Annotated in this window: 103 protein-coding genes and 3 pseudogenes; 18 read left to right on the top strand and 88 right to left on the bottom strand. The window is 45.9% G+C overall.

Annotation, left to right across the window (positions count from 1 at the left end; translation table 11 throughout):
- Positions 1-342: 342 nt before the first annotated feature.
- From PUT07_RS15695 to PUT07_RS15630, 14 genes are all read right to left on the bottom strand, one after another.
- Positions 343-765, bottom strand: a complete 423-nt coding sequence (locus tag PUT07_RS15695; RefSeq protein ID WP_274469106.1) for a VOC family protein — start codon at positions 763-765, stop codon at positions 343-345.
- A gap of 314 nt (positions 766-1079) precedes the next feature.
- On the bottom strand, positions 1080-1952 hold the full coding sequence (locus tag PUT07_RS15690) for a sugar phosphate isomerase/epimerase family protein (protein WP_274469105.1): 873 nt from the start codon (positions 1950-1952) through the stop codon (positions 1080-1082).
- A gap of 11 nt (positions 1953-1963) precedes the next feature.
- Positions 1964-3229 (bottom strand): alpha-L-fucosidase, encoded by a 1266-nt coding sequence (locus PUT07_RS15685; protein ID WP_274469104.1) that lies wholly within the window; start codon positions 3227-3229, stop codon positions 1964-1966.
- Positions 3230-3253: 24 nt separating this feature from the next.
- Positions 3254-4951, bottom strand: coding sequence for an ABC transporter substrate-binding protein (locus tag PUT07_RS15680; protein ID WP_274469103.1), 1698 nt, complete (start codon positions 4949-4951; stop codon positions 3254-3256).
- A 34-nt stretch (positions 4952-4985) separates the two neighbouring features.
- The gene (locus tag PUT07_RS15675; RefSeq protein WP_274469102.1) at positions 4986-5885 is read right to left on the bottom strand and encodes a carbohydrate ABC transporter permease; all 900 of its coding nucleotides are present in this window, start codon (positions 5883-5885) and stop codon (positions 4986-4988) included.
- A 37-nt stretch (positions 5886-5922) separates the two neighbouring features.
- Complete coding sequence (locus tag PUT07_RS15670; RefSeq protein WP_379239805.1) at positions 5923-6807, bottom strand: ABC transporter permease; 885 nt, start codon at positions 6805-6807, stop codon at positions 5923-5925.
- A gap of 306 nt (positions 6808-7113) precedes the next feature.
- Complete coding sequence (locus PUT07_RS15665) at positions 7114-9336, bottom strand: helix-turn-helix domain-containing protein (RefSeq protein WP_274469100.1); 2223 nt, start codon at positions 9334-9336, stop codon at positions 7114-7116.
- A gap of 174 nt (positions 9337-9510) precedes the next feature.
- Positions 9511-10098 (bottom strand): hypothetical protein, encoded by a 588-nt coding sequence (locus tag PUT07_RS15660; protein ID WP_274469099.1) that lies wholly within the window; start codon positions 10096-10098, stop codon positions 9511-9513.
- A 2-nt stretch (positions 10099-10100) separates the two neighbouring features.
- Positions 10101-10544 (bottom strand): hypothetical protein, encoded by a 444-nt coding sequence (locus PUT07_RS15655; RefSeq protein ID WP_274469098.1) that lies wholly within the window; start codon positions 10542-10544, stop codon positions 10101-10103.
- Between the two features lie 90 nt (positions 10545-10634).
- On the bottom strand, positions 10635-11054 hold the full coding sequence (locus PUT07_RS15650) for an HIT family protein (protein ID WP_274469097.1): 420 nt from the start codon (positions 11052-11054) through the stop codon (positions 10635-10637).
- A 151-nt stretch (positions 11055-11205) separates the two neighbouring features.
- Positions 11206-12837, bottom strand: coding sequence for an extracellular solute-binding protein (locus tag PUT07_RS15645; protein WP_274469096.1), 1632 nt, complete (start codon positions 12835-12837; stop codon positions 11206-11208).
- Between the two features lie 78 nt (positions 12838-12915).
- Positions 12916-13776 (bottom strand): carbohydrate ABC transporter permease, encoded by an 861-nt coding sequence (locus tag PUT07_RS15640; RefSeq protein WP_274469095.1) that lies wholly within the window; start codon positions 13774-13776, stop codon positions 12916-12918.
- Between the two features lie 13 nt (positions 13777-13789).
- Complete coding sequence (locus PUT07_RS15635; protein ID WP_274469093.1) at positions 13790-14758, bottom strand: ABC transporter permease; 969 nt, start codon at positions 14756-14758, stop codon at positions 13790-13792.
- Between the two features lie 140 nt (positions 14759-14898).
- Complete coding sequence (locus tag PUT07_RS15630) at positions 14899-15585, bottom strand: GntR family transcriptional regulator (protein ID WP_274469092.1); 687 nt, start codon at positions 15583-15585, stop codon at positions 14899-14901.
- Between the two features lie 368 nt (positions 15586-15953).
- Between PUT07_RS15630 and PUT07_RS15625 the strand changes: the two genes are divergently transcribed.
- Positions 15954-16853 (top strand): AraC family transcriptional regulator, encoded by a 900-nt coding sequence (locus PUT07_RS15625; protein WP_274469090.1) that lies wholly within the window; start codon positions 15954-15956, stop codon positions 16851-16853.
- Here the strand turns inward: PUT07_RS15625 and PUT07_RS15620 are convergent, their stop codons facing one another.
- From PUT07_RS15620 to PUT07_RS15590, 7 genes and pseudogenes are all read right to left on the bottom strand, one after another.
- Entirely contained in the window at positions 16854-17618 is a 765-nt protein-coding gene (locus tag PUT07_RS15620) for a YheC/YheD family protein (RefSeq protein WP_274469089.1), read from the bottom strand.
- Between the two features lie 290 nt (positions 17619-17908).
- A complete protein-coding gene (locus PUT07_RS15615) occupies positions 17909-18451 on the bottom strand; it encodes an NAD(P)H-dependent oxidoreductase (protein ID WP_274469088.1) in 543 nt (180 codons plus the stop codon).
- 129 nt (positions 18452-18580) lie between these two features.
- Complete coding sequence (locus PUT07_RS15610) at positions 18581-19564, bottom strand: SLAC1 anion channel family protein (protein ID WP_274469087.1); 984 nt, start codon at positions 19562-19564, stop codon at positions 18581-18583.
- 110 nt (positions 19565-19674) lie between these two features.
- Complete coding sequence (locus tag PUT07_RS15605; protein WP_274469086.1) at positions 19675-19881, bottom strand: hypothetical protein; 207 nt, start codon at positions 19879-19881, stop codon at positions 19675-19677.
- A 28-nt stretch (positions 19882-19909) separates the two neighbouring features.
- Positions 19910-20800, bottom strand: a complete 891-nt coding sequence (locus PUT07_RS15600; RefSeq protein WP_274469085.1) for a hypothetical protein — start codon at positions 20798-20800, stop codon at positions 19910-19912.
- A gap of 64 nt (positions 20801-20864) precedes the next feature.
- Positions 20865-21650, bottom strand: coding sequence for a DUF7002 family protein (locus tag PUT07_RS15595; RefSeq protein ID WP_274469084.1), 786 nt, complete (start codon positions 21648-21650; stop codon positions 20865-20867).
- Positions 21647-21929 (bottom strand): annotated as a pseudogene (locus PUT07_RS15590) (thiamine pyrophosphate-dependent enzyme); the annotation flags it as partial. The gene PUT07_RS15595 and the pseudogene PUT07_RS15590, both read right to left, overlap by 4 nt.
- 176 nt (positions 21930-22105) lie before the next feature.
- Here PUT07_RS15590 and PUT07_RS15585 point away from each other — a divergent pair.
- Positions 22106-23011: a LysR family transcriptional regulator gene (locus PUT07_RS15585; protein ID WP_274469083.1), complete on the top strand. Its 906-nt coding sequence runs from the start codon at positions 22106-22108 to the stop codon at positions 23009-23011.
- Positions 23012-23083: 72 nt separating this feature from the next.
- Here PUT07_RS15585 and PUT07_RS15580 read toward each other — a convergent pair.
- From PUT07_RS15580 to PUT07_RS15570, 3 genes and pseudogenes are all read right to left on the bottom strand, one after another.
- A pseudogene (locus PUT07_RS15580) lies at positions 23084-24400 on the bottom strand (MFS transporter).
- 351 nt (positions 24401-24751) lie between these two features.
- Positions 24752-25624 carry a sugar phosphate isomerase/epimerase family protein gene (locus PUT07_RS15575; protein ID WP_274469082.1) on the bottom strand — a complete coding sequence of 291 codons (873 nt, stop codon included), beginning with the start codon at positions 25622-25624 and terminating at the stop codon, positions 24752-24754.
- Between the two features lie 275 nt (positions 25625-25899).
- The gene (locus PUT07_RS15570) at positions 25900-26556 is read right to left on the bottom strand and encodes an HAD family hydrolase (RefSeq protein ID WP_274469080.1); all 657 of its coding nucleotides are present in this window, start codon (positions 26554-26556) and stop codon (positions 25900-25902) included.
- Positions 26557-26769: 213 nt separating this feature from the next.
- On the opposite strand from PUT07_RS15570, the gene PUT07_RS15565 reads away from it, so the two are divergent.
- Positions 26770-27867, top strand: coding sequence for a GerAB/ArcD/ProY family transporter (locus PUT07_RS15565; RefSeq protein ID WP_274469078.1), 1098 nt, complete (start codon positions 26770-26772; stop codon positions 27865-27867).
- On the opposite strand, the gene PUT07_RS15560 is transcribed toward PUT07_RS15565, so the two are convergent.
- The 26 genes and pseudogenes from PUT07_RS15560 to PUT07_RS15435 form a co-directional block, all read right to left on the bottom strand.
- Positions 27859-28086 carry a hypothetical protein gene (locus PUT07_RS15560; protein WP_274469077.1) on the bottom strand — a complete coding sequence of 76 codons (228 nt, stop codon included), beginning with the start codon at positions 28084-28086 and terminating at the stop codon, positions 27859-27861. The two genes, PUT07_RS15565 and PUT07_RS15560, sit on opposite strands and share 9 nt — an antisense overlap.
- Positions 28083-29255, bottom strand: coding sequence for a Ger(x)C family spore germination protein (locus tag PUT07_RS15555; RefSeq protein ID WP_274469076.1), 1173 nt, complete (start codon positions 29253-29255; stop codon positions 28083-28085). Before PUT07_RS15555 ends, PUT07_RS15560 begins: the two co-directional genes overlap by 4 nt.
- A 42-nt stretch (positions 29256-29297) precedes the next feature.
- On the bottom strand, positions 29298-30803 hold the full coding sequence (locus PUT07_RS15550) for a spore germination protein (protein ID WP_274469075.1): 1506 nt from the start codon (positions 30801-30803) through the stop codon (positions 29298-29300).
- Between the two features lie 208 nt (positions 30804-31011).
- Positions 31012-33318 carry a helix-turn-helix domain-containing protein gene (locus PUT07_RS15545; protein ID WP_274469074.1) on the bottom strand — a complete coding sequence of 769 codons (2307 nt, stop codon included), beginning with the start codon at positions 33316-33318 and terminating at the stop codon, positions 31012-31014.
- A 76-nt stretch (positions 33319-33394) separates the two neighbouring features.
- Positions 33395-34219, bottom strand: coding sequence for a carbohydrate ABC transporter permease (locus tag PUT07_RS15540; protein WP_274469339.1), 825 nt, complete (start codon positions 34217-34219; stop codon positions 33395-33397).
- A 72-nt stretch (positions 34220-34291) separates the two neighbouring features.
- Positions 34292-35182: an ABC transporter permease gene (locus PUT07_RS15535; RefSeq protein WP_274469338.1), complete on the bottom strand. Its 891-nt coding sequence runs from the start codon at positions 35180-35182 to the stop codon at positions 34292-34294.
- A 165-nt stretch (positions 35183-35347) separates the two neighbouring features.
- Positions 35348-36964, bottom strand: a complete 1617-nt coding sequence (locus tag PUT07_RS15530; protein WP_274469073.1) for an extracellular solute-binding protein — start codon at positions 36962-36964, stop codon at positions 35348-35350.
- 257 nt (positions 36965-37221) lie between these two features.
- Positions 37222-41640 carry an OmpL47-type beta-barrel domain-containing protein gene (locus PUT07_RS15525; RefSeq protein ID WP_274469071.1) on the bottom strand — a complete coding sequence of 1473 codons (4419 nt, stop codon included), beginning with the start codon at positions 41638-41640 and terminating at the stop codon, positions 37222-37224.
- A gap of 610 nt (positions 41641-42250) precedes the next feature.
- Positions 42251-42442, bottom strand: coding sequence for an HAD hydrolase-like protein (locus tag PUT07_RS35440; protein WP_338000757.1), 192 nt, complete (start codon positions 42440-42442; stop codon positions 42251-42253).
- Positions 42443-42661: 219 nt separating this feature from the next.
- The gene (locus tag PUT07_RS15515; RefSeq protein ID WP_274469069.1) at positions 42662-42997 is read right to left on the bottom strand and encodes an HIT domain-containing protein; all 336 of its coding nucleotides are present in this window, start codon (positions 42995-42997) and stop codon (positions 42662-42664) included.
- A gap of 325 nt (positions 42998-43322) precedes the next feature.
- Positions 43323-43649, bottom strand: a pseudogene (locus tag PUT07_RS35435) (MFS transporter); the annotation flags it as partial.
- 17 nt (positions 43650-43666) lie between these two features.
- Positions 43667-44407 (bottom strand): ABC transporter ATP-binding protein, encoded by a 741-nt coding sequence (locus PUT07_RS15505; protein WP_274469067.1) that lies wholly within the window; start codon positions 44405-44407, stop codon positions 43667-43669.
- Between the two features lie 466 nt (positions 44408-44873).
- Entirely contained in the window at positions 44874-45749 is an 876-nt protein-coding gene (locus PUT07_RS15500) for an AAA family ATPase (RefSeq protein ID WP_274469066.1), read from the bottom strand.
- Positions 45742-46215 (bottom strand): hypothetical protein, encoded by a 474-nt coding sequence (locus tag PUT07_RS15495; RefSeq protein ID WP_274469065.1) that lies wholly within the window; start codon positions 46213-46215, stop codon positions 45742-45744. Before PUT07_RS15495 ends, PUT07_RS15500 begins: the two co-directional genes overlap by 8 nt.
- A gap of 61 nt (positions 46216-46276) precedes the next feature.
- On the bottom strand, positions 46277-46426 hold the full coding sequence (gene rpmG / locus PUT07_RS15490; RefSeq protein ID WP_274469064.1) for a 50S ribosomal protein L33: 150 nt from the start codon (positions 46424-46426) through the stop codon (positions 46277-46279).
- Positions 46427-46648: 222 nt separating this feature from the next.
- The gene (locus PUT07_RS15485; RefSeq protein ID WP_274469063.1) at positions 46649-47125 is read right to left on the bottom strand and encodes a DinB family protein; all 477 of its coding nucleotides are present in this window, start codon (positions 47123-47125) and stop codon (positions 46649-46651) included.
- Between the two features lie 85 nt (positions 47126-47210).
- A complete protein-coding gene (locus PUT07_RS15480; protein ID WP_274469062.1) occupies positions 47211-47990 on the bottom strand; it encodes an SDR family oxidoreductase in 780 nt (259 codons plus the stop codon).
- A 30-nt stretch (positions 47991-48020) separates the two neighbouring features.
- Entirely contained in the window at positions 48021-48716 is a 696-nt protein-coding gene (locus PUT07_RS15475) for an aspartate/glutamate racemase family protein (protein WP_274469337.1), read from the bottom strand.
- 159 nt (positions 48717-48875) lie between these two features.
- Entirely contained in the window at positions 48876-49358 is a 483-nt protein-coding gene (locus PUT07_RS15470) for a DUF2975 domain-containing protein (protein WP_274469061.1), read from the bottom strand.
- Positions 49359-49536: 178 nt separating this feature from the next.
- Positions 49537-49755: a hypothetical protein gene (locus tag PUT07_RS15465; protein ID WP_274469060.1), complete on the bottom strand. Its 219-nt coding sequence runs from the start codon at positions 49753-49755 to the stop codon at positions 49537-49539.
- 145 nt (positions 49756-49900) lie between these two features.
- Positions 49901-50344, bottom strand: a complete 444-nt coding sequence (locus tag PUT07_RS15460; protein WP_274469059.1) for a hypothetical protein — start codon at positions 50342-50344, stop codon at positions 49901-49903.
- Positions 50345-50470: 126 nt separating this feature from the next.
- Complete coding sequence (locus PUT07_RS15455; RefSeq protein ID WP_274469058.1) at positions 50471-51085, bottom strand: PH domain-containing protein; 615 nt, start codon at positions 51083-51085, stop codon at positions 50471-50473.
- 138 nt (positions 51086-51223) lie between these two features.
- Positions 51224-54565 carry a hypothetical protein gene (locus PUT07_RS15450; RefSeq protein WP_274469056.1) on the bottom strand — a complete coding sequence of 1114 codons (3342 nt, stop codon included), beginning with the start codon at positions 54563-54565 and terminating at the stop codon, positions 51224-51226.
- A 14-nt stretch (positions 54566-54579) separates the two neighbouring features.
- On the bottom strand, positions 54580-56025 hold the full coding sequence (locus PUT07_RS15445; protein WP_274469055.1) for a glycosyltransferase family 2 protein: 1446 nt from the start codon (positions 56023-56025) through the stop codon (positions 54580-54582).
- Positions 56018-57094 carry a HEAT repeat domain-containing protein gene (locus PUT07_RS15440; RefSeq protein ID WP_274469054.1) on the bottom strand — a complete coding sequence of 359 codons (1077 nt, stop codon included), beginning with the start codon at positions 57092-57094 and terminating at the stop codon, positions 56018-56020. The genes PUT07_RS15445 and PUT07_RS15440 overlap by 8 nt, the downstream gene beginning before the upstream one ends.
- Positions 57091-58386 (bottom strand): response regulator, encoded by a 1296-nt coding sequence (locus PUT07_RS15435; protein ID WP_274469053.1) that lies wholly within the window; start codon positions 58384-58386, stop codon positions 57091-57093. Before PUT07_RS15435 ends, PUT07_RS15440 begins: the two co-directional genes overlap by 4 nt.
- Positions 58387-58648: 262 nt before the next feature.
- Between PUT07_RS15435 and PUT07_RS15430 the strand changes: the two genes are divergently transcribed.
- Genes PUT07_RS15430 through PUT07_RS15420 form a run of 3 tightly spaced genes read left to right on the top strand, consistent with a single transcriptional unit; the run spans position 58649 to position 62195 of the window.
- A complete protein-coding gene (locus PUT07_RS15430; RefSeq protein WP_274469052.1) occupies positions 58649-60001 on the top strand; it encodes a spore germination protein in 1353 nt (450 codons plus the stop codon).
- A gap of 32 nt (positions 60002-60033) precedes the next feature.
- Positions 60034-61092, top strand: coding sequence for a hypothetical protein (locus PUT07_RS15425; protein WP_274469051.1), 1059 nt, complete (start codon positions 60034-60036; stop codon positions 61090-61092).
- Positions 61089-62195, top strand: a complete 1107-nt coding sequence (locus tag PUT07_RS15420; RefSeq protein ID WP_274469050.1) for a Ger(x)C family spore germination protein — start codon at positions 61089-61091, stop codon at positions 62193-62195. The genes PUT07_RS15425 and PUT07_RS15420 overlap by 4 nt, the downstream gene beginning before the upstream one ends.
- A gap of 106 nt (positions 62196-62301) precedes the next feature.
- Here the strand turns inward: PUT07_RS15420 and PUT07_RS15415 are convergent, their stop codons facing one another.
- Both PUT07_RS15415 and PUT07_RS15410 read right to left on the bottom strand, forming a co-directional pair.
- A complete protein-coding gene (locus PUT07_RS15415; protein ID WP_274469049.1) occupies positions 62302-62724 on the bottom strand; it encodes a GreA/GreB family elongation factor in 423 nt (140 codons plus the stop codon).
- 231 nt (positions 62725-62955) lie between these two features.
- The gene (locus PUT07_RS15410; protein ID WP_274469048.1) at positions 62956-63159 is read right to left on the bottom strand and encodes a hypothetical protein; all 204 of its coding nucleotides are present in this window, start codon (positions 63157-63159) and stop codon (positions 62956-62958) included.
- A gap of 273 nt (positions 63160-63432) precedes the next feature.
- Here PUT07_RS15410 and PUT07_RS15405 point away from each other — a divergent pair, with 273 nt between their 5' ends.
- Positions 63433-64278 carry an MBL fold metallo-hydrolase gene (locus PUT07_RS15405; RefSeq protein ID WP_274469047.1) on the top strand — a complete coding sequence of 282 codons (846 nt, stop codon included), beginning with the start codon at positions 63433-63435 and terminating at the stop codon, positions 64276-64278.
- A 117-nt stretch (positions 64279-64395) separates the two neighbouring features.
- On the opposite strand, the gene PUT07_RS15400 is transcribed toward PUT07_RS15405, so the two are convergent.
- The 6 genes from PUT07_RS15400 to PUT07_RS15375 form a co-directional block, all read right to left on the bottom strand.
- A complete protein-coding gene (locus PUT07_RS15400) occupies positions 64396-65493 on the bottom strand; it encodes a GerAB/ArcD/ProY family transporter (RefSeq protein ID WP_274469046.1) in 1098 nt (365 codons plus the stop codon).
- Positions 65493-65738, bottom strand: coding sequence for a hypothetical protein (locus PUT07_RS15395; RefSeq protein WP_274469045.1), 246 nt, complete (start codon positions 65736-65738; stop codon positions 65493-65495). The genes PUT07_RS15400 and PUT07_RS15395 overlap by 1 nt, the downstream gene beginning before the upstream one ends.
- A gap of 1 nt (position 65739) precedes the next feature.
- Entirely contained in the window at positions 65740-66900 is a 1161-nt protein-coding gene (locus PUT07_RS15390; RefSeq protein ID WP_274469044.1) for a Ger(x)C family spore germination protein, read from the bottom strand.
- Positions 66884-68350 carry a spore germination protein gene (locus tag PUT07_RS15385; protein WP_274469042.1) on the bottom strand — a complete coding sequence of 489 codons (1467 nt, stop codon included), beginning with the start codon at positions 68348-68350 and terminating at the stop codon, positions 66884-66886. The genes PUT07_RS15390 and PUT07_RS15385 overlap by 17 nt, the downstream gene beginning before the upstream one ends.
- Before the next feature lie 185 nt (positions 68351-68535).
- Positions 68536-69348, bottom strand: coding sequence for an MOSC domain-containing protein (locus PUT07_RS15380; RefSeq protein ID WP_274469041.1), 813 nt, complete (start codon positions 69346-69348; stop codon positions 68536-68538).
- Positions 69349-69514: 166 nt separating this feature from the next.
- Positions 69515-70027, bottom strand: a complete 513-nt coding sequence (locus PUT07_RS15375) for an Rrf2 family transcriptional regulator (RefSeq protein WP_274469040.1) — start codon at positions 70025-70027, stop codon at positions 69515-69517.
- A 159-nt stretch (positions 70028-70186) separates the two neighbouring features.
- On the opposite strand from PUT07_RS15375, the gene PUT07_RS15370 reads away from it, so the two are divergent.
- Positions 70187-70834 (top strand): FMN-dependent NADH-azoreductase, encoded by a 648-nt coding sequence (locus PUT07_RS15370; RefSeq protein WP_274469039.1) that lies wholly within the window; start codon positions 70187-70189, stop codon positions 70832-70834.
- A gap of 41 nt (positions 70835-70875) precedes the next feature.
- Positions 70876-71514 (top strand): HD domain-containing protein, encoded by a 639-nt coding sequence (locus tag PUT07_RS15365; protein WP_274469037.1) that lies wholly within the window; start codon positions 70876-70878, stop codon positions 71512-71514.
- Positions 71515-71682: 168 nt separating this feature from the next.
- On the opposite strand, the gene PUT07_RS15360 is transcribed toward PUT07_RS15365, so the two are convergent.
- On the bottom strand, positions 71683-72573 hold the full coding sequence (locus PUT07_RS15360; RefSeq protein WP_274469036.1) for a LysR family transcriptional regulator: 891 nt from the start codon (positions 72571-72573) through the stop codon (positions 71683-71685).
- Between the two features lie 120 nt (positions 72574-72693).
- Here PUT07_RS15360 and PUT07_RS15355 point away from each other — a divergent pair, with 120 nt between their 5' ends.
- Positions 72694-73440: an SDR family NAD(P)-dependent oxidoreductase gene (locus PUT07_RS15355; protein ID WP_274469035.1), complete on the top strand. Its 747-nt coding sequence runs from the start codon at positions 72694-72696 to the stop codon at positions 73438-73440.
- 84 nt (positions 73441-73524) lie between these two features.
- Here the strand turns inward: PUT07_RS15355 and PUT07_RS15350 are convergent, their stop codons facing one another.
- Positions 73525-74007 carry a GyrI-like domain-containing protein gene (locus tag PUT07_RS15350; RefSeq protein ID WP_274469034.1) on the bottom strand — a complete coding sequence of 161 codons (483 nt, stop codon included), beginning with the start codon at positions 74005-74007 and terminating at the stop codon, positions 73525-73527.
- Between the two features lie 56 nt (positions 74008-74063).
- Positions 74064-75011, bottom strand: a complete 948-nt coding sequence (locus PUT07_RS15345) for a helix-turn-helix transcriptional regulator (protein ID WP_274469033.1) — start codon at positions 75009-75011, stop codon at positions 74064-74066.
- Between the two features lie 134 nt (positions 75012-75145).
- On the opposite strand from PUT07_RS15345, the gene PUT07_RS15340 reads away from it, so the two are divergent.
- Positions 75146-75427 (top strand): hypothetical protein, encoded by a 282-nt coding sequence (locus tag PUT07_RS15340; protein WP_274469032.1) that lies wholly within the window; start codon positions 75146-75148, stop codon positions 75425-75427.
- Positions 75428-75460: 33 nt separating this feature from the next.
- Here PUT07_RS15340 and PUT07_RS15335 read toward each other — a convergent pair whose 3' ends face one another.
- The 10 genes from PUT07_RS15335 to PUT07_RS15290 form a co-directional block, all read right to left on the bottom strand.
- Positions 75461-76063 carry a histidine phosphatase family protein gene (locus PUT07_RS15335; RefSeq protein WP_274469030.1) on the bottom strand — a complete coding sequence of 201 codons (603 nt, stop codon included), beginning with the start codon at positions 76061-76063 and terminating at the stop codon, positions 75461-75463.
- A 139-nt stretch (positions 76064-76202) separates the two neighbouring features.
- Positions 76203-80207, bottom strand: coding sequence for an NPCBM/NEW2 domain-containing protein (locus PUT07_RS15330; protein ID WP_274469029.1), 4005 nt, complete (start codon positions 80205-80207; stop codon positions 76203-76205).
- A gap of 40 nt (positions 80208-80247) precedes the next feature.
- Entirely contained in the window at positions 80248-81723 is a 1476-nt protein-coding gene (locus PUT07_RS15325; RefSeq protein ID WP_274469028.1) for an S-layer homology domain-containing protein, read from the bottom strand.
- A gap of 126 nt (positions 81724-81849) precedes the next feature.
- On the bottom strand, positions 81850-85116 hold the full coding sequence (locus PUT07_RS15320; RefSeq protein WP_274469027.1) for a carbohydrate-binding protein: 3267 nt from the start codon (positions 85114-85116) through the stop codon (positions 81850-81852).
- A 62-nt stretch (positions 85117-85178) separates the two neighbouring features.
- Positions 85179-86510, bottom strand: coding sequence for an ABC transporter substrate-binding protein (locus tag PUT07_RS15315; RefSeq protein WP_274469026.1), 1332 nt, complete (start codon positions 86508-86510; stop codon positions 85179-85181).
- A 23-nt stretch (positions 86511-86533) separates the two neighbouring features.
- Positions 86534-87418, bottom strand: a complete 885-nt coding sequence (locus tag PUT07_RS15310; RefSeq protein ID WP_274469025.1) for a carbohydrate ABC transporter permease — start codon at positions 87416-87418, stop codon at positions 86534-86536.
- Between the two features lie 5 nt (positions 87419-87423).
- Positions 87424-88326 (bottom strand): carbohydrate ABC transporter permease, encoded by a 903-nt coding sequence (locus tag PUT07_RS15305; RefSeq protein WP_274469024.1) that lies wholly within the window; start codon positions 88324-88326, stop codon positions 87424-87426.
- The gene (locus PUT07_RS15300) at positions 88295-89623 is read right to left on the bottom strand and encodes a glycoside hydrolase family 125 protein (RefSeq protein ID WP_274469023.1); all 1329 of its coding nucleotides are present in this window, start codon (positions 89621-89623) and stop codon (positions 88295-88297) included. The genes PUT07_RS15305 and PUT07_RS15300 overlap by 32 nt, the downstream gene beginning before the upstream one ends.
- A gap of 111 nt (positions 89624-89734) precedes the next feature.
- Positions 89735-90868 carry a GntR family transcriptional regulator gene (locus tag PUT07_RS15295; protein ID WP_274469021.1) on the bottom strand — a complete coding sequence of 378 codons (1134 nt, stop codon included), beginning with the start codon at positions 90866-90868 and terminating at the stop codon, positions 89735-89737.
- 179 nt (positions 90869-91047) lie between these two features.
- Entirely contained in the window at positions 91048-91596 is a 549-nt protein-coding gene (locus PUT07_RS15290) for a VanZ family protein (protein ID WP_274469020.1), read from the bottom strand.
- A gap of 250 nt (positions 91597-91846) precedes the next feature.
- Here PUT07_RS15290 and PUT07_RS15285 point away from each other — a divergent pair, with 250 nt between their 5' ends.
- Positions 91847-92830 (top strand): hypothetical protein, encoded by a 984-nt coding sequence (locus tag PUT07_RS15285; protein ID WP_274469019.1) that lies wholly within the window; start codon positions 91847-91849, stop codon positions 92828-92830.
- A 356-nt stretch (positions 92831-93186) separates the two neighbouring features.
- The gene (locus tag PUT07_RS15280) at positions 93187-95097 is read left to right on the top strand and encodes an endonuclease MutS2 (RefSeq protein ID WP_274469018.1); all 1911 of its coding nucleotides are present in this window, start codon (positions 93187-93189) and stop codon (positions 95095-95097) included.
- A gap of 85 nt (positions 95098-95182) precedes the next feature.
- Here PUT07_RS15280 and PUT07_RS15275 read toward each other — a convergent pair whose 3' ends face one another.
- Positions 95183-95845, bottom strand: a complete 663-nt coding sequence (locus PUT07_RS15275; RefSeq protein WP_274469017.1) for a hypothetical protein — start codon at positions 95843-95845, stop codon at positions 95183-95185.
- A 320-nt stretch (positions 95846-96165) separates the two neighbouring features.
- Positions 96166-96408, bottom strand: coding sequence for a hypothetical protein (locus PUT07_RS15270; RefSeq protein ID WP_274469015.1), 243 nt, complete (start codon positions 96406-96408; stop codon positions 96166-96168).
- A gap of 338 nt (positions 96409-96746) precedes the next feature.
- Between PUT07_RS15270 and PUT07_RS15265 the strand changes: the two genes are divergently transcribed.
- From PUT07_RS15265 to gerPC, 3 genes are read left to right on the top strand one after another with little or no spacing between them, the layout of a single operon-like run.
- Positions 96747-96974, top strand: coding sequence for a spore germination protein (locus PUT07_RS15265; RefSeq protein WP_338000756.1), 228 nt, complete (start codon positions 96747-96749; stop codon positions 96972-96974).
- Positions 96975-96989: 15 nt separating this feature from the next.
- Complete coding sequence (locus tag PUT07_RS15260; protein ID WP_274469013.1) at positions 96990-97172, top strand: hypothetical protein; 183 nt, start codon at positions 96990-96992, stop codon at positions 97170-97172.
- A gap of 17 nt (positions 97173-97189) precedes the next feature.
- On the top strand, positions 97190-97609 hold the full coding sequence (gerPC, locus tag PUT07_RS15255; RefSeq protein WP_274469012.1) for a spore germination protein GerPC: 420 nt from the start codon (positions 97190-97192) through the stop codon (positions 97607-97609).
- A 130-nt stretch (positions 97610-97739) separates the two neighbouring features.
- Here the strand turns inward: gerPC and pyrE are convergent, their stop codons facing one another.
- The 4 genes from pyrE to PUT07_RS15235 all read right to left on the bottom strand — a co-directional run bounded on the left by pyrE (position 97740) and on the right by PUT07_RS15235 (position 101042).
- On the bottom strand, positions 97740-98417 hold the full coding sequence (gene pyrE / locus PUT07_RS15250; RefSeq protein ID WP_274469010.1) for an orotate phosphoribosyltransferase: 678 nt from the start codon (positions 98415-98417) through the stop codon (positions 97740-97742).
- A 209-nt stretch (positions 98418-98626) separates the two neighbouring features.
- Positions 98627-99070 carry a cell wall hydrolase gene (locus PUT07_RS15245; protein ID WP_274469009.1) on the bottom strand — a complete coding sequence of 148 codons (444 nt, stop codon included), beginning with the start codon at positions 99068-99070 and terminating at the stop codon, positions 98627-98629.
- 54 nt (positions 99071-99124) lie between these two features.
- Positions 99125-100012, bottom strand: coding sequence for an RCC1 domain-containing protein (locus tag PUT07_RS15240; protein ID WP_274469336.1), 888 nt, complete (start codon positions 100010-100012; stop codon positions 99125-99127).
- Between the two features lie 79 nt (positions 100013-100091).
- Entirely contained in the window at positions 100092-101042 is a 951-nt protein-coding gene (locus tag PUT07_RS15235; RefSeq protein ID WP_274469008.1) for a hypothetical protein, read from the bottom strand.
- Between the two features lie 898 nt (positions 101043-101940).
- On the opposite strand from PUT07_RS15235, the gene PUT07_RS15230 reads away from it, so the two are divergent.
- Positions 101941-102141 carry a cold-shock protein gene (locus PUT07_RS15230; RefSeq protein ID WP_145663082.1) on the top strand — a complete coding sequence of 67 codons (201 nt, stop codon included), beginning with the start codon at positions 101941-101943 and terminating at the stop codon, positions 102139-102141.
- 64 nt (positions 102142-102205) lie between these two features.
- Positions 102206-102436 carry a cold-shock protein gene (locus PUT07_RS15225; RefSeq protein ID WP_274469006.1) on the top strand — a complete coding sequence of 77 codons (231 nt, stop codon included), beginning with the start codon at positions 102206-102208 and terminating at the stop codon, positions 102434-102436.
- Positions 102437-102497: 61 nt separating this feature from the next.
- Here PUT07_RS15225 and PUT07_RS15220 read toward each other — a convergent pair whose 3' ends face one another.
- From PUT07_RS15220 to PUT07_RS15170, 11 genes are all read right to left on the bottom strand, one after another.
- Positions 102498-102914, bottom strand: a complete 417-nt coding sequence (locus PUT07_RS15220) for a GNAT family N-acetyltransferase (protein WP_338000755.1) — start codon at positions 102912-102914, stop codon at positions 102498-102500.
- Between the two features lie 33 nt (positions 102915-102947).
- Positions 102948-103988: a BadF/BadG/BcrA/BcrD ATPase family protein gene (locus PUT07_RS15215; RefSeq protein WP_274469335.1), complete on the bottom strand. Its 1041-nt coding sequence runs from the start codon at positions 103986-103988 to the stop codon at positions 102948-102950.
- Between the two features lie 31 nt (positions 103989-104019).
- Entirely contained in the window at positions 104020-104361 is a 342-nt protein-coding gene (locus PUT07_RS15210) for a hypothetical protein (protein WP_274469004.1), read from the bottom strand.
- 127 nt (positions 104362-104488) lie between these two features.
- Positions 104489-105484, bottom strand: coding sequence for a quinone oxidoreductase family protein (locus PUT07_RS15205; protein WP_274469334.1), 996 nt, complete (start codon positions 105482-105484; stop codon positions 104489-104491).
- A gap of 111 nt (positions 105485-105595) precedes the next feature.
- On the bottom strand, positions 105596-106432 hold the full coding sequence (locus PUT07_RS15200) for a helix-turn-helix transcriptional regulator (RefSeq protein WP_274469003.1): 837 nt from the start codon (positions 106430-106432) through the stop codon (positions 105596-105598).
- 132 nt (positions 106433-106564) lie between these two features.
- Entirely contained in the window at positions 106565-108367 is a 1803-nt protein-coding gene (locus tag PUT07_RS15195; RefSeq protein WP_274469002.1) for a polysaccharide lyase 6 family protein, read from the bottom strand.
- 29 nt (positions 108368-108396) lie between these two features.
- Positions 108397-109521 (bottom strand): glycoside hydrolase family 88 protein, encoded by a 1125-nt coding sequence (locus PUT07_RS15190; RefSeq protein WP_274469001.1) that lies wholly within the window; start codon positions 109519-109521, stop codon positions 108397-108399.
- Between the two features lie 19 nt (positions 109522-109540).
- Positions 109541-110419 carry a carbohydrate ABC transporter permease gene (locus PUT07_RS15185; protein ID WP_274469000.1) on the bottom strand — a complete coding sequence of 293 codons (879 nt, stop codon included), beginning with the start codon at positions 110417-110419 and terminating at the stop codon, positions 109541-109543.
- 14 nt (positions 110420-110433) lie between these two features.
- Positions 110434-111399, bottom strand: coding sequence for an ABC transporter permease (locus tag PUT07_RS15180; protein ID WP_379239674.1), 966 nt, complete (start codon positions 111397-111399; stop codon positions 110434-110436).
- A 39-nt stretch (positions 111400-111438) separates the two neighbouring features.
- Positions 111439-113073, bottom strand: a complete 1635-nt coding sequence (locus PUT07_RS15175; RefSeq protein ID WP_274468999.1) for an ABC transporter substrate-binding protein — start codon at positions 113071-113073, stop codon at positions 111439-111441.
- A gap of 157 nt (positions 113074-113230) precedes the next feature.
- Complete coding sequence (locus tag PUT07_RS15170) at positions 113231-115249, bottom strand: chondroitinase-B domain-containing protein (protein ID WP_274468998.1); 2019 nt, start codon at positions 115247-115249, stop codon at positions 113231-113233.
- Positions 115250-115343: the final 94 nt, after the last annotated feature.

The following is a 115343-nucleotide window of genomic DNA, read 5'->3' as shown; positions in this document are numbered from 1 at the left end:
CCTTCGATTATAACGAATAATTGGTAACATGATATTTATATCAAAGGAATGTTAGAGGAAATATCTTATAATGATAAGGTTTTGTAAATTGTCGATTAGTCGATTGATTTTCGCCTCATACGCGTATAGCTAAAAAACTTTCGAGCTTATCTTGCAGTAAATCATCACTCATGTTCTCTATATCAAATTGTGAAATTTTGATTAATGCAGATGTAGTTAAATGTTCTTCTCACCCGACATCATCTGCAAAACTATATAGGTTTAAAGCCTGCTCGATGATGGGATTAAACTTGGCATCAAAATACCTGTGTACCTTAAGGGGAGCCTATTGGCCGCGCCTGTTTAATCTTTGATTTCCCATTGAGGATTCCATACGACTTCCCACAAATGCCCGTCTGGATCTTGGAAGTAACCCGAGTATCCGCCCCAAAATGTGCTGTGAGCTGGAACTGTAATTACCGCGCCAGCTTTCTGAGCTTGTTCCATGACTGTATCAACTTCCTCTTTGGTTCCTACATTATGACCTATCGTGAATTCCGTAGGACTTGTCATGGTTGGATTAAGTTTGGTATCAAACGCAATATCTTTGCGTTTCCAAATCGCCATTCTTAAGCCTTCCTGCAGCTCGAAGAACGCAACGGCACCATGCTCAAATTCTGTACCAACTATACCTTCCGTCAGAAATCCAAGTCCATCCCGATAAAACTTCAATGCCCTTTCTAAATCATCTACACCCAAAGTTAATACTGTAATTCTTGGCTTCATAAAATTACCTCCGGACTCATGACATGATTAAGCTGCCTGTTCGTTCAACGATTTATCTGGTAGAGGATGTCATAAGTTCAAGCTCTCTTTTAACTCCTTGAACGTATAAGCCCTCCTTCCAACATTCAATCAACACGTTGGTTTTGTGATTCAGGATATATAAGAAGTATTTCCAATAAGCTTTCATCATCGTATATATCTCTCCTCTCAAGAATAAGAGAACCAAAAAGAATCCCACCTCCAAGAACAATGTCCTGGGGCGAGATTGAGCATTTGTCTAATATTACCAGCTAAACATTGAGTTTGTAAATAGACTAATTTTCATCCCACAACCTTCTCAAATTGCTCATGCCGATCCGTGAACCCAATTCGCAATCTTCCATTCCCTCGAATTCCACGGTAACATAGCCGTCATAACCGGAGCTTTTGATCAGCTTAATAATTTCCCTGATTTCAATATCTCCCTGGCCGATGATCGCACCTCTTAAGTAATTCCCGTTTGCCGTACGGAACCAATTGCCTTCCCCCGGATTTTGGAAATAGGGTCTGAAATAAAAGTCTTTAAAATGTATGAGCGAAGCGTAAGGCAGGTTTTTGCGCACCCCGACAAGCGGAGCTTCATCCACGCACATGAAGTTGCCTACATCCAGCGTCGTTTTGAAATTAGGACGATTGACTTCGAGCAGTACGCGCTGTACCCGGTCGCTCGCTTGGACGGAGAATCCGTGATTTTCTATCGTTGTCGTAATGCCGAATGCCGCCGCGTAATCAGCAATGATTTGGCTGCCGCGAACAATAAGGGGTAAGCTGTTTTCAAAATATTGGATCGTCATTTTCTCCGGAGGCAGTGTAAACGCAGTAACATCATGGCGCATATGCCGCATGCCCAATCGATGCACCAGATCAACGTGCTGCTTGACGCGGTTTATTTCCGCTTCAAACTCCGCCTCGGACTCCTGTACGAAATTTGCGGGAATGGAATAGTTGGACAGCTCGATGCCGGCCGTCTTCGCCTTATCCCTGAGCGCATCCGCAAGCTCAAGGTTATCAACAAGCGTATAGCCGTACGGAACAAGCTCCAGATGCTCGCCGCCGTTGTCTTTCACCCACTGAACGGCATCCAGAATGGTCATTTTCTCTGCTTTCAGCGCCTGCAGTAAACTATACGAGCTTAGGCCGATTTTCATCTTCCTACCTCCTAGTATGATTTTGGATAGCCCACATGGTGGAAGCTCAGTCCTTGGAGTACTGCTTCTTGATCGCTTTCCGTGATCTCCACCATAACGCCTCGGACCTTGACGGCCGGGACACGAATAATCGCTTTATGGCCTATATGCTGTCCCTCATAGATGGTCACGGGTCGCCGTGATTTGGCAGTGATGATAGTAATCCGGAAGCCTCTTACATTCTCACCTGCAGTTAGATCTTCTTGAAGCACAATGTGGTCGAGCAGCTGCGGTTCATCCATCTCATAGACCCATGTATTTCCCCTTCTTTCACATTGCGCAAGCGTAGCGAAAGGGCTCTCAACCAGCCTGCGAATCTCCGAACCGAATGCCAATAGTCTCTTCGCGTCAATCTCAGGAAGCAATCCATTTCGATCCGGCCCGATATTAAGCAGCAGGTTCGCTCCTCGGCCAACGGAATGATAATAAATCCCCATTAGCTCTTCTACACTCTTCAGCGTATGTTCATCGCTATCGCTGTAAAACCAATTCTTCCGCATCTGAACATCGCATTCCGCGGGCAGCCATAAGCGGTCTCCCAGCTGCTCTTTCTTCTCGGTCAGGATGGAGAACTCTGTCGAGTCAACCACATTCCAGCATGGAACAGGAGCAATGCCGTCCTCGTTGCCGACCCACCGGAAATCAGGATCCCCCATATTGAAAATTAAAATATGAGGCTGCATGCGGCGAATTTCACCAATAATACGATGCCAATCGTACGAATGGCCTTCTGAGCCGCAGCCGTCAAACCAAAGGATGTCGATCTCTCCGTAATTGGTCAAGAGCTCCGTAATTTGATTGACGAAATAATCGTCGTAGGCTTTCGCATCCTGGGTGTAGAAGTCGGCTGAACCATCATACGGTGAATAGTACAAGCCTGGCTTCACATCATATTTTCGGCAAGCATGAACAAATTCGCGAATGACATCCCCGCTTCCTGCCTTCCATGGGGACGCTGCCACAGTAAATTGGCTGTAGCTGGATGGCCAGTTCGAGAAGCCGTCATGGTGCTTGGCCGTTAACACGGCGTAGTTCATACCGGCTTCCTTCGCTGTCCGAATCCACTGCTCGCAGTCGAGCAGAACGGGATTGAAAGCTGCGGGATCCATGCGCCTTTCATCGAAGTCGACATAACCTTCATAGAACGTGCGCAGCCCGAAGTGAAGAAATAATCCGAATTCCCAACTTTGATAGGCAAGCTGTTTCGCCGAGGGCTTTAATTTCTGAACAAGATTCATTGGCTTCATCCTTCCTTATCCGGTTTACTTTTTGGCAACTGCCTTCTGATAAATTTCTATATATTTGTTAACCTGCAGGCCATCAAACCCTTTTACATAACTGTCCCATTCTTTCTCGATGTCTTTGCTTCCCGTAATGAACTGCGCCATGTTGGACTTGATGTAATCGCGGATCGTCGTTTTCAACTGTGCCGCAATTTCCGCATCTTCCAATGCAATGAACACGCTGGGCGGATACATCACCTTCGATTGGTACGGTTCATATTTCGCGGACTCACGCTTCAAACGAACTTCGTATGCGCCTTCAGCGAGCGGATCCTGCAAGGCTGCCCACGAATCGCGATATTGGAATGTGCGGAGAGACGGGCCGATCTGCTCCCAACCATCGTTGTGCGTCGTCTTGGTTTCGGCTTGCGGAATGATCGCATATTTCGCCGGCTTGCCGTTCATATCCAGCTCGCCGTCCTTCGCTTTGCGCCATCCTTTGCCTTCGGGACCGCGCTCTTCAAGTACGATTGCTTCTTCTGTATACAAGTAATCTGCCATTCGAATAGCAGCAATTTGCTGGTCTGCGGTCGCCTTATTCGTAATCGCCATCTGCGAGCTGCCAATTCCGGCGAAATAGCCGGCTTGCTGTACACCGTTCGGTCCTTTGAGCGGAGGTACGGTAACATATTCTTTATGGCGCGGATGCTTCTCGTCCGGTGAATGCGCATAGCTGATCAAGGCCGTCGTGATTCCGCCCATCACATTCGCGTCCTGGCGGTTACCCAGCTGCTGAATCGCATCGGAATTTTGCGTAAATGAAGCCGGATCAATCAAACCTTCCTTATATAGTTTGTTCAGGTAGAGCAGCCCTTGCTTCCATTCTGCCTTATTCGCAACCAGATCCACTTTGCCGTCCTTTAACTGAAGGAAAGTCCCGCTGTCTTTATCAATCTGATCGTCGATGATGAACGCATTCATCAAGAAGGATGCAATGTTTCCGGCCCACATGTCGTCGGAGCCGGTAAGCGGAATTTCGTCCTTTTTCCCATTCCCGTTCGGATCTTTCTCCTTAAATGCTTTGAGCACTTCATAGAACTCATCCGTTGTCGCCGGCATTTTCAGTCCGAGCTTATCAAGCCAAGCCTGGTTAATCCACAGCTTTTGAGCGTAATTACAGTGGTAGCACTCATTCACTTGAGGCAGTGCATAGATGTTGCCGTCCGGTGAGGTGATGGAGCTTTTCAAGTACGGCAGATCAGCCATCGCTTTCTTGAAATTAGGAGCATATTGCTCAATCAAATTGTTCAGCGGAATGAATACGCCTTGCTTGCCGTATTTCATCTGCTCGTCTTTGGTTAATGCCCCTTGCAGAATCACTTCCGGATAATCGCCGCTTGCCAGCATCAGCTGCTTGCGGTCGTTTAACGCTTTGTCGGGTACAAGGTCCCATTTGATTTGGATATTCGTTTTCTCCTGCAAATATTTCGTGAAAGAGTTGGTTTCCATATTCTCGATGCTGGCGAGCTGCGGTGCAAACATCTTGATGGTCATCGGCTTCTTAACAATCGGAAATTGGCCCACCGGTGTGAATACATCGCTTGCGGCCGGCGCGGCTCCTGAAGGCGTGCTCTCTGTGGAAGAGCCCGAATCCGTACTGCAGGCGCTCAAGACGAGCGAAAAGCAAAGTGCGACCCCCATCGTGCCGGTGTATGATTTTTTCCAATTTGTCATCATAACGACTCCTCCCTTTTTATCGAAACAAGTCCTTTTACCCTTTCAATGAACCGATCATGACACCTTTCACGAAATGCTTCTGTACGAATGGATAAATGATTAAGACGGGCGCGCTTGCAACCACGATAAGCGAATACTTGAGCAGATCCTTCAAGCCTTGTTGAGCCAGCATCTGGTCGACTTTGGACACCATGGTCGGATCTATGGTATTCAGAATAAGAATGTTGCGCAGCACGATCTGCAGAGGGAACAAGTTCGGTGATTTCAGAAAAATCAACGCATCGAAGTAGGCGTTCCAATGACCGACGGCATACATCAATGTCAGCACAGCCAGAATCGGCTTGGAGAGCGGCAGCACGACACTCGTCATGAATCGGATGTCGCTGCAGCCGTCAAGCTCAGCCGCTTCCGCAATCTCGTCGGGAATCGTCGTTTGAAAAAAAGTGCGGGCAACAATAACTTGAAACACTGCCATAGCTCCCGGCAAAATCATGGCCCAACGCGTGTCGAGTAAATGCAGGTTTTTGACCACGAGATAGAACGGGATAAGCCCTCCCTCGAACATCATCGTAATGACAAGAAGCACCATAATGAAATTGCGGCCGTAGAATGTTTTTTTGGCGATTGGATAGGCAAGCATGACGGTTAAAGCGACGTTAATTATCGTTCCTGCTACCGCATAAATAAGCGAGTTCGTGTAACCGGTTACGATTTGCGGGTTGCGGAACACCGCTTTGTAGCCTTCAAGCGTTACATCGACGGGAAACAGCCATACTTTGCCGGAAACGACCGCTTGCGGCGAGCTAAACGATGAGGAAACGATGAAAATGAGCGGAAACAGGACGGCAATCAGAACCGCCGACAGAAACGTGTATATCCCCATCAAAAAGAGCCGATCGCCCTGCGTTTCGCGAATTCTTGATGATTTAATCATATAAATGCCTCCTTCCTGCAGTCTCGGGCGCAAGCTGCTACCACAAGCTTGAACTGGACAGCTTTCTGGCGATGTAGTTGACACTCACCAGCAGGATCAGATTGACGACCGAATTGAAGAAACCGATGGCAGCCGAGAAGCTGAAGCTGGAGCTGAGCAGCCCCACCTTGTATACATAGGTTGAAATAACTTCCGACGTACTGACATTGAGAGGATTTTGCATCAAATAAATTTTCTCGAAGCCAAGCTTCATAATGTTCCCCAGATTCAAGATAAGCAGGATGACGGAAACCGGAATGAGGCTGGGAATATCGATATGAATAATTTTCTGCATGCGGGATGAGCCGTCTACTTTTGCGGATTCGTACAGTTCAGGATTAACTCCGGATAAAGCGGCAATGTAAATAATGGCTCCATAACCTGTATATTGCCATACATCCGACCAGACATAGATCGATTTGAACAAGCTGGGAATGCCCATGAAGTTGGTGTTGTCCACGCCGAGCATCTGCAGAAACTTGCTGATAATGCCAACGTTCGGCGACAAGGTGACGATGAGAATAGACACCATGATGACCGTCGAAATAAAGTAAGGCGCGTAAGTAATCATCTGAACGCTGCTTTTGAAGAACCCGTTGCGTATTTCATTCAAAGCGAGTGCCAGCAAGATCGGAGCCGGAAAGCCGACAAGCAGACCATACAGACTGATGCCCAGCGTGTTCTTCATGTACATCCAAAAATTCGGCGACTCGAAAAATTGTTCGAAATATTTCAAACCGACCCACGGGCTGCCCCAAATGCCTTTGATGACGTTGTAGTCTTTGAAAGCAATGACGACACCAGCCATAGGAATATACTTGAAAATAATCAAATACAGCAGCGGCAAACATACAACCAGATATAACTGCCAGTGACGCTTCATCTTTTTCCCAACGACGCTTAAGGAGGATTTGCTGTGCGCGAGAGGTACGGATGCACTTATTTCCTTTTGCATGCTTGACATATGCTCCTTCTCCTTTCGTGTTTGTTAGTGATTGCGCTTTCACAATTTCATCGTAGTATGCGGAATAAGGCCGCTGCAAGAAACAAGAATCGTGGCCTTAACCATTTTCGCATGGCTTGAAAAAGCGCGCAGCTCCGGTAATTCCCCGGAGCTGCCGCTAAATAAGCAGGATACAATTGCTGTGTAAACAGGTTCAGCAAACTATTTTCTACGGCTTAACCAAATTCACCCGATCTGTCTGCGAGCCGCTTCTTCACGAAATTCGCTTGGCGAGCATCCAACCACTTTCTTAAACACCCGGCTGAATGAAATCGCGCTTGTATATCCGACCTGCTCCGCAACCTCTTGCATTGAAGCCAGCGATTCGCTGAGAAGTCGCCGCGCAACCTGCATACGGATATCAATCAGGAAATCCACGAACTTCTGTCCGGTCTCTTCCTTAAACAGCTTGCTTACATATTTGCTATTAATGTTAAAGGTCGAACTCAGATAGTCGAGCGACATGTTCGGATTGGCGTATTCCTCCTCGATGAATTTCCGCATGTCACGGATGGTAGCTGCGTGCAGCCGTTTGTCCTGCGCTTCCAGCAAGCCTGTATATAGACCGTTCAACACGATTAGAGATTCTTCCCGCATTTGGTCCAGAGAATGGCTGTCATCGATGACTTTGCTAAGCTTGGGTAAGCCGTCCCGCGCCCATATTTCTTGAATCTCTTTGGCCATACCGGCCATTTCGCGTCCCAAATAATAAATGAAATAATTCATCAGGTTCTTAATTTCATCTTTGGTCAAGAGCCAAAGCTTCATTTCACTAAAAAGCTCCTCAAATTTCGTCTGCCAGTCATCCTCGAGAAGTCTGAACGATTGAATAATGGAACGGATTGTATTCAGGTGCGAAAACACCTCGGCTTGACCATGATTGGCGATATGTTCGCCGGTAATCAGCCTGTTTTCGCCCAGCACAATTTTATATTTAAGCGCCCGAAGCGCTTCTTTATACGAATTTGCAACGCTGGAAAGCTCTGCGACCTGTTCACCGATGCCAACCGTAACCGTAAACTTTAGATTATCCTGAGCCCACATCCGAACGTTTTCGAAAAGCTCAAGTATCGTGGAAATGCTGGCTTCATCCCCGCTATCGACGAATGCCATCACGCTGAGCTGATAGGCTGAAGTCCACTCCGTCCATAGCACGAGCTCATAGTTCGGAGCAAGCTCCTGAATAACGCTGCGCAGTGCGAATTTAAGCAGATTCTGATCTTTGCGTGAGTATTGACAACAAAAGTCGCTATATTTGTCCAATTCAATGACCAGAACGATCTGTCTGTCTGAAGCGTACGGCAGCTGCAAGCTGCTTGTTTCTTCCATCCATTCGTCATGCGTTAAACCCGTGTCACCTTCGATAAGCTGATGAAACAAATATTTCGTGCGAAGATGCCTGTCCTCTTCATGCTTCTGTTGGTATTGATTCGATTGTTCAATAATATTGGACAGCGCCGATTCGATGAACGAGAATTCATCTGCCCCCTCTTTCGATGTTGGAAGCCGGTATCCGCGGATGCGCGCCACAATCTGTTCCAGCGGCTTCGAGTTGCGTCTGGTTACGTACAGCATCCATACCAATCCAACCAGAATCATCGCGATTCCGATGATAAACCATACATTATAGAGTGAGGAGATGACATGAAACACCTTGCTGTTAACAAGTCCGCTTTGATAAGTCCAGCCGGTATAGCTCGAGACATAATTGGAGAATATCTTTGTTTCCTCTGCTTGACTTAAGCCGCTAAACAGATTATGACCCGCAGAGTCCCGAATCCCGATATAGCTTGTATCCGAATCGTAGAGGTCGGCGATACTGTTCTGCAAAGAATCGGTCGCCACATTGACGACGATCATCCCTTTCTCACCAGTAATGAATGGCGCTCCCCGCACTAGACTGACGACGGGCTTGCTGCCTTTCACAGAAAACTGCTCAAAGCTTCTTACACCCGACCATTGCTTGGATACAAGCGGATCCATGGACCGTCTAATGAACGGTTCGTCCTTATAGTTACTAAGCTGGTCGCTGGTCGCATTGCTGAGCACGAAATTGTCTTCATAACGCACCAAATAAATCGAATCAATCATGGGGTACGAGGAGATCATATCCCGCATTTCTTTTACCGCGCTGATGTTGATGGAAATGTTATTTTTCGCATCATAATTGAAGAAATTAGTCAATTCTTTATTGTTAATCGTTTCCATCATCACCATGTTGTCAATCGCTTTCAGGGAGGTGTCGATCAGGCGCATGGCCTGTAAGGACAGCATTTTGTTCGCGTTAAGCGCCTCTTTGCGGCTCTGTTCGCTTAGCATCTGGAAAAAGACGAAAAATGTAAACGTTACCACGATGATGAAAATGGGCATATAGGAAAGCAGCAGCCGGTTAAATAACGTTTTCCTCATGTTCAGCCTCCACCTATGAACGTGATTGTAACGGGAGAAAGCCCCTTACTTTGTTTACACTTTATTCCACAGATTGTTACGAAATCCTCCCCGTTACTGTAATAGAAATAGGGAGCAGTTGCCGGTGCGGCGAACTACTCCCCTACTCATTAGCTAACGATCGACGTAAGCTTATTATTCATGTAGTAATACCGCTGGATAATCCACCAAGATGGAATGGTGGCAAACGGTCTGCAAATCGCGCCATGTTTGATTAATGAGCGTATGCTGCATCGTTGCGCCTAAGCCTAAGTATGGGAAAAGCTGCTGTGCTGACGAGTATGCGGTCTTTGCAGCTTTTTTGCATTGCGCCCCGATGTCGCTCCACGCTTCTTCCGTTAACTTCTCGCCGGCAAGGTGGCGAGCCCATGAATCTTCGATGGTGTTATAGAAGAGCAGCTTTTGTTCCTGTAAGCGGCGAGTTGCCTCCTCTAACTGGGCTTGAAGGAACGGCGAACGTGCCGGGTTCGAACGATCCCAAGTTTCCTTGTACCTGTCTATCAATAGCTTCGTTTCAGCTAAGAAATGCCTGCCTATCCCGATTGCAACAGCGGTGAAAGAAGCCTCGGCGAACGTCTGAAACGGATAGCGATAGATCGGATGATCATGGAATGTGCTGTGAAAAACATTGAAAGCCAGATGCTCCGGCACGAAAGCATCCGATACGGTTGTGGTGTGGCTCGCTGTCGCCCTAAGGCCGAAAGCGTCCCAATCTTCCTTCACTCTTACCTGATCCGGCTGAAGAACGAAAGCAAGAACCTCTTGCACAGCTGGATTACTGGGTCATCAACCTTACAAGTTGCGGTAAAGATCGTTGCATATAGCGATCCACTGTTATAGTTCCAGGAACCATTCAATAAATAGCCCCCCTCGACTTTTCGGGCGGTACCGGATGGGTGGCCGCTTCCAGCGATTACGGCATCCTTTCGCTTGAACAAATCGGCCGCCGTGGAGGACGGGAAGCAGGCATAGAAATAATTCCCGCCGGAGCCGATCGTTACGGCCCAACCGAAGCTTCCATTGATCCACGAGGCTTGTTCAAAGATACGGAGCGCCTGCGGCAGTTCCGTCATGGTGCCGTCGACCTCTTCGGGCAGGAATAGCTTGAACAGTTTGTGATCGTATATGTGTTGCAGTGCTTCCCCGCTAATAACCCCAGCTTGTTCCATGTCAAAGGAGGCATCTCTTAAGGATCGGACAAATTCAGAATGAAAAAGCTCCATCGTGTGACACCTCTCGTGTTTCCGTTTTACGAACCTTTAGAGATGGCTCTTGATTTGGTCAATGAGCGCCTCATATTGTTCCTCAGTTAAAAGAAGATTGGCAGATGGGTTCATTTCAAACATTTTCCCCCACGTATAGCCATCTTTATATTTCGGTACGATGTGAAAATGGACATGCGGCATCGTATCGCCAAAAGCACCGTAGTTAATTTTATCCGGCTGGAACGCTTTTTCAATGGCTGCTGCCGCTTGGGCTACATCGCGCATATAAGCATCCTGCTTGTCCTGCGACAGATGAAAAAACTCCGTTTCATGCTCGTTCAGAGCGACAATACAGCGCCCCCGGTACGTTTGCTCCCGAAACAAATACAAGGTTGATACACGTAACTGGCCGATTTCGATCATGAGATTATTCAGTGCTTCATTTTTACTACAATAATTGCAAATTGAACTCATGTCTGACACTCCTGTTCGATTGTAAATGGTATAAGTTGGACTGCTACACTATCATATCACATCCAAGCACGAAACTCAGTTCACATGCACACCGCAAATATAAAAAGAAACCGCTCCTTTTGGAGCGGTTTCTATGCGATCAATCACCTTCTTACTTGTTATTCTGAGCCTTGTAATTTTTGATAAACTCGTCTTCAACGGCCTTTCCGCCCTGGTCCATGTACTGTTGAACCAATGATTTGTACAGGCCTTCCACTTCTGCAGGTTTAGCAACAATTAGTTTTGCGAGCATTTGTGCTGAAAGATTTTTGAGCGCTGCGTTGTTTTTGGCATCAGCCGCATTCGGTATGGAGTAGAAGTAATTAGCATAATAGTCCACCATACCTACCTTCAAAGCGTTCTCTGCATCCTTTTCATAACCGGGATAACCTGTCGAAATGGCTGCATCATTCTTTTTCTGATCGCCAAGCTCGATACCGTTTGATAGGATATCATAGTCAAGGTTGTTAGCAACAGTCATCATTTTATCGCCTGAATTTGTCGTACCTGTCTGTTTAGGAACTCCGTTAACCATGTTGTAGTCCACGCCTTCCTGACCGTTCTGGAGGAAGAGGGTTACCTTAGGGTCACTCATCCAGTTGAGATACTGGATGGCAAGATCAACATTTTTACTTGTTTTAGGGATGATGATATACATACCATTCGGGCTGTACCCGTTCTTAGGATGTTTGCCTGCATCATTCTGCCATGGATCGATCGGAATAAGCTGAGCACCAGGAACATTTTTGACCAGGTTGGTATAAGTACCGGGAGCTGTTCGGTACGGTCCATCCCAGTTCGTCTGGAATGCGCCGACTTTTCCGTTGGAAATATCTGCGTCCAGCAGTTTTCCATCCTTGTCAGTTGCGAAGTTCGGGCTAATCAAGCCTGCATTATACATCTTGTTGACATATTGCACAGCTTTATCAAATCCCGGCATGCTCCAGTTAGCCAACCAGATGGATTGCGGCTGAAGTGTAGCAAACTGTTCTTCCGTAAGGTTAGATGGTTTAAAGGCTTCCGGTATTAAGCTTAAACCGGGATTTAAAGGCTGCAGGGAATAACCGTAAGGAATGACACCGCTTACATTTCCGGGATTCTTCTCTTTGAAAGCAACCATGGTATCATAGAACTGTTGTGGTGTCGTAGGAACGGGAAGACCCAATTTATCGAGCCAGTCTTTGCGGATAAAAGTATTAGAACCTGCCAGAACCGTCCTCTTGCCTGGTACAGAATACTGTTTGCCATTAAATTTGCCATACTTTAACACATCATCGCCAAGATACTTTGTGAGAACAGGTCCATACTGCTTGAGAACTGAATCAAGCTCTGCCAAGCCGCCCTGCTGTACATAATTATAGACAACACCCTGGTTGTACGTGAAGGTAATGTCAGGTGCCTGGCCAGCCGCCATCAATACGTTCAACTTGTCTACTTCCTGCGCTCTGGGAACGGAAACAAATTTTACTGTGGCATTAAACTGCTTACCGAAATTATCGTTAATATACTTTGTCCAGTAGTTATTATTCAAATCAGGCTGTCCGGGTTTACCCCTGTCGAAAACTTCGACTGTTAATGTTCGATGTTCTTTGCTAGCGCCTGCTGTAGCAGCAGCTTGTGTGGCACTTGCGGTGCTTGTGGCGCTTGTGCCGGTTGACGAATTGCTCGTGCAAGCGGACAATGTAGACGCAATTAGTAGGCCTGCCAAAGAAAAACAGATAGATCTTCCTTTCTTTACCTTCAAAGAACCCATCTCCTTTTTTAATTTAAAATCGTATATAAACTCGCGAAACAGATCCATAGTCCATTTCACAAACCCATATCAACCTTTAACGGCGCCAATCATAATGCCCGATACAAAATATTTCTGGAGCCACGGATACACGAGAAGAATCGGAACTGTACCAAACATAATACTTGCCGCTTTCAATGCCTCTGAAGGCAGATTTACAATGAGATTCTCGCCGGACATTTGCTGCGAAAGATTGATTACGTTATACAGCTTAAGCTGTATCGTATAAAATTTCTGGTCCGTAATGTAGAAAAGAGCATCCTGGAAATAATTCCACCGGAATACGGCATATAGTAAACTGACTGTGGCAAGTGCCGGCTTAGAAAGAGGCAGTACGATCTTAAGCAGAATCTGCAGTTCGTTGCATCCGTCCAGGTGTGCAGCTTCCTCCAGACTATCAGGCAAGCTCTGAAAGAACGATTTCAATATGATCATGTAGTATACGCTCATCATCCCCGGGAGAATCAGTGCCAATGGCGTGTCCAAAAGGTTCAGACTCTTGACATTCAGATAGTCCGGAATTAACCCGCCGCTAAAATACATGGTAAACAGCATCACTAACAATAAAATATTTCTGCCTTTGAGTCTTTTTTTGGTCAGCGGGTACGCCGCCAATATGGTAACGGTCAATGAAATGAGAACGAACACACCTGTCAGAAGCACCGTGTAGAACAATGAGTACAACATACCCGCATCGCCGAATACAACTTTATAGGCTTCTATATTAAAGTCTATGGGATAGATGGTCACAGCCTGGGAAATAATCGCCTCATTAGAGCTAAGTGATTGGGAAAGAATATAGAGAAAAGGAACCAGGCATACAAAAACCGAAATTAAAACAACTGATGCTGCTGTATAGTCTATAACTCTATTCTTCAAAGTTTGTGACATTGTCCATACCTCCTCACCATATTCCGTTTTCTCCTAATTTACGGGAAATAAAATTAGAGGTTACCAAAAATATTAAGCAAATAACAGATTGGAACAGGCCGACAGCTGCGCCGATTGAAAAGTTCGCAGATTGAATGCCTACACGATAAACATAGGTGCTGATCACGTCACCAAAATCCATCACAAGGTTGTTTTGAATATTGAATGGTCGGTCGAAGTTAATAGCCATAATATTTCCGAGCTGCAGGATCAGAAGAATTACAATGGTTGGTCGGATACCTGGCAGTGTAATATGCCATATCTTCCTGAATCTCCCTGCCCCATCTGCGTCTGCAGCTTCATACAATTGCTTGTCAATTCCCGTCATAGCGGCAAGATACAGAATTGTCCCCCACCCTGCGTTCTGCCATACGCCAATTAAAGAATAAGTTGCAACCCATACATATTTGTTCGTGAGGAACGGTAACGATGGCCCGCCCATATCGCTAATTAAGGAATTTAACATACCTGTGGGAGAGAGCAGCTGAGCAACAATTCCACCGATAATTACCCAAGAAAGGAAATGCGGCAGATACAAGATGGTCTGGCTTATCTTCTTGAACTTATTCCATACCAGTTCATTGAGTAAAATGGCTAGAACAATCGGCGCTGGAAATCCCAAAATCAAATCCAAACAGTTCAGCATCAACGTGTTTCTAACCACCTGATAGAATTGTGGTGATGAAAAAATTTGCTTGAATGTTTCAAAGTTATTCCACGGACTCATGTTCACGCCCTGAAAAATGTTGTAATCCTTAAAAGCAATTTGTATGCCATACATAGGTGCATATTTAAATGTCACTATATATGCAATCGGGATAAGCAGCATCAGGTAAAGCAAATAATCAAGTTTTATGTAATACAACAACCCCTTCTTTTTTTGCTGCCGTATGCCAACACTCTCCTTCTTATCCAGAGCAACACTACTGTTCATTGCCTGCATAGATTACAACCTCCATTTCACTGGTTTCTCTTCCGAGTAAGCCATCTGTATCAAGTTTGAATACGCTTCCAAATGTGAGTTTATGATACCGCTGGTACCGATAACAGCTGCTTTGATCTTCGTCTTTCACTCCTTTTGTTTTATTTGAAAAATTTGGTGTGCTTCTGCTTTAAACTTTCTTTCTCAATCAAGAGCAGTTCCAAATGATCTCTTATCATTTTATCCGCTTGGTCGGGATCCTTCTCCTTGATAGCTCGAACAATGCCATGATGCTGAGCAAGTATGATTTTCCAGTCGGAATCGGAAGCAAGCCGTAGAATCCGGATGCGGTTGTCATGCGTTGCCATTTGTTGAATAAGTCCCCACGTACGGCCCCGGCCGCAGCCGATCATAATCGATTTGTGAAACTCTTCATCGAGCTCAAACAGACGTCCATAATTCTGTTCGGATTCGCACAGTTCTTGCAGCGAGATGAGATTTTGCAGATGAAGCACCTGCTCCTTGTCAAGCAGCTCGCATGCTTCTCGAACAACGGCCGATTCCAATGTTTTTCTGACAAACCGGGATTCTTCCGCATGCTGTAAATCGATTAGCGATATGATGGAGCCCTTCTGCGGAGTGGTTTCGATTAATTCCTCCTGAGTAAGTTTAACCAATGCTTCACGGATTGGCGTCCTGCTCACTTGGAGCATCTCGACCAGTTCTTTTTCCGAGATAAACCGCCCCGGTTCAAGTCGCAGCTCCATGATGTTTTTCTTCAGGGTTTCGTAAACGAAATCCCTTATAAGTCCTCTTTTGTCTCTTGAAATGTCAATCTGAATACTCATTAGATTCCTCCAGCCCGACGAGCGGCTATTCATCCTTCAAGCACTCGAAAAAGCGCTTACAAAATTAGAAGAGATGACTAGTTACCCTAGTATACCAGCTAAAATGTAGTGATCCGGATCGCTCTCTTAAACTGATCGGCCACCCCTCTTTGCGTGGATCCATTCTTCCAGCAGCAAATGCTGATGACGCCTTGTGGATACATAATTTGTTACCTTTGGCCTGTGATAATACTAACATACCACTACTGCAGCGGAGCTGACGATGCACTAATCGCTTAAAACATTTACCCATTTCTAGCATTTCCACCCGATTGAAAGCGCTGTATAATGGGTGTACAATAGTGTGAAAAACAAGGGGGACGTATACTATGTCTGAATTGATCACCGATATCGTTGAAATAGGCAGGCTTCCCGATGTTCGAATGTCCTTTCATCTGATGGGGCTTCATGTTCGCGATGTGGGTCCCCGGTGGACCTATCCATCCCATGAACATCCGATGTACGAGCTTCATTGGGTGATCGAAGGGGACATGAAGATGATCGTCGAGGGTCAGATTTATGATCAAAAAAAGGGAGATCTGCTTTTCATACGTCCGGGAATCATTCATTCATGCAAATCGGCAGGCACTCAGGGCTTCACTTATTTTTGTGTGCATTTCAGCGTCGCAGATCCTGCTTTCTCCAAGGAGCTGGAGCGCCGTCATGCCGTCTGCTACGAAGCATCTTCTCCCCTTGTCAAAGAATTGGTTCCCTTCCTATCGGACTTATGTAATCTTGCGACTGAAAACAGAGGTCGATCGCTTTCCGCCGCAAAAAGCATGAGGGTGTACGCAGCCGTGTTTGAGCTTTTGGGAACGCTTGTGGAGCAGCTGTCCCAAACCGACAATGTCGTGCTTACGAAAAAGGAAGTACTGGCCGGCCGCATCGCTGAAAATATTGAGGCTTCGATCCGAAGCAGCCTGCTTCACGGCCAAATGGAAGACAACGAAAGAAAATTCGTCCAAGACATAGCCGAATCCTTAAAATTGAGTCCATCCCAGGTGAACCGCGTCTTTCAACAGGTTTATGGGAAGGCCCCCCGCAAATATATGTCGGAAATTTTGTTAAGCGAGGCCCAGCGCCTATTGCTTCAGACCGAACTGTCTATAGACCATATAGCCATGATACTCGGGTATAAAACAAGCGCCCACTTCAGCCGCCAATTTAAGCGTTGGATCGGGATAGCGCCATCCGTCTATAGAAGCACTGTTGTAACGGACGAGATTTAACTATGTGACTCTGCCGTATTGTCTGGCAGCGGACAGGATGCGTCGATATAGCCTTTTTCCCTTTAAGTATTTCCATGGATAAATGGCCGGCCTCGTATTCACTTCCAGAATCCATAGCTTCCCCTCGGTATCGAGAGCCACATCCAGCCCCAGCTCTCTGAAGCCTCTCCGATACAGATCAAAGCTCTTACCCACAGCAACGCCAAGCTGCTTCATTGCAGCTTTCTTACGAACAATCGAATCGTGCTTGTACCCTGCTCCCGCCAGCGTTTGGTGAAGGGCGCCCAGCCTGCCTCCTTGGTGATAATTCGTCGCCACCTTGTCCGGCTTGCCTATTTTGGTACATATGGCCGTACTTATCCATTTTCCTTCATTTGTCTTCTGAACCATGACTCGGATATCGAACGGCTTACCTTTCGTTTTGGCAAGTCGGATCCCCTGCTGTAGCAGATACGATTTCCTTCCCGAGAACCGGGACAGTTTCTTGTATAAATGACCAAATGTCGGACTTGACGATTTAAAGGTATTGTGTTTCGTTTGGTAACCTCTCGCCATTCTCTTGATCCGGATGATGCCAAACCCACCCGTACCTCCCGTAGGCTTAAAATAGACGGTCGGATAACCGGATAGCATTTTCCGCAAGTTTTTTCTGTTAAACGGCATAGTGCGGGGGATACGCCTTCGCAATCTCCGGTGCTTAAGCAGCCATTTGGTCTTTTGCCATTTGCTCTTGAAAGATTTGCTTGCATATTTCAATTGCCCCACCCCTTCCTTTTTCTCAACATACGCATAGAATTAGGTGTTTGTCACAGCATTTGCCTAAGCTATATGGCGCTTAAAATAAAAAAGCCGCATCAAATGCGGCGGCATGTAATATAAACTGTTCCTATCACCCGACAACTAAATCGTTTCCTGTACCCGACATTCCGGCAGCGAACTTCCCCAAGAAGGTAGCGATTGCCTCTTCATTACGCCGTTCCGCGGCCTTTTAGTGATGAATCTTGTTGTTAAGCTGTGCTGTGAATCTTTCTCATTTTTCGTATAAGTGTTTTTACTTATCCATGTACGACCGCTGGTTTCACAGTTCTAATATGATGAATATAGTCCTTACTGCTCGTTGCTAATCTCTCTTCCGTAACATTTGAAGTGTCATTTAGCGAAAAATGAGGCAGATAAGTCGCATTAATAAAATGAACTAGAGCTTCTATTGGTCGCAAAATCTCTTGAAGTGTAAAGCGGTTAGAGCCACTCGCTTGATACGATGCCTCCGTACCATATGTTGAGATTGCTACGCCTATTTCTTTACCTTTTATTTTCGTAGCATCCGGCCCATAAGCCCAACCGTAAAGCAAAACTTGGTCAAACCACTTTTTGAGTAATGGCGGTGTGCTGTACCAGTAGAGTGGATATTGAAAAATAATTCGATCATGCGACTCTATCAATTCTTGCTCTTTAGAAACGTCTATTTTTTCGTCGGGGTATGTTTTATATAACTCATGAATGGTGATGTCACTATGCTTTCGCAATTCCTCTACCCATGCTTTATTCCAGTTAGATGCTTCGATGTTCGGGTGGGTGACGATGACTAAAGTTTTCATTTTGTTTGCTCCGTTTCATTATTATTTATCAATAATTTTATATTGGAGGTGCGGTTCTACTTCATCATTAACGATAATGTATCCCCTAGTTTCCATATCTATGATGCCTTTGGAACTTATTTTTATGCGTCATCCTTGAAGAAGAGTTCCATTAAACAGGCTCCTTATTGTTCTAATAAAGAGAACGACCAATACAATGTTTAGAACAACTAGAATGACTGTAGAGATAGCAATTAATAGCCAAGAGTGCACGAACATTGCGTATATCAATGCTGCGTTGCTGAGAGCAGCCATAGGAAAACTAACCCCCCACCAGGAAGCACCGAACGGGATGGATTTTTTAAATACTTTGAAGAATAATACAATGAACAGGAACAAACCGAAATAAAACAGGATGGAAGCAAACTGGTCAATTCGATGCTCAAAGTTTACATAGCCTAGAAAACCTACCTCAAAAGGCGCGATCATAATGATCATGGACGGCGTTAATCCTGCATGCAATGGATCATGATGAATCAATCGAGATAAGATCATGGTGAGAAAAACTAAAGCAACAATTCCTCCAATCGCTAGAGACAACAGATTAATTTCATATGCCCATGAGAACGGCATACTCCCGCCGGCGACCGCAATATCCATTGTTCCCACTCCAGGAATAAGCCAAGCCGGAACTGCATGTGCCGGATCATTGTTGCCATTAAGAAGACGTGTAACAACGAGATAACTAAGCGCCAAGGTGCTTACAGTACCGATAATCCAAATAACTTGGCCTGATATTTTACTGTAGGATCCAATCACAGAGGATAGTAATAAAATAGCGATTGTAATCGTACCGAAAAAGTTTCCTGAGATGGGATGCATAAATTCATCCTTAACCTTATTCGGGTATAGAATGCATTTAGAAACATAACCTACGCTTAGAACGACAAACATTAGGACGCCAATAATTCCAATGATATCAGCGATTACGAGTGAAGTACCCAGCAGCTTACTTGCTTGCCTCCAAGCCAATGATAACCCCGAAATTCCCATAACCGAAGCAAATAGATTAACAGGTAAGAATTGAATAGAACCGATATTTTTTTGTTTCTGTACGATCGTTATGGTCTGCATGATTGGTCACTACCTTCAATATTAAGTATTTTTAATATAACCAAGAAATTCACAAGTGCCGCCAATTTACTGATTTTAGTCAGCAGCACTTGTGGCTTATTTATTGAACATCAAAAAAGAATATAAGCTTCCGGAGCCGGTGCCTCAACAAAGGTTGATTTTTTGCGTGAGTACTGTCTATCTCCTACTTTAACCTCGGTTTCGTTATATGCTTCGATCATGCCTCCCCCAACCATTCTTCCATCCTTCAAGACCGCTACATAGTTGCTAAAAAAAATCGCATTGTCTAACTCGTTGTCGTATTGAAGTTTTTTCATGATTTCTACCTTCCCTTTATATCAAGTTTTAGTTTCTAAAATGACGGTATGCTGCAGAAATACACATCAAAACTCCTGTTGTGATCAGGACCCCAAGAGGAAACCACCAACTCCCCCATGCTGGGTAAATAAGAGGCATCAACGAGACACCAAATGCTACAGGGACCGGAGCTTTAAATAAATTACATAGCAACAGAGTAATCAAAACATTAATTATCCCAACCCATATAATCGATTCATCCAACATGTGATAGACACCGACTGAAAGAATAGCTGTTATCGTCAATACCGCCAACCGGGCTGGAATCAATTTCCATGTAAACTTTTCAGAATGGAAGATCTCGAAAATAAGAGCAAAAACGGGTGGAACCACTAACACTTCTATTCCCGTCGCAAAGGCAAGCCAAATCCAAAGACATAAAACCATACTGATGATAACCGTATCTATTTTCTTTCGAAAAGTCGCAGGACCATTTGACAACTTTTCAGGATTTCTTGCTTTGAAAGCCGCCAACATGATGACAAACGTAAAGATAGCAGTTGTGATAGCGAAAACATAATCATGAAGACCTAGAAAAATCGGAAGCAATCCTGCAGGGATCGTAGGTCCAAAATTAACCCGAAATATATGCATTAGAATGACAATAATCACAAAACCTAACCAAATTTTCAGCAGAGGCGTAAGTGATAAAGCATTCAATGAAGTTCCCATGAAAGCAGCTAACGTTGGGGAAAGCCACAGGTGGACCGGCTTCTTTATCCAATGCGGAACTGGAAATACCATAACACCCATTGCCATACCTGCGATTTCAGGAAAAAGAATATCCTTTTGATCTGTAACAACAGCAACTACAAGCATCAAAACAACTAAAACGTAAGCTGATAGAAAGCTTTTGGATTTTATATTATGCCAAATCATGACGATTGCTCTCCTTATTAAGAACAGTCCCATCATTTTTTATGACGGGTCATGTATGAAGTTTCTAACTATTATTTTCCGTTGACGAATCGTTTTTATACTTGGTCACATCATTCTCAAAATCCCGAATTAATTTTGCATAAGGTCTCCATTTTTCGGGAACCTTCTCCATATCATTGCAATAAACAGCCCCTAAATAGCTGGACAGATTTGTTACTTTCTCTCGCACAAGTACCTCGCGTATCTCGGAAGGTTTTGTAGGCACATCATTTTTCTGTACAAGCTGAAACTGGTCTATTGCCAAAAACATGTCTAAACTTTTTTTATAAGAGCAATGTACGGGGAATCGAGGCGAGCTTCCAGAGTCGTACTTTGACAATACGACCCTGTCGTAGAAGTCACAAAGCAACGGATGAGCTTCCAATTGAAGAATCGCAAAATCTTCATCGGGTTCTCTTCTTGAATAAATGTCTAGCATTTTCCGACAATCTCTATACGTTGGCCAGAAAAATACATGCTGATCTAGATAATTATAAAATTCTAATTGAGTGATTTTGGGATCCATAACTTGATCGGCAATACGTAAATGAGCATTTGCAATAAAAATATTTCCGTGAAAATCCACTTCTCGACTCCATAATCGTCTTTCATTTGATAATGCAGGATCAACCCGATAACATGAATACAAAGCATTGACATGTCCAATTGATGCCAAGTTTCGGGCTCTAGTAAAATGAAATAATGATTTCCTCTTTGAACTGTTTGTTATTTTTTTGATAATTGAATCGTTCATATCTCTCCGCGGTTCATGATGGTTGTTGACAAGAATAAAAAGCGTCCGACGTTTCATCTTTCTTCCCCCATAAGCATTTCATCTATCGTGGAACCTGGCGTAACCATTGCATTGGATAAACATTCTCTTGCTGGCTGATAACAAAATCGATAACTACAGGCTCCTCTATTTCCAAAGCTTTATTCCACACCTTACGGGCCTCTATTTTATTAGTTGCCCTAAGTCCTACAATTCCATAGGCTAGGCTTCTGCCAGCTTAACGAAATCTGGACTGCCTGAGAGTTCCATATGACTAAAACGATGATCGTAAATGATTTCTTGCCATTGCCGTATCATTCATTGTTTCCCCCCCGTTTTCCCATAAACTAAAACTTCTTCTAACTATAAAGAGATCTAAATTGAAGTTTCTTGATTGCTATGTTGGTTATGTTATCATGAAGTTAGCTATTCATGTTATGGAATGATTCAATAGCCACTATTCCGAAATTCGATAACTAAGGAGTGCCAGCATCATGATCGAGTTGTTAGAAGGAAGATTTTTCAAGACATTTATTGCTGTAATGGAGGAAAAGAGCTTTAACCGAGCATCAGAAAAGTTAGGATATGTTCAATCGACCGTTACAAACCATATTCAATTATTGGAACGAGCATGCGGCCAAAAACTTTTTCACCGTCTATCAAAAGGTGTAAAACCAACTGAAGCCGGCCTCAAACTTGCTAAATTTGCCCATCAGTTTGTACATTTAGGGCTTTCATTAGAAAAAGCTATGGATGAATCGAATCAACTAAAAGGAACTATTCACCTTAGCATGCATGAATCTTTTTTTGTCACGAGAATGTTTTCGCTTGTCGAACAGTTTCAGCATGATTATCCCAAGGTTAAGTTTAAGTTAGAAACTGGTTATCATCAGGATGTTATTGACGATGTTTTGCAGCACGTCGTTGATTTTGGATTTGTTCCGCGGAATCCTCAACGGGATGACCTTTACTTTTACCCCATGCTGCAGGAAGAGTTAATATTTATCGCCTCAGATGAGTTGACGAGAAATGTTGAAGTGGATGGTCTAAAAGTGCTAAACGGTGAATCTGTTCTTAGCTTTGGTAACAGTTGTTTGTATTACACTCATGCTGTCAAAGTCTTAGTGGAAGCTGGCGTAGAAGCTAGTAGTGCTATTCAATATCCAAGTATCGAAATGATTAAAAAAGCTGTTAAATGCGGCATAGGCTTTGCTTTAATTCCAAAAGTAGCGGCGGAAAAAGAATTAAATGATGGGGATTTCAGAATGCTGCCTTTAAGCTCAAGGGTTTTCTCCACCCATGGCATGATTGTAAATAAAGACAGGGATCTAAACTTTCCCTCCCAAATGTTCAAATCATTCGTATTGGAGAATTACTCAATGCCAGCCGATATCGAATGAAATTGTTCTTGGAATACAAATAAAACAACCAACGTCGGCATCTCCCAGCCAAGGTTGGTTGTTTTCATGTACTCATTTTTTATCTTTCGTGTCGAGTTCCGCTTCTATCTTGGAATGTTTGGAGGATTCCCCCATTCGCCAATAGACAAAGAAGCTTATGGCAATGCAGGCTGCTACATAATAATAAAAGAGCGATTCGACTCCATTCGTCTTGAACCACAGTGCAATAAACTCCGCGGTCCCGCCAAAAACCGCGACGGTGAGTCCGTAAGGAAACCCCACGCCGAGAGCACGGATTTCGGTTGGAAAGAGTTCAGCTTTCACGATTGCATTGATTGAGGTGTAACCGGTAACAATAAGGAGACCCACAATCATCAGCAGCAAAGCAGTTACAGGACTCTTCGCATGTTCCATGAGCAGGAACAGCGGGACCGTTAATAAAGTTCCCAGGATGCCGAAACTAATTAATAACGGGCGTCTGCCGATCCGGTCAGATAGCATGCCAGCGAAAGGTTGAAGGATGACAAATACCAGCAACGCGATAAAGTTGATCCAACTGACGACCTCTTTGTCTAGTCCTACAGTATTCACCATGAACTTTTGTAAGTACGTCGTGTAAGAATAAAAGGCAACCGTTCCGCCAAGCGTGAGTCCAATCACTGTCAACACGGCCTAAGGGTGTTTCATTAGAGCACGAACAGTCCCTGCGCTCCCCCGACTTTTGGGACTCATTTTGGAGAACTGCTCTGACTCGTCCATTGTGCGGCGCAGCCATAATACGGCCAATGCCCCCATTGCTCCAATGACAAAAGGAATCCGCCAGCCCCAAGATTTCATGTCAGGTTCGCTAAGGATCTGCTGAAGGATGATCTGAACTCCAAGTGCGACTAACTGTCCGGCAATGAGTGTGACGTATTGGAAACTCGAGTAAAATCCGCGCCGTCCGCTGCTGGCCATCTCCGACAAATAGGTTGCAGACGTTCCATATTCTCCACCCAGTGACAATCCTTGGAGCAGGCGCGCAAGCACCAAGATAATGGGAGCTAGCACCCCAATGGTGCCAAAGCTAGGCGTGATTGCAATGATTAGAGAACCACCGGCCATAACCGAAATAGAAAGCGTTAACGCGGCTCGACGGCCATGGCGATCTGCATAACGACCAAGCAGCAGGCTCCCTATCGGGCGCATTAGGAAGCCGACCGCAAATATCGCTGCTGTATTCAACAGTTGACTTGTCGGGCTTCCCTTGGGGAAAAACTGCGATGAGAAATATACGGCGAATGCTGCATAAACATACCAATCGTACCACTCGATCAAGTTTCCGATTGAACCTTTAAGGATATTGCCTGTGATTCTTCTTGTATTGGCACGTTCATTGGATTGAGTCATGATTAACCCTCCTACGTGTTGGTCGCCTCACATTTGATAGCGCTTACAAATTATCTAGAATTAGTAATGCCTAGTCCCTTAGCGAATAATGTTGTTTAGTGCCCTCCCCGACAATGATTTAATTGTATTGACTGATCTAGACGAATTTATTATATCAAGGTTTTAATGATCGATGGCGTTTTTCACCTAAGATGCACAAAAATCGATTTAAGATGTCATAGACCCATCGTTAAATGTAGCTGTTGCCCTAGGACAAGAACTTTATCCCGTTCCCGGCTAACCAAAAAGTACACCATCTCTTTAAAAGACGATGTACTTTTATGTATCAAATATCCGAGTCGTACCGCCGTACTATTTGATCAGAGATGTACAGTACATACCGATTTCATATGCCGTTTTGGCGACAATATCCTTCAAGTGTTCGGGCAGTCTTGTAAACTCGTTGTGCGTTTCAAATGTGAAATCTCCCTCATACCCAATTTCGGCCAACACCGGCAACAACGTATGCCACTCCACGCTGCCGTGGAATGGAAGCATATGCTCATCTTCTTTGCCATAGTTGTCGTTGACGTGGGTCGCCTTCAGCCGTTTGCCGAGCAGGCGGAGCTCATCCCGCTGATCCTTCGTAATAAAATTAGAGTGGCCGAAATCCCAGCAAGCCCCCACGCCCGGATCGTTAATCCTGTCAATCAGACTGACAAGTTCGGCTGCGCGGCTTGAGAAACGTCTTGTCGAACGCTCGATCATGTTTTCAAACGCGATGCCGACGCCGCATTTCTTCGCCAGTTCGAGCGCTGGGCCGTGAAACGCCAGATTTTCACGGATGATGGTTGCTTCATCGAAATCGGCTTCGGGCTTGCCCGGAATGGGATGAAGTACGGCCCACTTGACACCAAGGATCGAGCTGGCTTCTATAGAACGCCGCATCATCTCGCGATAGATTTCCAGCGTCTCCGAGGAGTGTCTGCCGACATGCCCCATCAAAAATACAGGGTGTGACTGCGTAAATACCACGCCGAGCTTATCCGCCTCAGCGCGCAGTTGTTCGATCAATTCGCGCCAGTTATCCTGCGCCAGGTCCGAGGCGCCGTTAAGTGCGGCACAAAAATTGATGTCCAGCACTTGGAAGCCTGCGGCCTTACACCTTCTAAGTGCCTCTGCAAAAGGCGTATATTCCCCATTCAAACGATACGCGAAAAAATTAGTGGACGTCGAAAGCCTCATCGTGACTCATCCTTTCCGACAATTTGCGTTATAATGTTTAATTAAATATAAATATTGCTCATTATTGCTTATTTTAAAGTAATACACTTGCGCTTTCAGTGTCAACAAGTTTTTGACTGCACGATTCCCATACAACAAATAGGCCACGATTTACGCGGCCCGCTCTCTGACAATCAAGTCTTGCAAGTGACGAGATGAAAAGAAGGACCATTGAATGTAGATTTCACTACGACCGACGGTCCTTTTCCTACGTGATTTAGCTCACGCTGGCTATATTAACGTAATGAGCCTTCATTTTTTAAAAGCGCAATAAAATCTGCCGTATTAGTGAAAATAGCATCCGGTTGTATGTCAAATGCGGTGGTTTGATATGTAGATAACCATTGAACGGCATAAGTCCGAACCCCGGCAGATTTCCCCGCCATAATATCTGCATGACTATCACCTAGAAATACCACTTTCTCTGCTTGCGATCCAAAAAATTGTATAGCTTTATAAACGCCTTCTGGATCAGGCTTAGCTCTTTCCACATCATCACCCGTTACAACATAATCAAAATATTTCGATATTTTGAGTGCTTCTGATGAGATATCAAATGCTTTCCGGCTCTTTCCAGTAATCACTGCTATTTGTTTGTTATTCTCTTTAAGCAGATCTAATAATACAATAATTGAATGAAGATCGTTAATCTCAGAGTGTCCCTGACCATATAAATCATAATATTCATCTATCGCATTTTGAACGACCTCTTTATTTTGGAAGTTCTTTGCAATAATTTCATCTTCCGTTGGGCCGAACATTGATATGAGCTTATCATTGGTTACATCTTGCCCATCATGCTTTTTGAAAACTCTTTTAAACGCGGCAAAAGACAAAGGTAATGTATCTGCTAAAGTACCATCAAAGTCAAATAAGATTAGCTCCGTGGTCATGACAAAACTCCTTTCTCCCCTAAATTCTCCCTCTTTGGGTTTAACTTTCAAATAGTATAATGACGATTGTATTAATTTTACATTATCTTGATAATTATACCACATCGAGTTCCGCCATCGTTACTGCGGGGTAAGTATAGTCTAAATGCGTATAAGGGAGCATGGATACGTCAACACTTGGAGTAACTGAAGGGGTAAGGAGACCGTGGGCAGGTGCAACCAGAAAAGATATCGGGGTCACAACTTGGCTTGTTACAATTTACATTCATCATGTCGACCATCATCTTAACGATTCCGAGAATAATGGTCAACTTTGCTATGCAAGATGCTTGGCTATCCGTTTTACCTTCTACAATTACAGGCCTTATATGTATTTGGGTAATGATTACGCTGGCGAAACGCTATCCGGGCTTAACGATTATTGAATACAGTTCGCTGATTTTGGGAAAATGGCTCGGAAAAGGCTTGGGGCTGTATTATCTTTATTTTTGGTATATGTCAATTTCAGCTATCACCAAACAGCACACTTTTTTTATTAGTACGCTTCTATTACCCAATAGCCCGCCAATTGTCGCGAATTTCACAATCATCCTGCTTGCTGCACTGGCCGTAATCGCTGGCATTGAAGTTATCGCAAGAAGCAATGAATTTCTCACTATGCTGATGCTCGTATTTTTGTTCCCGCTGTTACTTCTGTCGATCAAAGAAGCCGACCCTGGTCAATTGCAACCAATTCTAGGTGACGGCATAGTCCCCATATTGCGCGCGGCAATAACACCTGCAGCCTCCTTTATGAATCAGCTTTTTATTTTGGGCTGGCTGCTTCCCTATTTGAATCAACCCAAAAAAGCGGCAAAAGCTTCTTTGTTCGCGCTCCTCGGGGTCTTTTTGCTGGTTTTTGGCATTGTCATTTTGACCATTATGGTACTGGGTCCGTTAACGAGCAGATTAAACTATTCGTTTCTAAGCGTGATTCAGTATGCAGCAATTGAGGGCTCTTTTGAGCGTTTGGAGGCGGTTGCCGTCGCGATGTGGGTGATGGGGACTTTTGTTAAAATAGCCCTATCTCTGTTTATTTTAAGCCAAAGTCTCAGCCATCTATTCGGAATTCAAAGCTATCGGGAATTCGTGTATCCCCTTGCGCTTTTATCCGTCATCGGCTCGGTTTGGATTTTCAAAGATGTCACAGGCTTGTATGAGTACTTATCCTTAAGCTATCCGATTGGGGGGCTTGTATCTCAAAGCCTCATTCCCTTGCTCTTACTCCTGATCGATACGATAAAAAGAAGCGTAAAGAGCTCATCACTCTAGAATCAGCTTCCCCAGTGGTTCGAACACGACATTGAACGGAACGATCAAGCTTGGTATTTTCACTTGTGCTAACAGCAATGTCCCAATGAGCAGGCATACGCCTAGTAAACCGCTGTAAATCCAAGCTTCTCTTTTTTTGTGCTTTGCTAACAAATCTCGTACGCAACGAAATGCCCACAACAGTACACCTAACCAAAACAAGACAATTTGAACGATCATTTGATAATCTCCTCTTCTTTCAATAACAACTGGGGTCCTGCCATGCCTGAATCGCTAATCGTTATCTTCACATCGATGGCTACCTCCACCTCTTGGAATTTGCTATCCCAATTTGATTTAAACCTTTTCCAATCCTTGGGATGATTTCGACGAACGATCTGCCCGAACCCAAAGCTGTCCGTTTGATATTGCGTTTGAATTTTGGTCACAGCGTCCATGACGAATTCCTTCACGGTTTTCTCGAAAGCCTCTTGAACGAGCTTAATATGTTCTCGCTTCCGTATATCCAAAACCGAATTATTTTCGATGAGACTTCCCATCCCCTGCAGCTCAATATGAAGTTTCACTTTATCCCCATGAACTTCCGAGGTAATTTTCCGCTTGGCATGGGTAAGCAGTACCCCTACATCGCCTTGCCCCCCCGGCAGATTGGCTGTAATCCTGCAAAACTTCAGCTTGCTTCTAATCCAGTTTAATCCCTCGGTTTGTTTTTCGTCGAGGATACCGACCTCTTTAAAGTCTTTAAAAATTGCCGTTCCAGCAAGCTTTAATTTATTGGATTTATTCGCGTTCGATTCTTTCGGTAGCTTCTCCTTTGCAATGACACCCATAACCGGATTGATCCCTTCACTGGAGGCAGAAATGAAAAAATCGCGAAGCGTTACGGCAGTTTCACTCCCCATGCCTTCCATTTCTTTTATCGCTTCAATTGGAATTTGTTCAAATGGGTATTGCGTCTGTAGAATTTCACGCCCTTCTCCTCCTTTTACGACCATAATATAAGTTCTCAATCGATTCTTAGGATCATGGCTGAAAATATCAAGGATGTCTTTAACGCCATATTTAGCTAAGCGCTCCCCAATGAAAATAACGCTGCGATGCGCTGTAAACAGCATTCGAGAGCTTTTCTTCTGCAGCTTTTGTAAAATTTCTGTCGCATTTTTCCCGGAAGCGGAGACCACAAAAAACTTTTCCTGCTTGCCGTCGCCCTTTCCCTTATTCGAAGCACCGGGAAGTGCAATCTGAAAGGAAACGATAAACTCCCCATCTTCCGTCAAGTCACCGGCTGCTCCTGAAATAAAGGCTATGTCATTAATTTCCTTGCGGTCCCAACACCCGCTCGTCATCAAAAGCGAGAAAAGCAATACGATAAGCAGGAATGGTTTCATAGCCAGATGGGATTCCTTTCTTCAATAAGCTCGAATGACCATTTAATTGGGTCTCGGTTTCTTAATTTTCGGCTGACGCATCACAAGCCGCTTCAAGCTCTTCCAGGTAAAAGGGAAAATTGGCGAAAAGTAAGGAACACCAAAGGAGCGAAGTGACATGACGTGTATCACAATGCCAACAAAGCCAAGCACAATGCCATAAAGCCCCAGAGTCCCGGCTAAAATTAACATGGGAAACCGCAACAATCGAATTCCGTTTGCAAAGCTGTACCGTGGAATCGTAAACGCGGCTATGCCTGTGATAGACACGATAATGACAACCGGAGCAGATATAATGCCAGCTTCAACAGCCGCTTGACCGATGACCAAAGCCCCGATAATACTAATCGCGGAGCCGAGTTGCTTAGGAAGGCGAATACCCGCCTCTCTTAACGCCTCGAACACAATTTCCGTAAACATAGCCTCAATTAAAGCTGGAAACGGTACGTCTTCTCTGGAGGAGGCAATGCTGAGCACGAGGTTAGTCGGAATCATCTCTTGATGATAGGTCGTAATGGCTACATATAACGGGGGAGCAAAAATGGCAATCGTTATGAAAAAAAACCGAATCCATCGGACAAATGTGGCGATGGGCTTCCGATTATAGAAATCCTCACTGGCCTGCATGCCGCCCCAAAATGTCATCGGAACAATTAACACAAATGGCGTCGTATCGACCAATATGGCGATTTTCCCATCCAGCAAGGCGGCCACTACGACATCAGGACGCTCCGTCGTATTCACTTGCGGAAATGGAGAGAACGAGTACTCCTCAATGAACTCCTCGATATAGCCTGATTCGAGGATGCCGTCCGTTTGAGATTGTGCCAATTTAGATTTAACGGAATCAATCATCTCTTCGGACGCTAGCCCCGTTATATAAGTGATAACGACATTGGTTTGCGTAAGCTCCCCAATGATCATGGATTCCATTTTCAGCCGCGAGGTTTTCAGCCGATTCCGGATCAGGCCGATATTCGTGTAAATGTTCTCAATGAAGCCGTCCTTGGGTCCTCGAATCACAGGCTCCGACGACGATTCCTCCAAGCTTCGCTTTGCAATCCCGCTGATCTGGGCGACCAGCGCCGTATGAGTGCCTTTTGCGAAGATCGCCGCATGACCATTTAGAAGATACCGAATGATATCGGATACTTGGCGAGAAGTCATCGTCTTCCCAATTGAGATCAGGTTCTCATCCCACATTTCATCCGATTGGGAAGTACCTTCTTCTTTTTGTGTCGAAGCAGCGACTAAGGGAGCGATAATATGATCGTTCATTGCCTTTTCATCGACTAGCGAAGAAAAATAAATGACAAGCCAGCGGACTTCCCCATCTTTGCGAATGTGGCGGTAAATGATGTCCGTGTTCCCGTGGAAAATACTGCCGAATACCTGCTCATTCTGCGATAGATCTGAAGTTAAGCTGAGATTCTCTTCTTCCTGCGGCTCCAGACCTTCGGGAATGCTGTCGAATTCAGGCGCCCGCCGCATCTTTTTTCGAAACTTCATCACTTCCTAGCCCCCCGAACTGAACAATAGCTATATTTTTCCTTTTTCCGTCTTAAATATGCGGATAGCGCATGGGGCATTCACAAACTAGCCCATTCCCGCGGCGCAACATTTCGAAATCAAAAAAACACACCGCCATGTAGGGGACGATGTGTTTTCAACGTAATCAAGAATCCATATGTGCGCAGCAGCTGAATTGCTGAAATGGCTACAAGGATTCGCGGTATTTACCAGGAGTCACTCCTTCGTATTTTTTAAATACACGAATAAACCCAATATCGCTGGAGTAGCCGATTTTATTCGCAATTTGTGTAAAGGTCAGCTTCTTGTCCTTCATAAGCTTCTTGGCTTCCTCGATGCGGACTCTTGTCAAGTAATCCGTCAAATTCATTCCTGTCTGTTTCTTGAAAAGTGCTGACAAATACGGCGGTGTTAATTGAAATTGCTCGGCGATCATCGTCAAGCCTATCATTTCGTCGTCGTAATGCTGCTCGATATATTTAATAATTCGCTCAGACAGCAGTGGGCTATTGCGGTTTCGGCTCTCGTTCAAGTAGCGGCAGAGCGTGAGGAACCACCCGCGAATTTGGACTTTCATCTCCTCGAAGGTTGAACATGCGGACAGCTCTTTGATCGGATCAAAACCTTCGCCGAACACATCGCAGTAATACGGATCCATCGGATTAATTATTTTCCATATGGTGCTCACCATATTATTGAACAGACTTCTTCCTAATTCAGGCGTGATTCGCCGCTGGTCAAAATGAGCCTGGAACAAATTGCCGATTAATTTATCGACATTCTCTACATCCCCGCTCTTGGTAAAATTGATCAATTGCATTTCCGTTTCAATCGGATAATAATAATGCCGGTCCGTTTCGGCAATATCTTGGTAACGAATGATCGCGCTATGGCCCTTGTAGATTTTGTAATCCAGAGCGCTAAGCGCTTCGAAGTAGGATTCGCCGATCCCGTGCATGCCTTCGTGCATATCCCCGATCGCAATCGTCATATAGGTTTTGAACTTCATTTCCATGACCTGCATGAGTTTGTCAGCGATGTCGTCCAGCTCCTGCAATGCATCATGCCTTTCATCATAAAAATTGATAAGCAGCGCGATACGGTTCTGATCCAAATCTACCGAGTACCCCCAAGCGCGCTCATGAATCAGATCATTGGCGATGTTGGAAATAATAAACCGCGTCAGCGCCCACTGCCGTTCCGATTGATCGGTGCTGAAACGGCTGAAATCGGCGATATCAATTAAGATGACAGCAAAATATTCCGAGATGAAGCGTATGTTCATAAACCGGAGCGATTCTTCTGTCATTCGGGAAACGTCTACTTGCCCTCGTACGAAGCGCGAGAGGAAGCTTGCTTGAATGACAGGCGTTTGCTGGGACAGTATGTGCCGCAGTTCCCGCTCTTCATCGATCGTCATTCGAATCGTTTCCCGAATAAATTCGTATTCATTGGCCAGCGGTGTCGTCCGCCCCGGCCTCTCCTTCTGAAGCACGCGAATGACATCCCGCAGCGGGGTGTAATTCCGGTGCAGCCAGAATCCGATGGCCAATCCTCCTCCGATCAGGCAGATCAGAAGCAGGGTGATCATCCAATTTTTCAATGTATTGACCTTTTCAAGGTAGATATCCTTAGGCATGATCAGCATATACTTCCATCCGCTGCTCGCGGATACCGTGCGTAAAAGCATTTTATCGACACCATGATCCTTATATTCGTACGGCACCCCGTCCTGGACTTCGCGCTGGTATTGACCCCAAGGAAACGACTCATTATCTTTCCCGACAATGATCCGGTCATGGCGATCGAGGATGAACACAGAGCTTTGGTAGGCGGATTCGATTGCACTCAGCATACTGCGAATTTTATTCATATCCAGCAAAATAACGAGTGCTCCGCGAATGTCTCTCAATTCCCCGAGAGGCAGCGTCTGCACGTAGGTGATGGTATCCATCTTGCCGCTGGACGTCTCATACGTAACGGGAATAAAGTCCTGGTAATGAGGACTATCTATTAGCCCGCTTCTCCATGTATGAAAGCTGGAACCGACCGGGCGGTAGAACCGGTTAAACACTGTGTCCGCCGTTGTCTTGGCTGTCGGCAGCAGCACCGTGTCGTTCGTTTCGAAATAGATATAATAATCGTTTATGAAATTACTTACATTCTGATAGCGGGACATATGATCCGATACAAACTCCACAAATTTATAGGCGTCAGACATTTCTGCCGTATCCGCGTTATTCAGCAGCCACTGCAGCTTTGAATTCAAAGCGATTTGCTGAGACATTTGCTCGATATCGTTAACCTTGCTGTCCATCACTTGGCGGAACTGATCGAGCATCGCAAGATTCGCATGGTTGGCATTATCCACCATAATGTTGCTGGTCTTCGTGTAAAGCAGCGAGCCCAGGACCAGCGGGAACAAGAAAACAGCCAAATAAGACAACAAAAGGGTGATGAAAGCGCTGCCATTAATCCGTTTGATTATCCGCATACGAGTCACCTCTTCTGATTGTCTTAGATAGTTATATTTTATTCGAAATAACTTCCAATTTTCCTTCTTTTCTTAACTATTCTTTCAGTGCTCCGATCAGGACTCCTTTAACAAAATATTTTTGCAAGAACGGATACAGAACAAGTATAGGCAGTGTTGCAACGATAATCGTGGCAAACTTGATCGTTTCGCCTATCGGCATTTTATCTACGCCCGCAGCATTCGTCGTTAAACTATCCGTGCTGTTCGTAATCAGGATCTCGCGCAGGATGAGCTGCAGCGGGAACAGGTCGCGGTTGCGCAAATAAATCAAAGCATTGAACCATGCATTCCAGTGCCCTACGGCATAAAAAAGCACCATAACGGCCATGACCGGAATCGACAAAGGAATAATAATCCGCCACATGATCGTCCATTCGCTGGCCCCGTCCATTTTCGCGGATTCTTCCAGACTGACCGGCACGGCTTGGAACGAGGTTCGCATAATGATCAAATTCCATGTGTTTATGGCTCCAGGAATAATCATCGCCCACACGGTGTCAACCAACCCTAAATTGCTGACAAGAAGATAGTTGGGAACAAGACCGCCTTGGAAGAACATCGTGACGACGATCATAAACATAATCGCATTTTTGAAAAAGACGTTTCTTCTGGAAAGAAAGTACGCCCCAATCGCAGTCATCACCATATTAAAACACGTTCCGACAACGACGTAAAAAAGTGTGTTGCGATAGCCGCTCAAAATGCTCGGGTTGGAAAAAACGGCTTTGTATGCGGCCAGACTGATGCCGTACGGCTTCCACAGGAGGCCGCGATGCTGCGCGAGCATGCCTGGATCGCTTAAGGACGAGAAAGCGACATACACGAATGGATACAGTGTCAAAAAGCAAAGAATGGTCATCAAAGTTACGTTCACCACATGAAACGATTTTTCACCGACAGATAGCTTTTCCACCCTGCTTCTCCCCCTTGGTCACCACAATTTGGTCTCGCTTACCCGCTTGCTTATGTTGTTGGAAATAATCAGAAGGGTAAAAGCAATAATGGCGTTAAATAGTCCTACGGCTGTCGTATAGCTGTAGCTTGCTTCCAATATCCCTTTCCGGTAGACGAAGGTCGAAATAACGTCAGCTGTATCGTAGGTCAACGGATTGTACATAAGCAATATTTTTTCGCTGCCGACGGACATCATCGAACCCATCTTCAATATGAACAAAATAATGATCGTCGGCATAATGCCTGGAATGCTGATGTGGATGACTTGTTTCCACCTGCTCGCTCCGTCCACTTTGGCAGCTTCATACAGCGATGGATCGATAGCCGACAATGCGGCCAAATAAATAATGGAACCCCATCCGACCTGCTGCCATATGCCGGATGAAATATAAATAAAACGAAACCATTCCGGCTCGGATAAATAGGACTTGGATGTCACATTCAGCAAGGACAGCAATTGGTTCACAACACCGTCTCTCGCCAAAAAATCGACCAACATGCCGACAATCACGACAACCGATATAAAATGAGGCAAATAGGTGATCGTTTGGACAATTCGTTTGAACGCCTGCTTCCGCAATTCATTCAATAACAAAGCAAGAATGATCGGGGCGGGAAAACCGAAAATTAACTCGTACACATTGATGAGCAAGGTGTTGCGGATGATTCTCCAAAAATAATAGCTTTGAAAAAATTCAATAAAATGATCAAATCCGACCCATGGACTGCCCCAAATGCCGGCACCAGGACTGAAGTCCTTGAATGCGATTTGAAGACCGTACATGGGCCCGTAATCAAAAATCACATAATAGGCGATGACCGGAAGTACCATCAAATATAAAAGCTTGTTGCGTCTTAGGTCGCTCATGATAGTTATCCATAAGCTCCTTCTAGAAGCAGCCTTCTTCCTGGCCCTGCTTGCGGCGGTGTTGATTGTCTCCAAGCGCGATGCCTCCTTCTTCGCTATGAAATGGTCAGAGAGAGATGAACGGGTCATCTCCCTGATAAGCACCTTTCACTGATCCGCTCAAAGCTAGCGTTTATTATAACGTTCTAAAGCAGCCTGTTGAATTTTAATGGCCTCTTGGAGTCCCATCCCTTCAATCGTCTTGACATATTTGTCAAAATTATCAAGCGGCTCCGCCCCCATAATAAATTTGTTGAACATCTCGTCCTTATATGTGTTGATGTCATTCATGGCCGAAGCGAACTTGCTGCTCTCGCTCGCCGTCGGCGTAACCTGAGGCATCCTTCTTTCATTCGTGGCATCGGACCAAATCTTGATGGAGTCCTTCTGTTCAGGCAGTGCAGCGTACTGCTCCATGTACCGTTTGTCTTGCACGAACGGTCCGTTGAAGTTGGCGCGTACATGACGAGCCATCGCGAATGCGACGGACGTGTCCTTAGGCTTCATGATGGAATCCGTATAGGTCGGATAGCCATTGACATTCTTATAGGAGACGTCCTCCACTCCAAAATTGAACAGCATTTTGCCTTCTTCGCTGTAGGCGAAATCAAGCCATTTGGCCGTCCCTTCCGGATTCGTGTTCGAGGTGGTGATCGCTGCTGCAATCCCGCCGGAGTAGTTGTATGTCTTGGCGTTCCACATCCTTTTATCCCCGGCTTTGACAACAGGGAAAGGCGAGGCAACGAGCTTGAAGCCCGGAATTTTGTTGCCTACGAGCGTCGTATAGTTACCGATCCCGGAGCCTGTGCTCATAGTGGTTGCGAACAGCTGGTTGCCCGTTATTTTGGCGTCCTTCACCTTGTTGTCCGTCACAGCGAAATCAGGATCCAAGAGCCCTTCCTTGTACCATTGATTCATCAAAGTCAGAAACTGTTTATACTCCGGTTGAGTCGGACCGTAACTCACTTTGCCGTTCACCTGGTAGAACTCGTAATTGACTCCGAACGAGCCCAGGAACGGAATTGAGCCGGTCATATCCCCTTTGCTAATCAGCAGCGGGATCTCGTCCGCCTTGCCATTGCCGTTCAAGTCGGTCTTCTTGATCGCCGTCAGCACGTTATGCCAGTCATCCAGTGTTTCCGGCATCTTCAGGTTCAGCTTATCCAGCCAGTCTTTGCGTAAAGCGATCCCGTTACTGACGAGCAAGTAATCATCGCCGCGCAGGAAAGGAAAGCCGTAGATACTGCCATCGTCGGTTACGATCATCTTCTTCCATTCCGGATTGGTGTCCAAAATCTTCTTCAAATTCGGTGCGTTTTTGGCAATTATATCGTTAAGCTTAATAATCTTACCGTCCTTGATGGCTTTCTCCGGACCGCCGGGATAGCCCGTCCAGCCATATTCAATCACATCCGGCAGCTTGTTGCTTGTTATCATCAAATTGAACTGATCTTTCTCTTGTCCTACCGGCGGATGTTGGAACGTAACAGTGACCCCGGTTTTTTTCTGTAATTCCTGGTAAACCGTCATGTCGCCAAAGCTCTTGAGCGTTGCCGCAACGTTACTTGCTAAAGGCACCCAATAAGAAAGCGTTTGCAAACTTGGCGGCTCTGCAGCTTTTTGCTGATCGGTAGACGTTTTTTCTGTCGTGGTGGAAGTGGTGCTGCAACCGGCGAGAACAGCGAGGGACAATATACCCGCAGTCCCTATCGATAACCATCTTTTTCTCGTGACCTCGATCATACCTCTGTTACCTCCTTGAAATGGAATGCACAATAGCGAAAGGCTGACAAAGATGAATCTGCTGATATCAGAGTTCATCGCTCAATCTTGCTGTTCTTACTATTACATGTATCCTGTCAGTTGGAAATATGTAGCTTTTAACTAGGTAATCCTTCCTTATTTTTTACGCTAATCATTTTTTAAGATGGGCTAACCGAAATTACGATAATCTCAAAATAACAGAAAAGCCGCCCGACACAGGCGACTTTTCTGTAATCTTATTGCGTTGACCATAGTTCGATCAATGCATTTGCATCTGCTTGGAGAATAACCTTAACGCTACTGTCTACATTTATTCCTAAAGATGGATTGTTAAGATGTTTCACGAAGTCCTGCATATGCTTTGCAGCCTGATCCCGCCGATTCTTAGTCAGTTGATGCTGCGCTTGACTAAGAGCATTGCTCAGTTGAGATGTTAATGCATTGTTAAGGAGCGGTTGATAGCGACTCAACAAATCATTCATAGCCTTTATGCTGGTTGTCACATTGAATTGGAAATTCTTTTGAAGCTTATTGCCAGCAAAATCTTCAATCACGATAGCTGCCGAATAGCTGTTAACCTTCCCTGTGAAATCGACGACGATGCTTGTTCCTTTAGCCAGATCTATCGCATATACAGCATCACTGACGCTGATGCTGGCGGAAGCTACACCTGATAGTTGATCAGATACCTGAATGGTTAAAGGCAGATTGTCGTCGAAGGAGTCCCCCTCGATTAATTCCTTCCCATTGATGACAAATTTTATGTCAGGCAGCGTTGTATCAACCTTTACAGTCTGCAGCTTGGCGTCCTCCACATTTCCCGCCTTATCTGCGGAACGATACTGTATGGTATAGGTTCCGTCATTGGGCAGCGCAAACGGTCCGTCATAATCCGTCCATTCTTCACTCTCACTGAGTTTGTACTGGGTCTTCTCTACGCCGGACATATCATCCGATGCGTGTAGTGTTACGATATCACTGTTGTTCCATCCATTATGAGAGGTTCCTGCCACGACAAGCTCGGTAACCGGCTTCGTTTGATCCAATAATAGCGAAACGGAATCAGACATGGATGATTCTGCAGATAAGCTTGTATGGCTGACCTTGTAGTAGTAGGTAACGGAAGGATCAATCCCGCTGTCCGTGAAGGATGTTAATTTCCCTTGATATATAGGCGAATAAGTTCCATCTGGGCGACTTGATCTGTAGAGCGTATAGGACGTAGCTCCTAAAGCTTTTTGCCAGGAGAGTGCGGCAGAATTGGAAGTTGTCGAATCTACCTTAAGCCCCCTGAAGGGATTATGAGTCTGGGAATCGTCAACAATCATCATCCAGTTGATCAATGGATCCTGCGACGCCGTATTTCTCACGGTTACGGTGAGCGTACCGTCCGTTACATTAACCGTATGGCCATAGACCGTATTGGATATAAACGTGATCGCATTCTTTTTAATCCCATTTATATATAAGTCCGCTTTTCTAGTTGTATTATTCCAAATATCATTAAAGCCCGTATACACGGTGTAGGTCCCATTCTTAACCGTAAACTTGTAAGTCAAGTCCGTACCTGCCGGAGAGTTGCTTACATTGCCGCCATTCAAATAGCGGAGTGTTGAAAACATATCGCTACTGGCCGAGCCTGCAGGATTAGAATTCGTTCCTACATAACCCCAAGGCACTGAATCAGCCGAATTATACGCTTGTTCAACAACATTATGATTCACAAGTGTGTCCTGCAGGTAGGACGTCATTAGGCTGTAATCACTTGTTGCATAACCGCCGCTGTTAACAGCATAGATGGTCTTATCAGGAACTGCGTAAATGTTAAAACGCAACATTTTATTGTTAAACTGCGGAAGTGTGGCCTGTAGTGTATAAACACCCGGAAGCGCAAATGTATTCGCCGTTATTGGCAGCGAGTTCACTGACCAAGTAACAGAAGTTGCCGTTGCTGCTGCCGCGCCGCTTGGAATAACTTCAATTTGGCTGGGTAAATCCAATACGGTTCCGGTTGCTACAGCCTCAGGCAGTTGAAGGTTTGTGTCCATTTTCCCCATACTGTCTAATAATGCAGTAGACCAACTGCTGTGCCAGCGAATGGAAATATCCGTACCTTGACCAAATTCGATCGGCAGCCATACATATTTGGCCCCACCGTTCGTCGTAAATTGTCCGCCATTCCAATCATCCCCCACGTAGATAAATTTCCCTTTCGCTGGGTCAACAGGAATAACAGATGCTGTTTGAGATTTAAAAGCTGTCATAGGATCCGGATCCGATGATGATGTTCTGACAAATGGATTGACCGGAGCTGACCATGGCCCAAACATTTGATCGGCAACGCTGAATTTATTTTCGTTCGAAGACCACCCTGTCGCACCGGAGGTTAACATATAGTATTTTCCGTTATATTTGAATATGACTGGAGCCTCACGCTGCGAACCTGGGAAAACTCTAACATAGTCTTGGCCGTAAACTGCCTTATAGCTTGTATCACGAACAGGTCGACCATTCGCATCGACATTGCCGTCCTTGTGCCAACCCACAACATCCGAATAATCATCCAACAGCTTGGAAATGTAGATAGTCAGATTCTCTTCGCTGGAATAGATGAGATAGGCCGTACCGTCGTCATCTTTAAACAAATTCATATCGCGTGCCATGCCTGGGTTGCCAGGCTGATAATCGATCTGACCCGGTGGAGCCTGATCCATACGGTAGCTCTTCTGGTAGATGAACGGACCCGTAGGCGAATCACTAATCGCATAACCCGCTTGCGCTTTTCCATAGTTGGCGTTGTTATTATAAGGGTCTTTATCTCCGTCAATATGAGCCCACATGACATATTTCTTTGTTTTATCATTATAAATCACTTTTGGTCTTTCAATGATTCGGCCTGTTCGGATATCAGCCCAGATATTTAACGTATCGGTCCGGCCGGCATAAAGTTTAGAGATGAACGGATCGTCTGTAAAATCGCTCATGGATTTCACCATCGTTAAGGCCATACCTTCGTCAGTCCAATTGTAAAGATCCGTGGAAGAGTAGACTCTCACCCCCGCCGAAGGCCACGCACCGATATGATATTCGCCATACCAGTAGTATTTTTTGGTTTTTTGATCATACATGAACCCTGGTCCATGTGCATCAATCGGATTGCCATTCGTGCTTGCCCATACCGTTCCAGGCGTAATTGCAGTTCTCACAGTGCCTACACCTAGAGGCTCGGAGGAAGATGAAGGAACCCCGTCGATAACCGCATTGATTTTATAAAAATAACCTGTACCTTGTGTTAATCCCGTATCTGTAAATTCCATATCCGTGCCGCTGTAAACCTGATTATAGGTACCGGCAGCGCTTGAGGACCTGCTAATCAGATAGGTTACTGACGTCCCCTGCACGTTGTCCCAAGTTAATTTCACGGATGTATCCGAAATTGAAGCAGCTGCAAAGCTGCCTGGAGCATCATACCGATAGGTAACAGCCTGTGCAGAAGCGGCTGCTGATTCCCCGATCGCATTGTAAGCTGTTATCTGATAATGATAGGTTGTGTTTGGTGTTAGTCCTGTGTCCGAGTAGCTTAACGCAGCTCCATCATACACAATGGTGAACGTATTCTCGCCGGCTGATGAACGATATACCCTATAGCCGGTTGCTTTAGCAGCTGCTGTCCAGCTCAAATTGATTTTTGACGAGTTCACGGCAGCAGCCGTCTGCCCTGTAGGAGCCGAAGGCGGCGCGGGGGTCGTCCTTACACTTCGTTCAGACGACCATTGAGATTCCGTCAACCCTCCATATAAATAGGCGATTCTATAATAATAGGCTGTATCAAAGAGCAGCCCCGAATCTATATAGCTGTTAATCGGGCTGTTGGCAACAAACGTATAACCACTGCCTGATGTCGTTGAGCGGTAAATATTATAGCTTGTTGCTCCTTCAACCGGAGCCCAGCCTATTGAGATAGAGGAATTCGTCTGGGAGTCGGATTGAATGACCGAAGTATTGACTGGCGGCGCGTCTGTTACCTTAATATCATCTACATAAACGGACTGCCATTTATTTCGAATTCCTATTTTGCCATTCGTGAAGGTCGAATCTGTTTCGGTAAAAATAAGCTTATCTATTCCATTATTCACGATATAGCATCTAATGGAATTGCCGACCACTGCCATTTTTAACGTATACCATGCATTTTTGCTAAGTGCATAACTTTGACTTTTTATCACCGTGTCCGTACCGTTGACCCTTTTGGAAAGAACCAGAGTACTTGTTGTTTGCATTTGAAAATAATAAAAATTTCTATTGTCCTGAAATCGTGCCAGAATACCTGGAAAAGCCCCGCCTGCTCCTGTGTTGAAACGCATCGTAACGGTTGAATTCGCCCACGTAGAATCTCCTGCGGTTATGATCCCTTCACCGGTGTCCGTCTGATTCAATGCCTTATTACTGGCATCCGCTGGATCAGGGCTGACTTTCCACGTTCCGGAGGTTGGTGTCCAAACGGGATTAGCCGTATAATCCCCATCCGCAAAATCATCTTGGAGATAAATCGCAGTTGCCGCGGAGGCTGCTGAAACGGATGTGAATGGACAAAGAGATACTAACAATGTCGACAGCAATAAGCATGCTATTAGCTTGTACTTTTTATGTACCATTTTCCCTCTCCTTTGCTGAATTGAGTAGTAAGAGCAGCGTCCTCCATCTCTTCAAATTTTGTGCAGCGCCTTCATCACAGGTTATATTCTAGGGGACTAAGTGCTCGCAAGCATAGTCTACATTCAATAAAATACTGAATATTTCTGATTTCATGAAGTGAACAAATCATACATTTATGAACTAAAATCGAGGCATGCCCTCATTTCCTTAAATGCTTTGAAATAAAAAATCCCCGAATGACGGGGATCTGTAGACATTTATGTTGGTGTCGCCGGCTATCTTTGGCTTTCTACTGCAGAAGCTGCCGCGGCACACTGCGATCATTTATGATTTCTCCGGAATTGTTCCATGAGGAAGGTGAAGTAGATCTTCACTAATGCTCCATAGCTTTGCAGCCATGACAGGATCGATGGCCCACGAACGGACCCCCTGATTGTGCGGTTATAAGACTGTCGCCAAGAGCTCGGATGAGCTTCGCCTTATGATTCAAGACTTGCTTCGAATTGTCTTTTCCGGCTAATAGAAATTACGAAGTCCTTGTATGTTAACGAAATCAGGGAGCAGCCTGCCGTGAGGCGAGCTGCTCCCTGATTATTCGTCCTACGTTATTCACGAATGATATTTCAAAATCCATTTCACCGCATCATTAATATTCTCTGCTATATACTCTGGTTCGGTTTCTTTCCATTTGAATCGATAGTCCTGAAGGGATCCTTCTCCCCAGCCAGTTTTAACCAATATTTTCATTGCCCCAACAGCATGTGCGGCTAACATATCCGTATCGCCGACATCCCCTATCACAGCACATTACTTCAAATCAAGCCTTCTGTGAATTGATTTCGAAAATCATCAAAACTTGCCTGCCCCCGGGAAATCCGGTGTTGATTTGTAAATGCAATTACCTTGAGACCAGCTGCTTTCAGATCATTTATTGCTTCTTGAGCTCCCTGGTATAGAGAAAAATCATTAGGATGAATAAAATGTCCTGTACCGCCGATTGTCCCGTCACCCAGACTTCGTTTAGCCTAATGGTTCGCCGTAGAAGATATGAAAATGTAAATGTTTGGAGTCTTGGTACTTTCCTAAATTCGTCAATACTCTACATGCCCCATATTCGGACTGTACTTGTGATGCCACTTTTTTAACAACGTCCATCAGCTCAATGAAGAGTTCATTGTCGTGTTTTTCTAATGTCAGCAGTGACGAGATGTGCTTCTTGGGAATCGCAACAATGTGAACGGGATAAAAAGGGCGAGTATGATGATAGGCAAGAACGTTATCCGTCTCAAATACTTTATTTACGGAAGTACGACCACTTAAAACCTCGTCACAATAAAAATCCTCAGACAATACCATCCCTCCCTATCTTGTTTCTCTAATTTTAGCATAAGAACCCTATCTTAGGGACGAGATTTATCGTAGTGCCATTGAAGGATCCTGCCATTAGCGTAATGAGGCCCGACAATTATCTGCAGTTTCGCCGATCATAGGAAAAAACGATCATCGCCGCTCCCATCGCGGCACAAACCATATACATAAATGAATAAGAAGTAACATCCGCAATCGGCCTCATGATAACTCCACCTAAAGACAATCCTAAATCAGCCATAGCAATGAATAAACCAAGGAGCACATTGCGGCTCGTCTGCGGCAAAACAAAACTTAAATATGTCGTTTATAAGGCCGTTGAACTTCCTTGCAGGATGCGCGCGACCAGAAAGCCGCCCAAGCCGCTAAACGGATACAAGAGCAGCGCACATCCGTTCATAACCAGGATTATGCGTAATATTTTTATCGGACCAAGCCGTTTGATGATCTCGCCTGCCCATGGGCGAAATATCATAGCCGTACACATATACGCCCCCATGACCAACCCAATCGTAGAGTTGCTGGCTCCAAGCGATCCCCCGCGTAAAGGGATAATGACATTCAGGATGGAATTGGCGCTGAAGAAGAGAAGAGCGAGCAAATATAAACGCAGAAAAGGCCAGGACAACGCTCCGATCAAAATTTCTTCCTCCAACCTTACAACGTGATTTGCATTTGCAGTAATTGCCTTGCGTATTCGGACTGAACATGTTTTAGCTGTTCGACAGGAACGATTTCTTCCACTTGCCCATTCCTGAAAAAGATCACCCTGTCACAAAGATAGGCGGCAGCCTGAATGTCATGCGTGATAAAAATATAGCTCATGCCGTATGCCGCCTTTAAATCTTGCAGCAGATCGAGCACTTGCGCCTGGACCGATACGTCGAGAGAGCTGATGGCTTCATCCAGCACGATACATTGGGGTTCCGTTGCGATAGCCCGGGCGATGCACACGCACTGTGCCTCTCCCCCCGATAGCTCATGCGGGAATTTATGACGATAGGAAGGGTTCAGCCCCACTTGATGCAATAGCTGGCCGACCATACGCTTCTTCTCCTTTACAAACTTGCTGGTTAGCGGCTCCATAATCGCTTGTTCAACTGTAAAAAACGGATTGATGGACGATGTATAATCCTGAAAAACCACACTCATTTTGCCCGATCTGGCCGCTCTATCCGCAACATGCTGTCCCTCCAATAAGACGGACCCGCGATCAGGTTTCTCAATTCCGGCTATCAGCCGCCCTAGCGTCGATTTGCCGCTTCCACTTTCCCCGATAATTCCCAGACATTCGCCATACCCACAGGTAAAACGGACATCCTTCAGGATCTGCAGCTTTTCTTTGGAAAACAATCCGTTCTTGCGATAAGATTTCTCAACACCGTCAACGACTAGCAAGCAATCTCCTCTCCTCCATGATCTTTTTGAACGGGTAGCTCAGCGCTAATCGGGAGGATACCAGATGTTGGGTATATGGATGCTGAGCGTCTGTAAAAATCTGGACGACTTCATATTGAGAGATGGCATCAAACGCTGTAGTCGGCTCGTCAGCAATGATAATCTCAGTTACTTCTGTGATTTGTGATTATGTGTAGTTTCATCACTTCGATAAATTTCCGTTCGTATGTATGTAAGAACTTACGATTTCTCCACTTCTGTGAATGGGAACTGATTTTACAATGGGCTGAGCCTCCCTGACTTATATAAGTGAGAATGAAAGTCTGCTGATAAATAGTTATTCACCTCCACCTTAGCGGTAATTATTACGATTATAAAATTCGTTAACACGCAGGAAGCAGATCGCAGAAGCAGTTCAATCATCGCTTAACGATGTCCCGATAAATACAAACGATGCTCGGTTAATTTATTCAACCGCGAACTTAAGCTGCTTCTTCATGTATGCCGGATTATAAGCATTATAGGCATTTACAATCGTATCGTAACTCATCTTGCAATCCTGAATGAGCGTCGTTCGCTTCGCTTTTAGAATAATTTGTTCAATCTCAGCATAACTGGAACCTTGGAGGAGAGGTATGGAGGTTTCGATCAATTCGAGATTCTCAGCTGAATCGCCAAGCAGCTTTGCCAAAAAGAGATGTAACTCCTTTGCTTTTGGCGGTTCATATGTCATTCGGGTATCAAACCTTCGCCAAATCGCATAATCTAATTCTTCCTGCAGGTTTGTAGCGGCAAGGAAGATGCTGTCCCCGTTAAACTCATCCAGACATTGCAGCAAGGTATTGACGACTCTCGCCATTTCCTTCACTTCATCAATGGAATCCCTTGCACGTGCAAGGGCATCGAACTCATCAAAGAAGAGAACGCAATTAGCCAGTTTGGCATATTCAAAAATTTTGCGAATGTTGGAACCTGTTTCTCCAAGATGGCTATGGATAATGGCATCCAGCCGAACGATGATGAGTGGGAGATCCAAACGGTGAGCCAGGTAGTAGGCTGTGAGCGTCTTGCCTGTACCTGGCGTTCCAAACATGACGACTTTATTGGGCAATGGGACCTCGGCTTCTTCAAACTTCGGCTTCATCCCTTGAATAGCAATAAATTCTTCTATGATCTGCCGATTGTTGTCAGGAAGCACAAAATGTTTTATCTTTTCTTTACATGCTTCAGAAGTGTATACGGAGGCTGTCTCAATTCCTTTCGATTTTGGCAGCCGAATATTCTTTTTTGTAGTCAAACCGTTATCGCCTCGCTTCACGCTGTTGGGTTTAGATTCATTCACTGACTCCTGCAAACGGAAAATCTTCCGCACACGCCTGGATCAGCCGGCAGAACGTGCGGTTATGGCCGATATAGAAAGAGGACAGATCATATCGGTTTCTTTCGGGTTCAAAGGAGACCAGAATGCGGTGTTTCATTCGCTTCATGGCAGCTTGGATAAAGGCAAGAGAACGATCGCTGCCATGTAAGGTCATATACGCATACAAAGAATGATCTTCCGGTTCATCAAGAGGACTCACTCCAGCACAAGAGTATTCCGTGACAATTCCCTTCCGGTTTAGAAGAGTCAAAGCGTGGACCAATTCTTCGTCCACATACGAATTTTCGAATGCAGCGATACGTTTTGGCCTCTTACAATTTTTATCCCGTGCCATCCATTGCAACAATTCCTCCCCGCGGCGGTGCCACCGTGTTTTGGTATGTTGGCTAATTGTGATTTCTTTAGGATCAGGAACAGAAGCGCGCATACCTATCTACCTGCCTCTTTGTTGAATTGGCCCCCTGCGCTTATACCCAGGGGGCTGTGTTTTATCTGGTTTCACGGTGAAGCGTCACCCGCTTGAGGCGGGGGCAATATTTCTTGAACTCCAACCGCTCAGGGTTGTTTTTCTTATTCTTCGTCGTTGTGTAGTTCCGATCTCCGGTTTCTGTGCAGGCTAATGTAATGACAACTCGCAAAGTAATCACCTCCCTTGTAAGCAACTCACGTCTTGGTAGATCCATTGAATAAATAGTAATTATTACGATTTACATGAAGTAATATAACCTTTCCCATTCTTTGTGTCAACAAAATCAAATAATTTGCATAGCCAATTCGAATAGCCCTCAGATGAGGGCTCCTATTTCATTGCTTTCGCTGCAACGATTGTCTATTTCCAGGAGGAGCAAATGTTGGTCAGCTTAATTGGTTACTTGCTTATCGCGGTATGCCTTCTTTACCCTTTCAATTTGAGCAAGGTGGTTGCGGACATGTTCGATGCGGTATACCATTAATTGCTTAAATGTGAACCGTCCATGGTCGGCATACACTCCCACTCGCTCGCTTTGTTCAGTAGTTAGATTATCTAGAATTGTCTGCATACTGGAACGCAGCAATTTGAACAGAAGTAGATACTGCTCACGGTCTAATAATTCATACCCCAAGTTATTCGCCCATGCGTCTTGATCAAATGAAATCAGAGTCGGTTCATCTTCCGCCAAAACTTTTTTTAGTCTAGATGTGGACGAAATCTCTGAATCTGTCACATGAATGAGGATTTGATGAATACTCCATTTGTCCGGAGCAGGCTTGAAGCGGAACTCCTCCTCTGACAATCCTTCGATAGCTTCCCGAAGCATTGTGTATCCTAAGGCATACTCCTTAATTAGTTCCTCCACTTCAATCCCCCTCCTGTTTTAATGTAACCCGCAGACTGCAACTAAACTCCCGTTACTCAATGTACAACGGGCAGCCAAATCTCCGTTAATTGAATCCCCCGGTTGAATGGAGCACTTGGCCAGTTATCCACTCTGATTCATCGGAGGCTAAGAATGCAACCAGACGAGCAGCATCTTTGGGCAAACCGACTCTACCGGCTATAAAATGAGTTGAAAGCTGATTCCGAAGTTCCGCGGTCATCCAACCGGTGTCAGTCGGGCCAGGATTCACTGCATTTACTGTAATTCCTTTAGGTCCAGCCTCTGCAGCAAACGTGCGTGTAAAGGAATCAACAGCTCCTTTCGTCGCGGCATAAGAGATTTCACCGGCCATGGGACCAAGGGATTGACCTGATGTCATATTAATAATCCGGCCGCCGGTCTGTTGAATGAATCGTTTGGTGAATTCAACACTAAGTAAAACTACCGCCCTAACATTAATTGCATAGTGAGCATCTAAGGACTCCGATGTAATCGTAGTTAGATCATCATTTACCGAGTAGCAAGCATTGTTTACAAGAATGGAAGGCTCCCCTAACTTCTGATTGACACAATTCATTAACTCTACAGTGTTCTCAGGTAAGGATAGGTCCAATTTAAGGTGTTCGCAGCGGACGCCGACGGAGCGAATTTCCTCCTGAAGCGTTTCTGATTCTGCAGCATTACTGCCCCAAGGCATTTGCTGATCATAGTTATCCCAATGTGTAAAAAATATATCCGCACCTTGACTGGCCAACTCTTTGCACACGGCTGCCCCGATTCCTGCTCTACGACCTGCGCCCGTAACAAGCGCGATTCGACCTGTTAATTTGCCGGTATTATTCATGACTTTTTATTCACATCCTGTGCTATTTAGTTAATCTTTCAGAGCATAATCCACGGCATATTCAGCATGGATTTTCGTTGTATCGAATATAGGCACCTTGCAATCCAGTTGAGAGATTAATAAGGTGATCTCTGTGCAGCCAAGGATGACGGCTTCCGCCCCATCTTGGACTAATTTATTAATTATCTCTATAAAAGACTGTTTCGAATGTTCATTTATTATTCCGAGACAAAGCTCCTGATAAATGACATTATGTACAATCTTCCTGGATGCTTCATCAGGAATGATAACTTGAAGTCCGAATTTATTATGAAGTCTACCCTTGTAAAACTCTTGTTCCATCGTAAATGAGGTTCCGAGCAAAGCGATTGTTTTAATTCCAGATTTAACAATCTCCAATCCCGTTGCATCAGCTATATGTAGTACTGGTATTGAGACCGCTTCTTCTACTTCATTTGCCATTATGTGCATCGTATTCGTGCATATGACAATGAAATCTGAACCACCAGATTCAAGCTTCTGTGCTGAATCAATCATGATTTTTGTGGCTTCATCCCATTTCCCTTCATGTTGAAGAGTCTTGATCTCGTGGAAATCCACCGAATACATAAGACTTTTTGCGGAATGATGTCCGCCTAATATCTCTTTCACACGTTGATTGATGATTCGGTAATAAAGCAAGGATGACTCCCAACTCATTCCGCCAATTAGGCCAATTGTTTTTATAGCTAAACACCTCAGATTAAATATTTAATAAATAATAACAGCGTTCGTAGTATGAATGGCTGTACAAACCCTTGAAATCATCATACCATATATTGGGACTAAGTAGCCCATGATTTAACTGAAGGAGATGAATAAAGGTGAAGAATAGATTCGATTCCCTCAGATCGTTAAATCATTTTCTGATTTTATATTTATAACTTCCTGTAAAAGTCTTTGGAGAACAGCAGCAAAAACAGCGATCACCATAGAAGCGACAATAATGACCCATCCGGTGACTGTGATAATTGGAGGGTCGACTCTCCTCGCCATGAGATAGTAGAGCGGCATCCCTAGCAAGTACAAGGTACTGATTGTGATGGCGCAGTATTTTATATTCTTCAAAGCCTTTACGGACAATTCCGAGAACGCTTGATTCTTATCAATATAACTTACAAGTTTAAAAGCTTGATACAGCGCAAAGTAAAATGGTATGGCTGCCGCGTACATATCGATTAATACGAGAGATTTCAAATAAGCAATACTTGGATATAATTCTCCAGCAAAATTCCCGATTTTAGGAACTATAAATATGCACAAAGCAAGAATTGGGATTCCAATTAGAATAACTGCCATCTTCAAAAAGTAAGTTGTTCCCCGTTTCATCAAGAGCACCTCGCTAAGTAATTTATAAAATGACTTTAACACAACATTTATCGTTTAACAATAAATTTGTATTGTTTATGATTAATTTATTATTGTTAAGGAAATAATCCCAAAAACAAAAAAAAGCATTTCTCATGACGAAGAAATGCTCTTACTAACAATGCGTATGCATCTGATCCTAGGAAGGATCCTCATCCAAATCGACGGCCGAATCAAATACATTGTCTTGCGGCACATTCGTAAGATCTAGCTTTTGCTTAACCTGATCACCGATATTTTCATACCAAGCTTCAAAGGAGTCATCTAGTTGCTCCTCTCGATTACGATCTTCGTTCGCATCCGAATCCACTTCAACTTTACTAACTAATTTCCCATCGTTGTCTCTAGGTTGGGGCACCGGTTAATTCAACTCCTTCGTATTGGAATTGAATTAAAATGCCCTGTAAGAATCCATTTTATGTATGGGCCTTTTACCGTGTAAAAGTGCTCAGAGCACTCGGTGAATCCCCAGACAATTCCATTTAGAAACTTCTCGATATGGATTAAAAGAATTCTTTTAAAAAACTGCTTATAGCACGATTCAGTCCGGTTTTTTTGGCTGCTTTCCGTGTTGAATTTTTCTTTGGTTGCACCTTTTTCCTTACAGGCTTAGTCGTTTGATTTTTAATAGTTTCGTTTACTGGGTTCACTGTTACTTCTTTTTTGCTTTTTTTATTCATTGAACGATTAAGATCCCAACTAGCCTCTCCATCTTGAAGCGTTTTTCGGATAATATAACCGCCATTTTCAAGCTCGGTGAGGCACATCTTAATTGAACGTTCACTATCGACTTGATTCATTTTCTTAATCATGTTTATGGTCAAATCCTGTTCTTCGATTAAGAAAATCATATTGAAATAAAGTCCCTTGGCTTTAAGTGAAAGTTTAGTATCTTTTAATATCGCATTTGTTAATAAAAGAATTCCCGCATTTTCATTCTCGCCCATATGCTCTCCCTCCATCTAAACGCTAACAACTTGATTTTACGGAAGCCCGCTTAATGAAAGAAAAGACCAATCCATGATTTGACTGGTCTCTTCTCCAATATGTTAATAAATATGAAATTCAGTGTGTTAGTTGTTAATATACCGTTCGAAGATGTACCCGAAATCCTTAATCTTTAACTCGGAGTGCTTCCCCTTCAACCAATTGTAGGTGGATTCATTGATAGCATCGAATTGGGCGGCTGGGGATGTAGTTTGTGTTGTGAGGCGACCTGTCGCTTCCTTAGCAATCCCTATGCTTTGCTTCGCATATTCGAACAGTTCATCGTTATGTGCTACCGTCTCGGAGATATTAATTAATGCTTTGTACAAGTCTTTGATCTGCTCAATTTGCTTCTTGTCCACATCAATTGAGAAGTTTACGTTACCAATAACAAATTTGATCTCAACGTCCAGATCGATCGTTCCTGCAGTTTCCAGATACACATTGGCAATTGCATTTGTATGGTAACTGTAACGCTTGAGCATACGCTTACTGCTAATAGCACTATCCCCATCTAGGTGAATTAGGGCAAGGTTGGTGAAGCAGTATTCGTCCTTCTTCGATTTGATGATGAAGAAAATTTTCTCCCCGTCTTCATGCATGACATAATCATCAGAATCTACTTTGTCAAAATCAGTCGGACTGATTACCTTACCGATATCACTTAACCCTAAAGCATCTGCCGCAAGCTTCTTAAACAATGAAATCATCCTCTCCTATTCGACTCATAATTTCAGTATAGCACGGCAACTTTTTCTTCAAAAGTATGAATTAAGATAATCGATTTAAAAGAATAGAAACAAGCCGACACCGGTCGAGACCCGGTGCCGGCTTGTTTCCTATGGCATTGTTATCTTTTGATACAAATCCTGAATCATATAATAGGACTTTTTGAGTCGTTCATGATAATCCAGTGTCTCCCATTTATCCCATTGATAGTTGAACATGTCTGCGGATTGAAGCACATTACCGTTCAAAGCTGGCATTGAGTACGAAATGTGCTGGCTTCCTGGAGCGTCTCCGTTAGACTGCGAATCGGGCTTGTACGTAACCGCCGCGATCTTAATGCCCGGCATTTGCTCCGTTGCTTGAAGCCCCTTCTGCCACAGATCGCCCATCATTTCTCGGGTACTCGGATCCTTCACATTCAGCAGCTGCCACGGAATCCTCACCTCGACGACATGAGCCTTGTCATCGTAAGCCACATCGGCAAGCGAATCAAAGCTTGGGCTGTCCGGATTCCCGTTCCCGTAGCGCAATAGCCCGGTTTCATAGGTTTCAAGCGGCAGCTGCAACGTTAAACCGCGAACATTCGGAACTTCCATCTCTTTGTTCAACACAAGCGTCATTTTGTGGAAGATGCTATTGTCCTTTTGATTGGCGTAATCCAGCCACGGCATCATCTTCAGCACACCGCCGTACTGATAATACGTAGAATCGTAATAGCTGTCGACCCAAATACGCGATTGCTTCGGCCCTTTCAGATCAATGACGAAGTCGATTCCGGCATCCGTCGTCAGGCCGCTTCCGCCCGGAATCCGATGCTGGCCTTGGTTCGGAATCGTATCAAGCAATATCGAAGCCCCTGTCTTTGACCAGTCCAAGGGCCCGCCGTTTTGTCCGAAATCAATTCGGAAGTACACGTTGCGCGCATCGCTGGATACGAACATTTGCTTGATTTCCCTTTGCGGATCGTCACCGTCCAAGGCTTGGGCGGCGGCACCCTTCATAGGCACAGGAGTAAGCTTCTCCTTCGTCCAATCGTTAATATCGCCATCCACATACAATCCCTGTTGCGGTTCTCCTGGCTCAAAGGCCATCAATCCGAAATATTGCTCGCTAGTTTGGACATTTGACCAGAACGGCCTGCGATCCGGATTATCCAAATCCATCGTATTCCATGTCCGCTTAAACCATTCGTCCTGCCAAGTAAAGACTAGGCCTCCGGCCATGCCCTCTTTCGTGATTTCCTCGAACATCCGGCCATCGATAGCGCCTTGCTCCTGTTCGTTATGAGCACCCTGGTTCCATCCCCGCACATTGCGGTGTGTCATTCCACGTGAGGCAGGAACCCCGAATTCGGCAACGAGCACAGGCATGCGGTGCATCTGCTTCAGATCGTGCAGGTAGCCCGCGTAGCTGTTCTTTTCCCCGCGGAAATCAACATAATCGGTATACTTCGTCTCATAATTCATAAAGTCCGGGTAATAAGGGTACACATGATACGATGCGAAATAGCCAGCCTGAAATGTCGGTTTCGTCCAAATGACGTTCGGATTGACCGAAACCATATCTTCTTCCATCAGCGGTTCGGATGGATGCTCGATCATATCGGTAGTAGGCCAATTCGTAAAGCTGGTCGGCCGCTGCCAATGATAGTGATCCGACTCGTATACGGAGATTTCATCCATCGTCGAGGCCAACCATGCTTCGAAGGGAGACGCCTGCTCTGTTCGGAAGTAGCGCCCATTGAAATCCGGCATCCCTTGGTGCTTCTGGTTCGTTTCGACAACGATCTTCGGATCCCACTCAATACCTAGTACCCAACCCAGTACGTACTTCGAGATATCGGCCCTGTAGGTCCCCGAAGCATGCCCCGGATTGGCCGGCAAATCGGCATGGCCGTGAATCACATCGACGGTCCGCTGCATCTCTTCAACATACTCCGTCCAAAGCTCTTTGGTATAGACGTCTTTCGATGAGAGAAGCTTCTCTTCATTAATCCATACGCCATGTAATAAATAAAGCGGTTTGGAAGCTTTGTTGTTATATTCGAGAAGCGCCTCATAGAAAGCCGGAGGGTGCAAGGTGTACGTACGAATGACATTGGCATTCATAGCTCCTATGTACTTGAACCATCGCAAATATTCCGCCTTCGTAATCGAGGCTTCTCCCGGATATTTTCCAGGCTTCCCCATACCGATGTTGACGCCTTTGACGAGCATGTCGCTCCAGCTGTCGTTCTGATACAACTGCAAATATTGGCTGCCTACTTTGGCCGGAATCGTGATACCATCCGTCGTAACGGCATGAGTATTAGCAGGAATGACTGTCGGCTGCTGCTTCTTCTGCGCCGTTTCCTCCAATATCCGCTTCAGAAGCGGCCGATAAGCCTTCCAGTAAAAGCTCTGCTGATTTTTACCGGAATCCCAAGCGAAGGCGGCAAACAGCTGATCCAGCCATTGGTACTGGTAAAAATCAGGGGCTTCGAGATGATCGGCATAATCCCCTGCCAAATAATAGGAGGTATACGTACCCGTATCATTTTTGACGACGGCCGGGAATGTTGAAGGGATGCCTAGCGTCTTCAGCTTCTTCTCGCCGGCCTCAGTCAAGTCAAGGTCGTAATTCGCCAGAATGCCTTCCTTGTCCTCGGCCTCGATGACATCGAACCAGTAATTGTACCGGGTTTCAACCGTCTTGCCGACAAAGGCTTTCCCCTTCTCCGTCAAAGAGAATACATTGCCCCGCTTTCCGGATTCTTTCCCTTCCTCCAGCACAGCTACCTGGTCATCATCCTTAACGAAGAGGAAGCCTGGGCCTTGGAAGGTCCATTTTTGCCCGGTTTGCTTCTCATAATTGCTCTTTGCCCAATCCGGAAGCTCCCCTCCGCCTGCCAAATCGGGAAAATAACGGCCGATCCAGCCCGACCAGCGGACTCCCATGATTTCATACAGCGCTTGTTTGGCCGCATTGTCGGTCGGACTCCCGAACGTGTTAAATTCGGCGATCAGAGAGGTTCCTTTATAGATCGCATTCTTGATTTGCTCGATATCGGAGAGCTGCAGTCCACCATAAATTTTATCCGATCGGTTACCGCGCATCGCCATTTGCGTCATATCATCTTTGTACACGCCATACGTATCTGCAATATAGACCAGATCGTAGTCTTCGGACAGCTTCAGGTCGCGAACGGCATTGGAACCCTCCGCACCAGGAACGTAGCCGAAATAATCGTTCGCGATGGAATAAGCCGTTCGATCATCTTGGACATATTTGAAATAATTGAGAAGCCACATTAGACCCTTATGCTCCCGGTACGTTGTGTCGGGAACTGTTTTATCTAGAATAGCCACATTCAGGACTTGGCTTGACTTCCATTTCCAAGCCGCCATTGGGGTGGCTGCCGCCGCGATGATAATGAACAACACCACCACCCACTGAGTCCAGGACCGCTTCATCGTTGTACCCCCTTCTAAGCTGAAACCCCTTTACGCTGCATCTCGCCCCAGCCCTGCGTTCTTCCGAAAAGCACGGCAAACGTTGCTCGTACACGCCATACCGTAAGCAGCGGCCGGTACCAGAAAGCCTCCGAAAGAGCATACAAGAGCAGCCAGTTCAGCTCGGAGATCTTCTGATATTTGCCGAGCCGCCACTCCTCGAGCAGCACCGCGCCCATGGATAAGAACGATCCGTACACAACCATTAATGCGAAGAGCATCAGCGCGTATTGAATGAACACCCGATCCATGATCAGATCGGCAATTAATGTTACATAACCGAAAAATTCGACCAGCGGACCAAGTAACTCAACAAAAAAATAAAAGGGCATGGCAATAAACCCGATAAGGCCATACTTCTTGTTGAACATCATCCGACGATGGGTCCACAAGCTTTCGAATAAACCCCTGTGCCAGCGTGTACGCTGTCTGTACAAATATTTCATCGACTCAGGTGCCTCCGTGTAACAGATTGGATCAGCTACATATTCGATTCTGGCTCCCCACTTTTGCTCTATATTCATCCTATGAAGCCGTACGACCAATTCCATATCTTCACCGACCGTATCTGCCTTATAGCCCCCTGCTTGAATGACCCGCTGCGTTTTAAAAACACCGAAAGCACCTGAGATGACGAGCAGCAAATTATTCCGGCTCAAACCGATGCGTCCCATCAAAAAAGCCCTCATATATTCAATGCACTGCATCATGACCAAAGGATTGCGGGAAAGCTTCGTTTCCTGGACCTGTCCTTTCACGACGGTATTCCCATTCGCAATTAAAACATTCCCGCCGGTAGCTAATATTTCATCATCGGCGTGCTCCACAATCGGCATCATGATTTTGAGGAACGAATCCGGATCGAGGACGGTATCCCCGTCAATGGAAGCGAAGTAAGGGTATTTGGACATATTGATGCCGGCATTTAATGCATCGGCCTTTCCGCCATTTTCTTTATCAATCAGAATCAAAAACGGATAAATTTCGGAGTGATACACTTCTTTAATCGACTTGGTTTCTATGCCATTTCGTTTTTGGTGCACTTTGTTTTTGACCGGTACCATCTGAAACCGCTCGATCACTTTTTGCAGCGTTCGATCCTTCGAGCCGTCATTCACAACGATCACTTCAAATTGCGGGTAATCCAGCCTTCCGCTGCCGGTGATCAGTGACAAAATCGTACCGATCACCCCCACTTCTTCGTTATAGGCAGGCACAATGATAGATAATGGCGGGGTAAATGAAGAATTCTTCATTCTTTTGTAAGGTTCGACTTTATGAAGCCCTTTCTGTTTTCCCAAACGGTTGTACGATAGTAGGAACAATAACAAATAAAAGCAGCAAATAGCGATGAAATAGATGAAGATGGCTTTGTTGAGGAGTAGGAGCGGAATTCGGAATAAATCCGTCAGCTCATTCATAATAATCAGGACTCCTTTCTATCCATTCTTGGGCAATGGAACGGGCAAACGCATCGGGATGGTTGTACGCCAGCTTGGTCAGCATACTCTTACCCTGTCGGTACTGCCGCAATGCTCTGGCTGCCTCCGCCCGAACGCCATACGCTTTATCCCCGATCAACTTGTTCAGATAGGGAATGAACCGATCATGCCGGATGCTTCCCATTAACCGCGCAGCCATCAGCTTCTCCCCAGTCGCCTGCGGACGATCCCATATCCCCTTGGCTTCATTACTTTCCAACCACTGTATGAACGTATCGACGGAAGACATATAACCAAGGGAACCAATCGTCTTTAACGCCTTGACTCGAAGCTCGCGTTGCTCCGATTCAATTAATTGCTCGAGCAGCTGCTGCAGCTTCTCCGAACGCAAATGCTTGTCCCGAACAGCCTCGAGAAAAGCCCCCTGCCACGAACCGTCATATTCAAAGAAGCCATCCACATACGTATCCACGTTATCCTGAGATACAAGCCGGCTCCACAGCTCGTTCAGCGAAAAGGTCGGAAGCTCCTTTACATCTTTCATAAGCTCCAGGAGAGCTTTGTATTCGAAATCCGCGAGTATAAGTAAAATTTCCAATTTTTCTTCCGCAGAACATTGTTTACTGGATAAATGGCGAACCAAGTCATTCTGCATCGTATCCATGTTGAAACGGTTGATGAAATATAATGTATTCATTCGGACACTCCAGGACCGAGAGCGAAGCCGCTTGCGATACCATGGCGCAAAATATCGTTCCACATAAGCATTGATCGGTCCGAAGTCCTTCTCGAACTTAACGTTACTTAGGAAATCACTAAACGTGTCTTCCAAAGCTTCATATTGATACTCCTTCTCGGGAACGAAGGATTCGGCTCCATATCCGGTAAATAAATAAATGTCTATATCATGGGACTGGACCTTTAACCAGCGTTCTTTTTTATTCCTGCGCCGCTGATTCAACCATTTCCGGCAAAGCAAATACAAGTAGATCGTCAGAAGTAATCCAAGCGAGATGACGGTTAATAGAAAAACTAAAACTTGCGTCATCGCAAACCACCTACAAGCCGCTTAATTCTCACGCGAAGCTCCTTTAAGCTGAAAGGCTTAACCATATAATCGTTGGCGCCCCTTTGGATCGCCATGGCGATATCGGTTTCCGACCCTTTGCTGCTGAGCATGATGCATACATATCTGCGTCTGTCATACCCGGTACGAATTTTATGCAGGACTTCCAATCCATCCATCTTAGGCATAATCCGATCGATAATTACGATATAGCGTTCATTTTGCCGATGCCATGGATCGTTGAAAAATTGCTCTCCATCGGCAAACTCCTTAATTTCGACGTCATATAGGCTTTCTCCGATATCCGAGAACTGATGCTTTAACATCTCGCGGATCAATCGGTCATCGTCGATAATAGCCAGCATCAGCTTGCGGGTCTTGGTTTCATTATCGTTCATCGTGCCATCCAACACCAATCCCGAGCGCTCAGTAGGGTCCGTCTCATTCGAGAACGGCATCATCTTCAAGCACTCGTCCGCCGACCTATTAGAATCAACAAATTCCCGTACTTTCGCCGAGAAGGAACCATAAAGCGTCCCCCGCGGCGTATCGATAGGTACTTTGGAAAACAACGCGGTCAGCCGATGCATCAATTTCAAGGCGTCAGATTTTACAGTTTTAGGCAGAATCATTACAAATCCTTCTACAGCATGATGCCCCATGCAATCCGTCGGTCGTATGCTGCCCTGAATAAAATCCACAAGCCCTTTGGTCAAAGCATGCCTGCACTTGGCATCTATCGACGGCTTAGGATCAACCTCTAGATATACCATCGAAAATGTCTCATGAGACCGTTTCATATCATTGAGCTGTGTTTGAACTTCACGCTGCAAATATCGATAATTGAACGCTCCTGTTAAAGGATCGATGAGAATTTGATCAAGAATCCGCTGTCTTCTCTCCAGCAGTTTCTTTATAACCAATTGAAGCTCCTTTACATCTACCGGCTGGAACAATACCGCATCGGCTAACAACGCACATTTAAGTTCTTTGTCATCTTTGTCCATAAGGATAACGAAGGGAATGTGTCTCGTATCGCAATATTGTCTTAGATCGATCCACTCAGTCAAATTGTCCTTTGTTGCTTCGTTCAGGAGAACAACCGCACAATCTGGATTCATTCTGTCAAACTGAGGAATCAACTCAGATGCCGGATCTGGTTCAAAGGGTTGCATACAGCAATCGATGCCTAGATGCATTTGAATAAATTCTGCCATCTGGACATCACTTACCGAACATAGAAGCGGTCGATTTCTCGTTAACAGTTCGTTCATTCCATTGTTCACCTTCATATCTTTACAAAAAATTGTTATTTTCAAGGTAGATATATACCATTAACTGAATTCGACAGGTTCCGAGAAATTATAACATAATCCTCTATACAAAAACTGAACAACCACAAAATGGACATAATAAAAAATCCATTTATCCAGAAAATTACATTTTCCGCCCCCCACTCTGCGAATTCTGTTTAGTCAAATCCAAAATGGATAGACTGTATATCATGTTCATACATAAATCGGAGAAATATGCCCAATGTCGACAACCAACTTAATTGTAGAACGAGTCAAACTCATGTTTCCAGCACTTGTTGATTTACGAACGCTTCATTTGAGAAACCTTTCATTTGAAATCGACATCCTTTACTTATCAACCCTTGTGGATATCAACGTGATTAACAAATATGTTTCCGTTCCGTTCAACAACAGTCACGCGTTTGACTACTTTGAAGCTCAGCTGTTTTCCTTTGGAGCTGAAGTCGTTGCGGACACGGAGGATATTCGAAAACGTTTGCTCCTCGGTCATACTTGTATCATCTATTATGACAAGATCTATAGTATTTCGGCAAAACGTTCATTAAATGATCAGCCAGGCGAGAACAAGACAGAAAACACGATCCTTGGGCCTTCGAAATCGTTCTCGGAGGATTTGCATACAAATATGGGGTTGATACGCTCCCGATACAAACGAGCAAGCTTATCTAGTGAGGCCCTTACGGTCGGGCATTGGAGTAAAACAGAGATCATCCTGATGTACGATGCTACCCACACGAAGCCGGAGCTGCTTGAGCAGGTTCGAAGTAAATTACTAGCTATCGACGTGGACCTCGTGCAAGCTTCCGGACAGTTGGAAAGACTGCTGAATGATACCCGGTTTTCTTTGTTTCCCCGAATGATGATTACGGAGCGGCCGGACAGGACCGTCTTGAATTTGGCCCAAGGGAAAATCGTGATCCTGATGGAAGGTACCGCTTATGCTCTTGCTGTTCCATGCGTTTTTTTCGACTTTATGTCGGCGATGGACGACTTATATCAATCCTTTTGGATTACGAAGGCTCTCGTTATCTTGCGTTACATTTCGCTGCTCATTACGGTTACGCTGCCGGCTTTCTACGTAGCTATTGTCTCTTATAATCCTGAAATATTGCGAGTACAGCTAACGTTATCTATAGCAGGAAGCAGGGCAGCTGTTCCCTATCCGTCTTATATTGAAGTTTTTATCATGCTCTTTATGATTGAAGCTTTAATTGAAGCCAGTTTAAGGTTACCTAAATACATCGGCTCAACTGCGACCACAGTCGGCGGCCTCATCTTGGGGCAAGCCGCGCAGCAAGCTGGGCTTGTGAGCAGCATCATGATCATTATTACATCAGCTGTAGCGATCTCAAACTTCGTGATTCCGATTAACGCTATGAGCTTTGCCATGAGATTTGTCAAGTTCGTACTCATCGTATTTGCTGCATTGTTCGGGGTTGTAGGCATCGTAGTAGGCATGTTTCTATTAGTCAATTATCTTGCTAGTCTGCGCAGCTTTGGCGAGCCCTATTTGAAAATCTATATGCGCGAGAAAAAAGCAAGCTATTCCATCAAAGAAGGTGATCCCATGTGAACCGGTACTACTATTACCCGGTTATCTTATGTATGCTCACCAATACGATCCTTTTCATTCCCCGCATCCTTATGAACGAGCGGTTCACCGGTGCTATCCCGGCAGCGCTGCTTAGTATCGTCATTGGGCCAATTCTTGCCTCTTTCTTTACGAAATCGATGATGCGTTTCCCCCGGATGGGCTTACCGGAAATTTTTAAATTGCATTTGCCGAAGAGCATCAACATGATCTTGTTACTCTACCTGGGTTTTATGTGGTTCTCAGCAGGAGGTATGGTTCTGGTATCCTACTGCCGAATCGTTCAAAGATTTGTGAATCCTGACTTAAATCTATTTATCTTAATTGGCTTTGTGGGGCTCGCGTGCGCGTTGGCGGCAAATAACAACTCACAGACAGTCCTTTATATCCTAGAGATCATCCTCATTGTCAATCTCCCGCTAATCGGGTTTATTTTATTCAAAGCATTGACCAATACGAACATGGATTGGGGTGCCGTTCGAGTAATGAGTCATTATTCGTTGGGGCTGCCCTCGTGGAATTCCTTTGCAGCGGTGACTTACATCTTTACCGGATATGTCAACTGGGCCATCTTTAACCGCTGCATCCAAGCCGATAATAAGTTGAAATATACGTGGACCATCCCCGTTATTGGCGCTTTGGTCATACTTACGACCTTTGTCGTACCGATCGGATATCATGGCACAATCGGTGTCGATGACTATAACTATACTTGGGCAAGTACCGTCGATTCGATGAGAGTTGAGTTTGGATTTGTAGAACGCGTTTTATTTATCTTCTTGCTGCTGTATTTTTGCATCGCGCTGCTTTTTATTACGATGACTTGGCATGTTAGTGCGGAATTAATCAAATCAATTCTTCCAACCACATCCTCATCGTTATCACTATGGCGTAAACCTTGGGTGCCCAAGGGAATCGTCCTTATCTTTTTGTTCTTAAGCGAACTCTCTGCCTACTTCTTCAATGAGAAACAATATATCGAGGTAGCGTCAGACTGGTTCCAGCTTCGATTACCAAGTGAAATTCTGCTCGTTATCCTGGTATACGGGTTAGGAAAGAGGCGAAGTCGATGAAGCGCTTAGGCTCAAACGCGCTGCTTGTTGCTCTTTTCATCGTATTGATGATAACAAGCAGTTGCGGATTTAAAGATTTGGATAAGCGCTTTTTCGTTCTGGGCATCGGTGTCGATCTCTCGGATAATCCCGAGAAGCCTTATCGTGTAACGCTTAAGCTCGGGATTGCCTCCCCACGGATCGAGCCAGGCGAGACCAATAATTTTCAAATGATATCACAGGATGCAGGTACAATTACCGAAGCAGTTCGTCTACTGAAGTCCAAAGTGGACAAGGAGCTGGATTTCGGTCACGCTAAAGTCATTATTTTCGGCAAATCCCTCGCTACTCAGGATATCCAAACGCCGCTGGATTGGTTCTTGCGTCGGAGAGACATCCAGAAAATCGCTTCCGTGGCGATTGGCGATCCAAGTGCCAAAGAAGTTCTGAGCATTAAGGTCATCTCCGAGAGATTGCCTGGCAATTCCCTATTCTTAAGTTTTGATAATGAAGGTACAGATTCGTCATATTTGATGACGGAAAATTTATCTGATCTGCACAGAAGGATGACGGAGAGGGGGAAAGATGGTTATCTTCCTGTCATTCAACCGATAAATCAAAGTTACAACATCAATCATATTGCTTTGTTAGACAAACAAAAAGCCAAAGTCTTTCTGTCACCGGATCATACCAGGATAGTCAATGAATTGGTTAGAGGCTTTAGCAACATTGATATACACACCATCCAGGAAAATAATTCGTTTAATATCGCGGTAAACCAATTAAAAGTTAAGTATGCCATATCGGGTGTTTCGGCTGGAACTCCAGCCATCCAGATGAATTTAACGTTGAACGGCATGGTGGAAGAATCCAGACGTCCTATCTACACGGAAGATTGGAGCAGCTTGCAAAAAATCGCCGGACTGGAAGTCAAAGAACGTGTAGAAAAGGTTCTCCAGCTCATGCAAAAAAATGGTTTGGATCCGATTGGATTCGGTCTGCGATATAGGGCCATGGGCCATATCTCCGATCAGGATTGGGAGCAATGGACTGCCCTCTATCCCTCCATCCCCATGAACGTGAATGTTCAACTGAAAATACTGGGTTCAGGTGTCATAAAATAAATGAGCGAGTTTCCTGATGAAGCTCTGCGTAGGAATATTTAAAAAGGACAGCCTTACGGCCGTCCTTTTATTATGAGAAAATAACTATTTTCTTGGCTTAATCGAACTAATTGGAACTCTCAATAATCTGAACAGAGTACTCAGCCTCAGGCGTACGTAGAACGAAAGCTTCACCTCTAGATCTCAATAACAATTGACTCCCGATCGGGGAAAAAAATGATATTTTATTTTGATCCGGATCTATTTCTGTTGGAAAAACTACTTGAAATACTTCGTGAGTTCCTTCATCTACATAGCAGAGCTTCACGCTGCTCCCTATAAGGGTAATTTCACTTAATGAATTAGCAAGATTAGCATCATCAAGCTCAAGCAATGTCACCATTTTTTTCACATATTGAGCGATGCTATCTCGCATCCTCATCTTTTGGTGAGATGGATAATTATCAAGTAAAAATGGTACTTGTTCATCCAAATAAACAAGCTGTTTAGCAAGGCGGCTACGGTGAATAGACGTTTGACTATGGTTCATCGTAGATTCCACCCCATATGATTAAATTCCAATTTCGATACGTTTGCCTCATTTTCAAAACCTCCTAAGATTTTAATAAAACAACTATGTTTCAAAGACGGTTCGAAACATTCTTCAAGCGCCAGTCAAACTTTCTGTAGCAATAAGCCAAGAAAGATTGCTGCAATACACAACACCGAAATGGCCGAGAGCCATTTAAAGAAGGTTTCCACCTTGTCAGAACACCTCGTTTTATTTATTAGGATTTGTTTCTCCCGATTTGTAAACAACGAGGATCGCACTACGCTGGACTTCTGCTCCGTTAAAAACGGACTTCATCGTCGACCCGTAGCAAACATTAATAACTTGCTCATCTGTTAAACCAGCCAAAAATTGATTTGCTCTTATCTCTGCGTGCGACGAATCCGTGTCTAAAAATTCCTTCACCTGAATCATCCATTTTACCTCCTGAATTTTAATTACAAGTTAAAAGCTTCATATAATTCGCATAATGATCTCCCCCCAACAGATTAAATACATTTAATGTAAAAAACCCATAAAAGTACAACAAGACATTCTGCCCCAAAAGGAAGAATGTCTTGTTTCGTTTAACATATCATTATGGGGTAAGGATGTCAATCCAACTTGTCCCTCACGAAGTCATTCACCAATCGAGCCCTGGAAGTGCTATAGTACAACTATGAGATTTCTTACAGAAGGAGTAGTACAATGTCCCATATTGAACGTATAAGTCAGCATATATGGATACAGCATGCTGAACATGAAACAGACCGCCCCCTACTTGCAGCGATTGTTGGGGAAAGAAGAACGCTGCTGCTGGATGCAGGCAATTCCCCTGCTCACGCCGCCCAATTTCGTTCGAAGCTTCAGCAGAACCAAATCCCTTTGCCCGAGATGATGGTATTGACACATTGGCATTGGGACCATACGTTTGGCATGTCTGAATGGAAAATTCCTGCGATCGCAAATCGAAGAACTGCCACGCGGTTGAGCCAGCTTTCCGGTCTCTCATGGACAGATGAGTCCCTCAACGAACTCATTCATTTAGGAGTGATCAATGAAACTACTGCCCGCCACATCCAACTGGAGTACAGTGACAACCGGGACATAACCATTATGGAGCCTGATTTGTTATTTGACAGCAAGTTAACGCTTGATCTCGGTGGCGTCGTTTGTGAGCTGGAGCATATCGGCGGCGACCATGCGGAGGATTCCTGCCTTCTCTTTGTTAGAGAAGACAAAACCATATTCTTAGGGGACGCCCTTGGACCTAGAATCTATGGCGGACCTTACCGCTATTCCAGCGGCATCTTCTTGCAGCTAATGGAACGCATTCTCGGTTATTCGGCTCAGACCTACGTCGAATCGCATGCACGTCCAGTAAGCGCCAGCGATTTCCATGAGGATATTAGTCGGTATGTACAATTGGCCCGATATGTCGATTCATTCGGTGGCGATGAAAAGCGAATTACCGAGGCGATGAAACAATACCTCCAAGTGGAAGAGCTGCCTAACGAATTTACCAAAGCTATTACGTGGTTTCTGACAAGTTAAACTTTTAAGGTTATATATTAATACATATTGGAAGCAAGCTACCCGTTCTAGGTACATTTGGCATTCTTCTATGACACGGATTTCCCTACGCAGAAAAGCTTGATTTCTCAAGCTTTTCTAAAGCAAATCGCCTTTTTGTTTTTTAAATACAGTTAAGATGACAAGGATGAGCGGCAAGATCAAGGTGGGAAACAACATCGAAAAGGGAAGAATCGCCGTATTATAAATTCCCAGTTCAGTAGGACGAGCAAAGCTGTTCAAAGCCACGGAGAAAAATAGCAGTCCAGCCGGCAAAATGAATGGCTTCGTATCCCGTATGCGAAACAAACTGCTGAAGACCTGAATGAACCAAAAATGGGCTATTATGGTCTCGTACAAAGTAAATATCGTCCAAATTCCGATGATGATGATCTCGATCCTCTCCAAGTAAACGCCGATCCGAACGAGTTGGATTGTCGAAAAGAACGGAAATGTAGACGACTTCATCAGATTCATGCCTAATGCACCGATCGCTAAATAAGTTGAAATCAATAAATAAACACAGGAAAGCATTAAGCTTATGAAGCAGGTGGACATAATCTTCTTCAGATTGGCGACTCTGCTGAACAGTACAAAGACGAGGCCGAAAGATTTTGCGAATGGAAAGGCATATGAAAGCATCGTACCGTAGACGATATCCGTGAAGCGGCTTTGAAATTGGGGAATTAATGGATTCGTATCTACGTTTCGAAGGATCAGCAAGCAAATGATGATGATTGAGACAAGAAACAGCGGCAAAATGACTTGTACGGTACGTACGGTCGTTTCAAGCCCGAGAAATACGGCATACGACGTAACTAACACCAGCATCAGCATAATCAGTTCCGGTGACGTGTACGGCAGGATTGCCGTCGTATAAAACAAAGTCAACGCCCGAAGCGTCAATACCACAAGTCCGACGATATTGAAGAGGATAACGAAGAGAATCGCTTTTCCTAGCCATTTTCCAAGCAAGAGCTCGCATATTTCGGTCATATTCTTGGCTGGATGCTGAGTCTGCACATACTTCATCAGCCAAACTATAAAAACAGCCCCAAAAGTAGCCAGCAAGTTGGAAATCCACACATCCTGCTGCAAAGTCTTCGCACCATACAAAAATAGTGTCGAGAACCCCGATAAATAAGTAAAGAAAAGACATCCGAACTGGAAGTTGCTGATTTTCTCATTAGCGGCCATTATAATTCTCCTACATGAATTTGCAAAAGATGGAGCACATAATCAGAGACAGGCTGGAATATACGGCTGTTCACTTTTTGCACAGTAGGCCAGTAAGCCGCGGTGGCCGGCAAAAAGTAGCCTATGATAAACAGCGTTAAAGAAAGAAGCACAATCGCCTCGGTTTTCTGCCTCCTTCTCCACATCCGAATCGTTTGCCCGAGCCCGTAACACAAGTTGGCGATGCACACGAGGGTTGCAATCATCTCAAGTTCCCTCCAATACTTGACTCATCCCGATTCTAGAGAATTGCACATTTACATGGATATGCACGGGAATCGCCGGGTACAGCTCATCCCAATTGTCTTTCATGCGGCTCCACTCCCTCGGATGATGCTGTCGGATATAATCGGAGAAACCGAGTACGTCCACTTTTAATTCCTTTTGAAAATGATTTAAGCTGCCTGCGAGCATTTGCTCTACCTCTTCGCTTGCCGCTTTCTCCAATTGCTCCAAGGCTCCCGGTCTACTCAACTGTAGAGGGTGATCCATATCCATTAGGGCCGCTTTTAAACTTACGTCAATTTCCAGCGTCATGCCTTCGTCCGTCTGGCGAAATTGCAATGTTTTCTTCGGAAACTGCATGAGGATCGTCACATTGGTGGAGTTGAATTGGACCATTACCGGGAATTCCAGCTTGCTCCATTCTCTTTTCTTAGAGAGCAGGTAAACCGCTATGGTATCCTTCCCTTTCAGCCAGTCAACGAACTTACCCTTGTTAAATACGGAGCCGCCGCTGAGGAGAAGCACTTCCTTCGAACTGTTAACCGGCTTATCCAAACTTAGTCGGCCAGTCACGAACCCCCGGTAAGGATTCGAAAACAAATTTGAAACGTCTTTCACCATCAAGGAGATGCTCTTGCCCCATAAATGCTCGTTGGTCGTTCTCCCTAGAAAATCGTTCGCAATCAGATCGTTCGTCTCCGATCTCACTGCCAGCTTATCGGCTGCTTTCCCTTCGCTGACGATGATGTAGCTGGATATTCGGATTTCGCGAGATCGGGTCATATAATCGATAATTTCATATAAGGCGTGTGTCGCGGCTTCTTCCCCGATGATGAAAAATTTGTCATGCTGCCAATCTAACGTTTTACCCGCCCGGCTTCGCAAATTACGGGCTGCATCCATAATGGAGATTCCTTGTGCGCTTGCCACCCATTCATTCTGTTTGCTTGAGTTCTCCATACTGGTGGTAGAAGGTAAAATACTGTAAGCCGTAAAGGTATATTTGTTTTGTTCTTTATCATAATCGATGCCGGTAATCATCACCAAAGCGACATCGCTGATTTCCCGAATGTCTGTCGAGCATCCCGCCGAGAGCGATATCATCAAGCCGAGCAACAAAGTCCATCTAGCGAGCTTCATCATTCTGCTGATCCTCTCCCCAAGATTTTAATTTCCGATGTTGAATCGGAAAAAGGATGTAGCTCTCAAGTACGTTCCGCCACCCTTTGCCGTCAAATAAAACAAAGTAGTGGTTGCCGAACGATCTCAGCGAGCACAAATGCAAAGTGATCGTAAACATCCCGAGAGCAAGACCGAACACACCCATAGATGCAGCGAGAAACATAAGGGGGAAACGCAGCATCCTGAGCGAAATAGCGGTGCTGAACTGAGGTATCGTAAACGATGCGATGCCTGTCATGGCCACCACGATCACCATCGGCCGCGAGACGATCCCTGCATCGACGGCTGTTTCCCCGATAATGAGGGCACCGACAATGCTAACGGATTGTCCGACTACACGAGGCAGCCGCAGACTGGCTTCCCGAAGAACTTCAAATGCGACCTCCATGATCAAGGCCTCGATAAAGGTGGGAAAGGGAATTCCCGCTTTCGTCGAAAGGAAAGTGAGCATTAAAGGTGTAGGAATCATCTCCAAATGAAATGTGGTTAAGGCGATGTACAAAGAAGGTCCAAACAAAGAAATAAACAAAGTGATTAATCGAAGAATCCGCAAAAAATTGGCAAAATAAAACCGCTCATATAAATCTTCGCTGGGGTGAAGGAAATCGGTGAACGAAGACGGAGCGAGTAATGCATTCGGAGTCCCGTCGATCATAATCGCTGTTTTGCCTCGATTCAACGCTGTGATGACCCGATCGGGACGCTCTGTATTCAAAATTTGCGAAAATGGCGAGTACGTGCTGTCCTGAATCAATTCCTCCAACTGTGCGCTATCGATAAGAACGTTCATCCGAACCGCATTCAGCCTTTTTTTAACTTCCGCCAAGACCGATTCGTTGACCTGGTTCTTCAAATACAGGATCGTCACTTTCGTTTGACTCTGCTGCCCGATCTTGATTGCCACCGATTTCAGTTCTGGCGTCTTTAGCCTTCGATACACCATACCCAGGTTTGTCTGAAGATCTTCGGTGAATCCTTCCCGCGGCCCGCGTACGTTAACTTCCGATTTCGGTTCTTCTACGGCACGCGTCTCATAACCTGGCAGTGTGATGCCATAGGCTTCGAATCGACCTTCGAGGAAAAGAACGATGCCGGCATCCGAAATAAACTGCACGACATCCTCCATTCGCATAAGCTGCTTGGCCTTGCCCAAGCGGTTCATCAATTCCATATACGAGGCATCCTTGTGTTCCGCTGTACCCCGATGGTCATCACTTAACGTGCCGATGAGCTCGCCATTGAGGAATTGTTCGTCTACAATGGCACTTAAATAGGCAAGGGATGCGACCGGACGGCCTTCCTCCATTTTGAGATGCCGTACGATGAGTAGATCGTTGTCCGCGAACCTCCGATATAGTCCATCCAAGGCATTGAGAACACAGGTATCGATCGTATTAGGCCTCACTTTCATGGATTAACCTCCGAAGGTAGATGAATATCGATATAATGATGGAAGTATTTGCTTTAAAAGGGTAGATTATTCTACCTCTTTACTTAAAAAGGATGTAGCACAAAAAAGACAAGAACTTACACCCTTAAGATCATCTCGCGCAGCGCACGAATCTTTAAGGATGTATGTTCTTGTCCTCTTTTCTGTTATTCGACTATAATCTTATCTCCACGATAAATACGTCCAGTGCGAATGACCTTCGCATATACCCCCATTGCCCCACTATTATGCTCAACGGAAGCTCGAAGGATAGCTGGATCATTGGGTAAATCCCCTTGAGGTAAAGTTGTCATGATACAGCGAACGCAAGGCTGTGTAACCTCTACTATCACTTCATCCCCAATTCGAACGGTTTTACCAACCCAATCATTTTCGATAAACCCTGATTCATTAGGCACATCAATTACGATATTCGATCGATAACGTCTGACTTCAATACGACTTTCCGGAATTAGTTCCCTCATTTTATTCATACTGGCTGTTGTCACTAAATGAACCATTGCAATATCATAAAAAGTTCCTTCTGGGGAACTGCGGGTGAAAATCGTTTTTTTGTTATTTAATCCCTCAATATCAGGTATATACCCCTCGAACTGAACATCACCTGCTTGATCTGAAGTTGCTGCCACTTTAACCGGACGACCCAGCTTTCCTGAGAGCCTCTCGCTTATATCTTCATCCGTCGTGACTCCCCAACTACCATCAGGGAATGTGATTCTAACAGGAGGAAGTTTTGTTGGATCTTGTAACGGGTCCGTATATACAGCACGATAATCAAACATATTCGGCCATTTGATGGGATTCTTCGCATTGGCAAGTTTGCCTGTTGAAGTATCTATCAATGCATACTTTCTATCACCAAGTACTCCCTTTTCAGTAATATCTGTTGCATTTAACTCTTCTCCCATCATCGATTTTACGGGATATCTCCAAAGTGAAACCACACGAGGATAGCTCATACAACATCTCCTTTTTAAGTACAGCGCATTACATATTTTTCCCTACGATCAACATCTTATGCTTCAAGTGTTTTCCTGTTTAATAGCATACTTTTAATAAAATAATAGATCAATATTGAATATTTAATTGAAACGATAGAAAATCCTAATCAATGTTGCCTGTTTCCTATTCGATTGTATTTTTGAAATCGCGCTTAGCGAAGAAGGCCCTTGTATCTTTGCGTGTTTGCACGGGGAGAACGCGATCCAATTCATCCTCCAGCCAAGATAATTTTTTGCTTCGCAAATAATTCTGCATAGTTTCTTCGGCTTCGAGCATGACGAAGTTGATCGTGCAAGGACTCGTGGACGCTGTACATGCCGAACAGTCATCCCTGCGGTACAGGTAGCCGTTATCTTTGATGTTCTGGCATTGGAAGATCGGCTTCTTGCCCTCCACAGCCTCGACAACATCCCAGAAGGAAATTTCATCAGGGTTTCGTGCAAGCTTGAAGCCACCTTTAACGCCAGGAACCGAGGTGATGATACCGGCTTTAGCAAGCTTCGTGAATATTTTGGACAAATAGGTCTCCGGAATACCTTGAAAGAACGCAAGCTCCTTAATGCCGATCGTTGTTTCGTTCGGAATCAGGTACACGAGACAGTGCAGTGCATATTCAACGCCGACGCTATATTGCATAAGAACCCCCATTTCCCAACTTAGTGACAGCCTCAGGATGATTACCAGAAAAAAGGCTTTGACTTCCTTTGCTCACAGTCGTATATTATAACCAATGAATATCGACGATAGCATTTGTCGCCAATTGGATATTCAAAACTCATTTTGGAGGTACGATATATGGAAACATTACTTGTTATTAATGCGCATGCCACTGTAGATTCCCCTGCATCCATCAGCCTTGAAGTTGGCAAACATTTTATTGAGAATTACCGCAAGCTGAACCCGAACGAAACGATCGAACAAATCGATTTGTACGCGGAAGAAATTCCGGAAGTGAACAGCACCGTTCTGAACGCTTGGGGTAAATTCGCTTCCAATGGCGAACTGACGGAGGACGAGCGGCGCGTTACGGACCGCATGAACACCATTCTGCAGCAATTCAAAAGAGCCAAAAAGTACGTCATTATTATGCCACTTCATAACTTCAACATTCCTTCCCGGCTGAAGGACTACATGGATAACATCATGATTGCGCGTGAAACATTCAAATATACGGAAAATGGCGCTGTAGGTCTGCTGACTGACGGCCGCAGTCTGCTCGTGATTCAAGGAAGCGGTGCCGTGTACACGAACAACGACTGGTACACCGACAACGAATTCTCGCACAAGTACCTCAAATCCATGTTCAACTTCCTTGGCGTTGAGGATTACCAAATCATTCGCGCTCAAGGTACTTCCGTGCTGGACAAAGCAGCCGTGTTGGACAAAGCAAACAATGAAGCCAAAGAAGCAGCAGCTCGTCTAGCCAAGAAAGTGATGGCCTAATATTCGACCCAGATACGACCTAGATTAGGAGGCTGTAAGCAATGTCCACATTTATCGCAGATATCAAGATACCTGATAGTAAGTTGGCCGTCGAAGCGGCCGAGCTATTGCGCGAACATGGCGACGAACTCCTGTGGAACCATTCGAACAGGGTATTTCTTTTCGCGTCGATCCAAGGCAAGAAGCAGCAAGTGAAGTATGATCCGGAATTGCTGTATATCAGTTCTCTTTTCCACGATTTGGGCCTAACGCCCGCATATCGCAGTCCGGACAAGCGTTTCGAAGTGGACGGGGCCAATGCTGCTCGCGATTTTCTGCGAAGCCGCGGCGTCCCGGAGGAATCGATTAGGCTGGTGTGGGATGCAGTCGCCCTGCATACAACGATCGGAATCGTCGAATACAAAGAATCCGAAGCAGCGCTGATGAATTTTGGCGTCGGATACGATGTCGTGGGGAAAAATTTCGACCTCATTTCCGAAGAAACCCGCCAGCAAATTGTCAAAGCGTTCCCGCGCAACCAATTTAAACACAACATTCTGCATGCCTTCTTGGAAGGCTTCAAACATAAACCGGAAACGACGTATGGCACGATTAACGCCGATATCTGCGAAGTGCTTCTCCCGGGCTATACGCGTCCAAATTTCTGCAACCATGTTCTGCATTCCAGATGGGAAGAATAATGAGGTTTGAGCAGAAGTATGCGAATTCGGTGGCGACACATCGGTGGATTTTAAAGTGAAAGTGAACAAACCCATCCCCCATTCTGGTGGACAGGTGAAATAAACCTATGCGAAATGCTGTTTCCGGTTGGCTGCCGGAGCAGCTTTTTCAGCTTTCGCCGTGGATGCTTAGCCTTCGGAATGCGTTACTAATTCCCGCTTTATGTATTGATAGAGCTTTTGACTCGCCAATTGGAACGGATAGGCGGATTCCTTGCACAAGATCCCAAAAGTCATATGTACCAAGCTTCCGCTAATCATCTTAACAAGAGTCCCCTTATCGGGTTCCACTGTAATTTTAGGAACAAGTGCGATCCCTATCCCCTTCTCTACGTAAAATTTTAAAGCCGTCATACTCCCGATCTCCATGGTATCGAGCGTCACATTTCCTTTTTCCTGCATAACCAACTCCAGCTTCCTGCGATATGGACAAGTCGATGATGTAATAAGTAAACGATGCCCCCGAAAATCATCCGGTTCTAGCACATCCTTCTGCGAAAGCGGATGATTCTCGGGCATTAAGACTACGAACTCTTCTTGAAATAAAGGTTCAAAATAAAATTCGGAGCTGATGCTAGGTGCTGTACAAATCGAGAAATCGATTTCTCCTTTAAGTATCCGCTCTGTAAGGGCCGGGGTGTTCGAGATTTCTATGGAAATGCGGATATTCGGATAAGCAGACATAAATTTCTCCAAGATACCAGGCAAGCGGTAACTTGCAGTCGGCTCTGTCACTCCTATGCGTATATGTCCTGTTTCACCGGATGTCAAATCCGATAAGCTTGACTGAAGGTTCTCCATACTTTTTACGATTTGCAGGCTCTGTTCGTAGAACAGCCTTCCGGCTTCCGTCAGACCAATCTCTTTGCCGCGCTCTATCAGCAGTACGCCCAATTCGGATTCGAGCTTTTTTATTTGCATCGTAACGGTGGATTGCACATAGTTCATTTCTTGTGCTGCGCGTATAAAGCTTCCGTATTTCACGATCAGTTGAAATGTTTTTAACGTTTTAAGATCCACGGTCCATCCCCCTGTGACAATTCAAAAAAATTGAACGAATGATTCAAATAGTTCAATTATACAATCGTCATTGTATCTATTACAATGAATCCATCAAGAAGCCAAGGGAGTGGAATTATTATGGAATTAAAGAACAAAGTGACCCTAATTACCGGCGGCGGTACGGGGATTGGCAGAGCAACCAGTCTCGCACTGGCTAAACGGGGGGCCATCGTGATCGTAAATTATTCACGCTCTCAAACAGATGCAGAAGAAACTGTGCGACGGATAAACTATGAGGGTGGGCGGGCAGTCGCCGTACAAGCGGATGTATCACAAGAGAAGGAAGTCCGGAGCATGATCGAAACCATTGTTCAGCAATTCGGATTCGGGACGGTGGATTTGCTCGTGAATAATGCCAGTATCACCCAACACATTCCGATGGAGGATCTGGAGCTGGTAACGGAGGAAAGCTGGGATGCGTTGTTTGCTGTGAATGTAAAAGGGATGTTTTACTGCGCACGAGCCGTCGCGCCCTTCATGAAGAAAAATCAACAAGGTGCGATTGTTAATCTTGGCAGCATCGCCGGACAAACAGGGTTGGGCTCCTCGCTGCCTTATGCCGTATCGAAAGCAGCCGTTCACGGTCTAACCAAATCGTTAGCAAGAGCATTAGCCCCAGATATTAGGGTCAACTGCATAGTCCCGGGAGCCGTCGCGACAAGATGGTGGGCCGGAAGAGAAGAACAAATGAACCGGCTTGCTCCCAACCTATTATTACAGCGAATATCGACACCCGAAAATATTGCTTCCATGGTCTGCGCTGCCTTGGAACAGGATGCAATGACTGGTCAGATCATCACTGTAGACAGCGGACAATCTCTGTAAGAGGCTGCAACCTGTTCTTATTTATCTGAACCTAATTCGCGTTATAAATATTAGAAAAGCGCCTGCATGAGGCGCCCTTTTTACCTACTTAATTGCTATAAAGATCTGAATCTGTGTCTGCGCGGGATCCAAATTTCTGGCGTCATACAGCTCGTAATCCCCCGTATATGCCCTTACTTCCACTGATTCCTGAAAATAGGCCCAAATGTTGCCCCACGCCTGTGCTACCACTTCATAGACAGGGCCCTTTTCTGTTGTAAATACCAAATATTTGCCCGCCGGTACTTGTACGGTGTGGAACTTGTCCTCATCCTGCGATTTCTCGCCGGCTGCTTCGTGCCCGATCAGAGTGGTGTACGCACCTGCAGCATCACTTTCATAATCCGTATAGAGCGCATAGATCAGATGGAAATTGATTGTCGGGATTTGCGAGGTCATTTGGCTTTGAAAGTACGTTTCCCACAGCTGCGGCAGCCGCCGATTCGGACCCGCTTCCTCCGCGTTTGTCGTTCGAACATGAACACCTGTTAGGGTTATTGCTGGTTGCTTCGTTATATATGTATGCATAGTTCCACCCTCATCTTCTTGTATTTATGATCAGTATACAGGGAGAACGTGGACACCTATCTGTCCAGTTTCTTATAACGCTCCATAATTTTTCGTGCCCGATTCACCATTTCTTCGGCTACACCGACCGGTTCTTCTACTGTGACATGTTCACCATAACTCAACAGCATGCCGTACAGCCATTCATCTTCGTTGAAGGATCCTTTTACCTGTAAAGACCCATCCTCCATTCTTGTAACTTGCTGCGGATCGAAGGTATCCATAACGCGGTACTGAACCTTCGAATGGAACCGAAATGTCATCTCTTGCAGATTCGCATTCGACCAATCCGACTCCCAGGCGTAGTTCTCAAGCGAAGGGGCTTGTTTTCTTAAGAAGGATTTCTCCAACACCCGCAGCTCCTGTATGCGAGATAATCGAAACACGCGAAATTCATTTCGGAGCGTGCAATAAGCCTGCAAATACCAGAGGTATCCTTTTAAAATTAAAGCAGTAGGCTCGACGACTCTCTCACTCTCTGTACCGTTCATGTTTAAGTACTTGAAGCTAACCTCGCTTGTATGCTCAATTGCCTGTCTCAGGCTGTTCACTTTATCCCGCGCAACAGGTCCTTGCCCCCACGGATTGAAATCGAAGACAATTCCCGCTCCCTGCTGCTCCATTTGAAGTCGATCTACTCGACTGAGCATCGCCTTTACCTTATCCAGAAGAGTGCCGAACATACGGTCATCCACGGCAGAATGCATCCCCTTTACCGCCGCGACAATCGCTTCAATTTCACTGAGCGACAAAAATTGCCGAGCCATGGTGTAAGGTTCCATGATTTCAAATCCGCCGGAAATGCCCTGATGGGCCACAACCGGAATGCCCGATTGATTCAAGGTCTCCATATCCCGATAAATCGTCTTCGTCGAAACTTCAAAACGGTCAGCCAATTCTTTGGAACTGACACGCCCGCGATTCAGCAGCAGTACCGTTATTGCCAGCAAGCGGTCAATTTTCATTACGATTGCACACCTCACTAGACTCCAAGCTCTTCTCTTACATAATGTAATAAATATCACAGCTTCCCGCAATCATCTTATTTATTATGAATTTAGTAGCAATCAAAAGTGCGAACAGGGAGATGATTTGACTTATGAAAAGTGAATTCACAGTTCATTTTAAAGTAATCCACCAGGATAAAAGTTCCCTTTTAAGAGGGGTTATTTTCTTGGAGGAGCATCAAAAGCCAACTTTGAATGATTATGAGAAATGTCTCAGGGATTGTGGCCATAACGTCATGCTAACAGATAAAGAAAATATGATTTTCAGAGCTTCTAACTCGAATGAAGAGTATTTTATTCACATATTGGAGGAGGAAAACGATAATATGAAAGATGTAGTCGTCGAAAATCTAGTCCGAAATTTTATGAAGTAAGCAAATGCTATCGGTAATATGAATCTTGGCCAGTTAATTCATTAAACTTTGATTTGTTAAGGTCCATAATCGCCGCACATGCTTTAATTTTCTATCTTCAAATTCAAGTTTATATATATCCGGTTTGCTGGTCTGCTTCCAAAAATTAAACCCGTAACTTGAATCGAAATAATTCAAAATAATCGTCATTATGTTTCCATGTGTACCGATTACGATTTTTTTGCCCTCATAGGCAGACAACAAATTCATTATTATGGGTATAGATCTTTCTTGAGCTTGTCTTGTTGTCTCCCCTTCCGGCATGCAAAAATCGATATCGCTAAAAGATTTTTCAATACCGCATAAGAGTTCTTCTTCAGGTACTGGATAGCTTAAACTCGCGATCGGTCTTTCAATAAGCTCATCAAATTGAATAATTTCTTTTTGTAATAACTCTGCTAATGGCATGACAGTCTCTTTCGCCCGGTTAAATGAACTAGAAACGATTAAATCAATGTCTTCGTTTCTTAATAAATCAGCTACTCTTTTTGAGTCAAATTTTCCTTGCTCATTGAGACTAGCTCCACCTGCTGACGATTCAAGCTCCAACGAAAAGGGTGCAATTCCGTGCCGAACAAAGTAAATATATGTTAGCATACTACCTCCTAAGTAAATGGCTTTACTTTTATCTTATCATTCAATCTGAACCGAGATGTAAGAAAATTCACAAGATCTGAAGAGGTCAAAAAACCGTTCTTCCTTAACAGAAAGAACGGTTTCTCTGGACTATCCCAGCCTATTGTAACTGTACCGTCTCCGCCAAACTGACGGGAGACGTCAAATCACTGTTGAAGCGGTCCAGCACCATGGCTCTAACCGTGTACAGACTGGAATCAAAGTCCGCCATGTTGAAGTAAGCGGTAAAAGCTTTGGAGGTTTCGATTCTGTCGGATTGCACAGCCACGATCCCTACAGGCGTGTTGCCCTTCATCAGTTGAAAGACGATGACCTGCTCATCCGGACCTTTGACCGCATCCGGCGTCGGCTGCACACTCACCTGGGCCTCGATGCCGCCTTGGCGCTTGAGAATGCCTGTGGTCGTAAGTGTATATGGGGCTAATCCGCTTGCCTGCGGGACGAGAACGGGAATCGCCTCGGTCGACGCCTTACTGCCGTCCGACAAGTCGGTAATCTCCAGAACCACTTGTACGGTTGTTTGCACTTTAGGCGCTAAAATCGTGCCGTCCAGCGCAATGATGCTAGGGTCGCTGGAACTTTGAATCGCGATGCGGAATCCCGTCGGTACGGTTGGCAGTTTAAGCCTGGTGTCGCTTGGCGAAGGATTCGCGATCTGCTTCATGCTCGCCGCCAATTCTCGGGCCGTCCAAGTTGTTGTCATGAAACCGGCGTTTAGCCAATCGCCGTGGTCGAAGTTTTTACCCCCCGCATCGTTAAGCGACAGAAGAATCTGCTTGGCTCCCTCCGGCAGCGGGACGTCGAAGTTCCACAGCATGCCTTTGCCGATGAGCGGCGAAGCGGCAGCAAGCTCCCCATCCACATACACGCTGAACAGCATGCTTGCATATCCGCCTTCTTCTTTCACCTCGTCATCCCCAGCGGCAATAGCGACAAATCTTTTGGCCCCACTAGGAATCGTGTATACGATATCGGAATTGGCGTGTGTCCCCAAACCGCGCTCATACGTTTTACCGCCTGCTCTCAATGGATTGCCGTCAATCGAGAGCTTCTTCTTCGGTACATTGTTCCAGCCGGATGTCGCGCTGACCCAATTCAGTTCATCCAGGTAAACCGAAGGCAGAGGCGGCACAGGTGCGTTATGTTCCAGCGTATATAGCGTTTTCGATACTGTGTTGGAGCCCGGTTGTCCTTTCGCATAAAGCTTGGCTTTCAATTTGGTCGTGCTTACAGGGAGCGTAAACGGTCCCGTATACAACAGGGAGTGTTGGTTCGGTTCGCTGTCATCCAGCGTATAGCGAATTTCGAAGTCGCTCCCCTCCGCATTGGTCTGTATCCTTACTTTCCCGCCTGGATTGACCCAGTTCCGGTCCCCGTCGTACAAAATATTAATGAGCGGCAAGGTTTTGTTGAATCGAGCCGTTACGGTGCTGCCGGCTCCTTCCCCCCTCGTAATGACCGCGCGGAGGACAGCGGAATCGGTAATCACGATTTCCTTCTCGTATCTCGGAGAGCTAGCCTTTGGCTCGGAACCGTCCAGTGTATAATGAATTTCGCGCGTGCTTGCACTGTCCGGCATTGTCAAATGAACCGTACGCTGATCCAGAAATCCGCCGCCGAACGGCTCCATGTCAAGCTGGCTGAATTTGGCCACATAGCCTCCGCTGCCTCTCATCTTCATACTTAACACGTCGCCTGAAGTCACCACTTGCTTATCAAGGTTGTAAGCGTTAGGTTTCGTCATATCGTCCGCATAGATGCTGGCATTGTACTTCCCGCTGCCGAGGAATGACAGGTTCAGGTCCATAGCGCGCTCCTCCAGGCCATTCATGGCGGCCACATACCAGGTCGTACCGGAGCGGCGGGCCATCGCCGAAACCTCCCCAATTTCGCTGCCGGGCAGTACGATGGTTTCATCCCAAGCCGACGGCATGCTCTTCAATAGCTCTACAGCCGGATTCAGCAGCATGTTCTCCGGATGCTCCCCGAAGGAAAGGATCGGCGAGGTGAGGCTTAACGCCGTCGCAACCTGATGACTCCAGGAGCTTTTGCCCATCCGGTTACTGAGCGACATTGGCGTATAGTCGCCGTTACCAGCCAGGTAGCGGGTGAACGGCAAGGTAGCGTTATGATCGGCAGGCGGTGCACCTTGCTCCAGACCATACACGCCCTCGCGGGATAATTCATTGGGATAAGTCCGCGACATACCTGTCGGTTTATTGGCCCCATGGAAATTAACCATCAAGTGATATTTTGCGGCGTCTTCCAGCGTGTCTTTATAGAAGTTTATTTTGAACAGCTCTTCGCCGTCGATGAAATCGATCTTGACTCCGACGACACCCGCCTCTTTAGCCTTTTCGAAAAAGGATATCCGGTCCTCGCGGTTGAACAACCCTTTGATGCCCAAGCGATCGGAAGCGGATTTCCATAGCCAGCTTTCGACATGCTTGGATTTGCCGTAGTCCACGACTTCTTTCACCGCGGCCCAATACTCCTCAGGCGTTGATGCCCAGTCCGTCCAGCCTTCATCAATCAGATTGTACGGAATGCCTAATTCGGCCGCATAGTCGGTATAGAGCAGCATGTTGCGTTTGCTAACATCACCGTCCACTACCCAGGACCAGGTGGAGGAGCCGGGCTTGATCCAATCGATGTTGTTGTCAAAGATCGGCGCTTGCGGCGGGCTCACGTTGGTGATGATGTCGTTGTTCACGAGACCGTTCAAATCGCGGGCAACGGTAACGATTCGCCATGGCGTCGAAACCTCGCCGGACAAGGTCCAATTGCCGCCGTTGATGAAATTGGCTTTGAAGCTGGCTCCGCCTTCGGCCATCAAGGTCATGCCGGCATATTGAATGAGCGCTCCCTCGGTAATCGCGGCATACCCGGCGCTGCCCGGCAGCTTAATGGTCATCGGCGGGCCGATTTTCGTATTCGCAGGAACAGACTGGGCGTTCTGCTTCGTGAAGCGACCTTCGTAATTGGTTGTATTTTGCTGATACCAGACGATGCTGTCCGCGGGCAACCGGAAGCTGGTGCTTTCACCTGAGAACACACGGTCCGAGGTACCCGGCGGAATCACATATCGGAAAGCAATTCCATCGTCAAACAGTTTGACTTGAAGCTGGTAGGTAATGCCGCTATTAATATCCGTAATCGGAATCGTCGTAAGCGTGTGATGATCTATGGCCGTGGAGTGGCTGCCGGTTATCGGATAAGTGATAGCGTCTGGAGAAACGGTGACCGCCTGTGTCCTATCCCAGATCACCCGTTCGCCGATATCGCGTCCGTCCACGATGACGCCGAGCGCCGACTTATCAACCACAGTTGCGCCGTTAAACTTCATCGAATAAGTCAGCCTTCCATCCATCTGCTCAATGATACTGGTGACTTGACCTCCGGGGCTGGCCATAACGACAGGATCGGAAGGCGACCAGCCGCCATGATCGTCGGTCAGCAGGAATCGGGCGTCCAGCCAATCCGTATGGTCGCAAGTCGGGTCGCCTAAGTCATCGGTGACCAAGGTCAGTGTCTTAGCCCCTGCCGGAATCGTGACTTGGAATGTATACGTTTCGTTAAATTTCAATTCCGGCGAACTGGCGATGATCTTATCATCCGCTTTCACGTGAAATTTGGCCTTGGCCTTGACATAATCCGGGTTCGATTTGACCTCGTCGTCAATCCCGGCAACCGCCGTAAAGCGCTTGTAGGTGGGATCAAGATTGTACACGATTTTGGAATTTGCGTGCACCCCGATGCCCTTACTATACGTTTTCCCCGCCGAGGTCAGCTTGTTACCGTCCAACGACTTATCTTTTTTGGCGCCGCTCCAATACGATTCCATGCTGACCCAATTCAATTCGGACACGTAGACTCCATCGGTCACAGTGAGGGCAGTTGAGCTTTCGCTATAGGTTGCCCCGGTCACCGATGCACTCGCTTCCTTCGTACCGGTGCTTTCGTCGAATGTGTTGGGGGTGATTGGAAGCTGCACGGAATTAGCCGATACGGTTCCCGGCAACCCGAACGGCAAAGTGCCGAACAGCAAACAAACCATTAAAAACAACTTGGCCGCAATTGGCGGCAAATAGCGTCTATTATGCAAGCGTGCTCTCCTCCTGATTTATAATTTTGCCCAACTGCGTTTAGGGTTTAAGGTTTTGCATCAAATTGTAAATCGCTTGAGCGTTCTGTGAACGCGTAGCTGCGGATTGAGCGTCAAACATGCCCTCGCCGATGCCCTGCATCAGCTTCAAGGCCGATGCTTGGTACACAGCTTCCCGGGCCCATCCGGAAATCTGATCGGCATCCTTGAAGACCGGCTGCGGAGCCTGCCCCGCATGAAGGCTCCCGCGCCTGGCTTCATATGCCTTCACGAGCAGCATAGCCATCTGTTCGCGGGTAATGGCGGCATCGGGGGCGAACTCGGTATCCGTCAGCCCGGAGATCAACCCGGCCGCATAGGCTCTCTGAATAGGATCGGCATACCAAGCATCAGCGCTTACGTCCGAGAAAGGCGTGCTTCCTCCGCCGGTCGGCAGCTCCAATAAGCGCACCAGCATCGCCGTGAATTCCGCCCGTGTCGTAGGGTCGTCAGGCCGAAACAAGTTTTCGGTTATGCCCGACACGATATGACGAGAAGCCAGCAATTCCAGCGTTCGGTTTGCCCAATGGCTGGATGGGACGTCATCGAACGATTTTTTATACGAGATAGCCGCATATGAACTCAGATGTTCAAGCTTGGCTTGGATCCGCTCCGAGCTCGTATCCACCGTTCCGCCAACGTATTCCCATTGGCTCGTGTTCTCGTTGCGGTAGTAGATACCCAGCAAGCGTTCATCGGCCTTCGGATCGTAAGGCAGCGACAGCACCGTGTCCCCGGCCAGCTGAACGGCCCGAATCTCAGTGCCGTCCTTCGTTATCAGCGTCAACGTTACGTCAAAGATCTTGCCGGCCATTTGCAATTGAGCGCCGTTCTGACGGATCAACCGCCCCGTTTCCGTGCTTGCGGCCGCTTCCGCCTTGACTTGAAGAACCGCCCCCTCCTTGTCGGCTGCTCGTGTGAGAAGAGCCTGAACTTCGGACGGCCCAAGTGATAGATACACGTCGTGGAATAACACTTTTAGCGGCATATTCGCAAAATCCTTAACGGCAATTAACACTGTGTTGTGGCCCGCTTCCGGCTGAACCGAGGCAATGCCGTTCTGTATGACAGGCTTGAGCGTGAGCGTCGGATGAGCCGGCGCAAGAAACGTTCCTCCTCCCGAGTCCTCGCCATCTTCTTCATGGCTAGGCGCGATAACTTGGAATTTCTTCAAATTCTGATCGTCGCCACTTCCGGCAATTACGGTATAGGTGCCAGGTGCGGAATCATCCGGCAAGGTGAACGAATCGCTGAAGTCCCCTCCCTTTACAACGTTCATATAAAGAATGCTTTGATTCGGTCTTAAGACTTTGATCGTGATCGTCTCCAGATCGGTGTGTCCTAACATCGTGACGGTATCCGTGGCTCTGCCGTCCTTGATTTCCTCCAAAACTACCGATGAAACCGAGAAAACGCTTCCAGCATAGGACGTCCAGAAGATGCCTGCAAAAATAAGCAGACCGATGACCTTTTTCATAACCCACCTCTTTACTATGAATTCACCATTGGCGCCATCCATACAGCCCCGATCTAATCAGGACTGCCCTCTTCCATTAGTTTATAGAAGAAGGCCGACCTGCAGTCGACCTTCCTATTTGGGCGTTTAGCCCCCATTCCTTTGCAGCCACGCATCGATGAGGAATTGAGCATCCGTATTCAGAATCGTCTTTGCACGAGTTTGTACACTACCGCTTAAAGCTTCATTATTTAAATGTTTGATGAAATCCTGCATATGCTTTACCGCTTGATCCTGTTTGCCTTTGTCCAGCTGATGCTGAACCTGCTTAAGTGAATTGGACAGCTGCGGGACGATCGCTCCGCTCAGTTCGCCGGAATTCGTGAACCGGGTAACTAAATGCTGCATGGCATAGACGCTGGTTGTCACGCTGACGTTCCTGGTGTTCTCAAGCCTGTTTCCAGATGCGTCCTCAAGGGTGATAACAGCCGTCTTCATGCCTAGATTACCGGCCATATCGATGTCAATGCTTTGCTGCGTTGTCGGATCGATCGTATATGCCTTACCGTCAATTGCGATTTGTGCAGACCTGATCGCAGACAAGCGATTCCATGCTTTGAAGTTCAGAGTCAAATCGTCTTCAATGACATCACCATCCTTTAAAACGATTCCGTTTGCGGATAAAGAATAGGAAGGCATATCTTTATCGTCTACGGTGATTCCCTTCGATACATTCCCCGACTTATCCGCGTTCTTGATCTGAATCGCATAGCTCTTGCTCTTATCTAGACCCGTTACAACAGCGGTTTGGATGCCTCTACCCACATCAATGGTAGTTCCGGCCGGTTGGCCGTTACTAAATACAGCGATTTGCGATTTGTGACCATCGATGTCATAAGGACCGTCCCAATACAGGGTCATGGTGTCGTTGCTGCGAATCACTTGCACATTCTCTACCTCTCCCGGTGGTACACTGTCTGGCACAGGTTCAGTCGGCGGAGTCGGCGCCGTAAATACGGACGGATCACCGAAAGTAAATTTATCGAAGTTGTATAACCAATCATTTCCTTTGAACAGCATGAACACAATGTGTTGACCGGTTACAGGGGTGGTTACGTCGGCTGAGGTAACCTTGAAATTTTGCCACCCGCCAGTGCCCGTAACGGGGCTTGTTGCGATAACCGGACCATTCATACTGTCGATTCTGACTTCTATCGTTCCTCCGCCGGTGTCGCTTGCCGCATTCACATAAAATTTGGACGGACTCTTAGTTCCAAAGTCAATGTAATTGTACATGGCATACGGCTTATTGGGACCGTATATGCCCGCCAAGTACGTTTGCCCGCCCCCGTTCTCCGTGCCAAAGCCAACGCCGCTCGTATAGTTCTCAGCCTCCAGCTTGCTGTAGGCATTCCTTGCTTTCCCTTTCACGCTCGAGAAAGTGAACCAATCCAAATTGCAGGGCGCATCGCTTCCATTTGTTCCGTGGAATACGAGATACACATCGTGGACGCCAACTGCCTTGGTATCATCGATGTTGGACATGATGTCGACCCAATCATTCCAATTTCCTAAAGCAGGAATTCCGATCACGCCTACGGTCGGCCCGTCCAGACTGTCCAGCTTTACCTCGATCTTGCCGCCTTGATTCCCGCTGGTTACATGTACGGTAACTCCCGCAGCACCAGCTCCAAAGTCAATGCCTTTATATAAGGCGTGAGCGTTATTTTTAATGCCATCGAGGAAGCCCCAATCGGCATTCTTGCTTAGACCCGAGCTGCTGTCGAAGTTACCTGCCTTCAGCCTGGCGTACGCATCCGATTTGGTCGGATCCGTTGTGGTGAATTTAAACCAGTTCAAATTAAACAAATAGGAATCGTTCTTCTTCGAAAAGACAAGATACACATCTTGGACGCCGGTTACTTTACTCGGATTCCCTTGATCGTCTTTAAGAACGGTCACGGCATCCGTGAAATTGTTCCATCCGCCCGTTCCCTCCACGTTCAAGGTTCCGACTTTGGGACCGTTCAAGGAGTCGAGTCTTACTTCGATGTTCCCCCCGCCTGTACCGCTTGCCGCCCGGGCAATAAAGCCGATAGCTCCTGCGGATCCGAAATCTACATGTTTATAAGCCGCATAGTGTCCCGCCTGAATGCCGCCGAGCTGAAGCGTACCATCCGTGCTTCCTTCCATAACGAATCCGGTACCGACGTTATAGCTTTCCGCTTCTACCTTATCATAAGGATTTTTGGAGACATACCCGCCGGTCGCGACATCCTGCGATTGCAAAACAGTCAATGCTTCTACTGCGCCGGATGATGCCCAAGCCTCATAAGTTCCGGAAAGCAGCTGACCTGCCCAGTTGCCATCGACGATGTTGTCGGCGTTGCGATTGTTCCATGCTGTTTGAGCGTTGAAAGCCGCCCAGTCATTAAAGTCCGCAGCGAATTGCTTGTAGGTGCTTTCACTTCGCTCGTTGACGGCCTTTTGCAGATAGGCAAGATTGCGAAGCAGGATCGTTTTGCCGCCTTTTAGGTCGTGGTTCGGTCCTTCGTATCGGAGCAAACGGTTTTCATCGACTAGATGTTCTTTGGTGTAGCTCGCCGCTTTCACGGCATCGTCAAGATACACGGTATTTCCGGTAATTTGATACAATCCTACCGCAGCACCGATGAAAGTGCCCTGGTTGTAATGAGTCGCATCGGGGACGGCGCCCTTCTCCATCTCGATACGGTCAAACACTTTCCCGTTGCCGTCCGTCAGCATCGTCTTGCCCCAACGGTAAATGCGGGTGGCTGCATCCAAGTAATGATCGTCCTTCGTGATGTTATACAGATAAACGGCCGCTTCGGCTGCGGGGAAGTTAATGCAGGCATTCTTCGTAGAGTGATCCGTATTCATCCACCAGATGCCGCCGTTCGCAAAGCTTTCATCCCACTGCGTATGATAAACAAAGTCGAAATAATACTTGGCTTTATCCAAATATTTTTGATTTTTCGTAATGTCATAGGCTCTTGCTGAACCCATCGCCCACCACATAATATCGTCATTGAAATGATTGGTGGTCCAATCCTCCCCGTATTTTGCTACCGTACCGTCAAAAATGTCGTCAATCTGAGTTCGAAGCTGCGCTTTCAAGCCGGCATCGGAAGTATGGAGATAGGCGTCCATGACCATTTCCCAAAGCTCCGCTTCTATCCAAAAGTCCATATAGTTGCTGCCGCGATTGGAATTTTTCCAAAATAGCTTTGCGCTGCTGTCCCAGAACTTCGCGTTAAACGCTTGTATGGCCGTATCCGCCTCGGAGGAAGTAAAAGCATTTGCTTCCGGGATTCTGAGCGCAGAAAATGATGTGAAAGTTAAGGCAAAAGCCGTAGACAGGATGAATAGTTTGAAACCCTTCTTTTTGTTCATACTCACACATGACCTCCGAAAAGACTGAATTTTTTTCAATTCAAATTCCGAATGCTGTCAGCTTACTTGGATGACGAAATCACTTTGTTCACCTTGTCGGCCATATCCTTCAGCTCGGCTTCGCCCGCTTTGCCGCTCAAGACATTGTTCCAGACGGCGTCGATGAATGGCCCCGCTTTCCCGGACCAGGTCGTCAAGAACCGTACCGGCTGCGTATTGGGCGATTTCAGAATATAATCAATCCCTTCCGCCAAATCAGGATGACCCGCTTTCTTAAGCGTATCGAAATATGCGCTTGTTGCCGATTTGTAAGCAGCCGGTGCGACCGGCGTAGACGGCAGCACTTCTTGATACATCGAGGAATCCAGATACTTCAGTACTTTCCAGACCGCGTCCGGATTCTTGATGGTAGCCGGGCTGCACCAACCGACGGCATCATAAATTTCCGACTGCGTCTTCACAACCGGTTGAGGAGCAAAGCCCCATTCCAGGTTAGGCGCGTTGCGGATCAAGTCGTCGGCCACCCACTGCCCTTGCATCGTCATCGCCACCTTGCCGTCCTTGAAGGACGCCATGACACTGGATTGGTCGAAGGTCGGTGGTATCATGGATTTATCCGCTATCGCTTTCTGGTACCTCTTCACACCTTCGATAAACGGAGAGCTCACTTCCACCTTGGTCGGATTGACGATTGAATCGGTAAAAGGAGCGCCTCCCGCCGATACCGAATACAGCGATACGTTGAACGCATCCGGTCTGCCGTAATATCCGTATTGCTGTACGCCGCCTTTATTCGAAGTCAATTTGGCCATGTCATCAAAAAATTCATCATAAGTCCATCCCCGCTTCGGCTCCGGAAGACCGGCATCTTTGAACAGCTTTTTGTTGTAGAAAATGCCATATGTATTAAGAAGACCCGGCAAACCGTAAAGCTTGTTATTCGATTTCCAACTGTCTACAACACCAGGATAAAATCCGTTCATAAACTCCTGATCCGCACTAGCTTTGGCCGACCAATCGTAAAGCAGGCCTTTCGCCCCGTTTTGCAGCGTCATGTCATTCCCGGTCATGAAAATATCCGGGGCCTGCTTGGCTGCCATCATCTCATTGATTTTGATGCCGTAATCCTGAAGCGGCGCCGGAAGCAGTTTAACCGTGATACCCGGATTCTGTTCCTCGAACTTCTTCATTGAGGCCATGATCTTGTCGTTCATCGCTTGAGACTCCCAAGTCATCAGCGTGACCACCGCGGTCGCCGCATTGCTGTCGCTGCCTGATGAAGCTGCCGGGGTGGTAGCACCTCCGTCTGAGCTCGTGCTGTTCGAACATCCTGCGGCCGTCCCCAATGCCAGAGTTACGGCTCCTGCCAGACCCACTAATTGAAGCAATTTCATAACTATGGACCTCCTTAAATAATTTATTTCAAGCCGGCGGAATTGACCGACCCAAGACCCTGCATGAAATACTTTTGGCCGAAGAAAAAGATCATGATCATCGGAAGCATATAGATTAAATCCGCTGCCATGAAGTAGTTCCATTGCGTCGTCCAGCTCGAAGCAAAGGAGGCAAGGGCGACCGCTAACGTCCATTTGCCTTGATCTGCGATATAAATGAGAGGCTCCAAATATTGGTTCCACGCTCCGTTAAAAGCGAAGATCACCATAGTGACGATGACCGGCATCGACATAGGCACGAGCACATGCCAAAGGATTTGAAAATCTCCGGCCCCGTCCATTTTGGAAGCCTCGTCGAATGATTTCGGAATTGTACTCGTGAATTGAATGAACAGGAACGTAAAGGTGGCATTGCCGAGGAATGCCGGTACGATGAGCGGAAGATACGTATTATACCAGCCTAGCGAGGTGAACAGATGAAAGATCGGAACGAGCCCGACGAAGCTTGGCAGCATGAGGCTGCCGATGAAGAACGAAAACCACATCTTCCGCCCGGGAAAACGAAGCCTGCCGAGCCCGTATCCGACGAGCACCGAGCTGACGACTTGCCCAATCGTACAGGCGATGGCGATGAACAAGGAATTGCCGAACGTCCGCCAAAAGTTAATGGTCTGCGTCCCTTTCACGAAGTTTTCCAGATGAAACTCCTTGGGATACCAATCGGGTGGAATCTTGAATATTTCTTCATTCCCTTTCAGTGCGATCGTAATCATCCAGAGAAGCGGATACAGCATGGCGATGGAACCGGCAAGAAGTATTATGAAACGAATTGTATCTTTGACGGCATATTTGGACGTGCTGCCGGCGGATCGGGCATGATCAATTGCCGTGGACTGGGAGACTGCCATTCGTTTCACCCCCTATTATCATTTTCATAGTACACGAATCGATTGGAATACAAGTAAGTCAGTAAGGTAAAGAACATAATGATAAGGAACAGAATCCATACCTCTGCGATACCGTATCCGAACATTTTGCCGTTGAACACATCTCCGTAAATCTTATAATTGAGCAACATTGTCGAGAAATTGGGACCGCCCTGGGTTAAGACGACGATTTGGGTGAATGCTTGAAAGGAACCGATGATCCCCAATATGAGCTGTAAGAACAAAATAGGTGTAATCATAGGCAGTGTCACGCGGGAAAACACCGTCCATCCTCTCGCCCCGTCCACCTCCGCGGCTTCATATAAGTCTTGGGGTACGGATTGTAGACCGCTAAGGAAGATAATCATCCCCGATCCGACCTGCCATAAGCCCGATAAGATGATGGATAGAAGAGCCGTGCTCTCACTCGTAAGCCAGGGAGCATCCGGCAGACCGAACAGTCTAAGTACCTGATTGGCTAATCCGAACTGGGGTTGATACATATAGCGCCAGAGTGTCAAGGTCGCCACAGCGGGGATAACCGTTGGTAAGTAAAAGGCGGTCCGGAAAAACTTGATGCCAGGCAGCTTGCGATTGAGCAGCATAGCCAGCGTGAGGCCGAAGATGAGAGAGGCAGGCACATTGAGCAGAACATAATAGAAGGTTACTCGGAGCGATTTCAAGAAAGCCGGATCAACGGTAAACATGTAAACGAAATTGTCGAAGCCGATATATTGGGGCTTATTAATGCCATCCCAGTCTGTTAACGCGTAGTATAGTGAGGAGATGAGAGGATAGGCGACGAATACACTGAAGCCGATGATTGATGGGAAAATGAATAAGTACCCTTTGATCCATTCAAGGTAAATCCTCTTCCTGGATGCTAGCATCAAACGTTCCGACCACCTTTCCATATTCAAGCTTTCGATCGAGCCATTTGCAGATAAACTCGCCGAACAGACTGTTGGCCCAAGCGAACCACTCTCTGGTGAACGTATCCGGCTTATCCGGATGGAAACTTTCGTGCATATAACCTGTACCCGCGGTAGTGGAAGTTAGCATTCGCACAAGAGCGTCCTGCTCGGACGGATCGTTCGAAGTCAACCCTTGGATGATGAGAGCGATCGGCCAAACATGACCGGAAGGTGTATGCGGACTTCCAACACCTTGTGCGAACCGGCCTGACGAATAATGCGGGTTCTCCGGGCTTAGCACGAAATTTCTCGTATTCCGGTAGACCGGGTCGTTCAGGTCACGGTACCCAAGATATGGAATCGACAGCAAGCTTGGAACATTGGCATCATCCATCAGATTATAGTTGCCGAATCCGTCTGTTTCGTAAGCGTATATCCATCCGTACACGGGATGCTTGATTTTCCCGTATGTCTCGATGCCGAATTCGACTTCCTCCGACAACTTGTAAGCGCTTTCACTTAAACCGTGGTCATGATAGATCTCCTTGGCCAACCGTCCGATATAGCGAAGGATAACAACGGCAAACATATTCGAAGGAATTAGGTAGCCAAACTTGCAGGCATCGTCACTCGGACGGAAGCCGGACCAAATCATCCCGGTATCATTGGTTCTAGTCCCTCTCCCGCCGAAAGGCAGCGTATCTGAGGACGGGCAGTCCGTTCTTTCGAAGGAGTAGCTGGAGTCCCTGTCGTGCCGCTGTTCTTTGTGCATGACTTCAATAATCCGATGAAACATCGTATGCACAGTTTCAGTGAATATCATACGGTCCTGCGTCGCTTCCCAATATTCCCAGCAAAGTTGAACGGGATAGCATAGTGAATCCAGTTCATACTTCCGTTCCCACACCCAGGGGCCCTTGACCGTTAGGTCTCCCTTGTGCCCTTGCCCGTTTGGCTCCTTGTTGAAAGCGTTTGCATAAGGGTCGAAAATGAGGTACCGAGCTTGTCGTTCGATGACCCCTCGTATCAACCGCCGCACATCCTGATCGTCGGTTGCCAGTTGAATATAAGGACGAACCTGGGCAGAGGAATCTCTGAGCCACATTGCGGGGATGTCTCCTGTGATGACGAATGACGTCCCGTCATCACACCATTCTACCGTCGTTTCCAAGGTGTTGGGATAACATTTCTGAAATATTTCAGATAGACCCGGATCGATACGCTGAAGTCGAAGCGCCGTATCTTCGATTTTCCGATAAGCTGCACTATACATAATCCATCTCCTTATCAGATTGTAATCGCTTCCTTTCATGTCATCAATATAACATATGATTTTAAAACATGTCAACATATTATTTATACATCAAGTTGGTATATTTATATATCAACTTGATGTTTTTATCTCGATTGGTCTCCGAATCAGTTTGTGCTCCACCAAGTGGTGTTCCGGTGCGGCCTCTCCTGACCATTGGGCTGTGAGCAGGTCCACCGCACGTTGTCCTATACGCCATTCGTCCTGCCGAATATGAGTGAACATCGGACGGTCAAACGAGTCTTCCGGGTAATCGAAGCACACGATCTCATAATCGCCTGGAACCCGTTTACCCATCATATTCAGCCACTCCGCTATGCGAACGGCCATCAAATATTCGCAAGCCAGAAAAGCCGTCGTGCGGGGATGCTTATCGATAAAAGCTTGCAGTGTTCCATAATCATTCGAGATATATTCTTTGGGGCCTCCTATAGGTAATGTGCTGTACAGGTTCGTCACGATCATATCCGGATTTGCCGGAATCCCGCGTTGAGTAAAGGCGGATAGATACCCTTGAATCCGGTCCTCAATGGTCGAAGTGTTTTCGGACGGCGGTGAAATAAAGGCAATTTCCCTATGGCCTTGATCGAGAAGATATTCGGTAAGCTCCTGAGAGGCTTTACGATTATCCGTATACACGGCCGTTGCGGCAATCCCCCGCAAATAGCGGTCCACCAGCACAATTGGAAAGCCGTCTAACATAAGTCGCAGAAGCTCGGCGTTATAATGCGCGCCGTGAACGGGAAAAACAATCATCCCCGAAGCACTGTGCCGAATGGATGCACGGATCGCCTCCTCCTCTACGTTCCGTTTGTCATATGTCAGCTTCAGCATAAGCGGGATGCCATAACTGGAGCATCGCTCCTCAATCCCGCGTACCATCTTAAGTCCGAAGGACTGATCAAAGTCAGGCAGGATCAGGCTGATAATCTTCGGCTCTGAGGAGGTTTCTACTTCCCTTCGGTTGGAGGAACCCTCTTCCTTCCGATCCATTGGAAAATTCATGGAGACGTACGACCCCTTTCCCCGTACTCTCTCGATCCATTTCTCATTCGCAAGCATCTCAAGCGCTTTCTTCGACGTAATGCGGCTGACGCTGAATTGAGTGGACAATTCACTCTCCGAAGGTACACGGTCGCCTGGTTGGAGCTTCCCCTTTTTAATTTCATCTAGCAAATGTCGGTATATCTTCTCGTATAATGACATGATTTATCAATCCTTCGTCTTGGTTATGTTGATATATCAAGTATAGCATCGCGAACCTCATATATACAACCGATAAAAGTAGTATAATCACAGAAAACCACCTCCTGATTGGACGTGGTTGGATGATTTATTAATTTAATTGAGTTTTTGGAATAATCCTGTCGGTCCAATATTGATATCTATAAACGTAATCTCACCATAAAGATGATATATACGATACGAGGCAAACCTATAGCAGATAGTATGGTGATTACGGTACGTACTTTTTTCTCATCTCGTAAAATATAAGCTAATAACCTATACCCCCATATACCAATTAATCCACCCAAACCATTTAAAATAATGTCATCAATGTCCGCTGTTCCGATACCTAAAAGTCCCTGAATGATTTCAACAGATAAACTCACCAAGAAGATTAGCAACAAATTGGCGATGACTCTTTTGTCCTTTTTGAATAATGTCAAATAAGTACCAAGAGGAAGAAGAATAATGATATTGCCTACCACATTACTAAAAGCGAATTTTTTTATATCCGCGGAGCCGCTAAATAGATATTCCTTGATACTATAGAATGGAATAAGATTGATTGACCTATTAAAAATCCTATGACTATTAAATAGCTCCAAAAATGAAATTCTGGATAAGAACAATAATTTAATTAAAAAAACGATGTAACAAATGAAAACTCCATATAAAAAGATTGTTTGAATTCGTTCTCGTTTATTCATAATAATCTCCGGTTTCGTCTACTTTTTCTCTTACGGAATATCTCATTCTCAATGAAAATGCGCTCTACTCTCCTCACCATTCATTAACTCTAGGATAAGAAAAAATTTTTAAATAAAACAGAGGGTAATTATTAAATTTTTCTTAAATCGCCTGTCACGAAAAATAAAATCAATCAATTCCTGCCGCAACCATTTAGCCGTTAATCGAGTCTATATTTACAACATTAGGTAATTGAGGTGGAAACCGTATATGAATTTAAAAACATTAGTCAGGCCTGTCATCGCCCTCTCTCTTGGCTTGATGCTGGTCAATTTCATTTGCAATTTGCAGGCAAATGCTGCGCTGCCGCCGCACAATAAAATTGTCCCGCCCAAAGTCCCACCGGTCATCACTTTATTCGAACAGACGCCGCTCTATTCCACACCTGACGATTCTCGTAAACCTTTTGCTGCACTCACGCCGCAAGATGTGACTACGGTCGATGCAGAGCAAGCGTGGTACACCAAGCAGCGCGGGGATAAGGTATGGATCAAAATTAAGACTACGTGGGCAGGTGATCTCTGGATGCACCTGGACTATGACAAAATTGGTGTCGTCAAGCCGATCGATACGAATATTGCATTACTCTGGGACTCCGCTCTTTATACGCAACCGTCTTCTTTGACGATGACGGATGCCGTCCTCGCTCCGCAGACCGTTCATGCGAATGCCGTATTCGAATCACCTGTATCATACTTGACTAACTCCTATCGTATTGAAACCTCGTGGCTTGGGGATATGTGGGTGGTCTCTCAGCCTCATATGCTGATAGATATGGAGATTTTGAATCAGGAGATGGATCTGCCGACCGAAACCCTGTACATGGAGGACTATGATACGTCGAATCGTTTGCAGCGTCCCTCGGATGTTAAGATGATTCCTCCGCAGAAAGTATTTGCCTTCGAGAAAACACAGAATTGGGTTTACCATGTGCGGTCCCAGGATAATAAAACGTTCTGGATTCAGCCGGATTTTGCACAGCCGTTAGGGGCCGAGCCAATCAATGAACGGCTAAATCTACTGAAGGACGTGAGGCTTTATCTGTTTCCAACGATGCCTTTCCCAACCTTCGGGGTGCTATCCGCTCAAACCGTAGATGCATTTGAACGTTGGACCGATCCGCAAAACGCTCAGTGGTACCATATTCATACTTGGGCCGGAGATATGTGGGTGCAGCCGGATATGCCGCTATAAATGCTGATCGAAGACCTTCAAGGAAGATGCATTCGGACTTTATGGGAAAGTTTGATTTAAGCCATTTTCTCCCACGATTTCCAGACTGGACTCGCATATGATAAGGGTATACTAACAAAAGAGTAATACAAAGGAGAGATTTTAATGTCTGAGGTCGTTCTTAACTAGCAATTCCATAGTGCAATCTGTTTTGGCATGGCGCACGCGACGAAACCGTTCAATTAACGGGTTTATTTTGTCGTGCCCTTCTGGCAGGTTGCACCTGATGCTGTTAAGAACATTAGTTTCTCCCGAAGCGGACTGGAAACGATTGTTGTTTCCAGTCCGTTTTTTTGTACCCAAAAGGAGGCATTCCCTTGAACAAGTCCACTTATCAACGTTTGGAATACGACCGCATTAAGCAACGTTTGGCTGACTTTGCCATGAGTTATTTGGGCCGCGCCCATATTGAGAACATGGAGCCAAAAATCGAGATCGTCATAGTCGCAACACTACTTCAAGAAACCGAAGAAGCGGTTCGTGTCATCGAGCACGGTGCCAGTGTGCCGATCCCGTCCCTTGAGGGAATTGAGCCGCTAATAGGCTCCTTCGGGAAAGGATTTATTTTTACGCCACAGGACTTCATGTACTTCGCCAGATTCATCGAAAGCACACAGCAGCTTAAAGCATTTATGAAAAAGAAGGAATCCGTCACCCCGCGTATCGCCTCATATGCCCTATCCCTTTACGACCTGCGCGAACTGCTGACCGAGATCCGGCGCTGTATTCGCAACGGTCAAGTCGATAACGAGGCGAGCACTGCCTTGTCGCGTGTCCGCAAAAAAATCAACATTCTCGATGACCGTATTCGCAAGAAACTCGACACAGCATTATCCAAATACCGGAGTTATTTGCAGGACAGCATTGTCTCGACGAGAGGAGGCCGGTACGTGTTGTCTGTGAAGAAGGAATACCGCAAACAAGTTGGCGGCGTCGCGCTCGACGAGTCGGCAAGCGGTCAGACGGTGTTTATTGAGCCGGCTGATATCTCCGACCTGCATGTCGAACTTTTGCACCTGCAGGCCGAGGAGGCCGCGGAGGAAACTAGGGTACTCAGCGATCTTACGGATCTGGTTGAAAACAACAAGCATGAAATTTCACTCAATTTGGAAACGATCGGCCATTACGACTTTATGTTCGCAAAGGCTAAGTACGCGAGAACAATCGACGGACGAACGGTCAAGCTAAACGATCGCGGCCGTGTCTCCATACACAACGGCCGTCATCCTTTGCTGGGCAGGCATTCCGTGCCGCTTGATATCCGCATAGGTAACGAATACCGCGCGCTTGTCATTACAGGGCCGAATACGGGAGGTAAAACCGTTTCGCTGAAAACCGTTGGTCTGCTGACACTCATGGTGCAGTCAGGTTTGCTTGTTCCGGTCGGAGAAGGAAGCGAATTTGCTGTGTACAGATCCGTTATGGTCGATATCGGGGACGGGCAAAGTCTCGAAAATTCGCTCAGCACATTCTCTTCGCATGTCAAGAATGTGATCGATATCCTCAAGATTGCCGGACCCTCATCGTTGGTCCTTCTCGACGAACTTGCCTCAGGAACCGACCCTGGCGAGGGAATCGGCCTATCGATCGCGGTGCTTGAGGAACTATACCGCCGCGGGGCAACGGTCATGGCGACGACGCATTTTAACGAGATTAAGAAATTTGCCGACGCTGCGCCCGGCTTCGAGAATGCGCGTATGGAATTTGATAGCGAAACACTTGAGCCCCTCTACAAGTTGACGATTGGTCAAGCGGGCTACTCTTACGCCTTCTATATCGCGCAAAATCTCGGAATGCCGCTTGCGCTCATCGATAGATCGAAGCAGATCACCTACGAGGCTGCACAGCGCCCGCCGGAAGCGCCTGCCATAGCCGCAGCGATTACAGGAGAAACGTCTGTAAAAAGCAAAACGAAAGAAAAAGGCGAACGAGCGCCGCTGCCGAATTTCGCTATTGGAGACTGCGTATGGATACACTCGCTGCGCCGCACAGGCATTGTGTGCAGCGAGCCGGATCACCGCGGAAACATTACGGTCCAGATTCAGAAGGAGAAAGTGCGTATCAACCGCAAGAGATTGTCTCTCTATATCGAGCGCAGCAAGCTATACCCGGAAGGAGACTACGATATGGACATCGTCTTCGAATCCAAAGACACACGAAAGAAGCGAAAACAGATGATCAAACGACATGTTGAAGGGTTAACGATCGAGTATAAAGAAAATCAATAAAGCGAGACCTCAAAAAAAAATAGCTTCTGTATGTACGCCAAAAAGCCCGTGGATGTCTTCCATCGGGCTTTTGTTTGTTTAGAAACTAAATCTCTCTTTTCGTAATTTCAGCAATTATCCCCTGAATCCGTTCCGGAATCTCCTTCAGCAGCTGGTCCCAGGTCACGAACAGTTCCTTATCCAACCGGTATTCTTTATACGCCAATGTCGGTGTAAACGCACATGATTTCAAATAGGTTTCGACAATTCTGTTGGTTTCTTCATTCGTTGCAACAATGCCCTCTAGGAAATATGGGACCGTCAAGCCATCAGCCCCTGCATCCTCATTCACTGCAGTCCAGAAATGCGGAACCAGCTCCAGAAATTCAGCAACTGGGGAAAAGGCATGCTTGCCAGGCTGTGAAAACAAACGTACATGCGTCCCATCCAGCACATTGCTGCGGTCTTTCAGCAGCCCTTTTAAATACTTGCCATGAAAGCTGGCCTCACAATCGATTACTTCACCCTCATGATCAATGAATACCCATACATGCTCCAGCTCGTATAAGTGCTGAATATCGTAATCCCAATATATTGCATATTCAATAATCTTCTTCAGTCGTGGATCGCGAAAAGGAAACGATCTTCGAAACGAAGGAGATGTCCCCTTCTGCTCAAAAACCGTCACCCCGACCCGAACGGGGAAAAAGGGCTCATGCTCGTCAAAGTAAAGATAAGGCGCATAAGCTTGAATAGTCTTCAAATCCATAGGAAGGTTCATCCTTTCATCATAAGTTTCCAAATAAGATTGTCTTTATCCTGCCTTGATGACAGCCGCGGTGAACTGCCCTGGAGGTGATACGACTACCCAACGTTTATTCCTCCATTTTCAATTCTTTGCACATCCTCCTTCTACATTAGCTCTCCATATCCCTTGTGTGGGAACAACTCTATTTTTTTATTATTGCTAATGTTCTTCTCCAAATCAGAAAAGTCCTCAAGTTCGTGTCATCTAATTATGACAAGAACTTGAGGACATAAAGTGGGAAAGCCTTATTACATATGACTTTTAGGCAATTCAGCGATCATCTAGACTTGATTATTGACAGCAGGTTTAAAGTCTTGGTCACTAATCGGTGAATCAATGAAATCATTATCATATAATAAATTCACTACATTGACGCTTATTGAATTTCCGATGTTTTCTCCAAAAGCAAAGTTATTTTTACTGTGTGAATCCCAACTGCTTTGTGCATTCTCTCCAATCCCTATCGTGGCATTCCTGTGCTGAGAATTAACATTTATCATGTTAAATACAATCGAACTTGGCATATGATACACTCCTGTCATCTTACACATGTATCATTTAGCCTATTCACACAGACCAGTGGTGTGACTAAAATCTAGAAATAGCGTCCATCGTCGACTATCCCACTTTATACCCCTTTCTGCTTTCAGACACAGATGCCTAGGCAAATGAATACACTGTCACTAAGAACAACTGAGAAGGATTGGGAACGGATCTATAACCCAAAACAGATGCTGAAATTCCTTATAGCATTGAAAACTCATATTCAATGTAATTAAACCGGCATTTCAGAAAGTCCGATACCTCTAGGCTTTAAGATCAAATTGGCAGACTGGTATTTCACAGTCAAAATGAGTAAAGGATGAGCTTTATGCCGAACGTGTTTAACATTGTAAACATAAGAATCAATGAAGTCGCTACTGGGGGGGTTGTCAACTTCGGAGACAACCTGTTGCGCGGAAACGCGGCAAACTCCAAAGCTGTCGGCGGTAACACTGTCATAGGGGACGCTACATCTTCTGTTAATGCAGACCGAAATAATGTGCTCGATCCAGATGTGAGCGATCAGGGTAACAGCAACCTTGTTTAGGAGAGAGAACAAGAGATGAATTTTCTTATAAACCAAATTAAAATTAATTCGATTGCCAACCTAGGTTCGCTGAATATCGGTTTTAACGTATTAGTTGACAACAAAGCAACCGAGATTGCGGAAGGCGTGAACGAAAAGACGGCTAACGTAGTACCTGAGGATGATGTATTGCCGCCTCCACACCCAGTTGTTCAATGATCAAAGGAGGCGACACCATGTATGATCTAAATATTAATCTTCGCCCTTGGATTTACGCCTTTGAACAAAGGATAGCTAATCTTGAGAAGAAGCAATGTGAGCTGGAGGCTGAAAATCAACGTTTGAAAGAACAATTGTTGGGTCCGATTCTTGACGACATGAACAACCAGCTCCAGTCCCAGTTGAAGGATCAGCTGGATAAACAGATGAATGAGAAGCTGACCAATCATTTGTCTGACCAGAAGCACTCAGCTCCCCAGAATATTACCTACAAAATCCAAGAGCTCCACGTAAACGAGCTTAAAGGTACGCTGAACATCGGTCTAACGGCCCCCGCAACTACCGAACAAATGAGGGACATGATTGATAAGTTAAAAACGGATCAGACACATATTTCCGAAAACATTTTCTCTCAACAAAGCACGGATAACGAATGAGCTATTAAACCCTACCGTAGGCGTCATAACAACGGCAGCCGTCGCCAGTGAATTGCACCCCATTTGTTAGTCATGCTAACAATGGAGGTGCAGTTTACTTTTTGCAAGCTGCCGTCATGTCGTGCTACTTTTAACTACCACTAACCCCATATAGGTTTAGATGATCTTCTATTCTATTTTTCATCCGCCCATCAATGATAATCTTTCCATCAATTTCACGATTGTGTAGATAATTTAAGATGTCCTCTATGGTTACAATAGCATTAGTTTGAATTCCATAATCATCATTCAATTCCTGAATCGTTGTTTTATTACTCAGACCTCTCTCTAGCCGGTCAACTGAAACGATTAAATCTGTAATCTTTACATCCGCGGTGTTGTTTAGCAAACTTATACTTTCTCTTACTGCCGTACCTGCGGTTATCACATCTTCAATGATTGCAATACGATCGTTATTTTGTGGTATATACCCAATAATTTGGCCTCCTTCGCCATGATCTTTCTTCTCTTTTCTATTAAAAGTTATCGAGATGTCTCTATTGTACTTATTATATAAAGCAGCAGATGCCGCTACCGCCAATGGAATACCCTTGTAGGCCGGACCGAAGAGAACATTTACTGATTTATCCAATTTTGAATGTATAACATCAGCATAATATTCACCTAATATAGCGATTTGCCGCGCAGTTTTAAAATTCCCAGTGTTTATCATGTATGGTGTCTTTCTTCCGCTCTTAGCTACAAAGTCACCGAATATGAGAACTTCTGATTTAACCATAAATTCAATGAAATCTCCTTTATTACTCATTCCAACACATCCCCCTAAACTATAAATACTTCTCTCCTATGTTAACACATTTTGGAACCAACCTCTTTCTATGGGGAATCAATAACCCTCTTTTTCTTTTGTTGATGAAAATGAACCAGCATGGGAATCCACAACAATACGGGAAGCAGGCAAGGCAAAAAGCCAGCAAACTCAGGGTTTGCTGGCTTTTTCGTGGCAATTAAATTCAGTTAAAACGTATTATATACATTTTCACATTCTGTTGCGGTCGGCTCATAGAAACAATGCTTCTTCCATCGCCCTACGAACGGCTGATTATACCACGTTGGCGGACATGGGCCGGGATTTTGGAACGTGCCTGGACGGAAGTACCATAAGGAGAATTTGCCCGGCCAATTCCGCTCCCCATTCACAGCTCGCTGCGCCAGACGGCGTTCCCGTTCTCTTGCGTTTTGATAGTACATCCCATGTTGTAACGCTTCGAATGCATGCGGTTGGTTGATCATTTGGGGAATTGTTCGAATGCCTTTGAAATCAGAACAGTTCGCTCTAATTCGGTTAATACCAACATTTCCAACAAGGAGCATGCCCATTTCACCTTCGGTCTCAGCTTCGGCTCGAAGCAACCTTGCCAACATATCAATATCCTGTTTCCTTGCTTTTACGACTGCCATTGGCTCACCTCTATAGTGTTCTAGACTTATCATATTGTAGATAAAGCGGATGTGTTACTCTGGCCAAATAGAATAATTCCCAGGCAGTTTGATGCCGTACCAGTCGGTCACATCGCATTGGCCATATTCATTATTACCCACGGCAACCACCGTGCCATCCGATTTAAGCCCTACGGTATGGGCACAACCCGCCGCGACCGCTACAATATCGCGCCATTCACTTACATGACATTGGCCATACTCATTCCAACCTACTGCCGACACAGTGCCGTCAGGTCTAAGGCCGATGGTATGATTACTACCCGCTGATATCGCCACAATCCCGCTCCAAGTACTAACATCACATTGGCCATGTTTATTCAAACCCACAGCTGTCACCGTACCGTCCGCTTTCAGACCGGCTGTATGAAGATAGCCTGCCGCGACCTCAGTAATCTCGTACCAGTCGCCTACATGGCATTGCCGATACCGATTATTGCCCGCGGCCATCACCGTTCCGTCTAATTTAAGACCGACGGTATGCCAGTCACCCACCGCGACCTCAGCAATATCATGCCAGGCATTTACCTTACATTCACCATCCTTATTTCGGCCCACTGCTATCACCGTACCGTCAGATTTAAGCCCAATAGTACGGCGCCAACCCGCCGCAATCGCTGCAATATCGCGCCAGTCGTTTACATTGCATTGGTCATACCGGTTCCAACCCACTGCCGCCGCAGTGCCATCAGATTTAAGACCGATTGTATGAGCATTACCCGTGTTCGGCGCCATATGAACATTACCTGCCGCGACAGCCACAATATCGCGCCAATCTCCTACATGACATTGGCCACATTTATTATCACCCACAGCCATCACCGTGCCGTCAATTTTAAGCCCAACGGTATGACGGCGACCCGCTGCGATGGTACTTTTTGGCCAGCGTTTCACCTTTAACATCCTGAAAATCATTCATCTCCTCGCTAAAGCTGCGCTTTTACTAAACCATTGATCTTCGTCTTAGAAGTCTACACCTCTATTACCACTTATGTGTCGATATGTTATCGGGAAAGGTTTCATTCCACAATTCAACGGCTGATTTCAGTGTACTCGCACCACTTGGAATGAGCCATGATGTTTCCGTGATTTTGTTTTTGGGGCTTGAACCAGCGCTGTGTTTCACATGCAGATAGTTCTTAGATGAGTTGACTGGATGATAGTGAACTTCAATAGGGTATTTATTAATAACTACAGGGTCGTCTTTATCGGGAATTATGATTGTCGCATAGATATAGACCGTTTCATCCGTTATTTTCATTTCCCCCGTTTGCTCGATAGAAGCTTTTGCTGGTTTACCAGTATTAATCCAGTTTTGCAGCATCACATTGGTTGCTTTCTTGGAATTGGTTACGGATTCTTGTTTCATTGTAGGGCTGGATATCACATCTGCCGTGATATCGATCTTCGTTTTCTTCTTCTTCTTCGTGGGCTCTGCTGAAGTTGTCGGACTATTAACCGGCTCTGGAAGAGGCTTCTGGACTAATGCCGCTTTCTCCTCTTCTTTCAATTTATTTCTCTGCGCTTCAACAGCCTTGCTGCGCCTATCCGCTTTATCAATCTCGGCATCAATGCGCCGGTTAAGATCATCATAATCAGTTGCGTTCTCGAATAAATAATCGAATGATTCAATGGCCGAGTCTTTGGGGAATTGTTTTGCAAGCTGTTCGTATTTTTTTCGCGACTTTTCCAATTTTTGTTTATTGGGCTTTCCTTGCTTATCTTCATCTGTCATTCTCTGTATAGAAGTTCCAGTGGCGGCGAAGGTTCGCTGCACAAGTTGGCCGACTGCCCGATTTCCTATCGTTGCATGCAGCTTGCTAAGCTGTGCAGCCCCTGCTTGGTTCAATGAACGAAAATCAGGAACATTCCTTGAGCCTTCTTCCGAATTATTTTTCGATACCCTTGAAGACAAATCCGCATGTCTATTCATCACTAACCTCCTTTATGTTTTATGAAATATTCCCTTTATTTGGGTTATATCTAATAATAGCATGTTTGTGCAAATAGCGGGCAGATGCAGTGAACTGACCTCCTGATTATTCCATTCCTTCACTTTCGTTCTCTCTGATATTTCATTTCGTTTAGCAATATTTATCGGTTCGTTATAACAAGCAATTTTTTTTACCAAAAAAAAGCAAACCGGAATCCTTAAGTTTCTACATAGTCTATTTTTGTTGAGAACTGCATAATGAGACTCGTCGAACCAAGAAATGCTGCGCGATCCATATAAAGCATGACCTGACATAGACGAATAATCGCCAGCAGCAATAAAGACCGTTGAGATTTCTCGCATCGGGTCCAAATTACGATGGTGGGGATGATGTGTCGATCGTACAATCTCGTGTTTACTGTTGTGAATGTTGCAGAATTGTAACTAAAGACTGTGTGATGTACTTTTTCAAAACAGATTACAAACGCATTTCAGGTAATGTTTATCATGCAGGTGCATGTTCGAGTTGCTGCGAAAAGAGGAAAGAGTCAATAAAAGATATAACAGAAACTACCGTGGCAATACTCGTTTAAAAAATTTAACAGTGCAACGCAATATGGCGTGCCTCTGAAACGCATGACACTTGGTTCCGACCCTTAGCCATGTGTGTGGATCGAATGGCAATCGCAGGCATTCAATATCTTGGTTAACGCCGTGGGAGGCTGAAACACGTTAAAATTTGCTTTGCAGACTTTTGTGTGGTAACATATTGTTATAAGCAGCTAAACATAAATTCACATATTGAAAAGGTGATCATTTGTGTGTAATGGTACCTTTTTCAATGTGTGATTTTTTTATTTAAAAATACATGTTAAATAATTATTTGGAGGTAATTTATATGGAAACAGGTACAGTAAAATGGTTTAATGCAGAGAAAGGCTTTGGCTTTATCGAGGTTGAGGGTGGAAATGATGTATTCGTTCATTTCTCCGCGATTCAAGGAGATGGTTTCAAATCCCTGGACGAAGGTCAACGCGTTCAGTTTAACGTAGCCCAAGGCAACCGCGGGCCGCAAGCCGAGAATGTTGTAAAACTGTAATACACAGCAAACTGTCCTTAACATGTGTTAAGGGCAGTTTTTTTAATCTAAGGAGGAGTTAACTATGTATTTTCGAAGAAAATCGTTAGAGGATCTCCCACAAGGAAACACAAAAATTTGGGCATGCATGAAGGAAGATTGTAATGGCTGGATTCGAGACAATTTCGCTTTTGAGTTCGTCCCCACTTGTCACCAGTGCCTCTCTCCTATGATTAGCAGTGTTAAAATGCTGCCTCTCCTGGACAATCCCAACATTGATATGAAGTCCCTTAGCCGAGGAAGACAGATTTCGTAGACGGTTCCAATTCAAAGGGGCCCATTAAAATTTAATACCTTTATCGTAATCCACAAAGGGTTTAACTAAACGACACTCTCCACAATCCCCCAGAACAAGGAGTGAATCCACTCCTTGTATATAAGGAAGTATGTTTCGAATCATAGGTCAATGTTACAATCTCTAGCCCGACACGTTCTGCCTCTTGCAGTAATTTCTTTACTAAGGCCTCGCCAATTCCTTTTCTCTGATATGCCGGGTGAACCATTATGTCTTCCATGTACCCGTGTTGTAACCTCATCCCGGCCATATAACCGAATGCTATCAGCATATGATTCCCATCTCTCAGACCCGCCCAAAAATGACAACGTTCGAATAAAGTTGGATAATCGGAATATCTGCCGTCCCAACCAACCAATTCCCTTAACTTGGGGACTTCCTCTGCTTCAATTGGCAAATTTATTAGTATCTCTTGATGCAATTTACTTCTCTCCCCCATTAATTTTCTTCTGCTAATCAGAAACCTCATTCATTAACCTAGAGAGCGAGGATGCTGACTGAGATTATGTAAAAGCTTTTGTTCTATAGGTATGTTAAATTGCTTCAACGCTAACAACACTGCGCCCGCTACTGGAGAGAATGCAGGTTTAATAAGTCTATACTTCTTATTATTACCATTACTCATTTTGGATTCGAGCCTAGTTTGGATATAGGCACTGTTAACAACACTACCTACTAAAGAAACGTTGACTTCTTCATTGGAGAAATATGATGCGAGCATTTCTACGCCTGACATGATCTGATGGATGGCACGGTCGCATATTCGTGCAGCCAATTTACTATTATGCATGGCCGCCTCGGTGATGAGAGGTGCAATTTGAGCAAACTTTCTATTTCGTTCTCTTTGATCCGCAATAAAGCCTTGTTTAGCAAGTTGTGATAACTCTTTGACCGTGGACAGATCCCAAAATTGTAGGATGTCACTGACCAATTCATGATCGCTATCGTCGATGTTGCCCGAAAGAATCTCGAATGTGGCGTCATAAGCGAGAAATCTAGCAGCGCTGGCTGCATAATGATGCAGATCATAATTCCTGATCTGTTCCCTTTCCTCATTTGCCGCATAAATAATGGACCCTGTTCCTGCTATCACAATGATTCCCGGATCTGTAAGAAGCGCACCACTGTGTGCTACTACTGCATCGTTGACGTGTTGCTTCAGGCAATCTAATCCCTCTATTGCGGTTAAAGGCAGTACCCATTCAAGATCAGCTTTGGAATCTAAACCAGCAATACCCGCGGTCAACGCCTGCACGTGACTGACAGTTCTCCCCGCCTCATGTAGTGCGTCTTTAATTGCACGTTGAACATTCTCCCTCGCTTCCAAATCCTTATGTATAGAAGAAGCCCCATTCTCTATGTACGATAATACATGTCCAGCGAGATCTACAGCCATTACACGCGTATGAGTGCCGCCACCGTCTATTCCAACAACAATCTCATTCGTTCTCCTTGTTATGATCGATCTCTCCTCATGAGTTATTCTCTTGTCCCCACTAAAAATATACCACATATTGGAACTAATCTGTCCGTGAAACTTCAACCTATTTGAGTGGTCCCAGTTTTGACGCTTTGAAATACTTATCATTTACTTTAACGGCTACTACCTCTTGAACATCTGTTCCCTTTACTTCAAAAAATAAGCTTCCAACTGGTTTGTCATTTGAATCTCCGCTCTTCTTCGGCATTGGAGCAATCCTTCGTTCAATCTTACCGATCTCTTTACCAATGTCATGGATGGCGATCTCTTCTGAGGACAGTCCATAAAGCACGTTATTCCAAGCAATTGCACTCGGATAGATACTGGATGATTCAGCCTCTGTGTTTGGGGAGCAACCTGTTAAAACGGCGATAGAGAACAAAATCATAAATAAACTTTTCATCAAAGCTGTTTCCTCCATTCAAATAACATAGCACCATCATGTGTGATGGTGCATGATTTCACTATTATTTAAAAGGTATCCCACCATAGCAAATATTGAACACTGGCTAAAAAATTAACAAATATCCCTGTTAGCCTCCTACTTTCAGCACAAGTTTGCCCACAGTATTCTTTTCCTCGAGAAGCTCGTGCGCCTCGGATGCCTTCTCTAATGGAAAGATACCGAACACTTCCGCTCTGATATCCCCGTTTGCCAGCAGACGCAGCGCCTCTTTCGCCGCCCTACCGACCTCCGCAGGTGCATATTGGCTATAGCCCCCGATACTGAATCCTTTTATAGATTTGTTCGATAACCAAATATCGTTGGAAGATTGCGGGGCATCTTCCTCACCGCTGGCGTTTCCTAACATCACCATTTGTCCCATAGGACGAAGCAGGTCCTGGCTGAGGGTACGCATGTCGCCTCCTACCGGATCAAGTACGATATCGATCTCGTGCGGACCGATCAACTTCCCGATTGGCTCGATGAAATCGGAACGGAGAAACAACTCATCGTAACCAAGGGAAGCGGCTAGCTTTGTTTTTTCAATACTTCCGACTGTGCCAAGCACCTTACCAGCCCCAAAATGTTTCGCCATTTGTCCTAAGAAACTGCCAAGCCCTCCTGCTGCCGCGTGAACGAGCACGTTTTCCCCTTGTTGCAATCTGGCTACCTTACTGATCGTCATATACGCTGTGGTCAGATTAACGATGGCCGCAGCTGCAGAAGACATGTCAAGCTCCCCTCCCAGCTGATCCAGAGGGATGGTCAACTCCGGCCTTACCTGGGCTACAGATGCATATCCCCCAAAATCCATTAGCGTCATCGCAGCCACCGGCTGTCCGACGTAGAAGCCTTTCACGCCTTCGCCTATAGCCCTAATATACCCTGATACCTCTAGGCCCGGTACAACCGGCATCGGGATGAGAGATCCGAACTCCCCTCGCCGAAGCAGCACATCCACATATCCTACTCCCACATAGGCAACGTCTATGGTAAGCAGGCCCGGTGTCGGTTGGAGATCCGGAAGCTCCCTCACTTCAAGGTCTGCAGCCTCGCAAGGCCGATCGATCACAATTGCTTTCATCATATTAACCTCCTTCAAGCTGACTACGACTTAAGTATAGTCAACCCTAAAAGAGGTAACCACAGTATGTTTATACTGGTAATCACATTACTAGGCTGCGGCGAGGCGATATTAGAAGGCAGCCTCAAGAAATTTCTTTAATCTCTGCTCCGTAGGTGTACCCGCTATTGGGGTGTAAATGCAGAAATGAAGGTCTGAATCGGCATTCATACTGACAAAGGAGTTGATTACGAAAGCCAGCTCACCGGCCTGGGGATGGTTCAGGATGAAGTGGCTTTCTTTTTTCAGCTGAATGTCGTGCAGTCGCCATAGGGAGTCGAATTCAGAGCACTTCGCTGCCAAGTGTTCGGCCGTTTCTTTAAACCAAGGATCATCGTTATGACGTTCCAAATAAGAACGAAAGACCGCCACGGAATATCGTGCAAACTCTTCCCAATTCATCATATGCTTACGGAAATACGGGTCCATGAAAAATATCCTCATAAGGACTCTTTCTTGGTCAGACAGCCTTGGAAAATCGGCGATAATTTCGCATGCTGCCCTGTTCCAAGCGAGTACTTCCGTTCGATCATTAGCTACAAAAGCCGGGTAAGCCAATTGGTCGATAATCGATTGCCATTCTGGCTTTACACTCTCCTGCCTCCGAGGTACAGTTGAGTTCTCGGGACTCCACAAGCGAAGCAAATGCAGCCGTTCATCCGGTGACAACTGCAGTGCCCTTCCAATGCTTTCAATCACTTCCCTGGAAGCCGTCACCTCTCGCCCTTGCTCCAGCCATGTATAATAAGTTGCGCTAACGCCCGCTAGTATCGCGACCTCTTCCCTCCGAAGACCTGGCGTTCTCCTCCGTCCGAACGAACTCTGAATTCCTGCTTGTTCAGGCTGAAGTCGATCTCTCCGGGACTTCAGATAGTCCCCCAAGACCTTAAGCCGGTTGTTTTCAGACATTGCCAAACCTCCATCAAATAAGGATATATGATAAATAATAACACATCTTCGGGGTTCCCCACTTAATGGAAAAAAGAGCAGATACCACGGCATCTGCTCCAGGTTTGAACTCACGATTCCCAAAAATTTATTCTAAAATCTTATTGATATGGCGACCCGAGGTCCTACATCATCGACTGTGAGCGGTTTGATGACCGGAACTTTACCGGGACCATACTCATCGGCTCCAATATCCGGAATGTAGCGAAATTGCCCATCCATGTCATCCGAAGGCAGAAGCGGGCTAACGGCAGCATCAATGGCTGGACTTTGTGCAGACAATCGGATCAAGCCGTCCTTGCAGCGGACGAATCGGATATCTTCCTTCCGAATTGTACGCGCGACAGCGGCATTATTGGAAATATCGGCATGACCGTCTACCATATTTCCCATATAGATCGGCCGCTCGTTTGCCGCAGCTTGCTGTACAGCGGTTGTTTCAAACACCATCGTTCCTGAATGACTGAGTATCAGGTTATTATAGATCTTCGTGCCCACGGGTTGATACGTTTTGCCGCCCAGAACGATGCTATTGGTATCACTGATGTTCACTAGCGTATTATTGAATATTTGTATGTTATATGGCCGCCAATGCCCGCGCAGCAGCTCCGTTCGCTGCATAGCCGGAAGATCCGCAAGAACCGCAGACGTTTCCATCCCTTCACGCATCCACTTGACCGTTGGATTCATATCGCCATCAGGTCCAGCATCATGGGATCCGCCGTCAAGCCTTATCACCCGATCTGTCAGGCCTTCCATATAATTGTTATAAATCTTGTGGTCGTTCCCATAAATGCGGAAACCGCTCATCCCCGGCTTTTTCCCGTCGCCGAAGAAGAAGTTACCATAGAAGCTGTTGCGATGACCGTGTCGGGCTACGAACCCCCCGTACGAATTACGAATCGTATTATAGCGGATTATATTATCGCTGCTCTTCACCGACACAATTTCATCTTCGCCATCAAAGCCGTCGAACAAATTAAACTGGATCGTCGCATACCCAGGCGCTAATGAGAGGCTGGATAAGCCAAGCCGGATGGCCTCCAATCCGTTCGTAACACGCGGTCCGATATCGTGAAAATAATTATATTCAATGACGTCATGCTGCGAGATCGTTTGCCCGGAATGCCCTTCCCCATCATAGATGAGAACAGCGCCGAACGCTCTCTTGGGGCCAATTTCATTGTAGGCAATCCGGTTATAGCTGCTCACGCCCTCCACCCTGATGAAATGGCGGTGCGTTCCATTGTCGGTGATCAGATCGGTATCGTCATACGGAGTCGGACCATTGTATACGGCCCCATTCGGATCGTAACTGCTGCCATAACGGCAGCTGTTCTCAATGCCGTACAGCCCCCATACGGGAACCTTATTGACGAGGAAGCGATAAGGCTGGCCGGTCTCATCCAAGGCGAACGTGTTGCGCAGAATGGAAACCTTACTGGAGCTTTGCAATTGGATACCTGGATGGACGCCTTTCAGGATACGGTGGGACAGTCCCCGGTCGATAAGAGACTGTTCGCTGGAGGATGAGCCAATCCCATTATGGAAGGTAAGTCCGACTACTTCGATATAGCTTGAATGCTCAATGTGTAAATAGCTGTCGCCTGTGATGATGGCTTTTCCCAAGTGAACGGCTTCAATCCGTATCGGCAGAAGGGCTGAACCCTGCTTATCCTTAACAACGAAGGGGCCGCTTTGTTCATATAAGCCATCATTCAGCGCAATGACCGTTCCTGCGGTCGCTTCATCCAGTGCTTGCTGCAATTCTGCGGCCGTGCCGACCTCTATGTGTTTCAGTTTCGGCGGGTGCACATCCTTCTCATCAAACACGCCTGCTTGCGAGAACTCTCCTGGCACGTTCGGCTCGGTAACTTCTCGAGTATTATCTATCATGTAACATGGACCTCCCTTAGACGTGTCGCTTAGAATACACGATGCTTCCAGCCCTGTAATTTAGCAAGAGCCTCCACATAGTAGTAGTCGCCGTAGATCAAAGATACATTCACATTGGCCTCGGCCGGCTTATGCCCCGTTCCTCCGTGGAGAATGCCTTCATGCAGCGGTTCATTGAAAGCGGCATATCTCTCCGATAAGGAGAGTAAGATACGTTCCGCAGCCGAACGGTACTTGCTCGCGTCTTCCGCTCGTACGACATCAGCAAGCTCGAGCAATCCTGACGCTGCAATGCTCGCAGCGGAAGTATCCCGTGGCGCCTCGTCCGCATCCGGAACCCGGAAATCCCAAGGGGGTACCATCTCTGCCGGCAGCGAGCTAATGAAATGATGAGCGACTTGCTGCGCTGCATGCAGATACTTATCCTGCTTGGTAAAGCGGTACGTGTTCGTCATGCCATACAGCGCCCAAGCATTCCCTCTGGACCAGCAGGAGTCCGGCGCATAGCCTTGCCAACCCTTGTACTCCAGCAATTCACCCGTTACCGGATCAAACACAGCTACATGACAAGTCGATCCATCCCCACGGATCATATGTTTGAGGGCCATGTCGGCATGCGCACAAGCAATTTGCGCAAACCGCGGATCTCCAAGCTCCTCCGAAGCCCAGAACAAGATGGACAAATTCATCATGCAATCGATGATCGCCCATCCGTGCAAATCTCGGTTCCAAGCCCGCAGGAATTGCCCGGCCAGATTAAAACGGCCCGCCAGGAAGTTGGCTGCCGCCAGCCCCCGGCGTCTTCCATCCAAATCTCCGGTCAATTTATATTTGAGGACTGAAGTCGGCAAATGCTGAAACCCGACATCATGATGGAAATGATTGTCTTCCAGCAGATGACGTTCCATGCGCACATCCCAATCCCAAGCTGCATCCTTAAAGCGTTCTTCGCCTGTTAAATCGTAAAGAATCCACAGCATTCCCGGCCAGAATCCGGAGATCCATTGATCCAGCTTCAATCCGTCATAAGCTCCTGATTTGGCCACATGCGGCGCGAGCTCTCTAGCTTGGCTCAGCATCCGATCTGCCTTGTTCTGTACGCCTTTCCACCATAGCTCGAGAGCGGCGGGTTCAATCACAGTATGCTTTTCCATGTCAATGTACTCTCCTTCATTATCCTTTAATCGCACCAATTAAGGCGCCTTTGACGAAATATTTCTGCAGGAAGGGATAGACGATAAGAATCGGTACTGTAGCGATTATGATGGTGGCATGCTTCAACGTCTCTCCTAATATCGATACATCGCCCGAACTCGAACCGCTCGCCATAGAGCTCGCTTCGTTCTGCAGCAGAAGCTCTCTAAGCACAAGCTGAAGCGGGTACAGTGATCGGTCTTGCAAAAAAATAAGCGCGTTAAACCAAGCGTTCCAGTGGCTCACTCCGTAGTACAGCAGCATAACGGCAACAACAGGCATACAGAGCGGAAGCATAATCCGGAACAAAATAACAAATTCATTCGCCCCGTCCATCTTCGCGGATTCTTCAAGGCTATCCGGTATGGCTTCAAAGGCTGTTTTCATCAGAATTAGATTGAATGCGGAAATGGCTTGTGGAATAATCAATGCCCATAATGTATTCGCCAACCCGAGCCCTTTGACCGTAAAATAAAACGGGATCATGCCACCGCTGAAAAACATCGTAAAAACGACATACAGCATAAGCGGCTTGCGGTAACCCAGACATTTACGGGACAGCGCATAAGCGCCCAGAGAAGTCAGAAGTATATTCAGAGATAAGCCCACAACGACAATGATCATCGTATTGACATAGCCGCGCATGATCGTTCCATTATCGAACACAAGTTTGTATGCCTTCAGATTGAAATTCAGCGGCTTCCAAAGAATTCCGCTATGCTGCATATACAGCGTAGGATCGCTTAATGAGGCGAACAAGACATACACGATAGGGTACATCGTAGCGACAGCGAGCAGGGACAATAACACGTAGTTTCCGAGATCGAACGTCCATTCACCCAAAGATTTCCGATACATTCGTCATCCCCCCATTACCATAAACTGGTATCATTCAGCTTACGGCTTAACCAGTTGGACCCGATGACAAGGGTAAAGTTGATGGCCGAATTGAATAAACCGACGGCTGAGCTGAAGCTGTAATTGAATTCCTGAAGGCCCATTCGATACACGTAAGAGCTAATAACATCAGCCGTGTCATAAATGGTTGGATTATATAGCAGAATAATTTTCTCCGTCCCTACGTTCAACATGCGTCCCATCTCGAGAATCAATAGAATCACGATCGTGGGCATGATGCCGGGCAGCGTGATATGGAACATTTGCTTCCAGCGTCCTGCGCCGTCGATTTTCGCAGCCTCATACTGCTCCGTATCAATGCCCGCTAGTGCTGCCAAGTAGATGATGGTCCCCCAACCAATATGCTGCCAAACACCGGAGGAGACATAAATCGTACGGAAAAACTGGGCTTCCAGCAGCAGTGAGAGCCGCTCCCCGCCTAGAAAGGCTATCAAATCATTGACCAGACCGCTGCTTCCGGTGAATTCCTTGATCATCCCGCATACAACGACGAGCGATACGAAATGCGGCATATAGGTAATGGTTTGGATTGATCGTTTGAAAACGGTCTTTTTAACTTCGTTGAGCAGCAGCGCCAGGATGATTGGAGCAGGGAATCCAAAGATAAGATCATACAAGCTGATAAGGATCGTATTCTTCAACGTACGCCAGAAATAAATGCCTTCGAAAAATGTTTTAAAATGCTCGAAACCGGCCCATGGGCTACCTAGAATGCCAAGCCTCGGGGAGAAATCCTTAAAGGCGATCAATGCGCCATACATGGGGACGTAATGAAATAATCCAAAAAACAAAATAATAGGAACCAGCATGAGATAGAGCAGTTTATTTTTCCGAATATCTTTCAGAATGCCTAGACCCGGGAACGCAGCTGTTTTCACAGCTATGGCCGTTCCCGAATCTAACAGCGGTTTGGTTGACATATCCTTCCACTCCTTCCTTAGCCAATCCTTAGCGGTCTTCTATCTCTTGTTATACCGGTCAAGCGATTTCTGATAAATCTCTACTGCACGATCAATGCCTAGCTTTTTGATTTGCTCGACGTATTTATCGTAATTTTCAAGAGGTTCCTTGCCCATGATAAACTTCGAAAACATTTCTTCTTTATAATTGCTGACATCGTTAACGATTTTACCGAGTTCTTTGCTTTCTTCGGCGGTTGGTGTAAGAAACGCAGGTATCGTATGTTTGGCCGCATCGGTATTCATCCACAATTTGACAGCTTCGTCTTGCTGAGGGTAAGTATTCCAGTTTCGTCTTTCATCCGCTTCATAAGGGCCGTTTGGCTTCGTATACTGAGCGACCATTTGCTGCAAGCTGTACTTCTCATTTTTGACAATCTGATCGGTATACGTAGGTTTTCCGTCTTTCATGACATAGCTTTCACCTTCGATGCCAAAGTTGAACAATAGACCGCCTTGCGTGCTGAAGGCATAGTCAAGCCAACGAACAGCCAGTTCCGGATTTTTCGTCGTGGCCGATACCGCTTTGCTTGGACCTGGATTATATTTGAAATCCATCTGTCCGGTGAAAGGCTTCTCCCCTTTTTTGAGGGTTGGGTAAGGCGAGCCCACAAGATTGAACTTCGGATCCTTCGTTTTCATTGCATCCAGCCATTTGCCCAGACCTCCGCTCAGCAGGCCAACGGTTGCTCCGGTTTGACCGCCAAGAATTTTCGTATCCAACGCTTTCCCGTCCGTCAGTGCAAAATCTTTATCGAACAACCCCTCGGCATACCATTTCCGGAACAGGGTTAAGAACTCTTTATATTGGGGGTCGACGGGGCCATACTTGACTTTACCCGCATCATCGAGGTAGAAGGTGTTCGAAGTATGATAAGCGCCGACAAAGGCATCGCGAATCTCGAAGTTCCCGTTGACATAGGTTACACTGAATGGTGCCTTCGCTCCCTTTTTGTCACGGAATGCCTTTAACGTCGTCTCCCATTCCTCAATGGTCTCTGGAATCGGCAAGTGCAGCTCATCCAACCAGTCTTTGCGAATGATAGGTCCCCGGAATACAAGTCCGGAAGGGTTGCGGATCATCGGAAATACGTAATATTTGCCGCTATCCGTCTTGACCATTTTGTCAAGCTCTTTGTCTTCGGCCAGCCTCTTCTTCAAGTTCGGCGCATACTTATCAATGAGATCATTAAGCTCCAGAATGACTTTATCGTTAATCGCCTTCTCCGGACCGCCCGGGTAAGACCCCGAGCTTCTTCCCGTCCAATCATATTCAATGACATCCGGCAGCTTGTCGGCAACAATCATCAGATTGAATTGCTCCTTCGTTTGCTGATCATTGGGATGGATATATTTGACCTCAACGCCGGTATCTTTGGCCAGCCGTTTACCAAATGGCGTATCAGCCAAGTTTTGATAAAACGTGGTGGCATTATTGTTTAAACCTTCCCAAGAGGTTAGCGTTTCCTTCGTATTCAGAGGGTAGATCGCCTTAGCTGCACCTGTTGTGGATGGGGTTGCGGTTTCCTTGCTTGTACCGCTAGTCTCCGAGCAAGCAGAGAGTACGATGCCTGTTAACAGGAGGACACTGAGTCCCGCAGTACTGTATTTTCTTGTCAAATGTTTACTTTCCATGGTCAGCCCCCATTTCCGTAGTCAAACCGTTGAATCCATTTGAAAACGTCTACCTATTCCATATTGCCTAATGGATAAGAGAAAAACTATCTTCAATTTCTAAACAGGTATGCAAAACCGAAAGTCCAGATTTTGCATACCTGTCTAGATGGTTACATTATGGGCTATTAGGCCCTACATCCGAAGCTCCAAGCGGGTTGCGGACGATTGCCGTAGAAGAGCTGTAATATTCATCTGCGCCAACATCATTCACCGAACGCGTTTGACCGTCCATATCCTGTGTGACGTAAGAATAGCTGCCTACAGCAGCATCAACGGCAGCGCTTCCTGAGCTTAGCTTCTGCAAGCCGTTAATTGTTGTGAACGAAGGGGTGATGTTCCGAATTTCGGAAGAAGTTCTCGAACGGTTATTCAATGTGCTGCCGTAGCCGATATTCCCTTCGAACACGGTGTTCGATGTTTTCACTTCTTCATAAAGCGTTCCTGTACTATTACGAACGATATTATTGGCCACTCGGCTGTCCACCGGCGCTGAGGTATAGCTTCTGCCGATGATGATGCCAAACGTGCTGTCAACGATGGTATTGTTCGCAACTTGCGCTCGGTACACCCTCCAGTGCTTGCTTAAATCCCCGCTGCTATAGTTGGTGGAATCCGGTCCGCCATCCCAATCTCCGCCATCGAGGTTAATGGCATCGAGAGTAAGACCTTCGAAATAATTATTATAGATGCGATGATCCGTACCATAAATTCGGAACCCGCCTACACCGGATTTGCTCCCATTGCCCAGAAAGAAATTCCCATAAAACTGATTGTTATTACCATGCCTTGCCGATACCTGCCCTTGCGAGTTTCGAATCGTATTGTAGCGAATCGTATTGCCGCTGCTTTTCACCGAAATGATTTCCGGGTCTCCATCGCTGTTCTCAAACAGATTGTTCTCGACGGTTGAATACCCGTTTAATAAAGACACGCCGGATAAGCCAAGACGAATGCTCTCTTTCCCGTTGGTAATCCTTGGCGCGCTGTCATAGAAATAGTTGCGGTCGATAATCGTGTAGCGCGACATATAGCTGCTTCCATCGCCATCTACGGCAATGATGGGGCCAGGATCCGCTTTGGATCTGAATTCATTCCGGTCAATCCGGTTATTATCGCTGTTGATTCCTCTGATTTTCACCCAATTGTTCGTGGCTCCGGTTTCATTCAGATTGAATGCATTGCGAGTCAAGCGAATATGGTTGGATTCATCAATTTTCACTGCATTGTTGCTAGAGCTGGTCGTTGTTGTAAATGTCAGCCCCGAGATCGTCACATAGGACGACTGGTACAGACTGAAAGAAGCCCCTCCGGATAGAATCGCCTGCCCGCGGTTAACGGCTTTGATTGTAATTTCACTGCCGTCCTGACCGTGAATCCCATTGATCGTGATGGGGCCAGATTGTGAGTAGGTGCCATCTTGCAAATAAATCGTCCTGCCTGGTACGGCCTGGTTGATCGCATTCTGCAGTTGGGCCGGGGTCGAAACCGTCACTGAATCTTCTACAGGGGTGCCGCCTCCATTCCCATACACCTCAACTTCCAAATAGCTGTTCCAAGCACTCGCCGAATTGCCATGCCCGAGGATCCGCACATATCTGATGGATGCAGCATCTGGGAAATCGAAGGTTTGGAAGCCATCTGCCAAGCTGCTTGTTACACTCGCTTGAATGGTCGTGAACGTTGAATTGTCTGCAGAAGTCTGTATATCGAAAGTGGAGGTACGTGTGGAGCCATTTAGAAAAGCAATTTTAACAAAGGCTACGGTTACGCTGGAGCCAAGATCAAACTTGATCCACTGGCCGTCACCGCTGGCTGACCAGCGGGTTCCCATATCGCCATCTACCACATTCGCAGGAACATTCCCATCGTCGGAACTTGCGGTCACTTGGGACCCCGCGATGGTGAATTTCGTGTCTGCAGCAGCAACGAATCCAGGAATCAAGCTTATGAGCATGAGTGCGCATAACAGGATTGCTGCAGCTTTCCTTAGGGACATCTTCATGTAACTAACACCGTCCTTTTCGTTGAATAGAATGAAATACATGAATCGAAAGCGCTTGCAAAATAGCTCTTTAAGTAAGCGTTCCTGCACCCCCTTCCACAGCAAGTCGTTTGCGATTATTTCGTGTTGCATAATGATTGAACCTCATTTGGTATCATTTGTGGATATGCAAATTCGAGGATGATGTGCAGAAAATAAACTCAAGCTTTAGCAATACATCAAACGA

This window comes from Paenibacillus sp. MAHUQ-63 (assembly GCF_028765165.1).
Lineage (GTDB): Bacteria > Bacillota > Bacilli > Paenibacillales > NBRC-103111 > Paenibacillus_E.
Note: the sequence above shows the minus strand (reverse complement) of the source record. Positions and strands in the feature narration are given on the sequence as shown.

Excerpts from the sequence above, each read along its gene's own strand:
- PUT07_RS15205 (WP_274469334.1), bottom strand. The coding sequence starts at position 105,484 with ATGAAAGCAATTGTGATCGATCGGCCTTGCGAGGCTGCAGACCTTGAA.
- PUT07_RS15445 (WP_274469055.1), bottom strand. The coding sequence starts at position 56,025 with ATGAATGAGCTGACGGATTTATTCCGAATTCCGCTCCTACTCCTCAAC.
- PUT07_RS15260 (WP_274469013.1), top strand. The coding sequence starts at position 96,990 with ATGAATTTTCTTATAAACCAAATTAAAATTAATTCGATTGCCAACCTA.
- PUT07_RS15395 (WP_274469045.1), bottom strand. The coding sequence starts at position 65,738 with ATGATTGCAACCCTCGTGTGCATCGCCAACTTGTGTTACGGGCTCGGG.
- PUT07_RS15405 (WP_274469047.1), top strand. The coding sequence starts at position 63,433 with ATGTCCCATATTGAACGTATAAGTCAGCATATATGGATACAGCATGCT.
- PUT07_RS15440 (WP_274469054.1), bottom strand. The coding sequence starts at position 57,094 with ATGACGCAAGTTTTAGTTTTTCTATTAACCGTCATCTCGCTTGGATTA.
- PUT07_RS15170 (WP_274468998.1), bottom strand. The coding sequence starts at position 115,249 with ATGCAACACGAAATAATCGCAAACGACTTGCTGTGGAAGGGGGTGCAG.
- PUT07_RS15325 (WP_274469028.1), bottom strand. The coding sequence starts at position 81,723 with ATGAAAAAGGTCATCGGTCTGCTTATTTTTGCAGGCATCTTCTGGACG.
- PUT07_RS15605 (WP_274469086.1), bottom strand. The coding sequence starts at position 19,881 with ATGAAAAAACTTCAATACGACAACGAGTTAGACAATGCGATTTTTTTT.
- PUT07_RS15585 (WP_274469083.1), top strand. The coding sequence starts at position 22,106 with ATGATCGAGTTGTTAGAAGGAAGATTTTTCAAGACATTTATTGCTGTA.
- PUT07_RS15190 (WP_274469001.1), bottom strand. The coding sequence starts at position 109,521 with ATGGAAAAGCATACTGTGATTGAACCCGCCGCTCTCGAGCTATGGTGG.
- PUT07_RS15355 (WP_274469035.1), top strand. The coding sequence starts at position 72,694 with ATGGAATTAAAGAACAAAGTGACCCTAATTACCGGCGGCGGTACGGGG.
- PUT07_RS15385 (WP_274469042.1), bottom strand. The coding sequence starts at position 68,350 with ATGAAAGTGAGGCCTAATACGATCGATACCTGTGTTCTCAATGCCTTG.
- PUT07_RS15555 (WP_274469076.1), bottom strand. The coding sequence starts at position 29,255 with ATGAAACCATTCCTGCTTATCGTATTGCTTTTCTCGCTTTTGATGACG.
- PUT07_RS15195 (WP_274469002.1), bottom strand. The coding sequence starts at position 108,367 with ATGATAGATAATACTCGAGAAGTTACCGAGCCGAACGTGCCAGGAGAG.
- PUT07_RS15600 (WP_274469085.1), bottom strand. The coding sequence starts at position 20,800 with ATGATTTGGCATAATATAAAATCCAAAAGCTTTCTATCAGCTTACGTT.
- PUT07_RS15515 (WP_274469069.1), bottom strand. The coding sequence starts at position 42,997 with ATGGTATTGTCTGAGGATTTTTATTGTGACGAGGTTTTAAGTGGTCGT.
- PUT07_RS15410 (WP_274469048.1), bottom strand. The coding sequence starts at position 63,159 with ATGATTCAGGTGAAGGAATTTTTAGACACGGATTCGTCGCACGCAGAG.
- PUT07_RS15545 (WP_274469074.1), bottom strand. The coding sequence starts at position 33,318 with ATGCGGATAATCAAACGGATTAATGGCAGCGCTTTCATCACCCTTTTG.
- PUT07_RS15535 (WP_274469338.1), bottom strand. The coding sequence starts at position 35,182 with ATGAGCGACCTAAGACGCAACAAGCTTTTATATTTGATGGTACTTCCG.
- PUT07_RS15340 (WP_274469032.1), top strand. The coding sequence starts at position 75,146 with ATGAAAAGTGAATTCACAGTTCATTTTAAAGTAATCCACCAGGATAAA.
- PUT07_RS15540 (WP_274469339.1), bottom strand. The coding sequence starts at position 34,219 with ATGACCATTCTTTGCTTTTTGACACTGTATCCATTCGTGTATGTCGCT.
- PUT07_RS15365 (WP_274469037.1), top strand. The coding sequence starts at position 70,876 with ATGTCCACATTTATCGCAGATATCAAGATACCTGATAGTAAGTTGGCC.
- pyrE (WP_274469010.1), bottom strand. The coding sequence starts at position 98,417 with ATGAGTAATAAAGGAGATTTCATTGAATTTATGGTTAAATCAGAAGTT.
- PUT07_RS15350 (WP_274469034.1), bottom strand. The coding sequence starts at position 74,007 with ATGCATACATATATAACGAAGCAACCAGCAATAACCCTAACAGGTGTT.
- PUT07_RS15240 (WP_274469336.1), bottom strand. The coding sequence starts at position 100,012 with ATGTTAAAGGTGAAACGCTGGCCAAAAAGTACCATCGCAGCGGGTCGC.
- PUT07_RS15635 (WP_274469093.1), bottom strand. The coding sequence starts at position 14,758 with ATGCAGGCAATGAACAGTAGTGTTGCTCTGGATAAGAAGGAGAGTGTT.
- PUT07_RS15595 (WP_274469084.1), bottom strand. The coding sequence starts at position 21,650 with ATGAAACGTCGGACGCTTTTTATTCTTGTCAACAACCATCATGAACCG.
- PUT07_RS15655 (WP_274469098.1), bottom strand. The coding sequence starts at position 10,544 with ATGGAACAAGCTGGGGTTATTAGCGGGGAAGCACTGCAACACATATAC.
- PUT07_RS15245 (WP_274469009.1), bottom strand. The coding sequence starts at position 99,070 with ATGGCAGTCGTAAAAGCAAGGAAACAGGATATTGATATGTTGGCAAGG.
- PUT07_RS15400 (WP_274469046.1), bottom strand. The coding sequence starts at position 65,493 with ATGGCCGCTAATGAGAAAATCAGCAACTTCCAGTTCGGATGTCTTTTC.
- PUT07_RS15225 (WP_274469006.1), top strand. The coding sequence starts at position 102,206 with ATGTATTTTCGAAGAAAATCGTTAGAGGATCTCCCACAAGGAAACACA.
- PUT07_RS15310 (WP_274469025.1), bottom strand. The coding sequence starts at position 87,418 with ATGGCAGTCTCCCAGTCCACGGCAATTGATCATGCCCGATCCGCCGGC.
- PUT07_RS15630 (WP_274469092.1), bottom strand. The coding sequence starts at position 15,585 with ATGAGTATTCAGATTGACATTTCAAGAGACAAAAGAGGACTTATAAGG.
- PUT07_RS15690 (WP_274469105.1), bottom strand. The coding sequence starts at position 1,952 with ATGAAAATCGGCCTAAGCTCGTATAGTTTACTGCAGGCGCTGAAAGCA.
- PUT07_RS15285 (WP_274469019.1), top strand. The coding sequence starts at position 91,847 with ATGAATTTAAAAACATTAGTCAGGCCTGTCATCGCCCTCTCTCTTGGC.
- PUT07_RS15615 (WP_274469088.1), bottom strand. The coding sequence starts at position 18,451 with ATGAAAACTTTAGTCATCGTCACCCACCCGAACATCGAAGCATCTAAC.
- PUT07_RS15415 (WP_274469049.1), bottom strand. The coding sequence starts at position 62,724 with ATGAACCATAGTCAAACGTCTATTCACCGTAGCCGCCTTGCTAAACAG.
- PUT07_RS15665 (WP_274469100.1), bottom strand. The coding sequence starts at position 9,336 with ATGAGGAAAACGTTATTTAACCGGCTGCTGCTTTCCTATATGCCCATT.
- PUT07_RS15435 (WP_274469053.1), bottom strand. The coding sequence starts at position 58,386 with ATGAACGAACTGTTAACGAGAAATCGACCGCTTCTATGTTCGGTAAGT.
- PUT07_RS15425 (WP_274469051.1), top strand. The coding sequence starts at position 60,034 with ATGCTCACCAATACGATCCTTTTCATTCCCCGCATCCTTATGAACGAG.
- PUT07_RS15430 (WP_274469052.1), top strand. The coding sequence starts at position 58,649 with ATGTCGACAACCAACTTAATTGTAGAACGAGTCAAACTCATGTTTCCA.
- PUT07_RS15560 (WP_274469077.1), bottom strand. The coding sequence starts at position 28,086 with ATGATCGTTCAAATTGTCTTGTTTTGGTTAGGTGTACTGTTGTGGGCA.
- PUT07_RS15380 (WP_274469041.1), bottom strand. The coding sequence starts at position 69,348 with ATGAGCTATCCTCGTGTGGTTTCACTTTGGAGATATCCCGTAAAATCG.
- PUT07_RS15270 (WP_274469015.1), bottom strand. The coding sequence starts at position 96,408 with ATGCCAAGTTCGATTGTATTTAACATGATAAATGTTAATTCTCAGCAC.
- PUT07_RS15335 (WP_274469030.1), bottom strand. The coding sequence starts at position 76,063 with ATGCTAACATATATTTACTTTGTTCGGCACGGAATTGCACCCTTTTCG.
- PUT07_RS15295 (WP_274469021.1), bottom strand. The coding sequence starts at position 90,868 with ATGTCATTATACGAGAAGATATACCGACATTTGCTAGATGAAATTAAA.
- PUT07_RS15230 (WP_145663082.1), top strand. The coding sequence starts at position 101,941 with ATGGAAACAGGTACAGTAAAATGGTTTAATGCAGAGAAAGGCTTTGGC.
- PUT07_RS15305 (WP_274469024.1), bottom strand. The coding sequence starts at position 88,326 with ATGCTAGCATCCAGGAAGAGGATTTACCTTGAATGGATCAAAGGGTAC.
- PUT07_RS15650 (WP_274469097.1), bottom strand. The coding sequence starts at position 11,054 with ATGAGTTCAATTTGCAATTATTGTAGTAAAAATGAAGCACTGAATAAT.
- PUT07_RS15675 (WP_274469102.1), bottom strand. The coding sequence starts at position 5,885 with ATGATTAAATCATCAAGAATTCGCGAAACGCAGGGCGATCGGCTCTTT.
- PUT07_RS15680 (WP_274469103.1), bottom strand. The coding sequence starts at position 4,951 with ATGATGACAAATTGGAAAAAATCATACACCGGCACGATGGGGGTCGCA.
- PUT07_RS15550 (WP_274469075.1), bottom strand. The coding sequence starts at position 30,803 with ATGAAGTTTCGAAAAAAGATGCGGCGGGCGCCTGAATTCGACAGCATT.
- PUT07_RS15220 (WP_338000755.1), bottom strand. The coding sequence starts at position 102,914 with ATGGGGGAGAGAAGTAAATTGCATCAAGAGATACTAATAAATTTGCCA.
- PUT07_RS15265 (WP_338000756.1), top strand. The coding sequence starts at position 96,747 with ATGAGCTTTATGCCGAACGTGTTTAACATTGTAAACATAAGAATCAAT.
- PUT07_RS15390 (WP_274469044.1), bottom strand. The coding sequence starts at position 66,900 with ATGATGAAGCTCGCTAGATGGACTTTGTTGCTCGGCTTGATGATATCG.
- PUT07_RS15180 (WP_379239674.1), bottom strand. The coding sequence starts at position 111,399 with ATGTCAACCAAACCGCTGTTAGATTCGGGAACGGCCATAGCTGTGAAA.
- PUT07_RS15450 (WP_274469056.1), bottom strand. The coding sequence starts at position 54,565 with ATGAAGCGGTCCTGGACTCAGTGGGTGGTGGTGTTGTTCATTATCATC.
- PUT07_RS15670 (WP_379239805.1), bottom strand. The coding sequence starts at position 6,807 with ATGAAGCGTCACTGGCAGTTATATCTGGTTGTATGTTTGCCGCTGCTG.
- PUT07_RS15610 (WP_274469087.1), bottom strand. The coding sequence starts at position 19,564 with ATGCAGACCATAACGATCGTACAGAAACAAAAAAATATCGGTTCTATT.
- PUT07_RS15290 (WP_274469020.1), bottom strand. The coding sequence starts at position 91,596 with ATGAATAAACGAGAACGAATTCAAACAATCTTTTTATATGGAGTTTTC.
- PUT07_RS15640 (WP_274469095.1), bottom strand. The coding sequence starts at position 13,776 with ATGTCACAAACTTTGAAGAATAGAGTTATAGACTATACAGCAGCATCA.
- PUT07_RS15470 (WP_274469061.1), bottom strand. The coding sequence starts at position 49,358 with ATGAAACGGGGAACAACTTACTTTTTGAAGATGGCAGTTATTCTAATT.
- PUT07_RS15370 (WP_274469039.1), top strand. The coding sequence starts at position 70,187 with ATGGAAACATTACTTGTTATTAATGCGCATGCCACTGTAGATTCCCCT.
- gerPC (WP_274469012.1), top strand. The coding sequence starts at position 97,190 with ATGTATGATCTAAATATTAATCTTCGCCCTTGGATTTACGCCTTTGAA.
- PUT07_RS15215 (WP_274469335.1), bottom strand. The coding sequence starts at position 103,988 with ATGTGGTATATTTTTAGTGGGGACAAGAGAATAACTCATGAGGAGAGA.
- PUT07_RS15685 (WP_274469104.1), bottom strand. The coding sequence starts at position 3,229 with ATGAATCTTGTTCAGAAATTAAAGCCCTCGGCGAAACAGCTTGCCTAT.
- PUT07_RS15695 (WP_274469106.1), bottom strand. The coding sequence starts at position 765 with ATGAAGCCAAGAATTACAGTATTAACTTTGGGTGTAGATGATTTAGAA.
- PUT07_RS15175 (WP_274468999.1), bottom strand. The coding sequence starts at position 113,073 with ATGGAAAGTAAACATTTGACAAGAAAATACAGTACTGCGGGACTCAGT.
- PUT07_RS15495 (WP_274469065.1), bottom strand. The coding sequence starts at position 46,215 with ATGCGCGCTTCTGTTCCTGATCCTAAAGAAATCACAATTAGCCAACAT.
- PUT07_RS15625 (WP_274469090.1), top strand. The coding sequence starts at position 15,954 with ATGTCTGAATTGATCACCGATATCGTTGAAATAGGCAGGCTTCCCGAT.
- PUT07_RS15480 (WP_274469062.1), bottom strand. The coding sequence starts at position 47,990 with ATGAATAATACCGGCAAATTAACAGGTCGAATCGCGCTTGTTACGGGC.
- PUT07_RS15570 (WP_274469080.1), bottom strand. The coding sequence starts at position 26,556 with ATGACCACGGAGCTAATCTTATTTGACTTTGATGGTACTTTAGCAGAT.
- PUT07_RS15275 (WP_274469017.1), bottom strand. The coding sequence starts at position 95,845 with ATGGATTTGAAGACTATTCAAGCTTATGCGCCTTATCTTTACTTTGAC.
- PUT07_RS15530 (WP_274469073.1), bottom strand. The coding sequence starts at position 36,964 with ATGATCGAGGTCACGAGAAAAAGATGGTTATCGATAGGGACTGCGGGT.
- PUT07_RS15315 (WP_274469026.1), bottom strand. The coding sequence starts at position 86,510 with ATGAAATTGCTTCAATTAGTGGGTCTGGCAGGAGCCGTAACTCTGGCA.
- PUT07_RS15300 (WP_274469023.1), bottom strand. The coding sequence starts at position 89,623 with ATGTATAGTGCAGCTTATCGGAAAATCGAAGATACGGCGCTTCGACTT.
- PUT07_RS15525 (WP_274469071.1), bottom strand. The coding sequence starts at position 41,640 with ATGGTACATAAAAAGTACAAGCTAATAGCATGCTTATTGCTGTCGACA.
- PUT07_RS15375 (WP_274469040.1), bottom strand. The coding sequence starts at position 70,027 with ATGCAATATAGCGTCGGCGTTGAATATGCACTGCACTGTCTCGTGTAC.
- PUT07_RS15185 (WP_274469000.1), bottom strand. The coding sequence starts at position 110,419 with ATGTATCGGAAATCTTTGGGTGAATGGACGTTCGATCTCGGAAACTAC.
- PUT07_RS15575 (WP_274469082.1), bottom strand. The coding sequence starts at position 25,624 with ATGAGGCTTTCGACGTCCACTAATTTTTTCGCGTATCGTTTGAATGGG.
- PUT07_RS15200 (WP_274469003.1), bottom strand. The coding sequence starts at position 106,432 with ATGTCTGAAAACAACCGGCTTAAGGTCTTGGGGGACTATCTGAAGTCC.
- PUT07_RS15420 (WP_274469050.1), top strand. The coding sequence starts at position 61,089 with ATGAAGCGCTTAGGCTCAAACGCGCTGCTTGTTGCTCTTTTCATCGTA.
- PUT07_RS15460 (WP_274469059.1), bottom strand. The coding sequence starts at position 50,344 with ATGGGCGAGAATGAAAATGCGGGAATTCTTTTATTAACAAATGCGATA.
- PUT07_RS15320 (WP_274469027.1), bottom strand. The coding sequence starts at position 85,116 with ATGAACAAAAAGAAGGGTTTCAAACTATTCATCCTGTCTACGGCTTTT.
- PUT07_RS15235 (WP_274469008.1), bottom strand. The coding sequence starts at position 101,042 with ATGAATAGACATGCGGATTTGTCTTCAAGGGTATCGAAAAATAATTCG.
- PUT07_RS15345 (WP_274469033.1), bottom strand. The coding sequence starts at position 75,011 with ATGAAAATTGACCGCTTGCTGGCAATAACGGTACTGCTGCTGAATCGC.